Source organism: Embleya sp. NPDC005971, assembly GCF_040629175.1.
Classification (GTDB): domain Bacteria; phylum Actinomycetota; class Actinomycetes; order Streptomycetales; family Streptomycetaceae; genus Embleya.
In genome coordinates this window covers 1-115343 of the sequence record NZ_JBEXUX010000016.1, presented here as the reverse complement: position 1 = coordinate 115343, position 115343 = coordinate 1, and the positions used below count along the sequence as shown (strand labels likewise).

General features: G+C 72.4%; 85 protein-coding genes (1 of these 85 running past the window's edge). 40 read left to right on the top strand and 45 right to left on the bottom strand.

Going from position 1 to position 115343, the window contains the following annotated elements; all coding sequences use genetic code 11:
- Nucleotides 1–32, bottom strand: the 5' end (the start) of a protein-coding gene (locus ABZ374_RS16755; RefSeq protein ID WP_360311516.1) for an ATP-dependent Clp protease proteolytic subunit. The gene continues 595 nt to the left of window position 1, outside the view; the window shows 32 of its 627 coding nt (coding positions 1–32); the start codon lies at nucleotides 30–32; the stop codon falls past the left edge of the window.
- A 100-nt stretch (nucleotides 33–132) separates the two neighbouring features.
- Nucleotides 133–678, bottom strand: a complete 546-nt coding sequence (locus tag ABZ374_RS16750; RefSeq protein ID WP_360311514.1) for a hypothetical protein — start codon at nucleotides 676–678, stop codon at nucleotides 133–135.
- 209 nt (nucleotides 679–887) lie between these two features.
- Here ABZ374_RS16750 and ABZ374_RS16745 point away from each other — a divergent pair, with 209 nt between their 5' ends.
- Both ABZ374_RS16745 and ABZ374_RS16740 read left to right on the top strand, forming a co-directional pair.
- Nucleotides 888–2849, top strand: coding sequence for a hypothetical protein (locus ABZ374_RS16745; RefSeq protein WP_360311512.1), 1962 nt, complete (start codon nucleotides 888–890; stop codon nucleotides 2847–2849).
- Nucleotides 2850–3041: 192 nt separating this feature from the next.
- On the top strand, nucleotides 3042–4250 hold the full coding sequence (locus tag ABZ374_RS16740; RefSeq protein ID WP_360311510.1) for a serine hydrolase domain-containing protein: 1209 nt from the start codon (nucleotides 3042–3044) through the stop codon (nucleotides 4248–4250).
- Nucleotides 4251–4391: 141 nt separating this feature from the next.
- Here ABZ374_RS16740 and ABZ374_RS16735 read toward each other — a convergent pair whose 3' ends face one another.
- The 6 genes from ABZ374_RS16735 to ABZ374_RS16710 all read right to left on the bottom strand — a co-directional run bounded on the left by ABZ374_RS16735 (nucleotide 4392) and on the right by ABZ374_RS16710 (nucleotide 10556).
- Nucleotides 4392–5882: a cytosine permease gene (locus ABZ374_RS16735; RefSeq protein WP_360311508.1), complete on the bottom strand. Its 1491-nt coding sequence runs from the start codon at nucleotides 5880–5882 to the stop codon at nucleotides 4392–4394.
- Nucleotides 5883–5908: 26 nt separating this feature from the next.
- Nucleotides 5909–7162 carry a M20 family metallopeptidase gene (locus ABZ374_RS16730; RefSeq protein WP_360311506.1) on the bottom strand — a complete coding sequence of 418 codons (1254 nt, stop codon included), beginning with the start codon at nucleotides 7160–7162 and terminating at the stop codon, nucleotides 5909–5911.
- Nucleotides 7159–8079, bottom strand: coding sequence for a DUF1028 domain-containing protein (locus ABZ374_RS16725; RefSeq protein WP_360311504.1), 921 nt, complete (start codon nucleotides 8077–8079; stop codon nucleotides 7159–7161). The genes ABZ374_RS16730 and ABZ374_RS16725 overlap by 4 nt, the downstream gene beginning before the upstream one ends.
- A gap of 106 nt (nucleotides 8080–8185) precedes the next feature.
- Entirely contained in the window at nucleotides 8186–9184 is a 999-nt protein-coding gene (locus ABZ374_RS16720; protein ID WP_360311502.1) for an LLM class flavin-dependent oxidoreductase, read from the bottom strand.
- Between the two features lie 2 nt (nucleotides 9185–9186).
- Nucleotides 9187–9735: a nuclear transport factor 2 family protein gene (locus ABZ374_RS16715; protein ID WP_360311500.1), complete on the bottom strand. Its 549-nt coding sequence runs from the start codon at nucleotides 9733–9735 to the stop codon at nucleotides 9187–9189.
- A complete protein-coding gene (locus ABZ374_RS16710; protein ID WP_360311498.1) occupies nucleotides 9732–10556 on the bottom strand; it encodes an alpha/beta hydrolase in 825 nt (274 codons plus the stop codon). The genes ABZ374_RS16715 and ABZ374_RS16710 overlap by 4 nt, the downstream gene beginning before the upstream one ends.
- 103 nt (nucleotides 10557–10659) lie before the next feature.
- On the opposite strand from ABZ374_RS16710, the gene ABZ374_RS16705 reads away from it, so the two are divergent.
- Complete coding sequence (locus tag ABZ374_RS16705) at nucleotides 10660–11565, top strand: MerR family transcriptional regulator (protein WP_360311496.1); 906 nt, start codon at nucleotides 10660–10662, stop codon at nucleotides 11563–11565.
- A gap of 11 nt (nucleotides 11566–11576) precedes the next feature.
- On the opposite strand, the gene ABZ374_RS16700 is transcribed toward ABZ374_RS16705, so the two are convergent.
- Nucleotides 11577–13262: a PucR family transcriptional regulator gene (locus ABZ374_RS16700; protein WP_360311494.1), complete on the bottom strand. Its 1686-nt coding sequence runs from the start codon at nucleotides 13260–13262 to the stop codon at nucleotides 11577–11579.
- Nucleotides 13263–13523: 261 nt separating this feature from the next.
- Between ABZ374_RS16700 and ABZ374_RS16695 the strand changes: the two genes are divergently transcribed.
- The 12 genes from ABZ374_RS16695 (at nucleotide 13524) to ABZ374_RS16640 (ending at nucleotide 24798) form a co-directional block, all read left to right on the top strand.
- Entirely contained in the window at nucleotides 13524–15197 is a 1674-nt protein-coding gene (locus tag ABZ374_RS16695; protein WP_360311492.1) for a thiamine pyrophosphate-binding protein, read from the top strand.
- A 71-nt stretch (nucleotides 15198–15268) separates the two neighbouring features.
- Complete coding sequence (locus tag ABZ374_RS16690; protein ID WP_360311490.1) at nucleotides 15269–16696, top strand: APC family permease; 1428 nt, start codon at nucleotides 15269–15271, stop codon at nucleotides 16694–16696.
- The gene (locus tag ABZ374_RS16685) at nucleotides 16693–17595 is read left to right on the top strand and encodes an NAD(P)-dependent oxidoreductase (protein ID WP_360311488.1); all 903 of its coding nucleotides are present in this window, start codon (nucleotides 16693–16695) and stop codon (nucleotides 17593–17595) included. Before ABZ374_RS16690 ends, ABZ374_RS16685 begins: the two co-directional genes overlap by 4 nt.
- A complete protein-coding gene (locus ABZ374_RS16680) occupies nucleotides 17592–18368 on the top strand; it encodes a creatininase (RefSeq protein WP_360311486.1) in 777 nt (258 codons plus the stop codon). The genes ABZ374_RS16685 and ABZ374_RS16680 overlap by 4 nt, the downstream gene beginning before the upstream one ends.
- Complete coding sequence (locus tag ABZ374_RS16675) at nucleotides 18365–19087, top strand: SDR family oxidoreductase (RefSeq protein WP_360311484.1); 723 nt, start codon at nucleotides 18365–18367, stop codon at nucleotides 19085–19087. Before ABZ374_RS16680 ends, ABZ374_RS16675 begins: the two co-directional genes overlap by 4 nt.
- The gene (locus ABZ374_RS16670; RefSeq protein WP_360311482.1) at nucleotides 19087–19674 is read left to right on the top strand and encodes an SDR family oxidoreductase; all 588 of its coding nucleotides are present in this window, start codon (nucleotides 19087–19089) and stop codon (nucleotides 19672–19674) included. The genes ABZ374_RS16675 and ABZ374_RS16670 overlap by 1 nt, the downstream gene beginning before the upstream one ends.
- Nucleotides 19675–20024: 350 nt before the next feature.
- Nucleotides 20025–20153, top strand: a complete 129-nt coding sequence (locus ABZ374_RS16665) for a lasso RiPP family leader peptide-containing protein (RefSeq protein WP_360311480.1) — start codon at nucleotides 20025–20027, stop codon at nucleotides 20151–20153.
- A 119-nt stretch (nucleotides 20154–20272) separates the two neighbouring features.
- Nucleotides 20273–22105 carry an asparagine synthase-related protein gene (locus tag ABZ374_RS16660; RefSeq protein ID WP_360311478.1) on the top strand — a complete coding sequence of 611 codons (1833 nt, stop codon included), beginning with the start codon at nucleotides 20273–20275 and terminating at the stop codon, nucleotides 22103–22105.
- A gap of 11 nt (nucleotides 22106–22116) precedes the next feature.
- Nucleotides 22117–22377 carry a lasso peptide biosynthesis PqqD family chaperone gene (locus ABZ374_RS16655; RefSeq protein ID WP_360311476.1) on the top strand — a complete coding sequence of 87 codons (261 nt, stop codon included), beginning with the start codon at nucleotides 22117–22119 and terminating at the stop codon, nucleotides 22375–22377.
- Nucleotides 22374–22802 carry a lasso peptide biosynthesis B2 protein gene (locus ABZ374_RS16650; RefSeq protein WP_360311474.1) on the top strand — a complete coding sequence of 143 codons (429 nt, stop codon included), beginning with the start codon at nucleotides 22374–22376 and terminating at the stop codon, nucleotides 22800–22802. Before ABZ374_RS16655 ends, ABZ374_RS16650 begins: the two co-directional genes overlap by 4 nt.
- Nucleotides 22803–22873: 71 nt before the next feature.
- Nucleotides 22874–23839 (top strand): ATP-binding cassette domain-containing protein, encoded by a 966-nt coding sequence (locus ABZ374_RS16645; protein WP_360311604.1) that lies wholly within the window; start codon nucleotides 22874–22876, stop codon nucleotides 23837–23839.
- 5 nt (nucleotides 23840–23844) lie between these two features.
- Nucleotides 23845–24798 (top strand): ABC transporter permease, encoded by a 954-nt coding sequence (locus ABZ374_RS16640; protein WP_360311472.1) that lies wholly within the window; start codon nucleotides 23845–23847, stop codon nucleotides 24796–24798.
- An 84-nt stretch (nucleotides 24799–24882) separates the two neighbouring features.
- Here ABZ374_RS16640 and ABZ374_RS16635 read toward each other — a convergent pair whose 3' ends face one another.
- The gene (locus tag ABZ374_RS16635; RefSeq protein WP_360311470.1) at nucleotides 24883–25326 is read right to left on the bottom strand and encodes a DUF6314 family protein; all 444 of its coding nucleotides are present in this window, start codon (nucleotides 25324–25326) and stop codon (nucleotides 24883–24885) included.
- 208 nt (nucleotides 25327–25534) lie between these two features.
- Between ABZ374_RS16635 and ABZ374_RS16630 the strand changes: the two genes are divergently transcribed.
- The 9 genes from ABZ374_RS16630 (at nucleotide 25535) to ABZ374_RS16590 (ending at nucleotide 46061) form a co-directional block, all read left to right on the top strand.
- The gene (locus tag ABZ374_RS16630; RefSeq protein WP_360311468.1) at nucleotides 25535–29500 is read left to right on the top strand and encodes an amino acid adenylation domain-containing protein; all 3966 of its coding nucleotides are present in this window, start codon (nucleotides 25535–25537) and stop codon (nucleotides 29498–29500) included.
- Nucleotides 29497–36201, top strand: coding sequence for a beta-ketoacyl synthase N-terminal-like domain-containing protein (locus tag ABZ374_RS16625; protein ID WP_360311466.1), 6705 nt, complete (start codon nucleotides 29497–29499; stop codon nucleotides 36199–36201). Before ABZ374_RS16630 ends, ABZ374_RS16625 begins: the two co-directional genes overlap by 4 nt.
- A 125-nt stretch (nucleotides 36202–36326) precedes the next feature.
- Nucleotides 36327–37892, top strand: a complete 1566-nt coding sequence (locus tag ABZ374_RS16620; protein WP_360311464.1) for an ABC transporter substrate-binding protein — start codon at nucleotides 36327–36329, stop codon at nucleotides 37890–37892.
- 103 nt (nucleotides 37893–37995) lie between these two features.
- Nucleotides 37996–38913, top strand: a complete 918-nt coding sequence (locus tag ABZ374_RS16615; protein WP_360311462.1) for an ABC transporter permease — start codon at nucleotides 37996–37998, stop codon at nucleotides 38911–38913.
- A complete protein-coding gene (locus tag ABZ374_RS16610; protein ID WP_360311460.1) occupies nucleotides 38910–39746 on the top strand; it encodes an ABC transporter permease subunit in 837 nt (278 codons plus the stop codon). Before ABZ374_RS16615 ends, ABZ374_RS16610 begins: the two co-directional genes overlap by 4 nt.
- On the top strand, nucleotides 39743–41353 hold the full coding sequence (locus ABZ374_RS16605; RefSeq protein WP_360311458.1) for an ATP-binding cassette domain-containing protein: 1611 nt from the start codon (nucleotides 39743–39745) through the stop codon (nucleotides 41351–41353). Before ABZ374_RS16610 ends, ABZ374_RS16605 begins: the two co-directional genes overlap by 4 nt.
- Nucleotides 41350–42642, top strand: a complete 1293-nt coding sequence (locus ABZ374_RS16600) for a class I SAM-dependent methyltransferase (RefSeq protein ID WP_360311456.1) — start codon at nucleotides 41350–41352, stop codon at nucleotides 42640–42642. Before ABZ374_RS16605 ends, ABZ374_RS16600 begins: the two co-directional genes overlap by 4 nt.
- On the top strand, nucleotides 42632–44014 hold the full coding sequence (locus ABZ374_RS16595; RefSeq protein WP_360311454.1) for a class I SAM-dependent methyltransferase: 1383 nt from the start codon (nucleotides 42632–42634) through the stop codon (nucleotides 44012–44014). The genes ABZ374_RS16600 and ABZ374_RS16595 overlap by 11 nt, the downstream gene beginning before the upstream one ends.
- Nucleotides 44015–44033: 19 nt before the next feature.
- On the top strand, nucleotides 44034–46061 hold the full coding sequence (locus ABZ374_RS16590; protein WP_360311452.1) for a condensation domain-containing protein: 2028 nt from the start codon (nucleotides 44034–44036) through the stop codon (nucleotides 46059–46061).
- A gap of 70 nt (nucleotides 46062–46131) precedes the next feature.
- Here the strand turns inward: ABZ374_RS16590 and ABZ374_RS16585 are convergent, their stop codons facing one another.
- On the bottom strand, nucleotides 46132–47100 hold the full coding sequence (locus ABZ374_RS16585) for an NAD(P)/FAD-dependent oxidoreductase (RefSeq protein WP_360311450.1): 969 nt from the start codon (nucleotides 47098–47100) through the stop codon (nucleotides 46132–46134).
- Between the two features lie 136 nt (nucleotides 47101–47236).
- Between ABZ374_RS16585 and ABZ374_RS16580 the strand changes: the two genes are divergently transcribed.
- On the top strand, nucleotides 47237–47977 hold the full coding sequence (locus ABZ374_RS16580) for a class I SAM-dependent methyltransferase (protein ID WP_360311448.1): 741 nt from the start codon (nucleotides 47237–47239) through the stop codon (nucleotides 47975–47977).
- Nucleotides 47978–47987: 10 nt separating this feature from the next.
- Here ABZ374_RS16580 and ABZ374_RS16575 read toward each other — a convergent pair whose 3' ends face one another.
- Nucleotides 47988–50390, bottom strand: coding sequence for an excinuclease ABC subunit UvrA (locus tag ABZ374_RS16575; protein WP_360311446.1), 2403 nt, complete (start codon nucleotides 50388–50390; stop codon nucleotides 47988–47990).
- 368 nt (nucleotides 50391–50758) lie between these two features.
- On the opposite strand from ABZ374_RS16575, the gene ABZ374_RS16570 reads away from it, so the two are divergent.
- The 4 genes from ABZ374_RS16570 to ABZ374_RS16555 all read left to right on the top strand — a co-directional run bounded on the left by ABZ374_RS16570 (nucleotide 50759) and on the right by ABZ374_RS16555 (nucleotide 53030).
- A complete protein-coding gene (locus ABZ374_RS16570) occupies nucleotides 50759–50941 on the top strand; it encodes a hypothetical protein (protein ID WP_360311444.1) in 183 nt (60 codons plus the stop codon).
- Nucleotides 50938–51852 (top strand): sigma factor, encoded by a 915-nt coding sequence (locus tag ABZ374_RS16565; protein ID WP_360311442.1) that lies wholly within the window; start codon nucleotides 50938–50940, stop codon nucleotides 51850–51852. Before ABZ374_RS16570 ends, ABZ374_RS16565 begins: the two co-directional genes overlap by 4 nt.
- A complete protein-coding gene (locus ABZ374_RS16560) occupies nucleotides 51849–52502 on the top strand; it encodes a hypothetical protein (RefSeq protein WP_360311440.1) in 654 nt (217 codons plus the stop codon). Before ABZ374_RS16565 ends, ABZ374_RS16560 begins: the two co-directional genes overlap by 4 nt.
- Nucleotides 52503–52649: 147 nt before the next feature.
- The gene (locus ABZ374_RS16555) at nucleotides 52650–53030 is read left to right on the top strand and encodes an STAS domain-containing protein (RefSeq protein WP_360311438.1); all 381 of its coding nucleotides are present in this window, start codon (nucleotides 52650–52652) and stop codon (nucleotides 53028–53030) included.
- A 19-nt stretch (nucleotides 53031–53049) separates the two neighbouring features.
- On the opposite strand, the gene ABZ374_RS16550 is transcribed toward ABZ374_RS16555, so the two are convergent.
- From ABZ374_RS16550 to ABZ374_RS16540, 3 genes are all read right to left on the bottom strand, one after another.
- Nucleotides 53050–54309: a GTP-binding protein gene (locus tag ABZ374_RS16550; protein ID WP_360311436.1), complete on the bottom strand. Its 1260-nt coding sequence runs from the start codon at nucleotides 54307–54309 to the stop codon at nucleotides 53050–53052.
- 2 nt (nucleotides 54310–54311) lie between these two features.
- Entirely contained in the window at nucleotides 54312–55217 is a 906-nt protein-coding gene (cysD, locus tag ABZ374_RS16545; protein WP_360311434.1) for a sulfate adenylyltransferase subunit CysD, read from the bottom strand.
- A gap of 197 nt (nucleotides 55218–55414) precedes the next feature.
- Entirely contained in the window at nucleotides 55415–55825 is a 411-nt protein-coding gene (locus ABZ374_RS16540) for a Fur family transcriptional regulator (RefSeq protein ID WP_360311432.1), read from the bottom strand.
- A 469-nt stretch (nucleotides 55826–56294) separates the two neighbouring features.
- Here ABZ374_RS16540 and katG point away from each other — a divergent pair, with 469 nt between their 5' ends.
- Entirely contained in the window at nucleotides 56295–58523 is a 2229-nt protein-coding gene (gene katG / locus ABZ374_RS16535) for a catalase/peroxidase HPI (protein ID WP_360311430.1), read from the top strand.
- Nucleotides 58524–58649: 126 nt separating this feature from the next.
- Here the strand turns inward: katG and ABZ374_RS16530 are convergent, their stop codons facing one another.
- Nucleotides 58650–58913: a hypothetical protein gene (locus tag ABZ374_RS16530; RefSeq protein ID WP_360311428.1), complete on the bottom strand. Its 264-nt coding sequence runs from the start codon at nucleotides 58911–58913 to the stop codon at nucleotides 58650–58652.
- A 544-nt stretch (nucleotides 58914–59457) separates the two neighbouring features.
- On the opposite strand from ABZ374_RS16530, the gene ABZ374_RS16525 reads away from it, so the two are divergent.
- Nucleotides 59458–62172 carry an immune inhibitor A domain-containing protein gene (locus tag ABZ374_RS16525; RefSeq protein ID WP_360311426.1) on the top strand — a complete coding sequence of 905 codons (2715 nt, stop codon included), beginning with the start codon at nucleotides 59458–59460 and terminating at the stop codon, nucleotides 62170–62172.
- A 140-nt stretch (nucleotides 62173–62312) separates the two neighbouring features.
- On the opposite strand, the gene ABZ374_RS16520 is transcribed toward ABZ374_RS16525, so the two are convergent.
- Entirely contained in the window at nucleotides 62313–62963 is a 651-nt protein-coding gene (locus ABZ374_RS16520) for a TetR/AcrR family transcriptional regulator (protein ID WP_360311424.1), read from the bottom strand.
- Nucleotides 62964–63047: 84 nt separating this feature from the next.
- Between ABZ374_RS16520 and ABZ374_RS16515 the strand changes: the two genes are divergently transcribed.
- Nucleotides 63048–63710, top strand: a complete 663-nt coding sequence (locus ABZ374_RS16515; protein WP_360311422.1) for a class I SAM-dependent methyltransferase — start codon at nucleotides 63048–63050, stop codon at nucleotides 63708–63710.
- A 27-nt stretch (nucleotides 63711–63737) separates the two neighbouring features.
- Here the strand turns inward: ABZ374_RS16515 and ABZ374_RS16510 are convergent, their stop codons facing one another.
- From ABZ374_RS16510 to ABZ374_RS16495, 4 genes are all read right to left on the bottom strand, one after another.
- Entirely contained in the window at nucleotides 63738–64361 is a 624-nt protein-coding gene (locus tag ABZ374_RS16510; RefSeq protein WP_360311420.1) for an isochorismatase family protein, read from the bottom strand.
- A 90-nt stretch (nucleotides 64362–64451) separates the two neighbouring features.
- On the bottom strand, nucleotides 64452–65444 hold the full coding sequence (locus ABZ374_RS16505) for a GlxA family transcriptional regulator (protein WP_360311418.1): 993 nt from the start codon (nucleotides 65442–65444) through the stop codon (nucleotides 64452–64454).
- Nucleotides 65445–65550: 106 nt separating this feature from the next.
- Entirely contained in the window at nucleotides 65551–65907 is a 357-nt protein-coding gene (locus ABZ374_RS16500) for an immunity 51 family protein (protein WP_360311416.1), read from the bottom strand.
- A gap of 80 nt (nucleotides 65908–65987) precedes the next feature.
- Nucleotides 65988–66944, bottom strand: a complete 957-nt coding sequence (locus ABZ374_RS16495; protein WP_360311414.1) for a hypothetical protein — start codon at nucleotides 66942–66944, stop codon at nucleotides 65988–65990.
- A gap of 238 nt (nucleotides 66945–67182) precedes the next feature.
- Between ABZ374_RS16495 and ABZ374_RS16490 the strand changes: the two genes are divergently transcribed.
- Complete coding sequence (locus ABZ374_RS16490; protein ID WP_360311412.1) at nucleotides 67183–68871, top strand: helix-turn-helix domain-containing protein; 1689 nt, start codon at nucleotides 67183–67185, stop codon at nucleotides 68869–68871.
- A 23-nt stretch (nucleotides 68872–68894) separates the two neighbouring features.
- On the opposite strand, the gene ABZ374_RS16485 is transcribed toward ABZ374_RS16490, so the two are convergent.
- The 4 genes from ABZ374_RS16485 to ABZ374_RS16470 form a co-directional block, all read right to left on the bottom strand.
- The gene (locus tag ABZ374_RS16485) at nucleotides 68895–71213 is read right to left on the bottom strand and encodes an FdhF/YdeP family oxidoreductase (protein WP_360311410.1); all 2319 of its coding nucleotides are present in this window, start codon (nucleotides 71211–71213) and stop codon (nucleotides 68895–68897) included.
- Nucleotides 71214–71381: 168 nt separating this feature from the next.
- Nucleotides 71382–72794: a proline--tRNA ligase gene (gene proS / locus ABZ374_RS16480; protein ID WP_360311408.1), complete on the bottom strand. Its 1413-nt coding sequence runs from the start codon at nucleotides 72792–72794 to the stop codon at nucleotides 71382–71384.
- Between the two features lie 133 nt (nucleotides 72795–72927).
- Nucleotides 72928–74397, bottom strand: coding sequence for a M1 family metallopeptidase (locus tag ABZ374_RS16475; RefSeq protein ID WP_360311406.1), 1470 nt, complete (start codon nucleotides 74395–74397; stop codon nucleotides 72928–72930).
- 46 nt (nucleotides 74398–74443) lie between these two features.
- Nucleotides 74444–75331: a M20/M25/M40 family metallo-hydrolase gene (locus ABZ374_RS16470; protein WP_360311404.1), complete on the bottom strand. Its 888-nt coding sequence runs from the start codon at nucleotides 75329–75331 to the stop codon at nucleotides 74444–74446.
- A 278-nt stretch (nucleotides 75332–75609) separates the two neighbouring features.
- Between ABZ374_RS16470 and ABZ374_RS16465 the strand changes: the two genes are divergently transcribed.
- Nucleotides 75610–76614: a hypothetical protein gene (locus ABZ374_RS16465; protein ID WP_360311402.1), complete on the top strand. Its 1005-nt coding sequence runs from the start codon at nucleotides 75610–75612 to the stop codon at nucleotides 76612–76614.
- Here ABZ374_RS16465 and ABZ374_RS16460 read toward each other — a convergent pair.
- The 9 genes from ABZ374_RS16460 to ABZ374_RS16420 form a co-directional block, all read right to left on the bottom strand.
- A complete protein-coding gene (locus tag ABZ374_RS16460) occupies nucleotides 76602–77480 on the bottom strand; it encodes an STM4011 family radical SAM protein (RefSeq protein ID WP_360311602.1) in 879 nt (292 codons plus the stop codon). The two genes, ABZ374_RS16465 and ABZ374_RS16460, sit on opposite strands and share 13 nt — an antisense overlap.
- A gap of 29 nt (nucleotides 77481–77509) precedes the next feature.
- Complete coding sequence (locus ABZ374_RS16455) at nucleotides 77510–78889, bottom strand: STM4012 family radical SAM protein (protein WP_360311400.1); 1380 nt, start codon at nucleotides 78887–78889, stop codon at nucleotides 77510–77512.
- A 227-nt stretch (nucleotides 78890–79116) separates the two neighbouring features.
- Nucleotides 79117–79926, bottom strand: a complete 810-nt coding sequence (locus ABZ374_RS16450; RefSeq protein ID WP_360311600.1) for an STM4013/SEN3800 family hydrolase — start codon at nucleotides 79924–79926, stop codon at nucleotides 79117–79119.
- Nucleotides 79927–79973: 47 nt separating this feature from the next.
- The gene (locus ABZ374_RS16445) at nucleotides 79974–81140 is read right to left on the bottom strand and encodes an STM4014 family protein (RefSeq protein WP_360311398.1); all 1167 of its coding nucleotides are present in this window, start codon (nucleotides 81138–81140) and stop codon (nucleotides 79974–79976) included.
- A complete protein-coding gene (locus tag ABZ374_RS16440; RefSeq protein WP_360311396.1) occupies nucleotides 81137–82183 on the bottom strand; it encodes an STM4015 family protein in 1047 nt (348 codons plus the stop codon). The genes ABZ374_RS16445 and ABZ374_RS16440 overlap by 4 nt, the downstream gene beginning before the upstream one ends.
- Before the next feature lie 216 nt (nucleotides 82184–82399).
- Entirely contained in the window at nucleotides 82400–83233 is an 834-nt protein-coding gene (locus ABZ374_RS16435) for an alpha/beta hydrolase (protein WP_360311394.1), read from the bottom strand.
- Between the two features lie 179 nt (nucleotides 83234–83412).
- Nucleotides 83413–84483 carry a DUF916 domain-containing protein gene (locus ABZ374_RS16430; protein ID WP_360311392.1) on the bottom strand — a complete coding sequence of 357 codons (1071 nt, stop codon included), beginning with the start codon at nucleotides 84481–84483 and terminating at the stop codon, nucleotides 83413–83415.
- A gap of 108 nt (nucleotides 84484–84591) precedes the next feature.
- Nucleotides 84592–86628 (bottom strand): alkaline phosphatase family protein, encoded by a 2037-nt coding sequence (locus tag ABZ374_RS16425; protein ID WP_360311390.1) that lies wholly within the window; start codon nucleotides 86626–86628, stop codon nucleotides 84592–84594.
- 284 nt (nucleotides 86629–86912) lie between these two features.
- Nucleotides 86913–87821 carry a LysR substrate-binding domain-containing protein gene (locus ABZ374_RS16420; RefSeq protein WP_360311388.1) on the bottom strand — a complete coding sequence of 303 codons (909 nt, stop codon included), beginning with the start codon at nucleotides 87819–87821 and terminating at the stop codon, nucleotides 86913–86915.
- 87 nt (nucleotides 87822–87908) lie between these two features.
- Between ABZ374_RS16420 and ABZ374_RS16415 the strand changes: the two genes are divergently transcribed.
- Nucleotides 87909–89243 (top strand): aspartate aminotransferase family protein, encoded by a 1335-nt coding sequence (locus ABZ374_RS16415; RefSeq protein WP_360311386.1) that lies wholly within the window; start codon nucleotides 87909–87911, stop codon nucleotides 89241–89243.
- A 12-nt stretch (nucleotides 89244–89255) separates the two neighbouring features.
- On the opposite strand, the gene ABZ374_RS16410 is transcribed toward ABZ374_RS16415, so the two are convergent.
- From ABZ374_RS16410 to ABZ374_RS16375, 8 genes are all read right to left on the bottom strand, one after another.
- The gene (locus ABZ374_RS16410; protein ID WP_360311384.1) at nucleotides 89256–90329 is read right to left on the bottom strand and encodes a MaoC family dehydratase N-terminal domain-containing protein; all 1074 of its coding nucleotides are present in this window, start codon (nucleotides 90327–90329) and stop codon (nucleotides 89256–89258) included.
- 155 nt (nucleotides 90330–90484) lie between these two features.
- A complete protein-coding gene (locus ABZ374_RS16405) occupies nucleotides 90485–91750 on the bottom strand; it encodes an aspartate kinase (RefSeq protein WP_360311382.1) in 1266 nt (421 codons plus the stop codon).
- Nucleotides 91751–91851: 101 nt separating this feature from the next.
- Nucleotides 91852–93213, bottom strand: a complete 1362-nt coding sequence (locus tag ABZ374_RS16400) for a diaminobutyrate--2-oxoglutarate transaminase family protein (protein WP_360311380.1) — start codon at nucleotides 93211–93213, stop codon at nucleotides 91852–91854.
- Between the two features lie 80 nt (nucleotides 93214–93293).
- Entirely contained in the window at nucleotides 93294–97355 is a 4062-nt protein-coding gene (locus tag ABZ374_RS16395) for a Pls/PosA family non-ribosomal peptide synthetase (RefSeq protein WP_360311378.1), read from the bottom strand.
- A 1152-nt stretch (nucleotides 97356–98507) separates the two neighbouring features.
- The gene (locus ABZ374_RS16390; RefSeq protein ID WP_360311376.1) at nucleotides 98508–100100 is read right to left on the bottom strand and encodes an amidase; all 1593 of its coding nucleotides are present in this window, start codon (nucleotides 100098–100100) and stop codon (nucleotides 98508–98510) included.
- Between the two features lie 152 nt (nucleotides 100101–100252).
- Nucleotides 100253–101452 (bottom strand): hypothetical protein, encoded by a 1200-nt coding sequence (locus tag ABZ374_RS16385; RefSeq protein ID WP_360311374.1) that lies wholly within the window; start codon nucleotides 101450–101452, stop codon nucleotides 100253–100255.
- 91 nt (nucleotides 101453–101543) lie between these two features.
- A complete protein-coding gene (locus tag ABZ374_RS16380; RefSeq protein WP_360311372.1) occupies nucleotides 101544–102749 on the bottom strand; it encodes an SGNH/GDSL hydrolase family protein in 1206 nt (401 codons plus the stop codon).
- Nucleotides 102750–102807: 58 nt separating this feature from the next.
- Nucleotides 102808–103455: a TetR/AcrR family transcriptional regulator gene (locus ABZ374_RS16375; protein WP_360311370.1), complete on the bottom strand. Its 648-nt coding sequence runs from the start codon at nucleotides 103453–103455 to the stop codon at nucleotides 102808–102810.
- A gap of 205 nt (nucleotides 103456–103660) precedes the next feature.
- Here ABZ374_RS16375 and ABZ374_RS16370 point away from each other — a divergent pair, with 205 nt between their 5' ends.
- On the top strand, nucleotides 103661–104032 hold the full coding sequence (locus ABZ374_RS16370) for a hypothetical protein (RefSeq protein ID WP_360311368.1): 372 nt from the start codon (nucleotides 103661–103663) through the stop codon (nucleotides 104030–104032).
- Between the two features lie 176 nt (nucleotides 104033–104208).
- Nucleotides 104209–104577, top strand: coding sequence for a chaplin (locus ABZ374_RS16365; protein WP_360311366.1), 369 nt, complete (start codon nucleotides 104209–104211; stop codon nucleotides 104575–104577).
- A 102-nt stretch (nucleotides 104578–104679) separates the two neighbouring features.
- On the opposite strand, the gene ABZ374_RS16360 is transcribed toward ABZ374_RS16365, so the two are convergent.
- Genes ABZ374_RS16360 through ABZ374_RS16350 form a run of 3 tightly spaced genes read right to left on the bottom strand, consistent with a single transcriptional unit; the run spans nucleotide 104680 to nucleotide 107679 of the window.
- Complete coding sequence (locus tag ABZ374_RS16360; protein WP_360311364.1) at nucleotides 104680–106092, bottom strand: hypothetical protein; 1413 nt, start codon at nucleotides 106090–106092, stop codon at nucleotides 104680–104682.
- 20 nt (nucleotides 106093–106112) lie between these two features.
- Nucleotides 106113–107366, bottom strand: a complete 1254-nt coding sequence (locus tag ABZ374_RS16355; protein ID WP_360311362.1) for a beta-ketoacyl-[acyl-carrier-protein] synthase family protein — start codon at nucleotides 107364–107366, stop codon at nucleotides 106113–106115.
- Nucleotides 107359–107679 carry an acyl carrier protein gene (locus tag ABZ374_RS16350; protein WP_360311598.1) on the bottom strand — a complete coding sequence of 107 codons (321 nt, stop codon included), beginning with the start codon at nucleotides 107677–107679 and terminating at the stop codon, nucleotides 107359–107361. Before ABZ374_RS16350 ends, ABZ374_RS16355 begins: the two co-directional genes overlap by 8 nt.
- 475 nt (nucleotides 107680–108154) lie before the next feature.
- Here ABZ374_RS16350 and ABZ374_RS16345 point away from each other — a divergent pair, with 475 nt between their 5' ends.
- The 3 genes from ABZ374_RS16345 (at nucleotide 108155) to ABZ374_RS16335 (ending at nucleotide 115268) form a co-directional block, all read left to right on the top strand.
- Nucleotides 108155–108994 (top strand): SDR family NAD(P)-dependent oxidoreductase, encoded by an 840-nt coding sequence (locus ABZ374_RS16345; protein WP_360311360.1) that lies wholly within the window; start codon nucleotides 108155–108157, stop codon nucleotides 108992–108994.
- Nucleotides 108995–109212: 218 nt separating this feature from the next.
- Nucleotides 109213–114753, top strand: a complete 5541-nt coding sequence (locus ABZ374_RS16340) for a carboxyl transferase domain-containing protein (protein WP_360311358.1) — start codon at nucleotides 109213–109215, stop codon at nucleotides 114751–114753.
- A 239-nt stretch (nucleotides 114754–114992) separates the two neighbouring features.
- Nucleotides 114993–115268: a hypothetical protein gene (locus ABZ374_RS16335; protein WP_360311356.1), complete on the top strand. Its 276-nt coding sequence runs from the start codon at nucleotides 114993–114995 to the stop codon at nucleotides 115266–115268.
- Nucleotides 115269–115343 lie beyond the last annotated feature (75 nt).

The following is a 115343-nucleotide window of genomic DNA, read 5'->3' as shown; positions in this document are numbered from 1 at the left end:
TGGAACAGCGGGGGTTTCGTGTCATCGCTCATGGTGCAACCTTGCGCCGCCGGGCCCGACGACACCCAGCGGATCTGCCCAGAGCGGATCCGCTGTGGGCAGATCCGCTGTGGGCGGATTCGCGTGTGCGGATCAGCGTGCGTCGGACGGGGCGGACCGGCGGCGCCGCAGGTGGTGTCTGCGGCTCGGGACGACGTCCGGGTGCCGTTCGGGGACCGGAGGCCGGCCGCCGAGGGGTTCGCCGACCGGGCCACGACCCGGACCCGGACCCGCCACCGACGTCGGGACGTCGACCAGGGTTTGCGGGGCGAGCCACGGGAGCGCCGTCGGGGGCGGGACGCACGCGGCGAGCACCGCGACGATCGCGCGGCACGCGCGCGGGAACGCGCCACCGCGCCGGGCGAGTCGGTCGGTGAGGCGACGGGCGAGCGCGCCGGTCGACCCGGCGGCGGCCACGGACACCGCGTACAGGGGGAGAGCGGCGACGACCCCGTCGAGGTCGAACTCGGCCTGCGCCAACCGGGCCAGGCCGATGTAGCCGAACGCGTGGAGGGCGCCCGACCATTGCGATCCGCGGGCGGCCAACGGCGGCTGCTCGTCGACCGGTTGCGGCTGCCCGCCGGGGGCGTGCGCCACCTGGGGGACGCTCGGGTCGGCGGCGGGGGAAATCTCGGGCATGTCGCTCCAAGGGGGCGTCGGGTCGTGCCGAGGATTGGCTTGCGATCCCCATCGTGGGCGGCGTCGCGCTCGCCCGACAAGGTCGTCCCGCTGCCCGGGCGAAGTCGTTCATGCAGGTCAGGACGGGTCCGATGCGAACCGGTAACAGGCTGGGCACGCATACCGACAGGTGCGATGCGCAGCGCGAACAGCGCTGTTAGCGTTTCGGAATGAACCCCGGAGAGCGCACCGCCGTCGAGGGTGTCGACCGTGACGCCCTCAGGCCCGGCGACGAACGTATTCGGCACCGCGTCGACGACATCGACGACGTGGGGCAGTTGATGCGCTACGCGCTCGCCGCCCAGTTGGCCCGCCTGGAGCGGTACGGGATTTCACAGAACGCCGTGGCGCGTGGAACGGGCAGCGCGCCGGCGAAGATCACCGGCAGCCTGCGCGGCCCGACCACGAACGCGGTGTCCCCGAGCCGGGCGACGAGTCGCGAACCGGTGGCGCTGACCGGCGATTGGCTGCGCAACCTGGACCGGACCCTGGTCGCACTGGCCCCCGACACCGAATCTCTGGGCGGCCTGAACTCGCTCGGCATCCGGCTGCGCGGACTCGCCCGCAACGACAACCTGCCAGCACACCTGCCGGCCGGGTGGACGTGGGAGATCCTGCAGGACGACGCGGACACCGAATTCGCCGTGCTGGTCCAGGCGTCGGCCCTGCTGTCCCTGTTCATGCCGGTCGAGCACGCCAGACGTTCGTCCTCGGAGTTGCGGCAGAAGTACAAGAAGAAGATCCATGCGATCGCCGAACGACTCGCGTTGATCGGCGGCGCCCCGCCCACACCACGCAACATCGACGCACTGGTATTGCTGGGCAGCCTCACCAAGTACGCCTACGACGCCGATCTCGGCGACCTGATCGGCGACGCCCTGCGCACCTCGCCGCTGGGCTTTCGACACTGGCGGGTGCTCACCCAACTGGTCCACCTGTGCGAGGACAACCTCAGCTCCAGCTCGCATCTCAAGGGGTGGGTGATCCGGTTGCTGACCGACGCCGAGGAACTGCGGCGCCGGAGCGTGTGCCCGGGACGTTCGCTGGACCTGGAACTGGCCGTGGTGATTCCCCGATCGTGGTCACCGCCCGAGGACGACTGGGTGCGCGAGCTGCTGATCGCGCGCGCGACCGACCCGGGGTCGACGATCAGGGAACGCGGAACCGCCGCACTGGGACTGTGGCAACGCACGCTCGTGCAGAACCCGTTACACCGCAGCGACGACGCGCAGGCGCGTTGTGTGGGTGCGGTCGAGAGCGAACTGCGGGAGTTGGTGCGGTGGTTCCGGGCACAGGCGGCGGGTGCGCGAATGGCGGGGGGCCTGCGCTGGACGGCGGCCACCCTCGAAGCCGTCCTCGACGCCGGCACGCCGGTCTGCAACACGTGGCCGACCCCCGACCCCGAGGACGAATCCTGGTTCGCCGTCGTGCGGGCCGCCGCCGATTCGCTGGACTCGCAGGAGATCCCCGAGCGCATTCGGCAACCCACCAAGGCCCTGTTCCTGCACCTGCTCCTGCAAAACGCCGTGGTGCAACGGCGGCGGGCCGTCGACACGCTGCTGTCGGGCGGGTGGACCGGCGCGATCGTGCACGCGCTGGAACATGTGCTCGAACACGAGAAGGAACAGTCCTGGTTGCGGGTACGGGCGCTGTTCGCCATCGGCTTCCTCCAGCGCCGGGACAACACCGTGGCGCGGATCCTGGTCCAGGCGGGCAAGGAGGCGTACGCCGCACTGGCGGCCGGACCGACGGACGCCCGGATCACCGAGCTGCACGCCGTGCTGTTCGCCATCGGCGACTGTTTCGGCGCCGGCTTCGGTGCCCGGGATCGCGGCAACCTCAAAACCGTCCGCACCGGAACGGCCGTGATCCTGCGCGAACTTGCCATCGGCGACCTGACCAGGGGCGACGAGCGGTACTACCCGGTGTCGCGCGCACTGGCCTATCTGCTGACCTTCACCGCCCAGGATCGCCGGGCCGGGCGAACGGACGCGTCCGAGGAACTCCTGGAGGCCATGCGCGACCACCCGGACGAGGTGACCCGCGAGTTCTGCGAGTGGGCCCTGCAATACCGGTTCGGCCCGGACGGCCGGGTGCGCTCGCTGCTGCACGCGGCCGACACCGACACCTGACGCCGCGCCCGACGACGGCGCGCCGACTCGCAGACCCGTGGACTCGCCGACGTTCGGCCGCCGATCGTGGCCGGCGTCGGGGCCATACGGGTGGACCTGCCGGGCGGTGTTCGTGCGGTGTGCGGCCGGGACCGGGGCGACGGGTGATCTTGGTCGGACCGGATCCCCCACTCTCGGAAGAGACATCCCGCCATGCGTCGTGCCCCTGCGTGTCGCCTCGCCACCGTCCTGTTCGTCCTCTCCGCCCTGGTCCCGTTCACCCTGACCGTGCCCTCGGCCCAGGCCGGCCCGCCGACCACCGCCGTGATCACCGCCGATCCGCCCGACGACTGCCCACCCGACGGCCTGGACCCCGCGCTGGTGGCCCGCCTCGACGAGGCGATCGAGAAGACCCGCCAGGTGGCCGGCGTTCCCGGGGTGACCGTCGGCCTGTGGCTGCCCGGTCGGGGCAGTTACGTGCGATCGACCGGGGTGGCCGACAAGGCGACCGGCGCGCCGATGACGCCCGATCTCAACATGCGGATCGGCAGCGAGACCAAGACCTTCACCGTCACCGCCCTGCTGGAACTGGTCGACGACGGCCTGATCGGGCTGGACGACCCGATCTCCGCCTACCTCGACGGTGTTCCCGACGGCGAGCACATCACCATCCGGCAACTGGCGGAGATGCGCAGCGGTCTGTTCTCGTACACCGCCGACCCGGACTTCGTGAACGCGCTGCTGTCCGACCCGACCCGCCCGTTCACCCCCGAGGAACTGTTGGCCTACGGCTTTCGGCACCCGAACGTCTTCGCCCCGGGTACGCGGTTCCAGTACTCCAACACCAACACCGTGCTGCTCGGTCTGGTCGTGGAGAAGCTCGGCCGCATGCCGCTCGCCGACTTCGTCCACAAGCGCGTCACCGGGCCGGCCCGCCTGCACCACACGCTGTTCCCCAGGGGCGCCGAGTTCCCCGAGCCGCACGCGCACGGGTACACGGACCAGACGTTGAGCGGCGACGTCGCCGACGCGACCGACTGGAACCCGAGCTGGGGCTGGGCGGCCGGCGCGATGATCTCCGACCTGCACGACCTGCGCCGCTGGGCCAAGGTGGTCGCCACCGGCACCCTGCTCTCGCCGGCCACCCAGGCGGAACGGGAGAAGTTCGTGCCGGTCCCCGGCTTCGACGGCGCCGGGTACGGCCTGGGTCTGTTCCGCACCCACGGTTGGGTCGGGCACAACGGGTCGTTGCCGGGCTATGAGAGTGTGACGATGTACCTGCCCGAGCAGGACGCCACGATGGTGATCCTGCTCAACACCGACATCCTGCACGAGGGCAACGAGCCGAGCACGCTGTTCGCCGAGGCGATCACCTCGATCGTGACCCCGGACAACGTCTACCAGCTCCCGGCCGAGGGCTGACCGGACGCCCCCTGCGGCGTCGGGCGGCGGCGAGCCGTGAGCCGTCGACGGGCGGGACGGCGCCGCGGTGCGGGCGGGGGTGGTTGCGGGCGGATGCGCCGCTCACCACCGACCGCCCGCACCGCGGCGATCGGGGCGGGACTAGCCGCCGGCGCGGGGGCGGGCCACCGCGTCGGTGCCGTCCAGGAGCAACTTGCTGCGTTCGACGGCCTGTTGCTCGGCGGTGAGGTCGAGTCCCCGGGTGGTCAGCCAGTAGGCCGCGCCGGAGACCACGAGCCCGACGACGAAGGCGATGTCGGCGCCGTCGAGGGTGTCGACCATCGGCCCGGTGTAGAAGCCGGTGACCATGAACGGCACCAGGGCCGCGACGCCCAGCGCGTAGGAGAGCAGGCCGCGCCATCCCCAGCGCCCGTAGATGCTGTTCGGGCTGAAGATCTCGGTGATGGCGTAGTGGCCCCGGCGGACGAAGTAGTAGTCGATCAGATTGACCGCCGTCCACGGCGCCAGCACGTAGAGGATCAGCGTGATGAAGTCGTTGAAGCTGCCCAGGTATCTCGACGGCAGGCCCTCGGCCACGGCCAGGGCGACCGCCGCGCCGGCCACGATGCCGGTGACGCGGGTGCGTAGGGTCAGGGTGATCGGACGGAACGCCTGGACGATGCTCAGGCCGGAGAGCATCGCGCCGTAGAGGTTGACGCCCATCACCGCGATCGCGCTCGGGACCAGGACGGCGACCACGGCGGTCTTGCCGAAGCCGTCGAACAGGGTGTCGCCGATGTCCTGGAGGTTGACCAGCGCGTCGGGCACCGGTACCGAACCGGCGATGAAGTTGCCGAGCACCATCAGCCAGATCGCCGACAGCGCGGCCCCGGCATACGTCCAACCGATGACGCCGCGTTCGGAGGTGTCCGCGGGCAGATATCTGGAGTAGTCCGAGACGTACACCGCGTAGCCGAGCTGGTAGCCGGCCGCCGCGACGAACTGGGCCAGTGCCGCCGCAGGGGTGAAGGCGGCGGAGTGCTCGACCGGGTGCGGCTCCAGGTGGATCAGCGCCAGCACGGTGAGGATCGCGAACATCGGCACGACCAGGTACGGCAGCAGGCGCAGGACGGTGTGCAGCAGGTCGTAGCCGACGATCGCCACGCCGGTCGCGAGCAGCACGATCACGACGGCCCACACCGTCGAGGAGCCGGGCAGTACCGATTCGAGCACCTGGGAGGCCAGGAGCACGCCGAACGCGCTGAAGCCGATGTAGACGCAGATCACCGCGAGCATCGGGACGAGTGCGCCGCGGGTGCCGAACTGGGCGCGGGACTGGATCATCTGCGGCAGGCCCATGGTGGGCCCCTGATTCGCGTGGAAGGCCATGAAGCAGGTGCCGAACAGGATGCCCAGCACGGTGGCCACGATCGACCAGCCGATCGACAGGCCCAGCACCGGGCCCGCGAAGCCGACGACCATCGTGGTGGGGACGAACTGTCCGGTGAACCAGAACGGCGCCTGATGCCAGGCGCGGCCGTGCCGCTCGGACTGGGGGACGTAGTCGATGGAGCGGGTTTCCAGCACCGGACCGCGGGCGTTCTCGGCCCCTGTTGCCTGCCTGCCGGTCACCGCACCTGCGTGGTCAACCATGTGCCCTCCTTCATCTGGGGCAGAATCTACATTTTTTCGGTCGTTTGTCTGCTCTGGTGCCGGTCGGCGGCGGCCTGATCCGCCGCGAAGTCGGCGAATCCCGCCATGGCGCGGGCCAGGGTGCGTGCGGCCGTGGTGAGGTCGTCGAGGGCCACCCACTCGTCGGCGCCGTGCGCCTGACGGATCGAGCCCGGCCCGTAGACGACGGTGGGAATGCGCAGGTCGTTGCGCAGGAAGCGGGCGTCGGAGCCGAGATACAGGCCGACGAAGCCCTCGTTCGGCCCGGCGTCGGGCCGACAGGCGTCGACGAAGTCCGGGAAGGGGTGCGGGAGCGGCAGTTCGGAGCCCTCGCAGAAGAAGGTGGGGATCACCCGGTAGTCGACGTCCGGGCAGGCCGCGTCGATCATCCGCACGATCGAGGCGTGCACGTCCTCGGCGCTCTCCCCGGGCAGCGTGCGCCGGTCGATGGTCAACGCGCAGCCCGGCGCGATCACGTTGGCGGCGACCCCGCCGCGCACCATCGCGACGTTGCAGGTCGGGCTGCCCAGCAGCGGGTGCGGGCGGGGGTGGAAGGGGGCCAGATGCAGCGCGGTGGTGATCCGCGCCGCGTCCGCGACGGCGGAGCGTCCGCGAGCCGGGTCGCCGCCGTGCCCCGCCGTGCCGGACACCTCGATCCGGGCCTGCCAGGAGCCGCGCTCGGCCACCGCGATCCGCAGCTCGGTGGGCTCGGGGACGATGCACGCGTCGGCCCGGACCAGGCCGGCGGCCACCAGTTCGGCCGTACCGTGAGTGCCGCCGGTCTCCTCGTCGGCGACGAGGTGGAAGACGATGTCGGCGCCGAGCTCGACGCCGGAGTCGAGACAGGCGCGCAGTCCCTCGATCGCCGCGGCGATGCCGCCCTTCATGTCCGCCGCGCCGCGCCCGATCAGGCGTCCGTCGCGCACGACCCCGTCGAACGGGGGCACCGTCCAGTCCGCCTCGGCGACCGGTACGACGTCCACATGGCCGTTGATCAGCAGGGTCGGCCGGCCCGGCGCGCCGCCGCCGTGGGTGGCGAGCACCGAGGGCCGCCCGGACCGCGAGGTGAACACGTGTGTGTCGCAACCCAGCGCGTCGAGCAGGTCCGACAGCGCCGGTACGGCCGCCGACTCGCGGCCGGGCGGGTTCCGGGTGTCGATGCGCACCAGGGCGGCGGCGGTCTCGCGCACCCGGTCGGCTCGGACGAAGTCCTCGACCGGCGGGCGCGACCCGTTCGCGTTGCCGGCTCGGGCCGGCCTCACGGTCGCACCTCGACCTTCGGCAGGATCCCGACCCGGGCCAGGCCGCGGGCGAATTCGCCCAGTTGCGGCCGGTCGGCGACCAGCTCGGCCAGCAGCGCGCGGCCCGCGTCGGCCTCGCCGCAGCGCAGCAGGATCACCGCCCGCCACAGGTCCGCCTCGGCATTGCCGCCGAGGCCGGCCCCGGCCGCCGTGAGCGCCCGGACCGTCTCGTGGGCCTCGGCGGCGGTGATGCCCGCCGCGTCGCCGATCACCAGGGGCGGGGCGAACAACGCGGCCCCGATCGTGCGGAAGCCCTCGTGCACGGGCAACAGGCGGCGCAACTCGCGTACCGGATCGGCATGGTCGTCGACCCGGATGTCGGCGAGCACGTGTCGCCAGGGCCGCTCGCCGCGCACGCCGTCGACCACCTTGACCACCGCCGACTGCGATCCCCGGGCGTCGCCGCCGGCCCGCTCGCCGGCCTCCAGGGCGGCCACCAGTCGATCCGTGTGCGCCGACGCCGACGCCGACGCCGCGTCGCGGTGTGCGGCGACCATGGCCCGGCACACGTCGTCCGAGGCCAGCATGTTGCCCACCGCGGCCACGCCCTCGCCCCGGGCGACGCCGGTGTGCGGTGCGCAACGGCCGCCGGTGAAGCACGCGTACGCGCCGGTGGCGTCCATCACGATCGCCTGGCGGTAGTCGGCCAGCGGATCGCCCGCGACCAGCGTCCGCAACACGTCGTCGGGCGTGGCGCCGGCCCGGAGCAGGGCCAGCCCCTCGTGCGGCCAGTCGGTGTTGGCGAACGCCTGGCTGACGACCACACCGACGCCGGCCTCGGCATCGCCGACGACGGAGCCGACGGCGAAGAAGTGCGACTGGGAGGCGAACCCGAGGGAGCCGTCGTGCGGATGGAAACCCACTATCGAATAGGTCATCGCGATCTCCGATCTGTGATGTGTGCCGGGCCGGCAGGGCGTCGCGGGGCCGCCCCGGCGGCCGAACCGGGACCTCGGGCGGGTCCCGGTTCGGCCGCCGCGGGTGTCACCCGGCGGACCGGGCCCGGATCAGCGGGAGCAGGTCGCGGGAGAGGCGGTCGACCTGCGCCGTGCCGTCCTCGCCGGGGAGCAGGCACAGCGCGACGCAGTCCGCCCCGGCCTCGGCCAGTGCGCCGATCCGCTTCGCGCAGTCCGCGGGTGTGCCGACCACCGCCAACTCGTCGAGCCACGCGTTCGGAATGGCGCGTACGGCGTCGTCGAAGTCGAGCGCGGCCAGTGCCTCGGCCTCGTCCGCGATGCCGTGCGCCTCGGTCATCGGATTGCGCGGCCCGGCCAACAGGTAGAGCCCGAACAACTCGCGCAACCGTTCGCGGGCGATCGTGGCATCGTCGTCCATCGAGCAGAGTACGTACGCCACCAGGTCGTGCTCCGGACCGCCGCCGCCGGCGGCGACGGTGCGGGCCGCCCACTCGACGTAGCGCGTCCCGGCGAGGACGGAGAGCACCGTGCCGTCCGCGGCGGCGCCCGACATGGCCAGCGCCTTGGGACCGCCCACGCCCGCCAGGATCGGCGGCACGACGGTGGGCGGATGGGCCAGTTGCACCTCGCGGGCCCGATACGAGGACGCCTCGACGGTCAGGGTGTCGCCCGCGAGCAGCGTGCGCAGCGCGGCGATGACGTCCCGGACCGAGGACAGCGGGGTCTTCGAGCGAATCCCCATCTGGTCGAGCCAGTCGGGGACACCCGCGCCCACGCCCGCCCTGAGCCGACCCGGGTACAGGCCGGCCAGGGTCGCCAACTCCATGGCCAGGAGCGCGGGATGGCGCGAGGTGGTGGGCACGATGCCGATGCCGACCGGGAGTCGGGTGGCGGCCAGCACGGCGCCGGCCGCGGCGATGGCGCCGGTGTAGAAGTAGTCTTCGCCGACCCACAGTTCGTCGAAGCCGCCGCGCTCGGCGGCCTCGGCCGCCGCGACGATCTCGGCCGGGTGTTGGGAACTGCCCAGGACCAGGGAGATGCGTGGGGAACCCGGAGTGACGGTCATGGTCAGACGCCCTTCGGGAGCGGGTTCCACGGCACCTTGCCCAGGCCGCGGCTGTTGGTGGAGTCGGCGAATCCGGGCCGGGTCTCGTCCGGGTCGGGCAGCGCGGTGATGTGGGTGTGCCACATGCGCCACTCGGGCGCGCCCGTTCCGTTGTCGCGGTGGTAGATCTCGGTGGCCCGGCCGATGGTGGCGTCGACCGAGTCCGCGGTCCACTCGCCGCCGTCGAGCATCTCCGCGTCGATGGTGAACTCGCAGGCCAGCCAGGCGGTGTCGCCGCGGACCTCCAGGCGCATGATCTCGGTCCGCAGGCCGCCCGGCTGGGCGATGATCTCGCGGTACCACTTCCACAACGCGACCTTCTCGGTCATGTCGAAGTAGGGGTGGCCGTTGAAGTTGAACATCAGATATTCGTCGCCCGGGGACGGGAACACCTCGACCATGCGGTCGATGTCCCAGCCGATGTTCGACTCCCACCACTGCTTGTGCAGCCTGAGGATCTCGGCGATGTCCGCCTTCGGCGCGGTGCGCTCGGCGAACGGGGTTTCGGTCATGATCGGCTTCCTGTTCCGGTGATGGGGTCTCGATCGTGGGCGCGGTGTTCCCGGGTGCCGTCGATCAGCGAGGCGAGGTAGGCCGCGACCCGGTTGGGGGCGGTGTACATCGGCAGGTGTCCGTGCTCGACGATGACCGCGAGCCGGCCGCCGGTGAGTTCGGCGAAGGCCCGGGAGTCCTCGACGGGACAGCCGAGGTCGCGGTCCCCGACGATGGCCAGCGTCGGGCAGCGCAGTCCCGGCGCGGCGTCCAGTCCGGCGGCCGCCGCGGCCGCCGTCCAGACGCGCGCCGCCTCCGCGTCGGAGTCGACGCCGATGTCGGCGGCGACCTCGGCCACCAGGACCTCGTCCAGGCCGGGTTCGCTCGCCAGGATGTCCAACACGGCGTTGCGCGCACCCCTGGCGGCGACGGCCGCGAGGAATTCCCGCGAGGCGGCCGGCTCGGCCGGGCGGAAGGCCCCGCCGACCGTGGCGACGCTCGCCACCCGGTCCGGGTACGCGGCGGCCAGTTCCACCGCCACGGCCGCGCCGACCGAGGCGCCCACCACGTGCACGCCGCCGACCTCGCGGGCGTCCAGCAGTTCGACGCACTCGCGCACCCAGCCGGCCAGGTCGTACTCGGCGCGGCGGCCCGAACACCCGTGTCCGGACAGGTCGACGGCCAGACACGTCCACTCGGCCGGCACCGCAGCCAGGACCGCCCGCCAGCAGCGGGCCTGCAGATTGGCCGGGTGTACGAAGAGCACCGTCGGGGATCCGGGAGTGCTGCCGGGTCTGAGCAACGCCGACCCCGAGCCGGTACCGAAGGCGATCCGTTGCACGGACGACATTTTGGGCTTCCCCTCTCCGCTTGGGGCGCCATAGTTACAGTAACGATGTAAGTTTGTCGAGAGTCGGGACGACGTCCGGCCTAGACTCCCGAGCATGAATTGGCGAAGCATCGGCGATGTCGCCGCCGAGGTCGGGGTCAGCCCTCAGACGCTCCGGGCGTGGGAGAAACAAGAGCTGCTCGTGCCGGACCGCACGGCCGGCGGCCAGCGCCGTTACGGTCCCGAACACGTGAGCCGGGCCCGGCGGATCGCCGATCTGCGGCAGCGGCACGGCTGGAATCCGGCCGCCATCCGCACCTCGTTGAGCGGTCCCGACGACGTCCCGGCGCCGGAGGAGCCCGCCGACGGCGGTCGGCTGCGCCGCGCCAGATTGGCCAGTGGCCTGTCCCTCAAGGAACTCGCGGCGCTGACGGACACCTCGGTGTCGCACCTGTCCTCGATCGAACGCAGCGTCGAGCGCGCCTCGACCCAGTTGATCGCGCGCATCACCGACGCGCTCGGGGTTCCGATGAGCAGTCTGGCGTCGTTCACCCGGACCGACGCGAGCGTGGTGCGCGCCGACGAGCGTGCGACCGTGGTCCTCGAAGGCGGCGTGCGGTGGGAGGAACTCCTGCGCCCCGGCCACGACCTCGAACCGGCCCTGCTGTCCATCCCACCGCACGGCTCCAGCGGTGGTCCCTACTCGCGTCCGGGCGAGACCTTCGCCTTCCTGATGTCCGGCACGCTGCGCTTTCGGGTGGGCGGCGGGCTCGGCGACCACGCGCGGGTCGCCGAACCGATAGACGTCGCCGAGGGCGACTCGGTCTCCTTCCCGTCCCGGACGCTGATCTCCTGGGAGAACATCGGCCGCAAGACCGCCCGCGCGATCTGGATCGAGGTGTTGTCGCCCAACGCCTGGTCGGACCCGATGACCCGGCGCATCATCCGGGCGGCGTCGGGATTCACCGCGCCGGACCCCGACCCCGCCGCCGAGCCGGCCGGGGGAGCCGGCCCCGGCTGATCCGGGCCGACCTACCCCGGTTCGACGTCCGGTGGCGGCGGCGTCGCCGACGGGCCCGGCGACTCGCCGGCCGGTCGTTCGCCCGGCAACCAGCGCAACGCGAACCACAGTTCCATCCGCACGTCCGGGTCGTGCAGGTCCAGGTCGAGCAACTCGGCGATCCGGCCGATGCGCTGGCGGACGGTGTTGCGGTGCAGGTCGAGCGCGGTCGCGGTGCGATCCCAACTGCCGTGGTGGGCGAGCCAGCTGCGCAGGGTCTCCAACAGCACGTGGTATCCGGGCGAGGGCGCGCCGGCCAGGGCCGCGAACCGGGCGCGGGCCAGCGCGGTCGCGTCGGCGGCGGGCACCAGCGAGTGCACGCTCAGGTCCTGGTCCCGGTGCCGCCCGGCGGGCACCCCCGCCGCGAGGGCGTGCCGCAGCGCGCGTTCGGCCTGATTGGCCGCCACCGCCAGGTCGGCCGTCGCGGACGGGGCGCTGAAACCGAGCGTCCAGCCGAGCCGATGCGCCGCCGCCGGATCCGCCGCGGGCGCCCCGGGCGTGGTGGGCACCAGGGCGTACACGTCCCGGCCGCGCAGATCCAGATACGGCGTGCCCAACGCGGTTCCCAACGCGGCCAGTTGCACCGGATCCCGGCCCGCCCCCGCGCCCGCCGCCGGACCCGACCGAGGCCGGCCCAGCCGACCGCGCACCACCACCCAGCCGGCGCCCGGCGCGGCCGGCAGCAACAGCGCGGCCACTTCCTGCGGCGACTCGCCGAGCATCAGCCGCACCAGCGCGGCCGAACTGTCGCTGTCGCCGCCGAGCGCATGGCGAGGACTGGTCAGCAGCGACAACAACACCGCCGCCACCGCGGTCACCGAGTGCTGGACCGCGGTCGGCGCGGTGGCCGCGACGACCCCGATCGCGGGCGGCGCCGCGCCGCCCTCGGCACCGGGCAGCGCGTGCACGGTCAGATGCAGCCCGTCGTGGTGGTCCGCGGCCGTGGTCGGCGCGAGCCGCCCGCGCCCGGACCCGCCGGCGCGCGACTGCGCGATCGTGCGCACCATCAGCGCGCGCAGCCGCTCCGGCGCGGCCGGCCCCGGCCGCGCCCCCGCGGCCACCAGCTCGTTGCCGGCCGGATCCAGCAGCACGGTCCACGCGTCCAACTGCACCGCGAGCCGATTGAGCACCGACCGCAGCGCGTCGGCCCGCACCGCCGCGGTGACCAGCGCGCCCTGGGCCCGACTGATCCGGCGCAGGTCCCGATACCGCGACTCGGTCATCGCGGCGTGCGCGGCCCGACTGACCGCCACGAACGGCGTGCCGTCGGGCACCCGCAACAACGGCAGCCCGTGCCGATCGCAGGACTCGACCAACGCGGCGGGCACCTCGTCGTAGACCGGCACCAGACCGAAGCCCAGGGCACTGGCGCCCGCCCGGGCGATCCGCCCGGCGTACGCGTCGATGCCCTCGGCGGTCTTGGGCAGGGGCACCCCGGCGGTGAGCAGGAGTTCGCCGCCGATCAGATACGGCGTCGGATCCTCCAACTCGGTCACCCCGGTCGTGGACACCGGCCGATCCTCGCGCGGACCGGCGATCTGGCGCAGCCCGAGCGTCGGATCGGCGAGCAACACGCTCAGCGGGACGCTCGGCACATCGGGACCGGCCGCGAGGTCCGGGACGTCGGGGGCGGCGGAAGAGGAGTCGACCGACGGCATGGCAACACCTCCTGGCCGGACGATTCATCTATTTTGAATCATGATAATGGACAAAAGAGCCACTTCACCGGTGTCCGCACCCGGACGTAGGTTCATACCCATACGGCGAACGGCCGACGTGCCGACCCCGGCCCGACGACCATCGCCCACCGCGCCGCCTCGGCCCGCGGCCCCGGCCCCGAGCCGCACCCGCGCCGCACCCATCCTTCGCACCTTCCCGCTCCGCAGGCGATTCCTGCCGTCCTCGCGAGGTCCTCCGCCATGAGTTCCACCACCGCCCGCGGCCCCCTCGACCCCGCCCACGTCCCACGCAACGGCGGCGACCTGGTCGTCGAATCCCTGGTCAACCTGGGCGCGGACCGCGTCTTCGGGGTGCCCGGCCAGCACGCGCTCGGACTGTTCGACGCGCTGCGCCGCTCCGCGCTGGAATACGTCGGACTGCGCGTGGAGAACAACGCGGGCTTCGCCGCGGACGGCTATGCCCGCGCCGCCGGCACCGTGGCCCCGCTGCTGTTGTCCACCGGCCCCGGCGCGCTGACCGCGCTGCCCGCCCTGCAGGAATCGGCTGCCGCCTCGGTGCCGGTCCTGGCCGTCTCCAGCCAGATCCCCTCGGCCGGCCTGGGCCGAAGGCGGCGCGGCTACCTGCACGAACTCCTCGATCAGCAGGCGAGCTTTCGCGACGTGGTCAAGTCCGTGCACCTGGTGGGCGCGGCCTCGCAGATCCCCTCGGCACTGGCCGCGGCCTGGGAGTCCGCGCTGACCCCGCCGTACGGTCCGGTGTGGGTGGAGATCCCACAGGACGTGCTGCTCGCCCCGACCGAGGTGCCCCGGGTGACCGGGCTGCGGGTGCGCCCGAGGGTGCCGTGCGCCCGACCCGAACTGCTCGCCGAGGCGGCGGCGATGCTGGTCGCCGCCGAACGGCCGGTGATCCTGGCCGGCGGCGGCGTGCTCCGGGCCGGCGCGAGCGCGGAACTGTTGCGCCTGGCCCGGCTCCTGGACGCGCCGGTGGCCTGCACGTTCGGCGCCAAGGGCGCCTTCCCGTGGGAGCACCCGCTCTCCCTCCAGTCCTGGTTGGAGGACCGGCACACCACCGAACTCCTGGACGACGCCGACGTGTTGCTCGTGGTCGGCTCCGGACTGGGCGAACTGTCCAGCAACTACCACACGCTCGCCCCACGCGGCCGGATCATCCAGATCGAGGCCGACCCGGGCAAGTTGGAGGCGGCCCATCCCGCCTTCGGCATCCACGCCGACGCCCGGAGCGCGCTGGCGGTGCTCGGCGACTCGGTGTCGCCCCGCTCGCCCGGACCGGGCGCCAAGATCGCCCGCGCCCTGCGCGACCGGGTCGCCGCGCGGATCGCGGAACAGGGCCTGGACCTGGAACAGGGCGTACTCGCGGCGGCGCGGGCCGCGCTTCCCGACGACGCGCCGGCCTTCTTCGACATGACCATCCTGGGCTACTGGGCCTGGTCGGCCTGGGACGCCCGGCGCCCCGGCACGATGCACTCGGCCCAGGGCGCGGGCGGGCTCGGCTACGCCTATCCGGCCGCGCTGGGCGCCGCCGCGGCCGATCCCACCCGCCCGGTGCTGGCGGTCTCCGGCGACGGCGGCGCGATGTACTCGATCGCGGAACTGGCCACCGCCCGCCAGGAGAACCTGAACGTGACGTGGCTGATCGTCGACGACGGCGGCTACGGAATCCTGCGCGAGTACATGACGGACACCTTCGGCGCGGCGACCGGGACCGAACTGGCCCGTCCCGACTTCGTCCGGCTCGCCGAAGCCTTCGGTGTCCCGGCCACCCTCAGCAGCCCCGGCCGACTGGGCCGCGACCTGGCCCGGGCACTGGCCGCACCCGGCCCCCGGGTGGTCGTACTCCCGGCCCTGCTTCGGATGTTCGCCCCCACCCACACCCGAGGGAGCGAGGGCCGATGAGCACGCACCCCGGCATCGGCACCGACCCCACGCACCCGAGACCAGGCCCCGGCCAGGCGAGGAGCACCACCATGAGAACCGAAGAACAACTCCCGGCGGGGGAGCCGGCCGCCCCCGGCCTGAAGGCGAACGCCATCGGCCTGCCCGGCGCCATCATGCAGTCGGTGACCACGATGTCGCCGGCCATCACGGTGGCCTTCACCGTGCCCTTCCTGGCCGGCACCGCCGGCACCGCGAGCCCGCTGGTGGTGCTGCTCGCCGCCGTGGTGTCCTACCTGCTCGGCTACACGCTGGCCCAACTGGCCCGGCACATAACCTCCGCGGGGACGTACCACAGTTTCGTCAGTCGACTGCTGGGCCCGCGTTGGGGATTCCTCGCCGCGTGGGCGTACCTGCTGTTCTATCCGGTCGCCACCGCGATGTTGTGCGGGCTGTTCGGCTCCACCCTGCATCGGGTGCTGCTGAGCGAATACGGCTGGGACGTGCCGTGGTGGGCGCCGATGATGCTGCTCCTGGTGGCCATCGCGGCCCTGGCCTACAAGGGCGTCGAACTGGCCGTGGGCGTGACCGTGGCACTGGGCGTGTTCGAGATCGTGGTGATGGTCGCGCTCTCCGTGTGGGGTCTGTGCCAACCCGGCGACGGCGGTACCAGCCTGTCCTGGCTCACCGGCAGCGGGGCACCCACCGGCAACGGCTTCTTCCTCGGCTTCGTGTTCAGCATCTACACCTACACCGGCTGGGACGCGGCGGCCTCGCTGGGCGAGGAGACCTCCGACCCGCGCCGCAACATCCCCAGGGCGGTGCTGGGTTCGATCGTCATCCTGGGCGTGTTCGTGGTGCTGACCACCTGGGGGCAACTGGCCGGCTGGGGCACGCGCGACATCCAGGGGCTGGTGGACTCCGAGCAGATCCCGGTGTTCGTGCTCGCCCACAAGTACTGGGGCGCGCTGTGGTTCCTGGCCCTGCTGGCCCTGCTCAACTCGATCATCGGCGGCGCCATCGCCTGCATGAACGCCTCGGCCCGGTTCATGTACGGGATGGCCCGATCCGGCGCGCTGCCCGGGCCGCTCGCCCGGCTGAGTCGGCATCAGACGCCGGCCGCGGCGATCGGGGCGCAGACGGTGATCAACGTCGTGGTCGGACTGGCGATGATCGCCACGGTCGGTCTGTACAACGTCTACGCGTTCACCGGGCTGATGTTCACCTTCGCGCTCGCCGTGGTGTACGTGATGGGCAGCGTCGCGGTGTGGCGGATGTATCGCACGATGGCCCGGCACGAGTTCCACCCGGTCAAGCACGCCGTGGTGCCGTTCCTGGGCAGCGCCGCGCTGATCCTGGTGGCCTACGAGTCGCTCGACCCGCTGCCGGAGAGCCCGTTCGTGTGGGCGCTGCCGGTGGTGGTCGTGTGGATGGTCGCCGGCGTGTTCCTGCTGCTGGTGCGCCGGCGCGGGCTCGACGACGAGTCGCCGGCGTCCGTGAACGGGGTGGTGTCCCAATGAACGCCAAGGGCCTGCGGGTCGTGGTCACCGGCGGTTCCGGTCGGGTCGGCCGGTACGTCCTGGCCGAACTCGCCGACGCGCACGACGTGCTCAATGCCGACCTCACCCCGCTCGCGGGCGGCCCGGACGTCGGGTACCGCCGCGTCGACATCCTCGATCCGGCCACCCTGGCCCCGGCGTTCGCGGGCGCGGACGTGGTGGTCCACCTCGCCGGGATCGACTACGACCTGGTCGACGACGCCGGCACCTGTGTGCGGGTGAACACCGTGGGCTGCTGGAACGTGTTGCAGGCCGCCCGCGAACAGTGCGTCGCCCGGGTGGTGGTGTGCTCCAGCATCGCCGCCACCGGGCTGCACGAACTGCACGCCGACCGGCCGCCGACCCGGCTGCCGATCGACGACGACGAGCCGATCCGGCCGGTGGACGCGTACGGCATAAGCAAGGCGCTGGTCGAGGTGATCGCGCGCGGGTTCGCCGATGCGAGCGGGCCGGAGGTGGTGTGCCTGCGTCCGTGCGCGGTGGTCTTCCCGGAGAACCTGCACACCTTCGTGCACCCGTCGGCGGACGGCCCGCGCACGCTGCACGACTACATCACCGCCGAGGACCTCGCGCGTGCCTTCCGGGCCGCCGTCGAGACCCCGGCGCCCGGCTTCGGGCCGTATCTGCTCGCCGCCGACGACTGCGCGCACCCCGACCCCACGCTCGACTGGTACGCCCGCGACGTGGGCGAGTTGCCCGCCGACGTCGACGCGGAGCGCTTCGCCCGCGATCCGCACGCCGGCGCGGTGCGTACCGACGCCGCGCGTGCGGCGCTGGGCTGGGCGCCGCGCGGGCGCTTCGCCGACCTGATCGCCCGGAACGCCTACACCGTCACCCTCGACCAGCGGAGGACCCCATGACCGATCGGACCCGGCTGCGTGACCTGACCGGACCCGAGATCGCCGAACGGGCGGCGCACGAGGTGTTGTTCCTGCCGCTCGGCTCGATCGAACAACACGGCCCGCACCTGCCGGTGGACACCGACACGCACATCGCGGAGCGATTCGCCGCCGCCACGTGCGCGCGCACCGGCGGGCTGGTGGCACCCGGATTCACCTACGGGTCCCGATCCCGGCCGATCAGCGGCGGCGGTGAACGATTCCCCGGCACGGTCTCGCTCACCGCCGGCACGCACAGCGCGCTCGTCGCCGACCTGGTGGTCAACTACGCCCGGCACGGACACCGGCGGATCGTGCTGGTCAACGGCCACTTCGAGAACACCGCACCGGCCGTCGAGGGGGTCGACCTGGCGCTCGAACGCGGGGCCGAGGCAACCGTGTTGGTGGTGAACTGGTGGGAGGTCGTCGGCGCGGACGCGCTGGATTCGATCTTCGCGGGCGAATTCCCCGGCTGGGAGGCCGAGCACGCCGGTGTCGTCGAGACGTCGCTGATGATGCACCTGGACCCGGCTCGGGTGCGCGCCGACGCGATCAGTCCGCTGACCGTGTCGATCACCCCGCCCCCGTACACGGTGTTGCCGGAGCGGCCGGGCCTGGTCGACCCCTCCGGGGTGTTGCGCACCGCGCACGGCAGCTCGGCCGAGCTGGGCGAGGCGCTGTTCACGAGCACCACGGACGCGCTCGCGGCGGTGGTGGAGGCCGAGTTCGGCCCGCACGCGGGGCGGGGCCGATGAGCACGCCGGGTCGGGAGCGGCAGGGGCCGGCGCCGGTGGCCGTGGTCAGCGGCGCGGCGGCCGGCATCGGACTGGCCTGCGTGCGCGAACTGCGGCGGCAGGGCTGGCTGGTGGCGGGCTGCGACCTCCGGGTCGGCGACGCGGCGGACCTCGACGCGGTGGTCGATGTCGCGGACCCGCTCGCCGTCGCGCGGTTCGTCGACCGGGTCGGCCGCGAACTCGGGCCACCCGTAGGGGTGTTGAGCGCGGCCGGCTATGTCGAGGAGATCCCGCTCGACGCGATCTCGGGCGCGGCCTTCCGGCGCATGCTCGGGGTCCACCTCGGCGGACTGCACCATCTGACCCGGGCCACCCTCCCGGGAATGGTGCGCGGCGGTGGCGGGGCGATCGTCGCGGTGGCCTCCGAACTGGCCATCGCCGGGGGCGAGGACGCCGCGCACTACGTGACCGCCAAGGGCGCCCTGCTCGGGCTGACCCGGGCACTGGCGGCCGAGCTGGCGCCCGACGGCGTGCGGGTGAACGTGGTGGCCCCCGGTCCCACCGACACCGCGATGTTGGCCGCGGGCACGGTCTGGCGCGACCCGGCCTACCTGGCCACGCTCCCCACCGGGGCGCTGGTGCAACCGGAGGAGATCGCGCTCACCGCGGCCTTCCTGCTGTCCGGCCGCGGTGCGCTCACCGGGCAGGTCGTCTCACCCAACGCGGGAACGGTGATCTGATGCACTCCTCGAACCACGCCGTGCTCGTGGGCCTGCCGGCCGACCTCGACCGGGCCACCGCACAGGTGTTGCGCGCCCGCGGCGCCCGGGTGACCTCGTCGCGGGTCGAACCCGACGGTGTGCTGCGGCCGGCGCCCGACCTCTTCGTGATCGGCTCGACCGCGCCGCGGCCGGCCGCCGCCTTCTCGGACATCGACCCACAGACCTGGTGGGCCGAGGTCGAGGGCCGGTTGTCCGCGCTGTTCGCCCTGGTCCGGGCGGCGGGACGAGAGCTGACCGGCGCGGGCGGGGGACGGATCGTGCTCGTGCTCGACGCGCGCGGTCTGGCCGGTGCGGCCGGGGCCACCGTCGACGCGACGGTGGGCGCGGCGGCGATCGCGCTCACCAAGTCGCTGGCCCGCGAACTGGGGCCGGCCCACATCGCGGTCAACGCCGCCGCCGTCTCGGCTCCACCCGAACCCGGCTTCACCACCCCCACACCCCTCCACATCGCCGAGACCATCGGCTTTCTCGCCAACCCCCATCTGCCCTCCCTGACCGGCCAGATCATCCCCTGCACAGGCGGCACCATCCGCACCCGGCCCTGACCCCCCGTCCTCGAACGCGACACCACCCCGAACGCGCCGTGCCGGCGCGTTCGGGGTGGTGTCGCGTCTTTCGGCCTGTCCGGGCGTGGTGCCGGGCGGGCCGTCGCGTCGGCTTCGTCGCCGGTGCCGCCGCCGTGCCGCCGCGCCCCGCCCTCGTGCACGACGTCGGCACCGGTGCCCGTGCCGCGGGGTGGGTCGGGCGGTCGTGTGGGACCTGGATGGGACCGGTGGCCCGGGTGCTTGGGACATGGGGCGGCCTAGCGTGACCGATGTCCGGACGAGGAGGGATGTCGATTCCGTCGACAACGTCCCTCCGTGGCATCCGTAGTAGGCAAGGGATGGAGAAGATCATGACGTACGACGACAGTTACGAGCCCCCGGCGCTGGTCGAGATCGGCGACTTCACCGAACTCACCCTCGGCGTCTGGTGGGGTTGCCCCTCGGACATCTTCGGCGGTCTGACGCCGTTCGCCTGCTGACGTTCGTGGTCGGCGGGTCGCCGGGGGACCGGTGCGGAGGCGCCGCGTGCGCCTCCGCGCCACCCGGCGCCGCCCATCTCGCCGACACCGCACCGGATCACCACGCCTGGGAGTAGGCCATGGAATTCCTGATCCTGCCGGATACCTCGGTGCCGGCCCCGATCGCCGTCGCGAACGCCGGACCACCACCGTGGCGCTGCATCGCACACGCGTCGGGCCGACCGTGGCTGATCGGACACTGGTGCGACGACGACATCACCGTGGTCGTCGCCGGCACCCGTCGCCTCGTGCTCTTCGGGCGGACCCGCCTCGACATCGCCGCGGCCACCCGCACGCTGGCCCGGGCCGAGTCGCCCCACGACCTGGACGAGTTGGCCCGCACCCTCCCCGGCAGCATCCACCTGCTCGCCTCGATCGACGGCCGGATCCGCGCCCAGGGCGCCCTGGCCGGCACCCGACAGATCTTCCACACCCGCGTCGCGGGCGTGACGGTGGCCGCGGACCGACCCAGGCGGCCGGCCGACCTGGTCGGGGCACATCTGGACGAAGAGGCCCTGGCACTGCGCCTGTTGGCCCCCGGCGCGCCCTGGCCACTGACCACCCGCACGGTCTGGACCGGTGTCGGGCAACTCGACGCGGGTTGCTGGTTGCACATCGACACCGACGGCGCCGCCCGTACCGTGCGCTGGTGGCAGCCGCCGCCCGCCGAAGTCCCGTTGCGGCACGCGGCGGCCGGCGTGCGCGACGCGATTCGCGAGGCCGTCGCGGTACGAACCGCGCCCGGGCGCACGGTCAGTGCCGACCTGTCCGGCGGACTGGACTCCACCGCCCTGTGCTTCGTCGCCGCGGCCGGCGAGGGCACGCTGCTCACCCACCATTGGCAGCCCCTCGACCCCGCCAACGACGACACCCGGTGGGCCGAACGCGCCGCGGCCCTGCTGCCCACCGCCCACCACCGAACCGGCGGCCCGACCGACGGCCCCGGTTGGCTCGACGAGAGCGGGGACCCGCACACGGGGGCCGAGTACGCCCTCGACACGCAGGGTCCGCTCCCGTGGAGTCGCAACCTGGCCCGGATGGAGTACGTCGCCCGCGACTCCGCCGCCCGCGGTGCCACCGTGCACCTGATGGGCGTCGGCGGCGACGAACTGTTCTCCGTCACGCCCGCCCACCTGCGCACCCTGGTCCGCCGGCGCCCGCGCACCGGCGTGCCGGCGCTGCTGCGCTGTCGCGCGCTCAACCGTTGGGGCCTGCTGCCCACCCTGCGCGGCCTGATCGACAACGAATCCTTCGCCGGCGCCCTGCGCACCGGAGCGCGGCGGATCACCGCCCCCGCACCGCCGCCGGCGCGGGTCTTCATGGGCTGGGCCCCCGAACCGCGGCTGCCCGCCTGGGTGTCCCCGAGCGCCGCCGCGACCGTGCGCCGGCTGCTGCTCGAAGCCGCGGCGCAGGGCCCCCGGCCGCTGGACCCCGACCGCTCCCGGCATCAGCTCGTCGAGGGGGTCCTGCACGGGGGAGCCGCGATCCGCGAGATGGGGTGGATCCTGTCCCGTCACGGCATCGACCTGGCCGCACCCTACCTGGACGACCGGGTCGTCGAGGCGGTCCTGTCGGTCCGACCGGAGGACCGCATGGTGCGCGGCGGCTTCAAGCCGATCCTGACCACGGCGCTGCGCGGAGTGGTCCCGGACGAACTCCTGGCGCGGCGCAGCAAGGGCGACTTCAGCGCCGAGTTCCACGCGGCCGTGGAGCACAACCGGCACCGGGTCGCCGAATGGTGCGCGGACCTGCGGCTGGCCCGGCTGGGCCTGGTCGACGCCGATGCCCTGCGCGCCGCGCTGTTCGCCCCCAGTCCCGACACCGCGCCACTGGCCCGGTTCGAGAACACCCTGGCCTGCGAGAGCTGGCTGCGTTCCGTCGAAGCACGCGAACCACAACTCGCGTCGCGATAGGAGGACTTCCGATGACCATCACCCTGGCTCCGCACGTCACCAGCACCGAAGTGTCGGACGGGCTCGTGCTGCTCGACCAACGCAAGGGCCGGTACTGGCAGTTGAACCGGACCGGCGCCTACACGCTGTGCCTGCTCCTGGAGGGCCACTCCGCGGCCGGCGTGGCGGCCCGACTGGCGGAGAAGTCCCCGGCCGCCGCGGCCCAGGCGGACACGGACGTCCGCGACCTGCTGCGCGCCCTGTGCGAGGCTCGTCTGGTGGTGTCGTCATGACGATGCCGGTCATCGCGGAACAGCCGATCCCCCTGGTCTGGCACCGACACGTCACGGCGCGCCTGGCGGTCGCGGTGGCCCGCCCGTTGGCACTGCTCCCGCCGCGTCGACTGCGCCGGGTGTTGCGGGTGGTGAGCCTGGGCGCCCGACCCGCCGGCGTCGCCGAGGCGACCCAGGCGCGGCACGCCGTGGTGTCGGTCAGTGCGCGCTGCGCCGGACAGGGCTGCCTGCAACGGTCGGTGGCCACGGTGCTGTTGTGCCGGATTCGGGGGACGGCGCCGGACTGGTGTACGGGAGTGCGCACCCAGCCGTTCCGGGCGCACGCGTGGGTCGAGGCGGCGGGCACGCCGATCGGGGAGAGCGGCGACATGGCGTTGTTCCATACCGTGCTGAGCGTGCGCCGACCCGTCGGGAGGTCGTCGTGAGTGTCACCGCAGCGCGGCGAAATGCGCTCTCCGGGACGCCCGTTCACAAAGCCGCCGGCGACGGGACGGCGATCCGGACCGAGGGCCTGGGCAAGCTCTACGGCGATACCGAGGCCGTGGTCGGTCTGGACCTGGAGGTCCCGGCGGGCCGAATCTTCGGCTTCCTCGGTCCCAACGGCGCGGGCAAGAGCACCACGATCGGCATGTTGTGCACGCTGGTGCGGCCGACGCTGGGCCGGGCGCAGGTCGCGGGCTGCGACGTGGGCACGCAACCGGACGAGGTACGGCGGCGCATCGGGCTGATCTTCCAGGAGTCGACGCTCGACGTGGATCTGACCGCCGAGGAGAACATGCGGTTCCAGGCCGACCTGTTCGGCGTGCCGCGCCGGCGTTCGCGGACGACGATCCCGGCGCTGTTGCAGTTGGTGGATCTGGCGCAGCGCGCGAACTCGCCCGTGCGCACGCTTTCCGGCGGCATGCGCCGGCGATTGGAGATCGCCCGGGGGCTCCTGCACGCGCCGCGGGTGTTGTTCCTGGACGAGCCCACCACCGGACTGGATCCGCAGACCCGCGCGGCCGTGTGGGAGCACCTGCACCGACTGCGCCGCGAGCAGGGCATCACCGTCTTCCTGACAACGCATCATCTGGAGGAGGCGGAGCACTGCGACCAGATCGCGATCATCGATGCGGGCGAGTTGGTGGCGCAGGGAACACCCGCCGCGCTCAAGGCGATCGTGGGCGCCGACCTGGTCACGCTGCACACCGCCGACGACGAACGGGCCGCGCGGGCCGTGCGGGAGCGGTTCGGCCTGGTCACGCAGGCCCACGAAGGGGGTCTGCGGCTGCGGGTGGCGGACGGCGCGGCGTTCGTGCCGCGCCTGTGCGCCGGAATCGGCGTGCCGGTGCGGTCGGTGCACGTGAAACCGCCCTCTCTGGACGACGTCTTCCTGCACTACACGGGGCGCACCATCCGCGAGGCCGACGGCGGCGCGGGCGCGGCTGCGGGTGTGCCGCAGGGCTTCGGACCGAGGAGGTAGCACCCATGGCCCACATCGAGATCGAGACCGCCGGTACGACGGGACCCGAACGGTCGGAGCCGGTGGCGTTCGCGCCGGTACGACCGCAGTCCGTGGGACCCGGGCCCGAACCGCTCGAGCCCGAACAGCCGATGGTCGCCCGAGCCGCCGGATCGGCCCTCGCGCGGGACCTGCGCACCGTGCGGGTGTTGTGGCAGCGCGAGATGATCCGGTTCGCCCGCAACCGGGTCCGGCTCGCGATGGGGCTGGTCACGCCGCTGATGTTCCTGCTGATTCTGGGGACCGGGCTCAATTCCCTGGTCGGCGACTCGTCCGACGGCCTCGGCGACTACCGTGCGTACCTGTTCCCGGGTGTGCTGATCATGGCCGTACAGGCGCCCGCGATCGCCGTCGGGGTCACCATCGTGTGGGACCGACAGGCCGGATTCCTGCGGCAGATGCTCGTCGCGCCGGTGCGCCGCGGCGTGTTGCTGACCGGCATCTGTCTGGGCGGAGCCGCCACGGGCGCGGCCCACGGCGCCCTCGTCCTGGCCGTCGCGGGCGCGGCCGGGGTTCCCTATACCCCGCAACTGCTGCTGGTGCTTATGGAGTTGGCGCTGATCTCGTTCGCCTTCACGGCGTTGGGCGTGCTGGCCGCGGTGTGCATCCGGCGGATCGAGACCTTCCAGGTGGTGGTCGGCATGTTCATGATGCCGCTGCTGTTCCTGTCCGGCGCGATGTTCCCGGCGCGCGGGCTGCCCGGCTGGCTCGGTGGCGCGGTCCTGGTCAACCCCCTGACCTACGGTGTCGACGCGCTGCGCCGCACGCTGCCCGGGGATGTCGCGACGCCCGGCGGCGTGGCGACGGGGCCACAGTGGTGGGGGTGGACGCCGCCGGTCCTGCTGGAGGTCGCCTTCCTCGCGGTGGCGGCGCTGGTGGCGTTGACCCTGGCCACGCGCCGCTTCGCGCGCGCCGAGTAGCCGCGCGGTCCGTCGCGACCGGGGACGGGACGGACCACGACCGGGCGCGGGCCGTGCGGGCCCGCCGTCCGCGCGGTCGGCCGCTCAGGCCGTGCGGCGGCCGCGCCGGTAGACGGACGTCAACAACTGCGTCTTCGCCGGCCCCCACACCCGCCAGCACAGGTGCCACTCGTCCGGCGAGACGACGGTGAACTCCCCGTCGTAGCGATCGGCGGCGCAGGGGTGCCGGGTGCGCCAGTGGCCGGTGCGCAGGTCGAGGTGGTGGAAGGGCCTGCCGTCGGCGAAGAGCACGTCCACCGTGCCGTCGTCGTGCGGAACCAGTCGGTGGGTGCGGGTCGCCGGATTGCCGATCCCGCCCCAGACGAAGTCGCCCGACTCCACTTCGAGCAACTCGCCGCCCACCCGCCGAAAGAGCGCGGTACCCACGAAGGTGCCCCGCGCGCCGGAGCGCTCGTCGACCACGGTGCGTTCGATCGACCACTCCCCGAGCAGGTAGGCGGCGGTGTCGGCAACGGAAACGGAAGGCATCCGACCATGATCCCGCGCCCGGCCGGCCCGGGCGGGGGAGGGTGTGCGTGGATCGCTAATCGGTATTGGAAATCATTTTCAATAGTGATAGAAATGAGCGCACCCCGCGGGGGATTTCGGTTCCGCCCGTGCCGTCCGGGCGCGGTGACGCCTGCCCGCTCGCCGCCGTCCTGCCCCGCCGCCTCGTTTCGTCTGCTCAGGAGAGCCCATGCCTCGGTCCGGCACGCCCGTCCACCTCGATCCGATATCCGCCGTCGCGAGTTGTGTCGCCGAGGTGCTCGGGATCGACGCCGGCCCCGACGGCGGTCCGGACGCGGGCGCCGGGGTGGACCCCGACGTCCGGCTGACCGAACTGGGCCTGGAGTCCTTCACCGCCGTACGACTGCGGCGTCGGCTGCGCGAACGCACCGGGGCCGACCTGCCGATCGCCGACTTCCTGGGCGAGGCGTCGGCCCGCTCGCTGGCCGCACGCCTGCCACACCCGTTCGTCGTGGACCCGGCGACCCGATCGACGCCACCCGCGGAGACCGCCGAACCGGGCGGGCCGGCCCGAACCGGCCGCCCGGCCCCGCCTCCCGACGCCTTTCCGCTGACGCCGGTGCAGTCGGCCTACTGGGTCGGCCGCGATCCCTCGTTTCCGCTCGGCGGGGTGGCCACCTTCTACTTCCACGAATTCCACCGGGTCCTGTCCGACGGCGACCACGACGGCTACCTGACCCGGCTCGAAGGCGCCTGGAACACGCTCGTCCGCAGGCATCCCATGCTGCGCGCGATCGTCGACGACGACGGCATGCAACGGGTGCTCGCCGACCCCGGCCCCTACCGCATCGGGCGGACCGACCTGCGCGCCGCGGGCGCCGACGAACGGGCCGTCGCATTGGCCCGGCTGCGCGCCGAGCACTCGCATCGCACCCTTCCCACCGACACCTGGCCGCTGTACGACATCCACGCCGCGCTGCTCCCGGACGGCGGCATGCGGCTGTACGTGGGCATGGACGTCCTCGCGCTGGACATGACGAGTTGGCTGCTCGTGATGCGCCAGTGGGGGGCGCTCGTCGCCGACCCCGGCGCGCTGCCCGCACCCTGCGCCACCGACTTCGGCACCGTGCTGCGCGAACGAGCGGCCGATCCGGAGGAGTTGCGGCGGCGCGAGCGGGCCGGTGCGTACTGGGCGGGCCGCGCCGCCGAGTTGCCGCCGGGCCCCGCCCTGCCGTGGACCGAGGGGGCGATCGCATCGGGACCGCCACGCTTCTCCCGGCACGAGGACGGTCTGAGCGCCGCGGAATGGACCCGGCTGCGATCCCGCGCGGCCGAACACGGACTCAGCCCCACCGGTGTACTGCTGGCCGCGTTCGCGCTGACCCTGAACCGGCGCGGCGCGGACGCACCGTTCTGTCTCAACACCACCTTGTTCGACCGCCCGGACGATCCCGAACTCATGGGCCTGGTAGGGGACTTCACCACGACCGTATTGGTCGAGCCGCCGCTGCCCGAGTTGTCCCGACCGTGGACGTTCGCCGACTGGGCCGGCGAGGTGAACCGGGGCTTCTGGTCCGACCTCGAACACCGCGCCGTCTCCGGCGTGGAGGTGCTGCGCCGCGGGGGCCGGGTCGGCGGCACGCCCACCCACCCGGTCGTGTTCACCAGCGGCATCGGCCTCGCCGACGGTGATCACCCGGTGACCGCATGGCTGGGGGAGGAGGTGTACGCGATCTCGCAGACGCCGCAGGTCCTGCTCGACCACATCGTGCGCGACGACGGGGGAGCGCTGCGGATCGCGTGGGACACGGTGGACGGCGCGCTGCCCCCCGGATGGGTCCGCGAGTGTGTCGCAGCCGAGCTCAGACTGCTGCGTCGACTCACCGAACCGGCCGCCTGGACCGCGCCGACCCTCGCGGCGGACCCCGCGTTCCTCCCCGACGAACCGCCCGCCCCCAACCCGTTCCCGGCCGCCGGCCCACTCCTGGACGACCCGTGGATCGCCGCCGCCCGCCGTACCCCCGACGCCCCCGCACTGCTCGGCGCCGGCCGGCTCGACCACGGGGAACTCGCCTCGCGGGTACGGGCCTTCGCCGCCAGGTTGGCCGCGAGCGGGGTCGTGGCCGGCACGCCGGTGGCCGTCGCGTCGGACGAGGGCCACGACCGGATCACCGCCGTTCTGGCCGTGGGCGCGCTCGGCGCGTGGTACGTACCCGTGGAGCCGACCTGGCCCGCCGCACGCGTCGCCTCCGTCTGCGCCCGCACCGGCCTGACCCACGCCGTCGCCGAGCCCGAAGCGGCGCCCGCGTGGCCGGCGGACATCGTGATCGTCGCGCCGAACCAGGCGACCGGCCCCGATTCGGCGGAGGGCGGCGAACTCCCCGAGGCCGTGGGCAGTCGGCCGAATCCCGACGACCTCGCCTACGCCGTCTTCACCTCCGGCTCCACCGGCACGCCCAAGGGCGTCGCCATCGAGCACCGGGCCGCTCGCACCACCGTGGACGACATCGTCGAGCGCTTCGGCATCGGGCCCCGGGACCGGGTCCTGGGCCTGTCCGCGCTGAGCTTCGACCTGTCGGTGTTCGACGTGTTCGGCCTGCTCGGCGCCGGCGGCACCCTCGTACTGCCCGAACCCGACCGCGCACGCGATCCCGAACACTGGCTCGACCTCGCCGACGAGCACGCCGTCACCGTGTGGAACACCGCCCCCGCGCTGCTGGAGATGCTCGTCGAGTACGGCGAACTCGAACCCGATCGCACCCGCCGGCAACTGCGGTCCCTGCGGCTGGTGATGCTCTCCGGCGACTGGATCCCGATCACCCTGCCGGACCGCCTGCGCGCGCTCGCACCCCAGGCCCGATTCGTCGGTCTCGGCGGGGCCACCGAGGCATCGATCTGGTCGGTGAGCCACCCCGTCGAACACGTCGATCCGAGCTGGACCAGCATCCCCTACGGCCGCGCGCTGCGTGGACAGAGCTTTCGCATCCTGGCCGCGGACGGAACCCCGGTCCCGCTCGGACAGGACGGCGAACTGCACATCGGCGGCGCGGGATTGGCGCGCTGCTACGTCGCCGACCCGGAACAGACCGACGAACGCTTCGTGTTCCATCCGCACCTGGGCGAACGCCTGTACCGCACCGGCGACCTGGGCCGCTGGCGCCCGGACGGGACGATCGAATTCCTCGGTCGGGTGGACCGCCAGGTCAAGATCCGCGGCCACCGGATCGAGTTGGGCGAGATCGAGGCGGTCCTGAGCCGAGAGCCCGGCGTGCGGCAGTGTGTCGCGTCCGCCGTACGCACGGCGGACGGACGACCGCGCCTGATCGCCCACGTCGTGCCCGAACCCGGCCGACGCCCCGACGCCGACACCGAACGAGGCTGGACCGGGTCGCTGCGCGAGCGACTGCCCGCGTACATGATCCCGACCCGCTACGTCGTCCTGGACCGGCTGCCGGTCACCGCGAACGGCAAGATCGACCATGCGGCGCTGGCCGAAGCCGGCCCGCCCGCGGCCGCCCCTCCGGACGCGCCCGAGGCGACCGCCGACCCCGATCCCACCGCGTGGCTGCGCGACGCCGTGGCGCACGCCCACCGACTGGGCCTGGAACCGACCCTGACGGTGCGTCGAGCCCAGGGCGCGACACTCGACCCGCTGGACGCGCTGCACGCCGCGGCCGACTGGGCCCGGGCCCGCCGGCAACAGGCGGACGAACACGACCTGACCGTGACCCCCGAAATCCCCGACGCCGGAGCCCTGGTGGCCTTCCGGATCCCGGCGGATCCGACCGGGGCTCGCACCGAGGACACCGCGCCCGCCAGCGAGGTGCCGACGGCCGAGCCGGCCATCGCCACCCCGCCCGTCACCCGGCCGACCCGGATCGACCCCGCCATGCTGGACACGGTCGTCGACGTCTTCACCGAACTGCTGGATCGACCCGTCGAACCGCACACGTCCTTCTTCGTGCTGGGCGCGTCCTCGCTCGACCTGGTCCGCGCCCATCGCCGGCTCCGGGCCCTGGGCACCGGCGATCTCGCCGTGGTCGATCTGTTCGAACACCCCACCGCGCACGCCCTCGCGATCCGGATCGGCCGCGCCGCGCCGGCGCGATCCACCCCCACCACCGCGCACACCGTCGCGTCCGGCCGCCCGTCCCGCCTGACCGCCCGGGCCCGCGCCCAGGAGGTCTCCCGATGAGCCATTTTGCCCCCGCCTCCCCGCCGGCCGTCGCCGTCGTCGGCCTGGCCTGTCGATTCCCCGGCGCACCCGACGCGGACGCCTACTGGGACCTGCTGCTCGACGCCCGCGAAGGGCTGACCCGGTTCACCCCCGACGAACTCGCCGACCGCGGTGTCCCGGCCGACCTGCTGCGCCGCCCCGGATATGTCCCCGTCGGCGCGCTCATCGACGGCCAAGACCTGTTCGACCCCGACCTGTTCGGCATGACCGACGCCGAAGGCGCACTCGCCGACCCACAACAGCGCCTGTTCCTCGAATGTTGCCGCCGGGCACTGGACGACGCCGGTCACGGCGCCGGCACCGACGCCGGAGTCGTCGGCGTCTACGCCGGATCCGCGCACAGCGCCTACCTCGCGCACAACCTGCGCGACCGGCACGATCCCGGCGGCGTCGGGGCCGACCCGATCGGCAGCCTCCAGGCCGCGATGGCCGGCGTCGCCGACTACCTCCCGCTGCACGTCGCCCACCGGCTCGGCCTCACCGGCCCCGCGCTGGCCGTCAACACCACCTGCTCGACGTCTCTGGTCGCCGTGCACGTCGCCGCCCAGGCCCTGCTCGCCGGCGAATGCGACACCGCGCTCGCCGGCGGGGTGTCGCTGATCGTGCCGCAGGGCCGCGGGTATCTGCACGTGCCCGACGCGATGTTCTCCGCCGATGGGCAGGTACGCCCGTTCAGCGCCCGGGGCACCGGCATCGTGCACAGCCAGGGCGTGGGCGCGGTCGTGCTGCGCCGTCTGGCGGACGCCGTGGCCGCCGGTGACCGCGTCCTGGCCGTAGTGCTCGGATCCGCCGTCGACAACGACGGCGCCGACCGGGCCGGGTTCACCGCACCGTCCCCTCGCGGTCAGGCCCAGGTGGTGGCCGAAGCCCTCGCCGTCGCCGGCCTCGAACCCACCGACATCGGCTGCATCGAGGCCCACGGCACCGGCACGCCGCTCGGCGACGCGGTCGAAGTCGCGGCACTGCGACGGGTGTTCGGCGCCACCGGCCCCGCGTGGTGCGCGCTCGGCTCGGTCAAGGGCAACATCGGGCACGCCAATTCCGCCGCGGGGATCGCCGGTTTCGTCAAGGCCGTCCTGGCGGTGCGGCACGGCGTGATCCCGGCCTCCCTGCACGGCCACCCGGTCAATCCCGCCCTGGACCTCGCCGGCTCGCCGTTCACCCTCGCCACCACCACCCGACCGTGGCCGGGAGTTCGGCATGCGGGGGTGAGCGCCTTCGGGATCGGGGGCACCAACTGCCATATCGTGCTGGGCCAGGCACCGACCCCCACCGCGCCCACGCCCGACCCGCGACCCCAACTCGTGCTGCTGTCCACCCGCGGCGCCGCCGCCCTTCCGGAGGCGGTCGACGCCCTCGCCGAGGTGCTGGCCGACCCCGCCGGTCCGGATGCCCTGGCGGACATCGCCGCGACCCTGCACACCGGCCGTCCCGCCCTGCGCCACCGGGTCGCGGCGGTGGGCGCCGACCCCGCCGGCGCCGCCGCGGCGCTGCGCGCGGCCACCGCCCACGAGGTCGAACCCGCGCCCCCGCGACTGATCCTGGCCTTCCCCGGCGGGGGTGCCCAATACGCCGGAATGGGCGCCGAACTCTACCGGGACGAACCCGAGTTCGCCGCCGCCGTGGACGCCTGCACCGCCCACTTCGCCGACCCCGTGCGCGACCTCCTGCTCGGGGACGCACGCCGGTCGACCGCGCAGGCAGCCGCCCGGGATCCGCGGGTGGGGCTGCCCGCGCTGTTCACCGTCTCGGTGGCCACCGCGCGGTTGTTGCGCTCGTGGGGGATCGAACCCGACGTGGTGCTCGGGCACAGCCTGGGCGAGTACGCCGCCGCGGTCGCCGCCGGCATCCTGACCCTGCCGGACGCCGCCGAACTGGTCACCGTGCGCTGCGCGGGCATGGCCGCCGCGGCGGGTGCGGGCGCGATGCTCGCCGTGCAGTTGTCCGAGGCCGAGGCCCGACACCTGACCCGCCGGCACGCGCAACTGGACCTGGCCGTGGTCAATGCGCCCGACGCGTGCGTGCTCGCCGGACCGGCCGAGGCGATCCTGGCCCTGCACGAGGAACTGCGTGCCCGCGGGGTCGACGCGACGCGACTGCGGTTGGACGCCGCGGCCCACTCGCGCCTGGTCGATCCCGCACTCCCCGACCTGCGCGCCGCCGCGCGTCGGGTGCGCCCGGCACCGGGCAGCGTTCCGCTGATCACCACCGTCACCGGTGCGGAACTGCGCGACGACGAACGCGCCGACCCCGAACACTGGGTCCGCCACCTGCGCTCCACCGTATTGTTCTCGCGCGCGCTGCGCACCGCGGTCGGCGACCGGGCGGGCATCCTGCTCCAGGTCGGCCCCGGCGGCGAACTCGCCCTGGCCGCACGCCGACAACGACCGTCCACGCTGCTCGCCGCCCTGGCCGGATTCGGCAGCGCCGACGAAGGCGCGGAGCAGGCCGCGCTGTTGGCCGCCGCCGGGCGCCTGTGGACCCACGGCATCGACCTCGACGCCCGCGCCCTGCACCGTCCGGGACGTCGCCGGGTGACCCTGCCCGGACACCCCAGCCGCCCCCGCCGACTGTGGATCGATCCGGTTCCCACCGACCGCACACCGCCGCGGCGCGACCTACTCCTCCAGCTCCCCGTGTGGCACGAGAGCACTCCGACGGCCGCCTCCACGCTCCAGGGGGAACGCTGGATCGTGGCCGGTGCGACGGGCGCCGCCGCGGCCGAGGGTCGGGCCCGGCTCGACCGTGCCGCCGACGCGGCCCGTCGTGCCCTTGCGGCAGCCGGCGCCGAAACGACCACGATCGTCGACGAACGACCCTGCACGGGCGTGGTCTTCGTCCACGAGGTCGAATCGGTGGCGGACGACGGCGCAGCCGCCGTGACGGCCGCCGTCGGGGCCTTCGCCCGCTTCGCCGCCGCCCTGGCGGCTCGGGCGCAGGCTCCCACCCGCCTGATCGTGCTCACCCGACACGGCGAACGGGTCGAGACCACCGACCCGCTCGATCCCGCCGCCGCCGCGATCCGCGCGCTACCGCGTGTGCTGGCCCAGGAGACCCCGGGCCTGCGCTGGCGCACCCTGGACCTCGGCCCGCACGACCCGATGCACACGCTCGCCCACGAGGCCGCCGACCTGCGCACCGGCGACAACGCGCGCGAGATCGCCGTCCGCGGCCGGACCCGCCGGGTCCGCTCGTTCGCCCCCTGGCACCCCACCGACGGTACGACGGCGATCGCCCCCGGCGACACCGTCGTCATCCTCGGCGGCCTGGGTGACGTCGGCTTCACCCTCGCCGAACACCTCGCCCACACCCACGGGGCCCGCGTGGTCCTCACCTCCCGCACCGGGATACCCGACCCGGCGGACGCCGACTCGGGACCGGGCGCCGTGTTCGAGGGCAACGTGCGGGACCGTCGGGCCTGGGTCGAGCGGCTGCGGGGGCGTGGGCACGAGGTCGAGATCGTCGTCTGTGATGCCACGGACTCGGCTGCCGTTCACCGGCTCCTGCACGATGTCGGCCGACGACACGGTCGGCCCCGACTCGTCGTGCACGCCGCCGGTGTCGTCGCGTCCGCCGGAATCGCACCGCTGCGGGCGAGCGACCTTGCGACGATCACCGCCCACGTACGGGCCAAGGTCGGCGCCGCCGACGCCCTGCACACCGCCATCGGCGACCTCCCCGAGGCATTGCGCCCGCCGACCGTCGTGGTGATGTCCTCCGCCACCGCCGCGGTGGGCGGCCTGGGCCTGGGCCCGTACGCCGCCGCCAACCGCGCACTGGAGGCGACCGCCGCCCGACACACCGACGCGCACACCACCTGGCTCGGTGTCGCCTGGGACGGCTGGCGGGTCGGACCCGCGGGCCGCGAACGTGTCGTCGCCGCCACCCACTCCCTCGGCGCCGAGGAGGGCACCCGCGCCCTGGACCTGCTGCTTGCCGCAGCGGCCGACGACACGGCTCCGGCCGTGGTCGCCGTCTCCCCGGCCGACCTGGCCGCCCGGCTGCGACACGATGCCACGCCGCCGATCGTGCCGGCGTCCGCGCCCGCGGATTCGTCACCGGGTGTGCCCGAGTCCGGCCGCCGGGCGGATCCGCGAGCACACACCATCGCGGCGATCTGGACCGACCTGCTCGGCTTCACCGTCCCGGACCCGGACGCGGACTTCTTCGCGCTCGGCGGACACTCGCTGCTCGCCACCCGCATGCTCGCCCGGGTACACGACACGTTCGACGTACGCCTGCGCCTGGCCGATCTCCTCGATCACCCGACCGCCGCCGGCCTGGCCCGCCTCCTCGACCGCACCCCGATGCCATCGGGTGGCGCGACGCCCCCCGAGTCGCCCCCGTCGGACGCGTCTCCCGTGCCCGCCGATCTCCCGCCGCCTCGCCCCCGGGCGTCGGCCGCGGTGCGCGACTTTCCGCTCACCCGGGTTCAGCACGCCTACTGGGTCGGCGGCGGCGGGGGATATCGGCACGGCGGGACCGCGTGCCACTTCTTCCTCGAACACCACTGTCCCGACCTGGACGTGCGGCGCTACCAGGAAGCGCTGAACCGGGTGATCGCCCGGCACTCGATGTTGCGCGCCGTGATCACCCCCGAGGGCCGCAACCGCATCCTGGACCGGGTGCCCCGATACCGCATCCGCGTGCACGATCTCACCCACCTGGACGAGGCGGAACGAGACGGCAAACTGGCCGAGTTGCGTGCACGGCTCTCCCATCGCGCACCACGCCCCGACCGCTGGCCGCTGTTCGACGTGACCGCCGCCCGGCTGCCCGACGGCGTGATCCGACTGTTCACCGGATTCGACGTCCTGGTCTGCGACACCGCGAGCTACCTGCTGGTGGACCGCGAGATCAAACACTTCCACGACCATCCGGACGAGCAACTACCGCTACCGGCAATCGACTTCGCCACCTGTGCGGCTGCCCTGGAAAGCCGGCGCAGCGGTCCCTCGTTCGACGCCGCCGGCGAATTCTGGCGGGCTCGGCTCGCCGACCTCCCGGGACCGCCCGCGCTCGGGCACCGGACCGAGACGACGACCGGGCAACCGCCCCGGTTCATGCGCCGCGCCGCCCGGCTGGCCCCCGAGACCTGGCACCGACTGCGCGCCGCGGCGGCCCGCCGAGGACTCACACCCACCGCCGTACTCCTGGCCGCCTACACCGACACCCTCGCCCACTGGTCCGGAAGCGACCGGTTCTGCGTCAACCTCACCCTGTTCGACCGGCCCACGATCCACCGCGATGTGGACCGGGTGGTCGGCGACTTCACCACGCTCATGCTGCACGAGAGCCGACACCCCACGCCGCCGCCGCCGTTCGCCGATCGGGCCGAGGCGACACAGCGCCGGTTGTTCGCGGACCTGGACCACCGCGACTTCGGCGCCCTGGACGTGCTGGCCGAACAGTCCGCCCGCACCGGACGGTTGCACACCGCCCCCGTCGTGTTCACCAGCGCGTTGGGCCTGGCCGACGTGCTCGACGGCGGCCACGACCTGGACTGGATCGGCACCCCGGTACACGGGGTGAGCCAGACGCCGCAGGTGTGGCTGGATCATCAGGCGTTCGAGCAGGGCGGCGCCCTGCTGCTGCAATGGGACGCCGCCGAGGACCTCCTCGAACCGGCCGACGTGGACACGGCGTTCGCCCGCCACGTGGCGGCGGTGCGCCGACTCGCGGACGATCCGACGGCGTGGGGCGACGAACCGGTCGCCGCCGTCGCGGCGACGGCACCCGTTGCGGTCGAAGGCGACGACGACGTGGCGCTGGTGTTGCGCGCCGGCGCGCATCCGCGCCCGCTGTTCCTGATCCATCCCTCCGGCGGCGACGTGTTGTGCTACGGCGAGTTGGCCCGACGGCTGACCACCGACCGCCCGGTGATCGGCCTGACCGACCCACAACTCGTCGGCGCCAAGGCGCCCGTCGCTCCGGAGGCGCTGGTCGAGCGCCACCTCCGGGCGATCCGGTGCCGCCAACCACGCGGACCCTACGCCCTCGGCGGCTGGTCGATGGGTGGCATCCTCGCCCACGAGATCGCCGGCCGGCTGCACGACGCCGGCGAGCGCGTCGAACTGCTCGTCCTCCTCGACTCCAACCTGCCCGACCACATCCACACCTTCCCCGAGGAAGCCGAACAGACCCGGGACACCGAACCGGTCCTGCGCTATCTCTCCTCGCTCGAAGCGTTCCTCGACCTCGACCTCGGCCTCGACACCGCCCCGGACTTCGCCGCCCTACCGCCCGCCGAGCGCATTCCCGAGGCCACCCGCCGACTGCGCGCGGCCGGCCTGCTCGGGGTCCGGGACACCGCAGCCGAGCGCATCGAGGTCTTCACCCGCCACCTGCGCCTGCTGGGCAGCCACACCGCCCACCCGCTGAAGGACGCCGGTACCGACACGCTCATCGTGCGCGCCGCGCGACGATCCCCGCGCAACAGCGGAACGGGTATGGGCGTGGACGACGTTCCGGGCGGTGCCGACCTGGGCTGGACGCCCTTCCTGAGCACACCACCGAGTTGTGTCGACGTCGACGCCCACCACTACGCCCTGCTGCGCGAGCCCGCCCTCGGCCACATCGTCGCGCTCGTGGACCGGGCGCTGCGCGACCTGCCGACGGCGGTCGAACCCGGCGCCGCCGGGGAGCGCACGAAGGACTGAGGCTGCGCTCTTCCCGCGCCCGCCCGATCTCGTCCGGCTCCGTTCCGGTTCGCGCGTGCACCTTTGTACGCACCCGCGTTCGTACGCAGCCATGTTTCCGATCCCGTTCCGAACCAGAGGACCCCATGCGCACCGCCCGCTCCCGGCCGGCCGGCCCACGCCGCGCCGCTCGTACCCTCGTCCACCTCGCCGGCGCGGCCTGTCTCCTGGCCGCCTGCTCCACCCGGTCCGACCCGCCCGCCCCCGAAGCCGCAGATCCCGTCGGCGCACCGCGCGCCGGCGGCACACTGCGCTACGCCCTCGCCGGCAGCCCGGCCACGGCGAGCAACGACCCACACGGCGGGCTCGCCAACGAGTCCGACGTACAACGCTTCGCGTTGATGTACGACGTGCTGACCGTGCCCGGCCCGAACGGCCGCGCCGCGCCCCGGCTCGCCGCGTCCTGGGACGCCGACCCGTCGGCGACTCGGTGGACGTTGCACCTGCGCACCGACGCGCGGTTCACCGACGGGCGCCCGGTCCGGGCCGCGGACGTGCTGTTCTCGCTGCGCCGCATCCAGAGCAAGGCGGCCGAAAACTACGGCAGACTCGCCCAGTTCGACACGCAAGCCTCCACCGCCGCCGACGAACACACGGTGAACCTGGTCAGCCGCACACCGGACGCCCTGGTCCCCGAGGCGCTCGAATCCGTCACCTTCGTGGTGCCCGACGGCACCACCGACTTCGCCCGGCCGGCCCCAGGATCCGGCCCCTTCCGGCTGGATGCGGCCGACGCGCAGACCACGACGCTGAGCCGCAACACCCGGTGGTGGGGCCCGAGTCCGCACCCGGACCGGATACAGATCCGAGCCGTCGCCGACCCCCAGGCGCGCGCGGCGGCCGTCACCTCCGGACAGGTCGACGCGGCCGGCAGCGTCGGCCCCGCCGCCGCGAAGACCGCCGGGACCGGTGCCCGGGTGGTGCGCCGGACCGGCGTCACCGCCTACCCGTTCGTCATGCGCCTGGACCGGGCACCCTTCGACGACCCCCGGGTGCGCGAGGCGTTCAAGCTCGCCGCCGACCGCAAGGCCCTGGTGGACACCGTCTTCCTCGGCTTCGGCGGCATCGGCAACGACCTGCCGACCCCGTACGACCCCTCGTACCCCAAGGATCTGGCCCAGCGGCCCCGGGACTTGGCCCGAGCCAGGCAACTGCTCGCCGAGGCCGGACATCCGGACGGACTACGGGTGACCCTGCGTACCACCACCTCCTATCCGGGCATGGATACCGCCGCGACCCTGTACGCCCGCCAACTCGCCGAGATCGGCGTGCAGGTCACCGTCCGCAACGAGCCGCCCGACACCTACTTCACCGCCGTCTGGGGTACCGCCGACTTCTACACCGGCTACTTCGGCGGCATCCCGTTCACCGACGTCGCCCGCGTCACGCTGTTGTCGACCTCGCCCGGCAACGAGAGTGCCTGGCGCCGACCCGGCTGGGACGCCGGCTTCCGCGAGGCGATGGGCAACCGGGACGACGCGGTCCGGCAGACCCGGCTGGGCACGCTCCAGAAGGAACTGTGGGCGGAGGGCGGCTATCTCGTCTGGGGCCTGGGGGACGGGCTCGACCTCACCTCCGCAGCCGTGCACGGGATGCCCACCGCTCCCGGCTTCGGTCGGTTCCTCCTGGACACGGTCTGGCTGGACCGGTGAACCGGTGATCGTGACCCGCCCGTCGCGGCCGGCGGTCGCCGGTCCGCCCGAGCGGCGCCCCCGCCGGTGGGGGCCACGGTCGCCGCTCGCGCCGCTTGCCGCCGTGCTGCGCGTGGCCGTCCTGCTCTCGGCCGTCTCCGCAACGGTGTTCGCCGCCTGCGATGCCCTCCCGGGCGATGCCGCGGACACGCTGGGCGGCGGGCGGGTCGGCTCCGCCGGACTGGACGAACTACGCGCCCAACGCGGTCTGACCGACCCCCTGTGGCTGCGCTGGCTGCACTCGATCGCGGACCTGGCCGGCCGGGACGGCGGACACTCGCTGCTCACCGGCCGCCCGGTGTACGCCGTGATCGGCGAACGACTGCCCGCGACGCTGGTGTCGGCCGGACTCGCGCTCGCCGGCGCCGCGCTGATGTGCCTGATCGGCTGCCTGTTGGCCGGACGCCGGGCCGTGCGCCGCCCGCACACCGGCCCGTCCGGCGTCGCCACCGCGCTCGCGGCCGTCCCCCAACCCGTGGTGGCCGCCGGGCTGACCGCACTGTTCGCCGGCGGCCTCGCCCTGCTGCCACCCGTGTCGTTGCTGCCACCCGGCGGCAACCCCCTGACGGAGCCCCGCATTCTGATCCTGCCCGTACTCACCATCGCGCTGCCCACCGCCGCGTTCGGCACCGCGCTGCTCGCCGGCGCCGTCGCCGACGCCCTGTCGACTCCGCACGCCGTCGATGCGCGCCTGCGCGGTGTACCAGCCGGCCGCATCCTGCGCCGACACGTCGCGCCCGCGCTCGCCGTGCCCGCGCTGCGGGTGCTCGCCGTCGCGGTATCGGCCACGACCGCCGGAACCGCCCTGGCGGAGAGCACCTTCGGCTACGCCGGCGCGGGCGAACTCCTGGTCACCGCCGTCGCCACCCGGGACACCCCCGTCGTGCACGCGCTCGCCGTCGGCTCGGCGATCGTCGTCCTGGGCATCCTGCTGATCGCCGACCTGATCGCCGACCCGATCGCGCGGCGGGAGGCCCGGTGAGGGCCGTCGGCCGCCGAGCGTCCCGGCAAGTGCCGTGCTCGTGGGCGTTGTTGCCGATCGCCGCCGGGTGCCTGCTCGTCGCGTTCGTGGTCGTCGGGCCCGCGGCGACCCCCTACGACCCGGGCGCGCCCGTCGGCGTGCCGTGGACCCCGGCGGGCGGCGAACACCTGCTGGGTACCGACGTGCTGGGCCGCGATGTGCTCTCCCGGCTGATGGCCGGCGGGCGCCGACTGCTCATGGTCGCCGCCTTGGCGGCCGCGTGCACGTGCCTGGTCGGGACATCGGCCGGACTGATCGCCGCAGGGGCGCGGCCGGGCGTCGGGTACGCCGTCGACCTCGTCGCCGATCTGCTGATCGCGGTGCCGGCGCTGCTGCCCGCGCTGCTGTTGGCGGCCGTACTCCCCGGCACCGGAGCGGTGGTCGCCGCGACCGTCGTGTCCGGGGCACCGCTCACCGCCCGGATCGTGGCCGATGCCGCGACCCGCACGTCGGCCTGCGGATACGTGCGAGCGGCTCGGCTGCGGGGCGAGCGGCCGGCGGCGATCCTGGTCCGCGAGGTGCTGCCGTCGATGTCCGGGCTGCTCGCGGCCGACTTCGGGCTGCGCTTCGTCACCGCGCTGCAACTCTTGTGCGCGCTCGGCGTGTTGGGGTTGGCCGCCGACGTGCCGGCGACGGGGGACTGGGCGGTGATGTTGCGCGAGAACCTGCCCGGCGCGGCCCTGAACCCCGCCGCCTTGGCCGCCCCCGCCGTGCTGCTGACCGCCGTGGCGCTCGCCGTGGCCGGCGCCGCCCACACGGTCGCGCGGGCAGGCACCGGATCGGGCCCTCGATGAGCGCCCCGGGACCCACGACACGCCCGATCGCCATCGGCGAGGGGCTGCGGGCGGCCGGCCTCCGGGTCGTGGACGCCGCCGGTCGCCCGGTCCTGGACGGGTTCACCGCACACGCCCCGGCCGGCGGCGTACTCGCCCTGGTCGGCCCGTCCGGCTCCGGCAAGACCACGGCCCTGCGCGCCCTGCTCGGCCCGCTCCCGGCCGGGCTGCGCAGTACCGCCGGCACGGTGACCTGGCGCGGCGCGGCCCGCCCGACCGCGCATCGGGGCCGGGTCTGGCGGCTGCGCCACGTCGGCCTGCTCGGCCAGGATCCGCACGGCGCACTCGACCCCCGTCGAGCGATCCTCGACCAGGTCGCCGAGGCCGCCGTCGACCGGGGCGTCGCCCGCGGCGTCGCCCGCGCGCAGGCCGCCGAACTGTTGGATCGGCTCGGACTGGATGCCGAGTGCACCGAGCGCCGACCTCGCGCGCTGTCGGGTGGCCAGGCGCAACGGGCCGCACTGGCCGTGGCGTTGATCGCGGATCCGGACCTGGTGTTCCTGGACGAGCCCACCGCGAGCCTCGACCGGGCCACGGCCGATCGCGTCACGGACCTCATTCGGGCACGACACCGCGACCGCTCCCGGGTGACCGTGACGGCCACCCACGACCCGGAGCTGATCGCCGAACTCGCCGACACCGTCCTGCGGTTCGACCGTCCCGGCCCGACCACCCGGCGCACCGGGCCATCCCGCACCGGGCCACCCCGCGCCCAGGTGTCCACGGCGCCCGTGGTCCTGGCCGCGCGCGACCTCGAACTCACCCACTCGGACTCGGCTGCCGCCGTGCTCCTCAGCCGTGCCCGACTCCGGGTGCATGCCGGTGAGTTCATCGCCCTGCTCGGACCTTCCGGCAGCGGCAAGAGCACCCTGCTGCGCGCCCTGGCCGGGCTCCATCCCCCTCGCGCCGGCAGCCTCCACCTGGGTTCGGACCCGCGTCCGCTCGCCGGATCCGCCGCCGCCCGCTCGCGCGCCGAACTGCGGCGCATGCAATACGTCGGGCAGGATCCGCGCGACGAACTCAACCCCGCCCACCGGGCGGTCGGCGCCGTCGCCCGCCCTCTGCGCGGCCTCGTCGGGTTCGCCCGCACGCCGGCCCGGAACGAGGCACTGCGCCTGCTCGCCGCCGTCGGCCTCGATGCCGAAACGGCCCGCCGCCGACCCGGTCGGCTCTCCGGCGGCCAGCGCCAACGGGTGGCCCTGGCCCGGGCCCTGGCCGCCCGCCCGGACATCCTGCTCGCCGACGAGATCACCTCCGCACTGGACGCCGAAACCGCCGCCGCGCTGCTCGACCTGGTCGACGGCCTGCGTACGGACGGACTCGCGGTGTTGATGGCCACCCACGACCCCGACATCGCGGCCCGCGCCGACCGTGTCCTGCGCCTGACCGGGGGCGCGCTCGTCGAGGACACCCCGGATCGGCACGCCCCGATCGACGCACGCGATGCGCCGGACACACCCGACTCGCCGGACACACCGACGGCACCCGAGCCCGGTGCTCTTCCCGACCGACCCGGCCCCGACCGTCCCGGCCCCGACAGTCCCCACCGACCCGAAGGAGATACATGAGCCACGACCGAGACGACCTCCTGCCCGAACTGCTTGCACACCCCTGGGTCGCCGACGCCCGCCGCGCACCCGACGGCGGGCTGATCGTCGTACCGCACCCGGAGGCCCTGGCCGTGCGGCCCGCTCCCGGGGGCCTGCTTCGCGAGTTCCTGGAGCACTGGAGCGACGTCTACGACTGGGTGTACGACCGGACCGGCGGCCCCGAACACCCCGCCGACGCCGACCTGTCGGGATGGCTCGCGTCGGACACCGGACTGCCGCTGCCCGCCGCGCACATGGCGGACTGGCGCGACACCACCACCGCCCTCGCGCTGTCCTGCCGGCCCACCCGGGTCCTGGAACCCGGATGCGGGAGCGGGATGTTCGTGCACGCGCTCGGGGCCCGGGTCGCCGCGTACGTGGGTACCGACGTATCCGCCACGGCCGTGCAACGGCTGCGCGCCCAAAACCTCGCGCACGCCACGATCGTGCCGGCCGGCGCGCACGAGATGCGTTCCCCGACGGTGACCCGGGTGTTGACGGCGGCGTTCGGCCCGGACCCGCGGCCGGACCTGATACTGCTCAACTCGGTCACGCAGTGCTTCCCCGGCCTGGCCTACCTGCGGGCCGTGCTGCACGACGCGATCGCACTGTCGGCCCCGGGCGGAACGGTACTGGTCGGCGACATCCGGCACGCCGGTCTCCTCGATCACTACTCCCGCTGGGTCGAGCGGGCCGGGGACCCGGACGCCGCGCCCGACGAGATCCGCCGTCGGGCCGCCGAACGCGCCGCACACGAGGAGGAGATGTTGCTCGACCCGCGTGCGCTCGCCCGGGCCGCGACCGGGACCGGTCGTCGCGTCGAACTCTCGGTACGGGCCCGCACGATGGCCGCCGACACCGAACTCACCCGCTACCGCTACGACGTCCTGCTGCGCGTCGACGCGGCGCCGGGCCCGCCGCCGACCCGCCCGGAACCGTCCGTTCCCAACGCCCTGTTGATCGACCACCCCGACGCCCGCACCCCGCACGGCCTGCACGTCGAGGCCGCCATGCGCGACGCCGTCGTACTGGTCGACCCGGACGACCCCACCCGACTGGTCGTCGCCGGCCCGGACAGCGCCCGCTTTCGGCCCGTCGAGGAATTCGCCGAGGGCACCGGACTCGCCCATGAGCCCCTGGACGCCTTCATCGCCCGGCGCCTGCCGGAAATCCTGCGCGACCACCTGCGCACCCGGTCGCCCGGGAGCCCGCTGCCCCGCCTTTCCGTGGCACCACCCACCGCCCGCGAGGCCGCCCGTGTGCGCTGACACCGACCTGATCCGGGTACGCGAAGTACTCGAAGGGCTCCCGGACGTCGCCGCCGCCGAGGTGTTCCGGACGGCCTACGGCCCGACCGCCGTCGCCGCACTGGTCCGCGGCCACCACCCACCCGACCCGACCACCCCGGGAACACCGCCCCCGAGCCCGCGCTACACCGGCCCCGACGTGGCGCCCGCCATTGCCGCACTGGACCGGGCCGCGGTCCTGGCGATGGCCCACACGCTGCACGGGGCGGGCCTGTTCACGTCCGGCGCCACGCACACCGCGAGCGCGATCTGCGACCGACTGCGCGCCCCCGAACGCCACCGCTGGATCATCCGCCGCTGGCTGGCCGCGCTGACCGAACACGGTCTGCTCGCGAACACCCCGGAGCCGCTTCGATACGGTCCGCTGCGCGCCGTCCTGCGAGCCGAACTCGGCGCCGCCATGGCCGGGTTGGACAGCGCCCGACGCGCATTGGGCTACCCGCCGACGATGGGCCGCTTCCTGCAGACCACCCTGCGCGCCCTGCCCGCGCTGGTCAACGAGCAACGCACCGTACAGTCCGCCCTGTTCGAGGGTGGAGCCACCGACACCGCGACCGGCAACTACCGGGACAACGTGATCAGCCGACACCTCAACGCCGTCACCGCGGCCGCCGTCGCGCACGCCGCACGCAGCGGTGCGGGTCGACCACGCGTCCTGGAGATCGGCGCGGGCGTCGGCGCCACCACGGAGCGCGTCCTGCATGAACTCGGCCCGGTCGACTACCTCTTCACCGACGTATCGAGCTTCTTCCTGGAGGCGGCCCGACGACGCTTCGCCGCACGCCGGGGCCTGCGCTACGCGCTCGTCGACGTCAACGCACCGGTGCCGTCCCGGCTCGCGGCCGAACCACCCTTCAGGGTGATCCTCGCCGCCAATGTGCTGCACAACGCCCGACACGCCACCCGCACCCTCGCCCTGTTGCGCGAACTCCTGGCCCCCGACGGCACCTTGGTCTTCCTGGAGTCGTGCCGCGAGCATGCCGTGCTGTCCACCGGGATGCAGTTTCTGATGTCGGCGCGCGCCGACGATCCCGCTCCCGGCTTCGCCGACTTCCGGGCCGGCCGGGATCGGGTCTTCCCGACCGTCGCGGAATGGGTCGGCGTCCTGCACGCGGCGGGATTCGACCACGTCGCCGTGGCCCCGGGACCGACCGAGCCCCTGGCCGCCGCAGGGCAACACGTGTTCACCGCCCGTCGCCGCGAACCCGCGCGGCCGCGCCCCGATCCGGCCGCGATCCGGGCCGCCGCCGCCGACCTGCTGCCCGCCGCGCTCGCCCCGATCGAAGTACATGCCGTCGACGCCCTCGCCCCGACCATCGCGGCCACCCCATGACGCCGCCCCGGAGGAACCCGTGCCCACCACCCCCGACGCCACGCACCCGCCCGTGCCCACCACCCCCGACCGGGAAGCCCCGATCGACGCGCCGGCCCTGGTCCGCCGGATCTGGGCGGACATCCTGGACATACCCGAGGCCGACATCGGCCCCGACGACACGTTCCTGTCGCTGGGCGGCGACTCGATCCTCGCCGTGCGTACCGCGGCCCTGGTGCGTCGCCGGGCGGGAGCCGCACTGGCGCTGTCGGACGTGCGGGTGGATCACACGCTCGCGGAGTTCGCCGGCGCCGTCGCCGCGCGGGCACACCCCTCGGGTACCTCGATCCTCCCGGACCTGGAGGTGACACCGCGGCCGGACCCGCTCGCGGCCTTCCCGCTGCTGCCGTTGCAGCAGGGCTACTTCGTCGGCCAGCAGGACGCCTGGGAGTTGTCCTACGCGTCCGCCCACCACTACCTCGATTTCGCGCTGCACGACGTGGACGCGGACGAGGCGCCCGAGGCGCTGCGCGACGCCCTGCAACGGCTGACCGGCCATCAACCCATGTTGCGCGCCCGGATCACCGCCGACGGCCGACAACACATCCTCGACCCCGACGACCCGGATGCGATCGTGGCACCGACCGTGTACGACTGGCGCGACGCGAACCAGGCCGAAGCCCGCGCGCGGGTCGACGAGTTGCGCGAGCGCATGCGCCACCGCGGCCCCGATCCGCAGACCGGGCCCGGCATCGACGTGCGGTTGAGCCTGCTGCCGGGCGGGCGGGCCCGGATACACTCGGCGACCAGCCTGCTCCTGATCGACGGCTGGTCCTCGGGGCTGTTCTACCGGGACCTGCTGGCCTTCGCCGCCGACTGGAACGCCGTACCGGCGCCGCTGGACGTGGACTTCGGCGACTACGCGACCGCGCTGGCCGCCCTGCCGACGACCCCGAGGTGGATCGCCGACCGCGACTGGTGGTGGGCACGGTTGCCGCAGTTGCCGGCACCCCCCGCGCTGCCGCTGGTGGTGGAACCGGACGCGGTGGCCGAACCGGTGATGACCGGCCGCGAGTTGCGCCTGTCGCCGTCCCGTTGGCGATCCCTCCAGGAGTTGTGCCGCGCGCACGGGGTGACCCCGTCGTCCGCTACGCTGGCCGCCTACACCGTGGCCCTCGCCCGGATGGCCGGCCATCGGCGTTTCCTGGTGGGCAGCCTGCAACTGGGTCGGCTGCCGCTGCACCCCGACGTACACCGGATGATCGGGGCCTTCTCCACCACCGTTCCGCTCGCGATCGAACTCGACGAGCGCACCACGCTCGCCGAGGCCGCCCGGTCGACGGGCGAGCACCTGGGCCGGGCACTCGCCCACAATCTGGTGTCCGGGGTCGAGATCGGCCGCGAACTGGCCCGCAGGCGCGGCACCACCCGCCCGGTGGCACCGGTGGTGTTCCAGAGCACGCTCGGTGTCGACGCCGCGATGGGCAGCGCGGTCCCCGAGGACGCCGGTCCGCTGGGCACGGTGGACCTGGGGGACCACCATCAGGAACTGCGAACCCCGCAGGTCGCGCTGGAGGCCCGCCTGTACGAGGCCCGCGACGAACTGGTGATCGCGATGTCCGCCGTCGAGGAACTCTTCGACCCCGCCGAGCTGGACGCGCTCTTCGCCCATTTCACCGGCCTGGTCGCGGCCCTCGCCGAGCCCGAGGGCTGGCGGGTCGAACACACCCTGCCGCAACCGCTCGACCCCGTCGAGGACCCGGCCGCGCCACGCCTGCACGCGCACGCGCGGGTGGTGCCGCGGGCGGCCGGCGGCGCCCCACGCGACGACCTCGAACAGGCCGTCACGCACGCCTGGCGCACGGTGCTGGGGCTGCCCGAGCACGAGGCGATCGACCGGGCGGCGGACTTTTTCGCCATGGGCGGCGACTCGTTGCTGGCCGTACGCATGCTCGCCACGCTCGCCCGCACCGGCGTGGGCCGGGTGGCGCCCCGCGCCTTCCTGACCGCGCCGACCGTGGCAGCGCTCGCGGAGGCGATCCGCCGGGATGCGCCGGCCCGAGCCTGACGCCCACGCGCACCCGGGCCGGGCGGAAGCGTTCCGCCCGGCCCGGGTGCGGGTGACGCCGACCGACCGGCTACAGGCCGGCGTCCGCCCGGAACAGTTCCTGGTCGGCCCACACCGCGGCGCGCGCACCGTCCGCCGCGCCGGTCACCACGAACGTCAGCGGATCCGGCAGCGCCTCCAGCCGGGCCATGTCGCCCGCGGCGAAGACGCCTGCCACGGAGGTGCGTTGGAACTCGTCCACCCGCACACATCCGTCCGGGAGATGCACGCAGCCCAGGCGCGCGGCGAGCGCGGAGTGCTGGCGGATCCGGGTGCGATGGAAGATCGCCCCCCGAGTCAGCGCCGGGCCGGCCGCGAACTCCAGTGTCAGGGAGCCGGGTTCGCCGGATATCGAGGTCACCTCCTCGTCCCGCACGGCGACGTCGGCCTTGGCGAGCAGCGCCCGCTGTTCGTCGGTGGGCATCGACCCGTGCGTGGCCAGGACCACGTCGTGGCTGAAGCGGTCGGCCACGTACAGGGCCAACATCACCGAGGCCGGGTCCGAACCGACGACGGCGAGTGCCCGATCGCGGGTCTCGAAGCCGTGGCAGAACGGGCAATGGAAGACCCCGCGGCCGAACCGCTCGGCCAGACCGGGGATTTCGACCGGGACATCGACCTGTCCGGTGGCCAGGATCAGCTTGCGCGTGCGCTCGATCCGCCCGTCGGCAAGGACCAGTTCGAAGCCGGCGTCCAGCGCACGGGCGTCGCTCACTTCGCCCGCCCGCACCTCGACCGTGGCATACGCGGCCAGGTCGGCCCGGGCCGCCGCGCGCAGGGCGGTGGGGGAGACGCCGTCCCGACCGAGCAACATGTGGACCTCGGGGGAGGGGGCGTTGCGGGGTCGGCCGCTGTCGATCAGCAGCGCGCGTCGACGCTGCCGCCCCGAGACCAGCGCCGCGTTCAGCCCGGCCGGCCCGGCCCCGACCACGACGACGTCGAACGACCCGCCCCCGTCGGCCTCCTCGCGCGCTTCGGGTGCCGTGCTCGTCTCGCTCATGTGTGGATCCTTCGTCTCGTCGGGGGGCCGGGCGGAAGATCGCCCGGCCCCTGGACACCACACCCTATAGCTCATGATAATCATTTCCATTAATCGATCGTCTTCCGACCGATCGCCTTCCTCCGGAGAGACAGCCGTGACCGATCCCTACGCCGTGACCGCCGACTACTACCACCTGATGTCCGAGCCCTACTGGCGGCAGTTGCGCCCGGTCCTGACCGACGCCCTGCGCGAGGTGGACCCCGCGGCGGGCCCGGTCCTGGACATCGGCGCGGGCACGGGCCTGTCCACCGCGGTCGTGGCCGACGCACTGCCCGCCGCGCGCATCCTCGCGCTCGAACCCTCCGCCGCGATGTGCGCCGCGCTGCACACCCGCACACAGCGGGATCCGGCGCTGCGGGCACGCGTGACGATCCACGCCGCGACGCTCGCCGACGCCGAACCCCTGCTGCCGCCGGCCCTGTCCGCCGTCGTGGCCACCGCCGTCCTGCATCACTTCGACGCCGACGAACGTCGTCTGCTCACCCGCGTGTTGGCCGAGCGACTGGCCCCGGGGGCACCCGCGTTCGTCGAGGTGCAGGAGCCGCCCGAGCCCTGCCACGTCCCGCCGACCCGCTATCACACCGGCACCGTGGGCGACCTGGCGTACGAGGGGTGGATGCGCGCCGAGCCGGGCGGCGCGGGCACGATGGACTGGACGATGACCTACCGCACCACCCGGGCCGGACACGTGCTGGACGAGCGCTCGGCGTGCTTCAGGATGCACCCGATCCCGCTCGCGCGGATCGAATCCGAGGCCGCCGAAGCCGGCCTCGTCACCCGCCGCCTGGGCTGCGGTCTGCTGGAACTGCGCAGCGCCGGCGGCGGGCCGAGGTGAGCGGTCAGGGCTAGGCGCCCACGTACGCCGCGAGGTGCTCGCCGGTGAGGGTGGTGCGGTCGGCGACGAGGTCGGCCGGCGTGCCCTCGAAGACGATCCGGCCGCCGTCGTGACCGGCGCCCGGGCCGAGGTCGATGATCCAGTCGGCGTGCGCCATCACCGCCTGATGGTGCTCGATCACGACGACCGACTTGCCGGAGTCGACCAGCCGGTCCAACAGGCCGAGCAACTGCTCGACATCGGCGAGGTGCAGTCCGGTGGTCGGCTCGTCCAGGACGTAGACGCCGCCCTTCTCGGCCATGTGCGTGGCCAGCTTGAGCCGCTGCCGCTCGCCGCCGGACAGCGTGCTGAGCGGTTGCCCCAGGGACAGGTAGCCGAGCCCGACATCGGCGAGCCGTACCAGGATCGCGTGCGCGGCCGGCGTGCGCGCCTCCCCGGCGCCGAAGAACTGCTCGGCCTCGGTCACCGACATCGCGAGCACCTCGCTGATGTCGCGACCGCTGAAGTGATACTCCAGCACCGACGCCTCGAACCGCTTGCCCTCGCACTCCTCGCACACGCTCGCGACGCCGGCCATCATCGCCAGGTCGGTGAAGACGACGCCGACGCCGTTGCAGGTCGGGCAGGCGCCCTCGGAGTTGGCGCTGAACAGGGCCGGCTTCACGCCGTTGGCCTTGGCGAACGCCTTGCGGATCGGGTCGAGCAGACCGGTGTACGTCGCCGGGTTGCTGCGCCGCGACCCGCGGATCGCCCCCTGGTCGACGGACACCACTCCCACGCCGGCGGCCTGCGAGTCGGTGATCAGCGACCCGTTGATCAGCGAACTCTTGCCGGACCCGGCGACGCCGGTGACCACCACCAGCACCCCCAGCGGCACGTCCACGTCCACGTCGCGCAGGTTGTGCGTGCTCGCGCCGCGGAGCTCCAGCGCGCCGGTGGGCGTGCGGACCTTCTCCTTGAGCACGGCCCGGTCGTCGAAGTGCCGGCCGGTGACGGTGCCGCCGGTGCGCAGCGCCTCGACGGTGCCCTGGAAGCAGATGGTGCCGCCCCCCGTCCCGGCGCCGGGGCCGAGATCGATCACGTGGTCGGCGATCGCGATCGTCTCCGGCTTGTGCTCCACCACGAGCACCGTGTTGCCCTTGTCCCGCAGCCGCAGCAGCAGGCCGTTCATCCGCTGGATGTCGTGCGGGTGCAGCCCGATGGTGGGTTCGTCGAAGACGTAGGTGGTGTCGGTCAGCGACGAGCCGAGGTGGCGGATCATCTTGACCCGCTGCGCCTCGCCGCCGGACAACGTGCCCGCGGGCCGGTCCAGCGAGAGGTAGCCGAGCCCGATCTCCACGAACGAGTCCAGGGTCTGCCGCAGCGACTCCAGCAGCGGCGCCACCGACGGCGCGTCGAGTTCGCGGATCCAGGCGGCCAGGTCGCTGATCTGCATCAGGCACGCGTCGGCGATGCTGATCCCGGCGATCCTGGAGGACCTGGCCCCCTCGCTCAGCCGGGTGCCCTCGCACTCGGGGCAGACGGTGAACGTCATCGCCCGCTCCACGAACGCGCGGATGTGCGGCTGCAACGCGTCGACGTCCTTGGCCAGCATCGACTTGCGGATCTTGGGGATCAACCCCTCGTACGTCAGGTTGATCCCGTCGACCTTGATCTTGGTCGGCTCCTTGTGCAGGAGGTCGTGCAGTTCCTTCTTGGTGAACTTGCGGATCGGCTTGTCCGGATCGAAGAAGCCGCAGCCGCCGAAGATCCGGCCGTACCAGCCGTCCATGCTGTAGCCGGGGACGGTGAGCGCACCCTCGTTGAGCGACTTGGAGTCGTCGTAGAGCTGGGTCAGGTCGATGTCGGAGACGGTGCCTCGGCCCTCGCAGCGCGGACACATGCCGCCGGTGCGGTTGAAGGTCGCCTTCACCGCCTTCTTGTTGCCGCGCTCGACGGTGATGGCACCGCTCGCGCGGACCGAGGGCACGTTGAAGGCGTACGCGCTGGGCGGGCCGATGTGCGGTGCGCCGAGTCGGCTGAACAGGATGCGCAACATCGCGTTGGCGTCGGTGGCGGTGCCGACGGTGGAGCGCGGGTCGGCGCCCAGGCGCTGCTGGTCGACCAGGATCGCGGTGGTCAGCCCTTCGAGGACGTCCACCTCCGGCCGGGCCAGGGTCGGCATGAAGCCCTGGACGAAGGCGCTGTACGTCTCGTTGATCAGCCGCTGCGACTCCGCGGCGATGGTGCCGAACACCAGGGAGCTCTTGCCCGAGCCGGAGACGCCGGTGAACACCGTCAGCCGACGCTTGGGGATCTCGACGCTGACGTCCTTGAGGTTGTTCACCCGCGCGCCGTGCACCCGGATCAGGTCGTGGCTGTCGGCAACGTGCGACGCAGGCGACTGCGAGTCCGTCCTCTTGGCCTTGCTCATCGTGACTCCATCCGTTCGGGCGGATCCGCTCTCGCGGCCTCCGCCGGCGTCGCCCGGCTCCGTGCAATCGGTTTCGGACCGCACTCCCCGGTGGGGTGCGGTCCGTGCCCTCACGCTAGCGGCGGCCCGGTGGCCCGCGCTTCTCGATTCATGATCGATTTCCCCGCGGTTGCCCGGCGTCCTGCCTGGTGGGGCGAGAACGTGTAGTCGTTTGCGGCGATGTGCGAGATTTTGCGATCCCGACTTGGACACGAGGGGCCCGGCGGACGAGTTAACGGGTGAGAGGCCCTCGGGCCTCGTGGACCGCCGGGGACACCCATTCGGTGCCCGGAGGGGTCCGTGCCGGACTTCACGGAAGGAACCGTGCCTTGAACCAAATCTTCGGCCCCGAGGCCGGACAACTGTGGCTGGTCATAGGCGTGTTGATCGTCGTCGTGCGCGCGCCGCTCGGTGCCCTGATACGCGGCCCGGTGGTCCCCGAGCCGAACCACCGCTGCGGTCCCGGATATCACCGCACGTGCCTCGCGCGCGGCAAGGGCGGCGGACGATGACCGAACCCCGACACCCGGAGCAGGCCCGGGCCCAGGCCGTGGACGTGGATCTGGTGGACCTCCTGCCCAACGACTTCGTGGCCTTCTGCCACAGCCACCAGGCGACCCTGACCCGCTTCGCCTACGACCACCTCGGCTCCCGCCCCGAGGCCGAGGACCTGGTCGCCGACGTCCTGCTCACCCTGTACCAGTGCTGGGACGACGTCCTGCGCGAGCCCGCCCCGCCGGTCAAGCGGGCCTTCCGGATGCTCACCGACGCCCTGGAGGACCGCCGGCTGCGCCGCGACCTGGTGCGGGACGGCCTCGATCGGCTGCGCCCGGCCCCCGGCGGTCCGGTGCTGGACGCGCCGGCGGACTTCGTCCGGTTCTGTCGCGAGCACCAGCAGACGCTGACCGACCACGCCTGGAAGAACCTCGGCTGCCCGCACGACGCGGACGAGGCGGTCGCCGACGTCCTGCTCGCGCTGTCCAGGCGCTGGAGCGAGATCGTCCGGCACCCGGGTCCACCCCTCGCGCTCGCCTACGAGATCCTGCGCCGGCGGGTCGTGGACATCCGTCGCCGGCGCGGGCGCAGCCCCGAGGTGCCGATCGACTTCACCGCACCCGGCGCGCCCGACGTCGCCTCCACCACCGCAAGCGATCCGGCCGCCCTGGTCCCGCACCTGGACACCCTCGATCGCACCATCGCCGCGATGCCCGCCAAACGGGCCACCTGCGCCCGCCTGCACCTGGTGATGCAACTGCCGCTCCAGGACGTCGCCGACTACCTGGGCGTGACCATCTCCACCGTTCGCAGCCACGTGCACGCCGCCCGCAAACAACTGGCCAACGCCCTCGGCCGAGCCGAACACCACGCATCGGCCGAGGCCACCCCACCGACCCCAACGCACCCCCGGGAACCGAACGCATGAACCACCTCACCCCGCTCGACCACGCCCTCCAGGAACGCCGACGCGCGATGGACGCGGCCTTCGCCGACTACGACCCGGCCGGCGCCATCCGGCGGCTGGCCGACCGCATCGTCCAGGAGGAACTCCTGGCCACCCTGGTCCGTCCCACCACCATCGGCCCGCCGCGCGGGCCCGGGTTCGCCGACGCCCACGCCGCCCAGAACGCCGCCGCCGCCGAACTCGAGCACTGCTGCCAGGCCGTCGTCGCCCGCCCGACCACCGGCCCGCGACTGGGCGACTTCGTACAAAAGCGGCTGCCCGCAGGGGCGTTGGTGTTCGGTTGTCTGCTCTACCTCACCGGCCGGCCCGCGCCCGCCGCGTTCTGGTGGCGCTATGCGGCCGGCGCCGACAACGTCGAGGCCATGCGGTTGCTGACGCTGCATCACCGGGTCGAGGGCGAACCCGCGGACGCCCACCACTGGGCCGGCCGACTGCACGCGACCACCACGGCGCCGGCCCCGGCCGAGGTCGAGGGCTCCGGCGATCCGCAGGCGTACGTCGCCCGGGTGGAACCGGGCATCGAGGAGGTGGACGACCCCGACCTGGGCGAGATCTGCCGCCCGAACGCCTGCTTCCCCCGCCTGCTCGCCGCCGCCGGTCACACCGCCTGACCGCCTCTTCGCGCAGTACCGGACCACACCCCGTTTCCGCTCCGACAGCACCCCTCCCGCCGACGTGGCGGGTGGCTCCCGGTCCCGCCGGGCGCCGCCCGCCACGTCGATCCCGCGCCCGCCCATCGTCAGGAAGGTGGATCCGCCGTGACCCGCACCCACCCGGCTCCCGCTCGTCCGCAACTGTCGACGCGATCGCACGGACGCCATCTCGTGCTCACCCCGCGCGGCGAACTCGACGTCGCCACCGTCCCGTTGTTCACCCGCGCCCTGGACGCCCTGACCGGGATCGAGGGTGCGCACGTGATCGTCGATCTGGGCGAGGTCGGCTTCCTCGGCGCCCGGGCCATCTCCGCCCTCGCCCGCGGACGCGACCGGGCCGCCGCCCGGAACGGCGCGATGCACCTGTACCGGGTCGACGCGTTCGTCCGCCACATCCTGCAACTACCGGGAATGCGAGCCGACTTCACGATCCTCGAAGCCCTTCCCGACACCGACGAGGGCGGCCCCTGCCCGATCCGGGGGTGACCGCCGCGCGCCGGGGCGATCAGTCGTCCAGCAGGATGCCGGCACCGACGGTCTCATCGGTGGCCTCGTCGATCAGGATGAAGCTGCCGGTGGTGCGATTGCGCCGGTACGGGTCGTGCAGCAGCGGGGCGGTGGTGCGCAGCGTGACCCGACCGATCTCGTTGAGCGCGAGGGCCGTCGCGCCGAGGTCGCGGTGTCCGGTGTTGATGTCGAGGCGGTAGTGCAGTGCGGTGATCTCGGCTCGCGCGGTGCGGGTCGTGTGCTTGACCAGGTAACCGGCTCCCGGGCGCAGTTCGCCGTGTTCGGTGAGCAGGCACACCATCGCCTGGAGGTCCCGGCCGGCGCTCGGGCGGTTGTGCGGGCGGCAGATCATGTCGCCGCGCGAGACGTCGAGGTCGTCGGTCAGCCGGATGCTCACCGACATCGGCGGGAACGCCTCGGCCACCGGGCCGTCGGGCCCGTCGATCGCCGCGATGCGGGTGGTGAACCCGGAGGGCAGCACCGCCACTTCGTCTCCGGGGCGCAACACGCCGCCGGCCACGGTGCCCGCGTAGCCGCGGTAGTCGCGGTGCACGTCCTCGCGCGGTCGCAGTACGTACTGCACCGGGAAGCGCACGTCGACCAGGTTGCGGTCGGAGGCGACGTGCACCTCCTCCAGGTGGTGCAACAGCGCGGCGCCCTCGTACCAGGGCATCCGCGGGCTGCGGGTGACCACGTTGTCGCCGTGCAGCGCGGACATCGGGACGAACGTGAGGTCCGGGATCTCCAACCGGGTGGCGAACTCGGTGAACTCGGCGCGGATGGCCTCGAAGACGGCCCGGTCGTAGTCGACCAGGTCCATCTTGTTGACGCACAACACCAGGTGCGGGATGCGCAGCAGCGACGCGAGGAAGGCGTGCCGGCGGGACTGTTCGAGCAGTCCCTTGCGCGCGTCGACCAGCACCATCGCGAGGTCGGCGGTGGAGGCGCCGGTGACCATGTTGCGGGTGTACTGGATGTGGCCCGGGGTGTCGGCGACGATGAACTTGCGTCCGGGCGTGGCGAAGTAGCGGTAGGCGACGTCGATGGTGATGCCCTGTTCGCGTTCCGCGCGCAGGCCGTCGGTGAGCAGCGACAGATCCGGCGAGGAGTTGCCGCGGCGGCGGGAGGTGTCCTCGACGGAGGCCAGTTGGTCCTCGAAGACGGCCTTGGAGTCGTAGAGCAGGCGGCCGATCAGGGTGGACTTGCCGTCGTCGACGGAGCCCGCGGTGGCGATCCGCAGCAGTTCGGTGGTGCTCATCCCTAGAAGTACCCTTCGCGTTTGCGGTCTTCCATGCCGGCCTCGGAGATGCGGTCGTCGGCGCGGGTGGCGCCGCGCTCGGTGATCCGGGTGGCGGCGATCTCGGCGGCCACCTCGTGCGCGTTCGCCGCGGTGGAGCGGACCGCGCCGGTGCCGGTGGCGTCGCCGATGGTGCGAAAGCGCACGGTCTCCTCGAACGGCTTCTCGCCGGCGAGCGGCGGCGTGACGTCGGTGACGCCGAGCAACATGCCGTCGCGTTCGACGACCGTGCGGCGGTGGGCGTAGTACAGCGACGGCAGTTCGATGCCCTGCGCGGCGATGTACTGCCAGATGTCCAGCTCGGTCCAGTTCGACAGCGGGAACACGCGGATGTGTTCGCCGCGGCGGTGCCGGCCGTTGTACAGGCTCCACAACTCGGGCCGCTGGTTCTTCGGGTCCCACTGGCCGAACTCGTCGCGGAAGCTGAACACGCGCTCCTTGGCGCGGGCCTTCTCCTCGTCGCGCCGCGCGCCGCCGAAGACGGCGTCGAAGCGGTGTTCGTCGATGGCGTCGAGCAGCGTGGTGGTCTGGAGGCGGTTGCGGGACGCGCGCGGTCCGCTCTCCTCGACCACCCGGCCGGCGTCGATGGACGCCTGCACGGAGGCGACGACCAGCCGCACGCCGGCCTCGGCGGCACGATGGTCGCGGAAGGCGACGACCTCGGGGAAGTTGTGGCCGGTGTCGATGTGCATGATCGGCAGCGGCGGCGGACAGGGCGCGAAGGCCCTGATGGCCAGGTGCAGCATGACGATCGAGTCCTTGCCGCCGGAGAACAGCAGGACGGGGTTCTCGAACTCGGCGGCCACCTCTCGGATGATGTGGATGCCCTCGGACTCCAGGGCTTTCAGGTGGGTGAGCCGATGACTCACGGCGGACTCCGATCTCTCGCAAGCGAGACGCCACGCCCCTCGAAGAGCTGACGGGCTGTCAGCTCAGCGAAGTTAACCGCCAATCAACTGCCTTCACAAGAAGCTAACTTGATTGGCATGGCGTCATCACGCACTGCAACGGTCGAAGGTCGCGCGAATACCCCCCACCTCGATTCGGGCGAATTCCGGCGCGAGTCCTAGGCGCAGGACGGGCACAGGCCCCGGTAGGTGACCTCGGCCTCGGAAACGGTGAAGCCGAACCGCTGGTCCGACGGGAGGTTGCCGAGCGGATTGCCGGTCGGGTGCACGTCGCGCACCGTGCCGCAGGACGAGCACACCAGGTGCTGGTGCGGGTGGTGGGCGTTGGGGTCGTAGCGCTTGGCCCGACCGTCGGTGGAGACCTCCTTGACCTCGCCGAGCGAGACCAGCTCGCCCAGGGCGTTGTAGACGGTGGCTCGGGAGATCTCGGGCAGTCGCTGCGCCGCGCGGGCGTGTACCTCGTCGGCCGTCAGATGTACGTGGTCGCCGTCGAGGACCTCCGCAACGACACGCCGCTGCGAGGTCATCCGCCAACCGCGCTCGCGCAGCCGCTCCAGCAGGTCGCTCATGTCGGTTCACCTATTCAGGCTCAGTGGGATGCCAAAGTTTACCGGTGGACGTCCGGATTCCGGTTGAGTACGGGATTGGCGGGCATCTTGACTTGGACTCTGTCCATCGTAGGATCGGTTCCGGCGGTAGCCAAGGGGCAGAGAAGACCCCACTACGGCAGGAGATCCAGACGTGACGGCACCCCCGTCGAGAAGCCGCGCGGTACCGGCCTGCCCATGACGGCCACCCGCGTCGCGCTGCTCCGGAGCGTTCCGGAGGGTGACCACCTCGGCGTCGAGGCGATCGCCTCCCGGGCGTGCGACGGGTATGTGGCGACCGTGATCGCATTCGCCCTCGGGCCGCCGCGCCCGAGACCTGCACCGGGCGGACCGGATTTCGCCGCCCCCATCGCTCCACCGCCGGTAATTCCCCAGCACCGTGACCCGCAGTTCCAACGCACTGTGATCCGCCTGGTCCGGAAGGATTCCCATGTCTGAGAACCATGACGCAATCGTCGTAGACGCGAAGACCGAGAGCGCGGGCGGTTGCCCGGTCGCCCACGGACGCGCCCCGCACCCGACGCAGGGCGGCGGCAACCGGCAGTGGTGGCCGGAGCGGCTCAACCTGAAGATCCTTGCCAAGAACCCGGCCGTGGCCAACCCGCTGGGTGAGGACTTCGACTACGCCGAGGCGTTCGAGAGCCTCGACCTCGCCGCCGTGAAGCAGGACATCGCCGAGGTGCTGACCACCTCGCAGGACTGGTGGCCGGCCGACTTCGGCAACTACGGCCCGCTGATGATCCGGATGGCCTGGCACAGCGCCGGCACCTACCGGATCAGCGACGGCCGCGGCGGCGCCGGCGCCGGCCAGCAGCGCTTCGCCCCGCTCAACAGTTGGCCGGACAACGCGAGCCTGGACAAGGCCCGCCGGTTGTTGTGGCCGGTGAAGAAGAAGTACGGCCGCAACCTGTCCTGGGCCGACCTGCTGGTCCTCACCGGCAACGTCGCCCTGGAGACGATGGGCTTCGAGACCTTCGGCTTCGGCGGCGGTCGGGCGGATGTGTGGGAGCCCGACGAGGACGTGTACTGGGGCCCGGAGACCACCTGGCTCGGCGACGAGCGCTACAGCGGCGACCGGGATCTGGAGAACCCGCTCGGTGCGGTCCAGATGGGCCTGATCTACGTCAACCCCGAAGGCCCGAACGGCAATCCGGACCCGCTGGCCGCGGCCCGCGACATCCGCGAGACGTTCCGCCGGATGGCGATGAACGACGAGGAGACGGTCGCCCTGATCGCCGGCGGCCACACCTTCGGCAAGACCCACGGCGCGGGCCCGGCGGACAGCGTCGGCCCCGACCCCGAGGCTGCGCCGCTCGAACAGCAGGGCCTGGGCTGGAAGAGCTCCTTCGGCACCGGCAAGGGTGGCGACGCGATCACCAGCGGTCTCGAAGGCATCTGGACCACCACCCCGGTGACCTGGGACAACAGCTTCTTCGAGATCCTGTTCGGGTACGAGTGGGAACTGTTCCAGAGCCCGGCCGGCGCGCACCAGTGGCGGCCGAAGGACGGCGCCGGCGCGGGCACGGTGCCGGATGCCCACGACGCGTCGAAGACCCACGCGCCGACGATGTTGACCACCGACCTCTCGCTTCGGATCGACCCGGCCTACGAGCAGATCTCGCGGCGTTTCCTGAACAACCCCGCCGAGTTCGCGGACGCCTTCGCCCGCGCGTGGTTCAAGCTGACCCACCGCGACATGGGTCCGGTCGCGCGCTACCTCGGGCCGGAGGTCCCCACCGAGACGCTGCTGTGGCAGGACCCGCTGCCGGCGCGGACGCACGAACTCGTCGACGCCGCGGACATCGCCGCGCTCAAGAGCCGCATCCTCGACTCGGGCCTGTCGGTGTCCCGGCTCGTGTCCACCGCGTGGGCGTCCGCCTCGTCCTTCCGCGGCAGCGACAAGCGCGGCGGCGCCAACGGCGCGCGCATCCGCCTCCAGCCGCAGATCGGCTGGGCGGTCAACGAGACCGACGAACTCGCCGCGGCACTGGGTGTCCTGGAGGGGATCCGGGACACGTTCGAGGCCGACCGCACCGACGGCAAGCGCGTCTCGCTCGCCGACCTGATCGTGCTCGGTGGTGTCGCCGCCGTCGAGCGGGCCGCCAAGGACGCGGGCTTCGACGTCGAGGTCCCGTTCACGGCCGGCCGGGTGGACGCCGTGCAGGAGCAGACCGACGTGGAGTCGTTCAGCGCGCTCGAACCGGCCGCCGACGGGTTCCGCAACTACCTCGGGAAGGGCAACCGGCTGGCGGCCGAATACCTGCTGATCGACCGGGCGAACCTGCTGACGCTGAGCGCGCCGGAGACGACCGTCCTGGTCGGCGGCCTGCGGGTGCTGGGCGCCAACCACGGGCAGTCGTCGCTGGGCGCCTTCACGGCCACCCCCGGCGTGCTGACCAACGACTTCTTCGTCAACCTGCTCGACCTGGGCATCACGTGGCAGCCGACCTCCGAGGACGCGAGCACGTTCGAGGGTCGCGACGCCGCCGGCGAGGTGGCCTGGACCGGTAGCCGGGTCGACCTCGTCTTCGGGTCGAACTCCGAGCTGCGGGCGCTCGCCGAGGTCTACGCGAGCGACGACGCGAAGGAGAAGTTCGTGCACGACTTCGTCGCCGCGTGGGACAAGGTGATGAACCTGGACCGGTTCGACCGCTCCTGAGCTCCATGTCCGGGTCGGCCCCACCGCCGACCCGGACACCGCGGCCCCCCGTCACCCCGACGGCGGGGCCGCAGTGCTGCCCGACGGTGATTTCCGGGCTCGGTCGGCCGGCGGGGCGGTGCCGGTTCACGACGGGTCGTGGGCGGCGATCCGGGCGGTGCGGTCGTCGCTCGCCAGGACGGTGAACGGATTGGCGATCAGGCCGTCCTGGGCGGCCAGGAAGAGCAGGCCCTGCTCGCCGACGGCGAGGTCGGGGCCGGAGGTGACGACCGCGGTCCACCCGCGAGGGAGCACGTCGTCGGTGCGCGGCGGGTCGTAGAGGTCGAGCGTCACCTCGACCTCGCCCCGACCGGGGAGCGAGAGCGTGCCGTGCGTTTCGAGGATGTCCATCCCCCGAGTGTGGTCGGCGGGGCCGGCATCGGCGCGCCGAACCCGGGGCACGACACACCGTCCCGCCCACGACCGCACGCCGCCCGGACCGGCGCGCGAGCGGCACCAGAATGACGGCCGGCGGACCTGCGCGGTAGCTACGAAAGATGGCTGCGCAAATGACGAAAGTTGACTCCGTGGCTTGATCCGAACGGTGCCCGGACGAGGCCGAAGTCCCGCCGTTCGTAGGGCACTTGGACACAAGGTAAAGAGTTCGCAAAGAACCTTTGGTCTCCTCTGCCTCAGCCGTCACTCGCGCCTCTAGGGTCCGGTCACCCGGCCCGTTTCCCACCGGTCGCCGTGACCCGACGGTTGGTGGGAGCAGGCGTCGGGTTTCTGCCGAAACTGCTCGACGTCGTGGGCGCAAAACGGCACCACAGCACCCTGATCGGCGTCGCTTCGCGTCCGGAACCATCTTCCGGGCGGAGGGGAGACCATCTTGAGTCGAGCGATACCCGGGCGCGGCGGTACACCGCCGCGAGCCATCCGGCGATTGCGTGGCCCGATGACGCTACTGTCCGTTTCGCTCCTCGCGGTCACGGGACTGACCGCGGCACCGGGCATCACGTCGTCCGCAGCCGCCGCGCGTGTGGACACCACCAAAGCCGTATGGAATCCCGGCCCCGAGGATCAATACTTCAACCCCGTCGAGGCCGAGATCGGTCCCGACGGCCGCGTCGATGCGGCAGCGACCGCCGCCGACAAGGCCCGCAAGGCCAAGGCGGGCGGCGGCAGCAAGGAACGCGAGGGCAACCCTCGCGCCGCATCGCAACTGCGGCTTCTGGAGGCCGAAGCCCAGCGCACGGGCAAGAGCCCGGAGCAACTCAAGGCGGAAAAGGCCGGCTTGGCGCCAGGTGCCAAGCAGGATGCCAAACTGTTGACGGTTCTCGTCGAGTTCAACGAGAAAGCCAACGACGATTTCTCCGGCTTCAACCGCAGGGCGAGCGTCACCGACGCCTCCTGCGTGGTGGAACCGCCGGGCACGATCAAGAACGGCCCACTGCACAACGAGATTCCGGACCCGGCACTCACCGGGAACGACAACAACACGCCGTGGGTCAAGGACTTCAGCCCGGAACACTTCAACAAGATGCTCTACACCAAGCAGGGCATCACCGAACGCATGCGTCCGGACCTGACCGGTCCCGACGGCAAGCCGGGCATCGACGTCTCCGGCTACACGATGAAGAACATGTACGAGGAGATGTCGGGCGGCAAGTACACCGTGTCCGGCACCGCCACCCCGTGGATCAAGGTGCCGCACTCCGAGGCGTGGTACGGCGCCGGCCGCTGCGGCAAGCGTGAGCAGGACATGGGCGGCCACCCGAACAACCCGGGCGGCGCGGAGACGCTCGCCACCGACGCGGTGAACGAACTCGCGCGCAGTCAGCCCAACTTCCCGTGGGCCGACTACGACAAGGAGGACACCGGCGACGCGGACGGCGACGGCAACACGCAGGAGCCGGACGGCGTGGTGGACCACCTGGTCCTGGTGCACTCGGGCAAGGACAAGTCCACCGGCGGCGGCGCCGAGGGCTCGTACGCCATCTGGGCGCACTCCAGCGCCGTGGCGGGCGGCTACACGGTCCCCGGGACCCAACTGAAGGTTTCCAACTACATCGTGCAGCCGGAGGACTCCGGCGTGGGCGTGTTCGCCCACGAATACGGCCACGACCTCGGTCTGCCGGACCTGTACGACAACTTCAGCAGCACTCCCGGCGGTGCCTCGGACGTCAACTTCTGGGACCTGATGGCGAACGGATCGCACTCCGGTCCGCTGTTCCAGTCGATGCCCGCGCACATGAGCGCGTGGTCCAAGTACACGCTGGGCTGGTTGACGCCGGAGATCCTGAAGGTGGGCGACCGGCCCGCACTGGCCACGCTGGGACAGGCGGCCAAGACCCCCAGGGGCACCAAGCAGGCCGTCCGGGTGAACCTGCCGGACCAGGTGACCAGGTTCAGCACGCCGCACAGCGGCGCCAAGGCGTGGTACTCCAGCAACGACCAGGACTGGGCCGACGTCAAGTTGGCCCGCGACATCGCCGTTCCGGCGGGCTCCGACGTGAAGTTCCAGTGGTGGACCGACTACGCCCTGGAGGAGGACTGGGACTTCGGCTTCGTCGAGGTGTCCACCGACGGTGGCACCACCTGGACGCAACTGGAGGTTCGCAACGAGGCCGGCGCGCTCGTGTCGACCCCGCCGGACTACCCGGACCCGAACGGGAACCTGCGACGGTTCCGCAAGAGCACCGGGTTGACCGGCAGCAGCAACGGTTGGCGCCACGACCAGGTGAACCTGACGCCGTACGCCGGGCAGAACATCAAGTTGCGGCTCGGCGTCGACACGGACGCGGCGACGCAGGAGAAGGGCTGGGTCGCGGACGACTTCGCGCTCACCAACGGCGCGACCACGGTGTGGTCGGACGACGTCGAGGGGGCCGACGACAACGGCTGGACCGCGCAGGGCGGTTCGGTCGGCGCGGGCACCAAGGGCGCCGGCTGGGTCAAGTCCGACGGAACGTTCAGCCGCGAGCGGTACTACCTGCTCGAGTGGCGCAACATGTCCGGCTTCGACCAGGGCCTGAAGTACACCTACACGTTCGGCGAGAGCGGCAAGCGCGAGAAGCTCGCGTACAACGCGCCGGGTCTGCTGGTGTGGCTGCGGGACACCTCGTACCCGAACAACGGTGTGCTCGACAACATCGACAAGTCCCCGTCGTGGGGCGCCAAGGGCGAGTTGCTCCTGGTCGACGCGAACCCGAACCCCTACCGGTTCCCGGACGCGCCGTCCAACTCGGCCGCCAACCTCGAACCCCGAGTGCAGTCGGCGAACGCGGCGTTCAGCTTCAAGGACACCGCCGGGTTCCGGGCCTGCCGTCGGGCGGGCGACCACTGCGCGACCTTCGCCAAGCAGGAGCCGGTGCGGTTCTTCTCCGACTCGCTCGGCTACGCGCCGGGTGCGGAGGCCAACGCGACCGGCTTCGGTGCCAAGGACGTCACCGGCTCGACGGTGATCCCGGCGCGGGCCCCGTACTCGACCCGGGTGACCAAGACGGACGGTTCGCCGGACTACGCGAACTACGGCAAGCCGTTCTTCTCCTCGGTGCTCGGTTCCGGAAACCCCGGCTGGGACAAGGCGTACGGCGTGACGGTGTTCCCGGTCTACCCGCTGTCGGGTGACAAGGGCGCCGTCGTGTGGATCGTGCCCGCGCGCAAGTAACCGCGCAGGCACGGTAGTTCCGCCGGCACGGTCGCCGCGCCGGCACGGACGCGAGGACGGGTGCGACATCGGCCCCCACGACCCGGTCGTGGGGGCCGACGCATGCCTGGATCCACCGCGGGCGCACGTGCGGCAGTCGGTCAGGGAGCCTCGGGCGTGCTCGACGGGTGGCGGCGCAGGAACGTCTCGACGAGGCGGTCGGTGAAGGCGTGGTCGACCGGGTCGGCGGTCACCAGGACGCGGTAGTAGAGCGGGCCCACGAGCTGGTCGGTCTCGGTCGCGATGTCGAGGTCGGCGGGCAGCCGGCCGCTGTGCACCGCGCGTTCGAGCGACAGGTGGTCGCGGCGACGTTGTGGGTCGAGCCAGCGGGCGCGGAAGTCGACGGCCAAGGCCGGATCGTGCTGGGCCTGGGCGATCAGCGCCCGGAAGACGGCGCCGGAGTCGGACTCGGCGAGGAAGTGCGCCAGTCGCCGCAGGTAGTCCCGCAGATCGTGGGCGAGGTCCCCGGAGTCGGGCGGGGTCAGGTCCTCGGCGGCGTCCTGGAGGAAGGCGTCCAGCAGGACGTCGGTCTTGGTGCTCCACCAACGGTAGATGGTCTGCTTGGCCACGCCGGCCCGGCCGGCGATGCCCTCCATCGTGACGCCGGCGAAGCCCTTCTCGGCGAGCAGGTCGTCGGCCGCCTCCAACACCGCCAGCCGGGCCTGTTCGCTGCGGCCGTGCCGGTTGCCGTGGTGTTGTCGTGCGGATCCGCCGGCGCCGTCCACCTCGACGTCTCGTGTCCCGGATGCCATCTCGCCTGCCCCTGTCGTCTTGTCTGCCACGGGGGAGGGTATTGCATCTTGATTCAACGCAACGTTGCGTCTACTCTAGAATCCATGACATACACCAACACGCTTGCCGACCCCCGAGTACGGGCGACCCTCGACCGAATGTTCGAGCAGGCCGAACGGGACGACGAGGTCGCCGCGCGCCTGGCCGCGGAAGTGCCCGGCGGATTCGGGCGGTTGTCGCCCCGGGAGCACGCCGACGCCGCGGCGGAGATCTACATGCCGATCTCCGCCGACGGCGGGGCCCTGCTCTACAACCTGGTCCGCGCCGTCCGCCCGAACACGGTGGTCGAATTCGGCATGTCCTTCGGCATCTCCACGCTGTACCTGGCCGCGGCCGTCCGCGACAACGGCACCGGCCGGGTGGTGACCACCGAACTCAGCAAGGACAAGATCGCCGCGGCGCGCCGCACCTTCGTCGAGACCGGTCTGGACGATGTGATCACCGTGCTGGAGGGAGACGCCCTGGAGACCCTCGGCGAGCTGACCGTGCCCGCCGACTTCGTGCTGCTGGACGGCTGGAAGGACCTGTGCCTGCCGGTCCTGCGACTGCTCGAACCGCAGCTCTGCCGCGGCACCCTCGTCGTGGCCGACGACATCGTCCTGGAGGGTCTTCGGCCCTACCTGGACTACGTCCGCGATCCGGAGAACGGCTATCACAACGTGAGCTTCCCGATCGAGGACGGCATGGAGATCAGCGTGCGCCTGTGAGCGAGGCGATCGCCGGCCGGTATCGGATCAGGCGGGCAGGGCGTCGACGGTGGGGACGACGACGCCGAACAGGTCGGTGATGGTGGTCAGCGCGGCGGCCTGGAGGCCCGCGGCGGGCAACACCGTGCCGTCGGGGGCGGCGAGCGCGCGAGTGGCGGTGGCCTCGGCGACGACGGTGGGGCGGTAGCCGAGATTGAAGGCGCCCTGGGCCGTGTAGTTGACGCACATGTGGGTCATGAAGCCGGCGATGATCAGATCCTTGTTGCTGCCCGGTGCGGCGCCCAGGTCGGTCAGGACGCGCACCAACTCGGTACGGTGGAACGAGTCGGGGAACTCCTTGACCACGACCGATTCGCCCTCCACCGGGGCGACTTCGTCGCTGATGGCGCCGATGTGGGCGCGGATGTCGTATGGCGTGTTCGCGCCGCCGTCGTTGAGCACGTGCACCACCGGGGTGCCTGCGGCGCGGGCGCGGGCCAACAGCCGGGCGCCGGCGGCGAGGGCCTGCTCGGCGCCGTCCAGGGCCATCACGCCGGTGCGGTAGGTGTTCTGGAAGTCGACCATGATCAGCACCGAGTCGGCCTGCCCGGGCGGCTCGTTGTCCAGGCCGATGACATCGCGCAGGGTCGTGGAGGGCTGGTTCGTGCTCATGGGCGAGTGCCTTTCGTCGGGGTTGTGGGCAGGGCGGAGTCGTCCGTCCTGCCCGGAAAATGCGCAGCGGATCGCGGTGGGTCGGCCGGGTCAGTCGATCCGGGTTCGAAAGCGTCGGCGGTACGCGGCCGGGGTGATCGCCAATTGCCGCCGGAACGCCCGGTGCAGGGTCTCCGCCGAGCCGAGCCCGGCGGCGCCGGCGACCCGGTCGAGCGGGTCGTCGGTGGTCTCCAGGAGGCGTCGGGCCACCTCGACCCGGGCGGCTTCGACGTAGGCCGCCGGACCGACGCCGGTCTCCTGCTTGAAGACGCGGGCGAACTGCCGTTCGCTCAGGCACATCCGGGCGGCCAGCACCTCCGCGGACAGGTCCCGGTCCAGGTGGTCGGCGATCCACAGCCGCAACTCGTCGATGTCCCGGCGGCCGGTGGCGGGCCGACTCAGGGGTACGGAGAACTGGCTCTGCCCGCCCTGCCGCTTGAGGTACATCACCAACTGTCGGGCCACCGCGAGGGCCACCTCCTCGCCCCGGTCCTCCGCCACCAGCGCGAGCGAGAGATCCAGGCAGGCGCTGATCCCGGCGCCGGTCCACAACCGGCCGCAGTCGGTGCGCAGGAAGATCGGGTCCGGGTCGACCGTGACGGCCGGATGCTCGGCGGCGAGTTGGGCCGACGTCGACCAGTGCGTGGTCGCCGTCCGCCCGTCCAGCAGGCCCGCCGCCGCCAGCACGTGCGCGCCGACACAGACCGACGCCACCCGCCGGGCGTGTCCGGCGGTCTCCTTGACCCAGGCCACGACATCGGGATCGACCAGGGCCACCGGCCCGTCGTCGGTGTTCTCCACCGCGCCCGGCACCAGCAGCGTGTCCACGTCGTCGCCGACCTCGTCGAAGGCCAGGTCGGCCAGCAGCCGCACCCCCGCCGACGTGCGTACCGCGCCGGCGGCCGGCCCGGCGAGGCGGACCCGGTATTCGGCGCGGCCCTCGGTCTCCAGGTTGGCCAGCGCGAAGACCTCGGCCGGGCCGGTGACGTCGAGGAGATCGACATCGGGGAAGACCGCGATGACGACCCGGTGGGGAAGGGGCATGAGCCCATCCTCACCGCCGCCACCGATGACCGCAATGACGCCCTCCTGTCACATTCGGACATCGTGGCGGGCGGCCGAGCGAGCCGGTGACGGGGCACGCGGCCCCTCAGTCGAACTCGTTCGGGTCTCCCGTCCGGATCAGGTCCGCCAACAGGTCGTCGTCGTGGAAGGCGTCGCGCAGGATCGCGCCGAGCGCACGCAGGGCGTCGGGGTCGGTGCCGTAGGCGACGAACATGCTTCCCTCGGGGTCGTACCGGAACCGGTCGGCCAATTCGGGCGCACGATTGCGCACCACCGAGCGGGCCACCCCCTCCCAGCCGTAGCCGTGGGAACACTGCCCGTTGCGCTCGAAGACCGCCATCACGCGCGGGTCGGCGAGGTCGCTCAGCAGCAGACTGTAGGAACCCGGGGTGTGGTCGGACTCGAAAAACATCAGTGGAGCGTACGTCTCTCGATCGGTCATGCCCGGACCATAGAGGGTCACCACGACAGGGACCGGGCACGGGTCGGCCGCGGCAGTGGCAGGGCGGTGGCGGGGCGCGCTCAGTCCAGGGGGCCCGTCGGCGGGGGGTGGAGCGGCAGGCCGCCGGTGCCGATCAGGGCGCGGTCTGCCAAGGGCGCGTCGAGGGTGATCGCAACGGTGCGCGAGGCCGCCATCAGGGGGCATCCGACCCGCCGGCCGTCGCGGTCGACCGTCGGCCCGGGTTTGCGAATGGCGACCACCGCCACGGCGACGACCCGGTCGCGCTGGACCACCACCGCCCGGTAGTCGCTGCCGCACGGACCCGGCCCGTCCGGCGCACCGCCGAACCCGACGGTCACCGTGCGGCCGTCCGCGCCCACGGTCGCGGTGTCCGCACTGTCGAGCGGGTGGCCGGGGGTCGGCCACGGGTCGTCGGTGACCGCGGGGCCGATCACCCGGACCGAGGTGTCCGCGAACGCGAGCTCCCACGCCGGGACGGTCGCGGGGCCCTCGGTGGTCTGCACGGTTCGGGTCGTCGCGGACACGGAAGTGACGGTCAGCCGGGGCGCTTCCGCCGTTCCGCACCGGGACCTCAGCTCGGTCGGCACGGACCTGCCGTAGCCCTGGAGCGGAGCCGTGGCCGGGCGGCGCTGGACGACCCCGTCCACCCAGCGCACCTCGCCGTCCGGCGGAGTCGGCGGCAACACCCCGGACGCGGGCGGCGCGAAGCAGCCGTCGCCGAGCGAGACCTTGAAGGCGTGGTTGTTCGGCTCCCAGTCGCCGAGCTGGACGGGCAGGCCGCCGCGGACCAGCAACGGGCGCGGTTTGTCCGCCGCACGATCGGCCTCCCAGCGGTCGGCGGCCGCTTCCGCGTCCCGCTGCGCCCGCGCGCCGGCCTCGGCCGATTCGTCGCCGGTCTGCCCCGGAGGGCGCCCGGCGGAGACGTCGCCGTCCCGTTCCGCACCGCACCCGGCCACGGCGGTGGCGAACAGCGCGATCACGAGAGTGCGGACAAGTCGTGGTGCGGGAACGGACACGGGTCCACCTCCCCAACGCCGCGCTCCCTGCGCGGCGCCGGTGTGACGCAGCACCCGCCGGCCCGGTTCCGCCGCACGGGCCGGACGGTGGCGCCGCGGCGCCCACCCCGGGGTGAACCGCCGCACAGCGGACATCGCCATCGGAGACACCCCGAAGGGCCATCGGGCGTGTGCCTATTGTTGTCCCCGCGTACGAAAAAGGAACGCATCGGTTCCGTCCCACAGAGGTGACCCACACGTGACGACGCACTCCCGCAGGAGCCTGGGCCGCGTACTCGAGGACTTCGGCCCCACCCTCCTCGACCTGATCCACGGCGACCCGGACACCGTGGAGGAGATCGGCGGGGTGGTCATCCACGATCCGCACGACGAACCGCAATACCCGCCGCACGCCGTGGTCCTGGGCCCCGCCGTGCACGGCGCCGCCGAGATCACCGGCCTGCTGGACACGCTCGGCACACACCGGGTCGCCGCGCTCATCGTCCGGGGACCGGTCGAACCCGACCCCGAGGTCGCCACCGCCGCCGCACGTGCGGGGGTGGCGCTGCTGGCGCTGACCCGAGGTGCGTCCTGGGCCCAACTCGCGGCGTTGTTGCGCACGTTGCTCACCGAAGGCGACATCGGCGAGGCCGGCACCCAGACCCTGGGCGGCATCCCCTCGGGAGACCTGTTCGCGCTCGCCAACGCGGTGGCCACCCTCCTGGACGCACCGGTCACCATCGAGGACCGCCGCTCCCACGTCCTCGCCTTCTCCGGCCGACAGGACGAGGCCGACCCCTCCCGCGTGGCCACCATCCTCGCCCGTCGAGTGCCCGAGGAATACCTGCGCATCATGGCCGCCCGCGGCGTCTTCAAGGAGCTGTACCGCAGCCGGGAACCGGTGTTCTTCGCCCCGGCCACCCTCGACGAGGGCGAACTCGGCCTCTTCCGGGTGGCGATCGTCATCCGGGCGGGCGACGAGATCCTCGGTTCGATCTGGGCCGCCGTGCGCGAGCCGCTCAGCCCCGAACGCGCCGCGGCGTTCCGCGAGGCCGCCGAACTCGCGGCCCTGCACCTGCTGCGCCACCGCGCCGGCGCCGACTTCGAGCACCGACTGCGCGCCGACCTGGTCACCACCGTGCTGGGCGGCGGCCCCGGGGCGGTCGACGCCCTGGATCGCCTGGGCCTGGTCCACGAGCCCACGGTGGTCCTGGCCCTGGGCCTGGCCCCCGGGGCGGGCGTGGACCACGCGCAACTGACCGCCGAACGGCAGCGGCTGGCCGGCGCCCTGGCGATCCACCTCAACGCCGTGCAACCGCGCTCCGCCGTCGCCCTCCTGGGCGACGTCGCCTACGCCGTCCTGCCCGCACCGGGCGAGCCGGTCGACGGCCGCGAGCGCACCGTGCAGATCGCCACGAACTTCCTGGAGCGCACCGGCGATCGGGTGAAGGCGCTGATCGGCATCGGCTCGATCGCCAAGGAACCCGACGCGCTGCGCCGCTCCCGCACCAACGCGGACCGTGCCCTGCGGGTGCTCGCCGGCGGACACGTGCCCCGGCGGGTCGCCTCGATAGCCGACGTCTACATCGACGCCCTGCTCCTGGAGGTACGCGACCTCGCCGTGGCCAACGGCGACGAACTCGTCGGCCCGCTCGCCCGACTCGTCGCCTACGACGCCAAACACAACACCAGCCTGGTCGACACGCTGCGGTCGTGGCTGGACGCCTTCGGCGACGTGACCTCCGCGTCGGCGAGCATGTTCGTGCACCCCAACACCTTCCGCTACCGGATGCGTCGGATGACCGAGGTCGGCCGGATCGACCTGCAGGATCCGGCGGCGCGTTTCGCCGTCCAGCTGCAACTGCGCCTGATGAGCCCGCGGCCGGGCGGCGACCCGGCCCGCGAGACCGGCGATCCGGCGCCGGCCGCGGGCCGGGTCGAGGGGTAGGCGGCCGGGGTCCGGCGCGTCGTTCAGGCGGTGGATCGGGTGATGGTGACCTTGAGGTGTTTCATGATCGGCTGATCGCTCTGGGTGCTGTAGTCGCCGATCGCGCACAGCACGTTCATCTCGGGCATGTAGCCGGCCGCGCAGCCGCGCGGGATGTCGTAGGGAACGGCCAGATAGCCGGACAGGGTGCGGGTGCCGCCGTCCCGGGCGGTGCTGGTGATGTCGACCGGGTCGAACTCGCGGACGCCGCGCTCGTGCATGTCGTCCCGGTGCATGAAGACCAGGGTGCGCAGGTTCGTGATGCCGCGGTAGCGGTCGTTGTCGGAGTAGATCGTGGTGTTCCACTGGTCGTGCGAACGCATGGTGCCCAGGGCCAGGGTGCCGGGGGCGGGGACGACGTCCGGCAGTGCGGCGGTGGAGAACTCCGCACGGCCGGACGGGGTCAGGAAGACGAGTTCGCGGGCGGGCTGCTTGATCCGGAACCCGAGCGGCAGGCGCACCCGGCGGTTGAAGTCCTCGAAGCCGTCCAGGGCTCGGGCCATGGTGTCGCGGATGCGGTCGTAGTCCTCGACGTACCACTCCCAGCGGGTCTCGCTGCCGGGCAGCGCGGCGCGGGCGATGCCGGCGATGATGGCGGGCTCGGAGAGCAGTTGGGGTGAGGCGGGCTTCTTCATGCCGACGGACAGGTGGACCATGCTCATCGAGTCCTCGACCGAGGTGCTCTGCACGCCGCCGCGTTGCGCGTCCTTCTCGGTGCGGCCCAGGCACGGCAGGATCAGCGCCCGGCGGCCGTGCACGAGGTGGCTGCGGTTGAGTTTGGTGCTGACGTGCACGGTGAGTGCGCAGGCGCGCAGGCCGGCGTGGGTGTACGGGGTGTCGGGGGCGGCGAGGGCGAAGTTGCCGCCCATGCCGACGAACACCTCGATCCGGCCGAGCCGCATCGCCTCGATCGTGGCCACCGTGTCCAGGCCGGGCTCGCGGGGCGGCGTGATCCGACAGGCGTCGGCGAGGCGGTCCAGGAAGGCGTCGGTGGGGCGGTGGTCGATGCCGCACGTGCGATTGCCCTGGACGTTGCTGTGGCCGCGCACCGGGCAGGGCCCGGCGCCCTCGCGCCCCAGGTTTCCGCGCAACAGCAGCAGGTTGACGATCTCGCGGACCGTGTCGACGCCGTGCTCGTGCTGGGTGATGCCCAGGCACCAACTGAAGATGCTGCGATCGGCCTCGCGGTACACCCGGGCCGCCCGGCGGATCCGGGCCCGATCGAGTCCGCTCTGGCGCTCGATCTCGTCCCACGACGTGCGTTCGCACAACGCGCGGTACTCCTCGAACCCCGACGTGTGCCGGTCGAGGAATTCCCGATCCAGCGCCTTGGGGTCGGTGGGGGCCTGTTCGAGGATGGTCTTGGCCATGCCGCGCAGCAGGGCCATATCGCCGCCGATCCGCGGTTGCAGGTTCAGGCTGCTGGTCCTCGTCGACTTGAACAGGGCCATGTCGACGAACTCGTGGGGCACGATGGTGCGGGTGGCGGCGGCCTCGACGAGCGGGTTGACGTGTACGATCCGGGCGCCGCGGCGATGGGCCTCGGCGAGCGCGGTGAGCATCCGCGGTGCGTTGGAGGCGGCGTTGACGCCCAGGATGAACAGCGCGTCCGTGCTCTCCCAGTCCTTGAGGTCCACGGTGCCCTTGCCGGTGCCCAGCGCCGCCCTCAGGGCTCGGCCGCTGGCCTCGTGGCACATGTTGGAGCAGTCGGGCAGGTTGTTCGTACCGAGTTCGCGGGCCATCAACTGGTAGAGGAAGGTGGCCTCGTTGCCGAGCCGGCCGGAGGTGTAGAAGGCGGCCCGATTCGGGTCGTCCAGCTCGCGCAGGGCGCGGCCGACCAGCTCGAAGGCGTCCTTCCAGGCGATCGGGACGTAGTGGTCCGACTCGGGGTCGTACACCATCGGCTCGGTCAGCCGGCCCTGGTTCTCCAGCGCGAAGTCGCTCCAGCCCGCCAGTTCGGTCACCGTGTGCGCGGCGAAGAACTCGCGGCCGACCCGCTTGCGGGTCATCTCCCACGTGACGTGCTTGATGCCGTTCTCGCAGATGTCCAGGTGCAGGCCCTTGGTGTCGTCCGGCCAGGCGCACCCGGGGCAGTCGAAGCCGCCGTTCTCGTGGTTCATCCGCATGATCGCCCGCGATCCGTCGACCACGGCACGCTCACCCAGCAGGAGACGGGTCACACTCCTGGCGGCACCCCACCCCGCGGCGGGGTGTCGGTAGGGCCGAAACCGCGGGGGCTCCTTCGGCGTGGGACCCACGTCCGGTTCGGCCCGGTCCTGCTGCGGGTCCTCGGAGGCGTTCACGACCGTCACCTTCCGCCGTCGGGCGCGCCGACACGCGGCGACCATGTCGAGGCCGCGGGGCAACCGACCTCCACCGCCGAGTCTCGATCACGGGTGGAGGATCGGCTACCGCTGACGGCCGCCCGGGGCGATGGCCGGGCGAGCCCCGACGACGTGGGGCGATCCGGGTCAGTAGGCGCGGGCGACCACGGCGATGTTGCCCGGCTGGTCGTCGCGGTCGGGAACGGAGCCGTCCGCGGCGATCAGGCACCGGACGGACACGCCCTGCTCGGCGAGCCGCGCCTCGCCCTCCGGGCCGAGGTCGGCCCACGGGATGCGGGCCCAGCCGGTGCCCGCCGCCTCCGCAGCCTCCTCGATCGTGCGCACCTCGACCTCGCGGCCGATGCGGCGCTCGCGGGCCTGGGCCAGCAGCAGGGCCTGGTCCTCCACCAGCGCCGCGGGCACGAGTTCGGCCAGTCCCGCGATCGCCACCGGCTCCTTGCCGCCGGCGATCCGACGGATCAGCACGGCGGTACCGGCGGCCAGGTCGCGAGGCCCGACGTCGATCCGGATCGGCACGCCCTTGAGCTCCCAGTCGATCGCGCGCCGCCCGAACGGCGTGTCCGTACGGTCGTCGACGTGGACCCGGACACCGGCCGCCGTCAGCCGGTCGCCGATCGCGCGCACCTCCGCCACGACCGCGTCGTCGCCCTTCACCGCGACGACCACCACCTGGATGGGCGCCAGGCGCGGCGGCACCCGCAGGCCGTCGTCGTCCCCGTGCATCATCACCAGCGCGCCGATCATCCGGGTGGTGGAGCCCCACGAGGTCTGCCAGACGTACTCCTGGCGGCCGTCCTCGGCGAGATAGCGCGTCTCGAAGGCCCTGGCGAAGTTCTGGCCCAGCTCGTGACTGGTGCCCAACTGGAGGGCCTTGCCGTCGCCCATCATGCCTTCGAGGGTGAGCGTGTTGATCGCGCCGGCGAAGCGTTCCCGGACCGTCTTGCGCCCCGGGACCACGTCCATCGCCAGGACGTTCTCCATGAAGTCGGCGTAGACGTCGCGGTGGATGCGCGCGGCGTAGGCCCGGGCGTCCTCGCGGGTGGCGTGTGCGGTGTGGCCTTCCTGCCACAGGAACTCCGTGGTGCGCAGGAACACCCGCGGACGCAACTCCCAACGCACCACGTTGGCCCACTGGTTGATCAGCAGGGGCAGGTCGCGATAGCTCTGCACCCACTTGGCGAAGTATTCGTTGACGATCGTCTCGGAGGTGGGTCGGATGACGACCGGCTCGTCCAGTCCCTTGCCGCCGCCGTGCGTGACCACGGCGAGTTCGGGGGCGAAACCCTCGACGTGCTCGGCTTCCCTGGTCAGGTAGGACTGCGGGATCAGGAGCGGGAAGTACGCGTTCGCCGCGCCCGCCGCCTTGATCCGGGCGTCCATCTCCTGCTGCATGTGCTCCCACAGGCTGTACCCGTACGGTCGGATGACCATGGTGCCGCGCACCGGACCGTTGTCGGCCAGTTCGGCCTTGGCGACCACGTCTTGGTACCAGCGGGGGAAGTCGTCCGCCCGGGGGGTGAGCACAGGAGCCTTTGACATGCAGCGGATGCTAGGACGCGGGTCGGGCCGCGCGCCAATCGATATTGCCCGTCGCGGCCGGTCCGCGAGCGGGCTCGTCTTCGCGGCGTGCGGCCCGAAACCCGCAGGTCGCGGGCCGCACGTCGGTGTCGGTTCAGCGGGGGTTCCGCTCCGGGGTCGGGGCCAGCGGGCCGAGGCTTCCGGGGTAGAGGTACTCGTCCTGCGGGACGGTGGTGCCGTGTGCCCAGGCGTCGAAGAAGCCGGTGAGGTCCGGCCGGCCGGAGACCTTCTTCGCGAGTGCCTCGAACTGCGGCCAGGAGGCGTTGCCGTAGCGGTGCTCCTGTTGCCACTGCCGGAGCGTGCCGAAGAAGGCGTCGTCCCCGACGGTCCGCCGCAGCGCGTGCATCATCATCGACCCCTTGAAGTACAGGGCCGAGTGCAACTCCTTTCCCTGGCCCGGGTCGTAGAGCCGCACGCTCCAGAAGTCGGGGTCCTGCCGGCTCTGTTCGAGCATGGCCGGATAGAAGCCGGTGTCCAGGTCGGCACCGCCCTTCTCGTCCCACAGTTGGTTGGCGTACTGGGCGACGCACTCGGCCAGACAACCGTCCCGCCAGTCGGTGAACGAGACGTTGTTGCCGAACCACTGATGGGTGTACTCGTGCACCAGCCCGGAGTCGAACACCGCCCCGACGTAGGTCGGTCGGCTCTGCGTCTCGATCGCGGCGCCGCCGTCGGGCGCGGCGGGATCGCCGTTGACGGCGAGCAGGCCGGCCGAGGAGAACGGATACGGGCCGAACCTGCTCGCCAGGAAGTCGATGATCTCCGGCAACAGCGCCTCGGTGCCGGGATCGATCGCGATGCCGGGGCTGTACGCGTTGATCACCGGGGTGCCGTCGGCCAGTTGCGAGGTGCGCACGGTGAACCTGTCGATGGCGATGGTGCTCAGATACGTGGCGAGCGGCCGATCCTCGTACCAGCGGTAGGACTTCCAACCCTGGCCGGCGGAAGTGGTGGGTCCGGGGCGGCCGTTGCCGATCACCGTCCAGGTGTCGGGGACCGTCGCGGTGAGCCGGAAGGTCGCCTTGTCGGACGGGTGGTCGTTGGCCGGGTACCACGCGGTGGCGGAGTGCGGCTCGCCGGTCACGTTCGCCGCGCCGTCGGGGAGCCGATGCCAGCTCTTGCCGACGGGTGTGCCGGAGTAGCGGACCCGGACGGCGAACCTCGCGCCCTTGGCGATCCGGCGGGCCGGGGTGATCACCAACTCGTGGGCGCCGCTGCGGGAGAAGCTTTTCGCGGGGACGCCGTCGACGGTGACCGAGCCGACCTCGAAGCCCTCCAGGTCCAGATCGAACCGGTCCAGCCCGCCGGTGGCCCTGGCGGTCACCGTGGTGTCCCCGCTCAGGTGGTCGGGGCGAGCCGGGTCGTAGACCACCCGGACGTCGTAGTCGGCGACGTCGTAGCCGGAGTTCCCGTCCTCGGGAAAGTACGGGTCTCCCACCCCAGATCCGCCGGCTCCGGTGCCGGCGGCCGAGGAGGGCGCCGCGGTCAGCAGCATGGTGCCTGCCAGCAGGCCCACCAGCGCGGGATGGTGGCGCCCTCTCGTGGTGCTGTTCGTGCTGCGCATGTGTCGTGTTCCTGCCCGTCCTGGTAGCGGTGGCCGCGGTCGGTGCTCAGCGGGTGGCGAGTTGCCAGGTCACGCCCAGAACGGCGTTCGCGCTGATGGTCTCGGTCCCGGGATCCACGTTGTCGATGCGATCGCAGGCCTCGTGGTAGCAGTCGCCGATGCCGCTGGTGAAGCCGGACACCGGGATCCCGGCCGCGTTGAAGGACACGTGGTCCGAGCCGCCGATGCCGATGTCGAAGGTGGGCAGGGCCCTGGCCGCGAAGAAGGCTTCGAACGCCTCGGTGGCCCGGGGTTCGTCATGGATGACGAGCCACTGCCGGACGTCCTTGCCGCCGGTCATGTCGAAGTTGAGGTAGACGTCGATCTTCCTGCGTTCGGCGGCCGACAGTTCGCTCACGTAGTGCTTGGAGCCGATCAGACCCGGCTCCTCCGCGCCCCACCAGGCGAAGCGCACATGGCGCCGAGGCACGACGCCCGAGCGCGACAGCGCGACGGCGGAGGCGAGGGTGGCGGCCGAGCCGGAGCCGTTGTCGTTCATGCCGGGGCCGGTCGGGACGCTGTCGAGATGGGCGCCGACGAGCACGACGTGGTCGGGGTCGCCGCCGGGCCAATCCGCGACGAGGTTGTAGCCGAGCACGCCGTCGTACCTGAACGGCTGCACGTCGGTGCGGAACCCCGCCCGGTCCAGCACCCCCTTCACATAGGCCAGCGACTGCCGGAAGCCCTTGGTGCCGTGGGCCCGGTTGCCCCCGTTGCGGTCCGCGATCGCCTGCAGGGCCCGCAGGTGCGACATGACCTGCTCCGTGCTCACGACGGGCACCTGTGGTGGCCTCGGCGCCGCCGGCTCGGCCTGCGCCGCGGCGGGCAGGGCGACCAGGGTCACACACAGGCCGACCGCTGCGGCCGTGCGCCGAATCCGACCGGATATCTCCATGCGGGACTCTCTCCTTGAGGGAAGAGGTGGGATGGTCCGGCGAGCAGCCGGAACCCCACAATCCCGTGGAGATGTCAAGGAGTTGTCAGGAACCCGTGGTCGCCCGGTAGGGGACGACCCCGCGGTATCGCACGAGCGTTCCGCCTGCACCGACGCCCTCGATCGAGAACCGTCGGGCGTGCCCCGGGGGCACGTGTCCGCGCCCCGCGCCCGGTGGCCAACCTCTCCGCTGGGGGCGGACGAATTCGGGTGCGGGGGATGGCCTACGCTGCGCTTTCATGTCGATCTTCAAGCGGTTTCGTCGGCCCGGGCGAGACGAACCCTCCGCCGGTCCGGCCTTTGTCGAGGACACCGCGATGCTGGACCTGGAGGTGGCCGCCGCCCGCGACTTCGTCGTGCGGACCGGGCGGTTCGAGCCCGCGACACAACTGCTCGAACAGATCGGGTCGAACTGGGATCGACGCTCGCTCTGCGTGCAGACCCTCGCCGGGAGCGTGCTGACGAATCCCGCGTGGTTCGTGGCCTGGAAGCAGGCACAACCGGACTCGGCCGACCGGCTCGTGGTCGAGGCGCAGGTCGCGGTGGACGCGGCCTGGGAGGCGCGCGGCAGCGGGTGGGCGCGGGACACCAGTGCCGAGGCGTTCGCCGAGTTCGAGCGCATCCTCGAACACGCGGAGCGGGCCTGCCTGATCGCGTGCGAGGCCGCCCCGCAGGACCCGACACCGTGGATCACCCGGCTGTGGGTGACCATCGGTCGAGGCGCCCCGCAGGAGGTGTTCGAGGCCCGCTGGACCGAACTGCTGGCCCGGGATCCGCACAGCCGGTTCGGTCACAACTCCGCCCTCCAATACCTGGCGGCCAAGTGGTACGGCTCGCACGAACGCATGTACGCCTTCGCCCGGGAGACAGCGGCCGCGGCGCCGACCGGATCGCCGCTGGCACTGTTGGTGCTGCAGGCGCACGTCGAGTACCAACTGCGGGAGAACGACCGGGACTCCGACTTCGACATCGACGCGTTCTGGTTGCACCCCGAGCGGCAGGCCGACCTGGACGCGGCTCTCGCGGCCTACCCCGAGGACGGCGCCGGCCGCAATCCCACCTGGTTGCACGACCTCAGCATCCTGACCTACGCGTTGGCGATGTCGGACCGTTGGATCGACCTCGCGGTGCAATTCGCCGGCGCCAACAACAGCGTCTACCGATATCCCTGGAGCTACAGCCGGAGCTTCCTCGATACCGCGTTCCGCAACGCGCAGGAAGCCCTGGCGCCCTACCGCGACTGAGTCGGCGCCGGGACGCGTTCGAGGATGCCGCCGGCGAAGACGTCGTACAGCGGTAGCGACGTCAGGTGCACGTAGCCGATGTGGCAGTCGCAGATCGCCTTGGGGCACGGCGGTGTCGGGGCGAGCGCGGTACGGAACGAGCCGTCGTAGAGGTTGCCCAGCACCTCCGGTACGAAGTGGCATCGGCGTACCGTGCCTTCGCCGTCGACGGAGACCACCGTGTCGCCCGTGCGGCACGGCACGCCCCGGGACGGGTGCGGGTGCCGACTGAAGCCGAAGTGCGGGTCCAGCGCGGCCCATTGGGCCGCCGCCGAGTCGGTGTAGGTGTGCCCCTCGGCGGCGTTGACCCACAGGTATACGTCGGCGGGCAGTTCGTCGCGCAGGCGCCGTGCGGCGGGCAGGTGTTCGGGCAGTCCGACGACACCGACGCTGAGCCGCACGCCGCGTGCGCGCAGGTCGCGGCACCGGTCCAGGAACCGCGGGTAGGGGACCTGGTCGGGGTGGTAGGTGGCCCACAGGGCCAGGCGGGTCGGGTCCGCGGCCTCGGTCCACCGCGGGTGCGCGCTCAGGTTGGTCTGGATGGCCACGCGCTCGACGTGCGGGAGTCGGCTCAACTCGGCGAGCGTACGGCGATACCAACTGCGCACCAGACCTTCGCCCCACGGGGTGAACAGCAGCGACACGCGCTCCGGCGTGTGCGCCACCCAATCCGCGAAGCGGGCCAACGCCGCACGGTCGGCCCGCAGTTGCTCGGGTGTGTCGCGGCGCTTGGCGAACGGACAGTAGCCGCAGTCGTAGTCGCACGAGGCCAGCGGACCCCGATACAGGATCGTCAACGGGTCGGCGGACGCGCGGGGTTCGACCAGGTTCAGGGCCGTGCCGACGGGAGGCCGGGTCACCGCGGGTGGTATCCGTGCATCAGGGCGGCGGTCTCCGGCGAGAACAACGCGGGGCCGATCGCGTCGGACCAGGCCAGGCCCTCCTCGGTCAGGCGCACCCCGCTCGCGGAGACGGTCAACAGACCGGCCTCGGCCGCCGGCGTCAGCTCGGCCGCGAAGTCGGCGGCGGCGTCGGTCCCGAAGGCTGCCCGGTAGTCGGCCGCGGCCAGCCCGTCGACCTGGAGCAGCGAGGTGAGCAGGAACCGCCTGCGGCGCTCGCCGGCATCGAGGCGACAGCCGACCCGGGCGCGGGTGAAGGCGTCCCGATCGAGCGTCACATAGTCGTCGATGATCGCCCGCACCTCGCCGATGCCGACCGCGTAGTCGAACGAGTAGTGCAGGTCGCCGGTGTACGAACGGGCGCCGCAGCCGAGGCCGATCATGCCGTCCCGCTGGCAACTGTAGTCGGATTCGGAGCCGACGTCGGCGTCGCGCGGCGCGTCCGCGCGGCGGAACATGCGCATCGAGACCTGCTCGTAGCCGGCCTCGCGCAGATGGTCGCGGCCCGCGCGGTAGAGGGCGAGGCGGTCGATGTCCCAGTCCGCACGCGTGACGGCGCGGCGGCCGAGGCCGGTGAGCGGGCGCACGTACAACGGGTAGAGGTATACCTCCTCCGGCCGCCACGCGAGTGCCGCGTCGATCGAGGCCAGCCAACCCGCCCGGGTCTGGCCGTCGATGCCGTAGATGAGGTCGATGTTGAGGATCGGCACCGCGGTGTCGCGGATCGCCGCGAGCGCGGCCTCGACGTCGGCCCGACGCTGCGGGCGCCCCACCGCGCGGGCCTCGGCGTCGTCGAAGGACTGCACGCCGATGCTGACCCGGGTCGTCCCGCGCGCGGCCAGCACCTTCAGCCGCTCCGGGGTCGCCGTCGCCGGGGACGTCTCGACGGACAGCGGGATCGCGTCGAGGTCCGCCCCCATCACGTCCGCGGCGATGTCGAACAGCCGCTCCAGCTCGGGCGCGTCGAGATAGGTGGGGGTGCCGCCACCCACCGCCGCGACCGCGAAACGCGCGTCGGGTATCGCCTCGCGCACGGCGCGCGCCTGGCGTTCGAGCGCGTCCAGGTAGCGCCCGACCAGTTCCGCCGGCGCACCCGTGCGGGTGAACAGGTTGCAGAAACCGCAGCGCATCTCACAGAACGGTATGTGCAGGTAGAGGAACAGCGCGGACAGGTCCCGGCCCCGCCACACATCGGTGAGCGCGGGCTCCGGATCCAGCGGGCGGTACGCGGTCTTGTGCGGATACGAGTAGACGTATCCCGTGTACGGCGACCCGAGCAGCTCTGCCGCCGACGACGAACGCGCGGACGAGGGATCGGTGGTGCCGGGCGACCCCATGGGCGGATGACCTCCGACGACGTGACTGGGTGGTGCGCGAGGCACTCGGATGCCCCGACCCTATGCACGCCGACCGACAGGGCCGCCGGCCGGGTGCCCGGGGGCGAACGCGCGGCCCGCGCGCCGCCCTCGACGCCGCCGCCCGAGACGGAGGCGGTCCGGGCCCGGACGCGCGAGCCGCGTGCCCCCGAGGTCCGCGCGTGCCGCCGAGCGAGTCGCCCGCGCCGTCACCAGTCGCCCGGGTACAGCGTGAACTGCGCGTACGGCACGGTCCACACCACCTCGTGCCCGATGCGGTGCCCGATGTAGCCGTCCTCGCCGTACGCGGTGCCGTGGTCGGACGTCACGATCGCGAAGCACGGGCGACGGCTGCTCATCGCCCGGAAGAGCCGGCCCAGATGCCGGTCCACGTATTCCAGCGCCGCCGCGTGCGTCTCGCGCGAATCGCCGTCGGCGGCCGTCGCGCCGGGCCGGTGGAACCAGTTCGGCTGATGCAGCGCCGCCACGTTGACCAGGAGGAAGAGCCGCTGCTCCGGTTCCAGGGCGGCGACCACCCGCTCCGCGCAGGCGACCTGGGACTCGAACGATGTGGGCGAGGTGACGCCCAGTTCGGGGGCCCAGTGGCTTTCCGCGAACAGGCCGGGCAGTACCGAGCCGAGCGCGCCCTGCTTGTTGAAGAAGCCCACGCCGCCGATGCAGGCGGTGTGATAGCCCGCCCGCGCCAGCCCGGTGGGCAGGTCGGGCTCGTCGAACACCCACGTGCGCGGCGCGGTGGACTCGCTGCCGCCGAAGCGCGCCGCGAACAGCCGCGGATGCGGCCCGGGCGCCCGCGGAGTGGGCAGGAAACCGGCGAGGAACGCGGTGTGCGCGGCGTAGGTGAAGCTGCCCGGGGTGTGCCGGGCCTCCCAGCGCCCCTCGGGCAACACCCGCGCCAGGTGGGGCAGCCGACCGGCCGCCGCGAGTTCCGCGGCCACGTCGTAGCGCAACGTGTCGAGGGTGACCATGAGCAGGTCGTGCCGGCCGACGACCTCGTTCATGTCGGGGTCGCGCCCGTCGTCGCGGGAGTGTGCGGCAGTGGGTGTGGTCAGGTCGGACACGGCAGTTGTTCCCCGTCTGGTGTTTCCCGTCCGGCCGCAGCCGACGTCTCCGGTGGGCGCCATCCCGCCATCAGCGCCCGGACCTGTTCCCCCCACGTGTCCCGACCCCGGTGCAGTACGCCCGGCAGCAGATCGCCGAACGCGTTGACCTCGCCGACCGCGTGCCGGCGCCGGTCGACCGCGAACAGCAGATCGACGCCGACGTGCAGGGTACGGGGAAAACATCCGGCCGCGCGAACACACGTCGCCAGCGCCTCGTCCCACGCGACGGACCCCACCGCCCGGCGCACCGCGTCGACGTCGACCCGGGCGTTGCCGAGGTGCAGATTGGTCATCGGGGTACGGCTGCCGCGTGCGACGACGTGTGTCGCGCGGCCCGCGACCACCAGGACCCGCAGGTCGACGGCGAGCCCGTCCAGGGTGAGCTTCGGCAACCACGTCTCGACGTGCACGCCGTCCACACACAACGCGTCGACCAGGGTGGCGACGTCCGCCTCGGCGCGATACGCGCGCACCCGCAACGAGTTGAACAGCGCGAGGTCGGATCCGGTGCGGACCAGTTCGACGGAGGTGGTGGCCTGTACGCGTGCCCCCGAGGTCTCCAGGGCCAGCACACCGGACGCGGACGAGCCGTGGGCGGGCTTGACGAAGACGCGCGGGCGGCGGCTGCTCCGCATCAACTCGCGCAGTTCGGCGTAGGAACGCACCGCGACGCCGCGCCCGTCGGCGGCGAGCCCGGGGGGCACCGCGACGCCCGCGGCGCGCAGCCGTTCGTGCGCGCGCGGCTTGTCGAACATGACCGCGATGTCGTCGGGGTCGTTGACGAGCCACGCGCCGGGGGTCGCGGCGACGGCACTTCGCACCCGCCGCAGCCCACGACGAAACGCGGCGTGGCGTGCCGCGCCGCCCTCCACCCGATGCGGGTCCGCCGGCCCGCCGAGCAGTGCGTGCACGGTGGCATCCTCGCCGGGGGAGTCGATCCGCACCGGTCCGGCGGCGTAGCCGGGTTCGGCGCCGCGCAATACGTCCTGCCAAGCGACCACCCGCGGCGCGGGCAATCCGGCGGCGCGCGCCGCGGCGTCGAAGCCCACCAGGCGGCGGTGGCCGGGGTTGCCGACGACGGTGATCGGGCTCTCGGGTGCGCCCGCACTCACTCGGCGACCTCCACATAGCGGTAGCCGCGGATACCCCGGCCGGATTCGCGGCGGGAGATCTCCACCGCGACGCCGGACGCCCGCAGCGAGTCGCGCAGGCGTTCGGCGACCGGGTCGTCCAGGAAGTGGTGATCGATCGTCAGCTTGCGCAGATGGCCGAGCGGTTGGCCCTGCAGGAGCGCCTCGCCGCCCTCGTTGCCCAGGGTGCCCATCGACAGGTCCAGGGATTCCAGCCGGGCCGTCACGGCGGCGCTCGCGAGTGCGGCGGCGATTTCGTCCTGGATCTCGCTGTTCATCAGGCCCAGATGCCGCAGCCCGGGCACGCGGGTCCCGGAGAGCAACTCGGCCAGGTCGTCGACGGTGGTGTCGCCGTCGTAGTCGCGGACGCCGAGCCACAGTTCGAGCGATTCCAACGCCGGAAGGTCGCTCAGGCCGACGGCACGCACGATCCGGGCGGACAGGCCGCCGCTCTCGAACCGGAGGCGGCGCAGGTGTTCGTGTCGTACCGGGGGCGGCGCGGGGGCGGCGGCCGCGGTGGGGTCCTGGAGGGCGTTCTCGCTGCCGCGGATCACCAACTCCTCCAGCGACGGGAAGGCTTCGAGCACTTCGGTCCACGGGCCGATGCCGATCCAGGAGATCTCCGCTTCCTCCTGGACCGCGTCGCCGAGGAAGAGTCGGCGCAGCGCCGGGAAGCGGTCGGCGTCCCGGATCAGCCGTTCGATCAGCGGATTGGGTTGGGACAGGTCCACATCCCAGGCGCCGACGATCAGGGCGGTGACCCGGGTGGTGTCCACGTTGGCCACGAAGTGGTCGTAGAGGTCCGTGAGTTCGGGGTCGTCCTCCCAGTGGCGCCGACGCAGCCGCCAGGCGACGGCGTCGGCGGGGTGGTCGTCGGGGGCGCTCCCGTACGGCGGGGTGGGTGCGCCGCGCGTGCCCTGCTCGGGTTGTTTCCCGGGGACGGCCGAGACCTCCTCCGACTCCGGCGGTCGCAGGTCGGCGACCGGCAGACCGCCGAAGTTCTCCAGGTAGTGGTAGATGGCCATGCTGGTCGGTCACCTGCGTAGGTCGGGTCCCGCAGGCACGGTCAGGGGTGCTGCCGAGGGCGGGCGCGGGCGGATCGGTGGGCGTACCGGTCCTGACTACCAGAGCGCGCCGACGACCCGCGCGCAGGGGCGTACCCGCGTCGCTGCGCCCGCGACCATGACGTCACCGCCCCGCACACCGCGGGGCGCGGGGCGGGGGCGGTGGTGGGCGGCGGCTCAGCCCTCGCGCAGTACCGCGCGCAGGCGGGCGACGAACGCGGCCGGGTCGCCGACGAAGCCGGTGTGGTCGCCGGGGAACATCGTGGGCTCGATGCCGAGTCCGACGGCCAGGGCCCGGGACGTGTGGTCGCAACTCTGTCCGGTCGAGTCCTCGCCGATGCCGACCACGATGCGGGTGTTCGTCGCGCGCAGGGCCGCGAGGTCGGGGCACCAGCGTGTGGTCGGGATCAGTTCGTGCGCGAACCAGAAGCTCTCGTCGGCGACCACCTGCGGATCCCGATCGGCGCCGAACATGGTCTCGAATACCGGTTCGGGCAACGTGATGTGGGCCTGGTCCAGGAATTTGCGCCAGGCGCCGCGCACGTCGCCGGCCAGGTGGTCGGCGACGACGTCGGCGGTCTCGGCGTGCAACCGCTCGCGATCCTCCAGCAGTTCGACCACCGGGGGTTCGTGTGCGACCAGGGTGTGCACCTGTTCGGGATGCGCCTGGAGCAGGGCCAGCGCACTGACGGCGCCGCCGCTGGAGCCGACGACCACCGCCGGTCCGGCATCGAGGCGGGTGAGCAACCGGGAGAGGTCGTCGGCACGCAACTCCGGCGTCGAGTCCCGATCGGGGTCGTGCACCGAGCTGCGCAGCACGCCCCGCGGATCGGTGGTGAGCACGGTGTGCTCGGCGGCGAGCAGATCGGCCATCGGCGCGAACGATCGGGCGTCCATCGGGGCGCCGACCAGCAGCACGAGCGGGCCCCGGCCGCGGACTTCGTAGTGCAGGTGCGCGCCGGGCACGTCGAGGGTGTGCACGGTGACGGGAACCGTCGAAGTGGGGGTCATCGGATCCTCCGGGTTCGGGGCGGCGACACCCGGGTCGCGTGCCGCGCACGCGGTTCGGGTGACGGAGCCGGCCGGCGGGGACCGCTTCCCCGCCTTTGCCCATACGACGAACGGGAGCTGCCCGGATCGACAACGGGCCCGCGACGACTTTCCGTGCCGGTGCCGGATCGGATGGGTGACTACGCGCCCGAGGCCGGGGCACCCGCGAGTTCCTCGGCGCGCTCGTGCTCGGTCGGCGTGGGCTCGTCGGTGGGCCGGCGCCGGCGGCGGTACACGACGAGCGTTACGACCAGAGCGAGCAGGAGCGCGGACGCGCCCACCGCGACCCAGGGCACGGCCCGGACCGCGGTCCGGGCATGCGCGACCGGGCCGGTCTCCGCCGGGCCGCCGGGTACCGGCATCGGGTGCACCGCGAGGTCGACGTCCAGCCGGAATGCCTGGGTCACGCCGTCGACGCGCACGGTGCGGGTCAACGACGCGCCGGGCAACAACTCGGGCAACGGGTCGAGCCGACGGTGCTCGGTGGTCAGGCCCCAGGGACCGCGAACGGTCAGCTCGGGGCGGGCGCCGAGGCGGATGTTGCCGGTGTTGCGCACCGTGTAGGTGACGGTCAGGCCGCCGCCGAAGGGGTCCGGCGCGGTGTGTACTCGGGTGCTCAGGCCGCCGGTGCCCAGGGCGGGGCGCAACGGGCCGTCGACGCGCAGATACACCCGGGTGCCCACCCGTCGGTCGAGCAGCACCTGATTGCCGGCCGCGTCCCGGCCGGGGGCGGCCACCGAGGCGACCACGCCGCCGCTGTGGTCGCCGGGGGACGCGTTGTCCGGAACGGACAGTTCGAACGGTACGTCGCTGCGCGAGCGCGCCGGCACGGTCACCCGGGTCTGCTTGAGGCGGATCCACGAGCCGACGTCGGCGGGCGGCCGGCCGGCGGCGAGCAGGTCGAAGCCGCCGGCGGCGGTGGTGAAAGCGTCCTGGGCGTACAGATCCACGGTCAGGGGCGTGTCGCCGGAGTTGGTGACCGCGACGTAGTCGAGCCGGCGGGCCCCCGGGGCGAGGGCGTAGCGGAAGAACGGGCGTTCGTCCGGGCCGTGTTCGGTGGAGGGCTGGACGGACCACGTGCCGGCCGCGGGCGCGGCGGCGGGCGGGGAATCGGCGGCGCCGGCGGGCGTGGCGCAGGAGAGCACGAGGCCGGCGCCGGCCGCGGCGAGCGCGGTGAGCACCCGGCGGATGCGCCGACGGGAGTGGGGCATGACGGATTCCGTTCGCGGGCGGACGGGTGGGGCGGGTGACGTCGGGCCGGGGCGGCGCGGGGTACGGGGACGACCCGGACCCCGCGCCGCCGTTGTGGCCGGGGTGGGTCAGATCGCGGTGACCGTCAGGGTCGCGCTGTAGGTGCCGGGCGCCGTGGTGGTCGCCAGGTTCAGGGCGAGGTCGGCGCCGAGCACGGCGGTGCCGCGACCGTGGCCGGGCACCGCTCCGCCGAGGGTGCGGGCGGTCTTGACGCCGCCGTCGGCCGCGGGCGCGACCGGCCCGCCGGCGCTGACCTGCTGACCGTCGCCGGCCTTGACGACCTTCGGGGTCCAGCCGAGCGCCGAGCCGTCGAAGGACGCGCCGCCCTCGGCGGTGAAGTCGGTGACCTGGCCGCTGACGTTCCAGCCCGGGTCGGCGATGCGCAGGTCGGTGACCTGGACCGTGTTCAGCGCACCCGAGGTGGCCAACCGGTCGCCCGCGGCGGTCAGTTCGGGCGAGGGCAGGGTGACCGTCGGGCCGGCGACCGTCATGGTCAGCCCGCCGGTGTTCTTGACGGTGGTGGTGATCACCTGGCTGCCGGACAGCGGGTCGCCGCCCGGGTCGGTGCTGCCGCCCGCGGTGAACGAGACCTGGTCGACGGCCCAGAAGCGGCTGTTGGTGCCGGTGTAGCGGAACCGGATCTGCGCGGTCTTGGCGCCGGCCGGGACGTCGAGGGTCAGGCGCTCGACCTGGTTGACGTTCGTGCGGTACGACTTGATCGGCTTGGGTGTGCCGCCGTCCCAGGACACGTACACGTCGCCGGTCTGCGGGCCGTCGACCTGGTAGTCGCTGACGTAGCTCAGCTCCGCCTTGGTCCTGCCCTCGACCGGGTAGGCCGGGGAGACCAGGGTCGAGTCGAACTGCCCGGCGGCGTGCGCCTTGTCGTCCCACTCGTCGGAGTCGGCGACGGCGAACACGTTGCGGCTGCGCACGTTGCCCTCGCGGGCCTGGCCGCCGCCCTCGGTGCGGGTGAAGAACTCGTCGGTGGCGAACGACCAGCCGCGCCACTCGGTCACGCCGCCGGCGGGCATCGCCGAGTTGTCGATCGACCAGCCCTGCGGCGCGGTGTGGGTGAAGCCCTTGATGCCGGCGGGGATGCCGCTCTCGTCCACGCGCTCGGACAGGATCGGGCGCAGCGCGTCGAAGGCGTCGGGCTTGATCTCGTCGATCGGCTGCCCGTCCAGGCCCCACGCCGGGTCGATCCGGACACCCTCGTGCTTGAGCACGGTGGGCGCGATGTCGACGAGGCGCACGTCGTTGCGCACGGCGCCGGCCGGCATGCCGCCGCCGTTCGCGATGACGAAGGTCTGGCGCTCCTGCGGGGTGTCGCCGCCGTGGCCACCGGAGTCGGTGTGGCCGTGGTCGGTGGTGACCATGATCAGCCAGTCCTCCTGGGCGTAGGTCGGCCGGGCCCGCAGCGCGTCGAGGACCCTGCCCACCCGGGTGTCGGCCTCGTGCACCGCCTTCGCGTAGTCGGCGCTGGTGCCGCCGGTGTTGTGTCCGGCCCCGTCGACCTCGTCCAGGTGCATGAACGCGACGTCGGGGTTGCCGGTGGACAGGTACTGCGCGGTGTCGGCGGCGGCGAGGTCGTCGTTCTCGTCGGTGGCCACCCGCACGTCGACCCTGGGCGAGAAGATCGTGGACGAGATCGGCGCCCACGCGCCGACCACGAGGGTGGAGGCGGCCGGTTGGGCGGTCTCCAGCCGGGTCGCGAAGTCGGGGTACTTGTCGTACCGCGACCCGGCGAACGAGTTGTCGTGCACGCCGTGCTTGTCCGGCCAGACGCCGGTGGCGATGGTGGACCAGCCGGGGCCGGAGACGGTGGGTGCGAACGGTTGGGCGTACAGGTTGCTCGACGCGGTGGTGCCGCCGGCCATCAGGGCCTTGAGGTTGGGTGCGTCGCCGCTCTGCAGCTTGTCGAAGCGCAGCCCGTCGATGCCGATGACCAGGGTCTTGGCCTTCTTGGTGCCGCCGGGCAACGACGGCAGGGCGTCGGCCGCGGCGGGCGAGGCTGCGAGCGCGGCGCCGGCCAGGGCGAGCGGAACGCCGACCGCAGCGACCGCGACGGCGGCGAGACCGCGTTTGGCACGCGTGGATCCGTACACTTCGATAACTCCCTCGGTGGATGAACCGGAGTGGGGTCGGGCCGAGGCGGGGGCAACCGCCACAGGCCCGCCGGGCCGATCGCGTTCGCGCGGTCGGCCCGGCTGCCTTTCGCCGCGGGTACCGATGGCGCTGCCGGTACCTGCGAGAGCGTGCGCCACCAACCATGCAACGGGTCGGGGATCGGTCACCCACGAACGGCCGTCGGCCGGTTGAATAAAGAGCGAACTTCCGGTCCGAACCCGTTATCGTTTCGTGATCGAGTGAAGTCGGTCGGCACGGTGCCTCACTCGTGTTCCGGCAACGACGGGACCGGGTTGTGCCGTAGCGCGTCCAGCACCGCGCGGACCGCGGCGCGCGGTGGCGAGCCCCGGCGGATCGCGGCCGTGATCGTGCGGGTCACCGGGGTCGCGAGTTCGCGGGTGACGACGCGGTAGCGGTGGTCGACCGCCAAGCCGGGCAGCAGGGCGATCGACAGGCCGGCCTCGACGTGTTGCAGGGTCATCATGTAGTTGCTGAACCGGCACACCACCCTCGGCTCGAACCGTGCCCGGCGACACAGGCGCAGCGCGAGGTTGGCCATGTACGACTGCGGCATGTCGAACGCCCACGGCTCGCCCGCGCAGGCCGCCAGGTCCACCGCGCCGCGCCCGGCCGCGGGGTGCTCGGGCGGGAGCACCAGCACGATCGGGTCCGTGGTCAGCGGCACGAGGTCGAGGTCGGGCCCCAACGGCAACTCGTCGAAGTCGGTGGTCGTGATGATCACGTCCGCGTCGCCGACCCGCAGCGCGGGCATGCTCTCGTGCGGCTCCAGCTCCAGCAACTCGACGTCCAGGTGCGGATGTTCGCGCGCCAGTCGGGTCACCGCCGGCACCGCCATCGAGTGGATCGCGCTCTGGAACGCGCCCAACCGCACCAGCCCGGCGGGTTCCTCGCCGAACCCGCGCAGTTCCTCCTCGACACCGTCCATGTGGTCGAGGATCGCCCGCGCCCGCCGGGCCAGGATCAGCCCGGCCGAGGTCAGCCTCACCCGGCGTCCGGTGCGTTCCAGGAGCTGGGTATGGGTCTCGGCCTCCAGCACGGCGAGCTGTTGGGACACGCTGGAGGGGCTCAGGTTGGCGGCCTGGGCGACCGCCCGGATGGTGCCCAGGGTGTCCAACTGGCTCAGCAGCCGCAGCCGCCAGGGGTTCATCATCCCCCGATTGTTGTGCGGTTTTGCCGAACAGGACAGCCGGAATCGTGTGCTGGACGTGTTGCTCGACCGCGACCTACCGTCGGGAACATGACTGCTTCGAACACCGCCCCGGCGTCCGCGGAAACCTTCTGGACCGATGCCGAACGGCATCTCGTGCGCTACGGCGGCGAGTTCACCCGCGAGATCATCGACCATGCGGCCGGGAGCTTCGTCTTCACCGCCACCGGCCGCAAGATCCTCGACTTCACCTCCGGGCAGATGAGCGCGATCCTCGGCCACTCGCACCCGGACATCGTGGCGACCGTGCGACGGCAGGTGGCCACCCTCGACCACCTCTACAGCGGCATGCTCAGCCGCCCGGTGGTCGACCTGGCCCGGCGGCTGGCCGAGACGCTGCCCGCGCCGCTGGAGAAGGTGCTGCTGCTCACCACCGGCGCCGAGTCGAACGAGGCCGCGATCCGGATGGCCAAGCTGGTCACCGGCCGGCACGAGATCGTCTCGTTCGCGCGGTCCTGGCACGGCATGACGCAGGCCGCCGCGTCCGCCACCTACAGTGCCGGCCGCAAGGGCTACGGGCCCGGCGCGCCGGGCAACTTCGCCATCCCCGTGCCGAACGTGTACCGGCCCGACTTCACCGCGGCGGACGGCTCGCTGGACTGGCGGCGTCAACTCGACTTCGCCTTCGACCTGATCGACGCCCAGTCGACCGGCAGCCTGGCCGCGTGCCTGGTCGAACCGATCCTCAGCTCGGGCGGCGTCATCGAGCCGCCGGCCGGCTACTTCGCGGCCCTGCGTGACAAGTGCCGAGAACGCGGCATGCTGCTGATCCTGGACGAGGCGCAGACCGGCCTGTGCCGCACCGGGTCCTGGTACGCGTTCGAGCGCGACGGCGTCGTCCCCGACATCCTCACGCTGTCCAAGACACTCGGTGCGGGACTGCCCCTCGCCGCGGTGGTCACCAGCGCCGAGATCGAACAGGAGGCGCACGAGCGCGGATTCCTGTTCTTCACCACGCACGTCGCCGATCCGCTGCCGGCCGCGGTCGGCAACACCGTGCTGGACGTGCTGATCCGCGACGGGCTCGACGAGCGCGCCCGCTCGCTCGGCGGCTTCCTGCGCCGCGGCCTGACCGAACTCGCCGGGCGCCACCCGGTCGTCGGCGACATCCGCGGCCGGGGCCTGCTGGCCGGCCTCGAACTCACCGTCGACCACGAGTCGAAGCGAACCTCGGACGAACTGGGCGCACGCATCACCCGCCGCTGCCTCGAACTGGGCCTGCACATGAACATCGTGCAACTCCCCGGCATGGGCGGCGTCTTCCGCATCGCCCCACCCCTGACCGCCACCGAAGCCGAACTCACCCTCGGCCTCACGATCCTCGACGAGGCCATCACCGACGCGTGCGCCGACGGTGATCGGTGACCGGGGTGGAGGTCAGGCGGGGAGGTGGGCGCGGACGCCGGCTTGCACGTGGGGGCCCAGGGAGTTGGTGCCGGTGACCCGGAGTTCCAGGTCGTTGCCGCGCACGGCGGTCACCACGCCGTCGAGGGCGAGGGTGTCGCCGGTGTGGTTGGGGGCGAGCAGGCGCAGGTCGACTTCCAGGAGGCGGGTGGCGGGGCCGGCCCAGTCGGTGACCACGCCGCCGACGAGGCCCGTGGTGGCGAGGATGTTGGTGAAGATGCCGGGGCGGTGCAGCGAGGTGCGCGTCCAGTCGGCGTCGTGGTGGGCGGCGTAGAAGTCCTGGGTGGCGAAGGCGGTCGCGATCACGAAGGTGGGGGTGATCGGGATCGTGGTGACCGGGGTGCGGTCGCCCACCTGCGGGGCCGCGGTGAGCGGGCGGCAGGTGCGGCCGCTCGCGGTGGTGGGCCGCGGGGGTTCCGCGCGGGTGTCCGGCGCGGCGGCGACGGGGGGTTGCCGCTCGGGGGTGCGGAAGCACAGTACGGTCCAGTCGACGGTCGCGACCTTCGCCCCGTCCTGGTCGCGGAAGGTCATCCGCGTGGTGACGAAGTATCCCGGGCCCAGCGCCGTGCGCTTGCGCGCGGACACCGTGGTGAGCGCGCTCTCGCAGGTGAGGTGGTCGCCGATGCGCGCCTCGCGGTGGTACTCCTGCCGGCATCGCGTCGCCGCGCGGGCGGCGTAGCCGTGTGCGGTCAGCAGGCGATGCGCGGCGGCCGTCGGGTTGTCGGACGCCGTGCCGGTCGGTGTTTCCCCGTCCAGGTAGGGCGCGTACCCGGGGACCTGCGACAGCGTGGCCGCCAGTGCCGGCAGCGAGGGCATGGTCCACGCCTGGATCATGGTCGGCGGCGCGACGATCCCGGCCCGTCCGGTCGCGGCGGCGGCGCTCGCGTCGCGGTAGACCGGGTTGGGGTCGCCGAGGGCGTCGGCCCACAGGTCGAGCATCGGCAGGTTGACCGCGTGCCGGGCCCGCACGACGGACGCGGTGCCCCGGGCCACGCAGTCCCGGAGCAGCGCGTCCAGTTCCGCGGTGTCGGTGGTGTCGGTTGTCATGCCCGCCTCGCCTTCCAGACGATCGCCGGTTGCCCCGCACACCCTACCGAGATGCTTGACATTGACAAGCGGTACGGGCCGCCCGCCCGGGCGGCCCGTACCGTCCTCGATGTCCGGCGGCCGATGTTCGATGGCCGGGGTTCGGCGGCCGGTGTCTAGCGGCCGGTGCCCGCGTGCACCGGTGCCTCCTCGGTCGTGTCGAGGTCGAACGCGGTGTGCAGGGCGCGCACCGCGTCGGCGACCCGGGCCGTGCGACACAACACCGAGATCCGGATCTCCGAGGTCGAGATGATCTCGATGTTGACCCCCGCCGCCGCGAGCGTCTCGCAGAACGTCGCGGTCACGCCGGGGCAGGTCCGCATGCCGCTGCCGATCAGCGAGATCTTGCCGACGTCCTCGTCGTGGCTCACCTCCTCGACGCCGATCTCCTCGGCACACGCGCGCAGGGCGGCCAACGCGGCGAGCGCACCCTCCGCGGCCAGCACGAAGGTCAGGTCGGTGGGTCCGCCGGTCGGCGACGCCGCGTTGTGCACGAGCATGTCGATCTCACCCCCGGCATCGGCGACGGTCCGCACCAACCGGCCCACCGCCCCGGGGTGGTTCGGTACGCCGGTCACGGTGACCTTGGTCCCGGAGGTGTCGTGGGCCACGCCGGTGATCGTCGACCGGCCGGTGTCGCCGTCGTCGGGTGCGCCGGACACCGTGGTTCCGGGCCGGTCGCCGTACGCGGATCGCACGTGGACGGGCACGCCGCAGCGGCGGGCGTACTCGACCGAGCGCAGCGCCAGCACCTTGCTGCCGGCCGCCGCCATCTCCTGCATCGCCTCGTAGCCGATGTGGTCGAGCAGTGCGGCGTGCGGAACGATCCGGGGATCCGCGCTGTAGACCCCGTCGACGTCGGTGTGGATCTCGCAGACGTCGGCCTTGAGCGCGGCGGCCAGGGCGATGGCCGTGGTGTCCGAACCGCCGCGTCCCAGCGTGGTGACGTCGTCGGTATCCCGACTCAGTCCCTGGAATCCGGCGACCAGGACGATGGCGCCCCGGTCGAGTTCCCGCCGGATGCGCTGCGGCGCCACCTCGACGATGCGCGCGTTGCCGTACTCCGAGGTGGTGAACACCCCGGCCTGGGCACCGGTGAGCGAGCAGGCCCGCTCACCCAGGGCGCGGATCGCCAGCGCGGCAAGGGCGTTGGAGATGCGCTCGCCCGCCGTGACCAGCATGTCGAGTTCGCGTGGATGGGGGAGGGGGGCGACCTGCCGGGCCAGGTCGAGCAGTTCGTCGGTGGTGTCACCCATGGCGGACAACACCACGACGACATCGTGGCCTTCCCGGTGGGTGGCCACCACACGTTCGGCGACTCGTCGGATGCGCTCGATGCTGTGCACCGAGGAGCCGCCGTACTTCTGGACGATGAGAACCATGCGGGAGGTCTCCTCGATCGAGAGACTGCCGGTGATGGGCGGCCGATCGGCGGCGGGTGGCCCGGATCGGACCGCCCGCCGCCGATCGGTACGGCACGGGCCTACGGATGGCCGGTTTCGATGGCGTCGACGAGGATCGAGCACGCGGTGTCCACGACGTCGGCGGTGACGTTGAGCGGCGGCAGGATCCGGACCACGCCGTCCTCGCGACCACCACGTTCGACGATCAGTCCGCGGCGCAGCGCCCGGGACTGGACGGCCTCGGCGAAGTCGCCCGCCGGGCGACCGGTGTCCGGGTCCGCCAACTCGATGCCCCACATCAGCCCCCGGCCGCGCACCTCGCGCACCCACGGGTCGGCCATCAGCGGCGTCAGGCGCGCGGAGATCTGCGCGCCGCGTCGGCGCACGTTGCCCAGGACGTCGTCCCGCCGCACGATGCGCACGGCCTCGGCACCGGCGGCGAAGGCGAGTTGGTTGCCGCGGAAGGTGCCGATGTGCGCGCCGGACGCCCAGGTGTCGAGTTTTTCGTCGTAGAGGATCACCGCGATCGGTGTACCGATGCCGCTGAGCGCCTTGGAGGCGACGATGACGTCCGGTTCGATGCCGTACTGCTCGAAGGCGAACCAGGTCCCGGTGCGCCCGCATCCGGTCTGGACCTCGTCGACGATCAACAGGATGCCCAGTTCGCGGGTGATCGCCCGCAACCGGCGGACGAAGTCCGCCGTGGCCGGGACGACGCCGCCCTCGCCCTGCACCGGTTCGAGGATCACCGCGGCCGGCAGCGGGATGCCGCCGTTCCCATCGGTGAGCGAACGTTCCAGGTACGTCGCGCAGTTGGTGCTGCAGGTGGTCGGACTCAGGTCGAGTGGGCACCTGGTGCAGTAGGAGAACGGGAAGAAGTGGGTGCCGGGCACCCCGTTGGGCACCGCCGTCTTCGGTGCGACGAGTCCGGACAGGGCCATGGCGGCATGGGTGCTGCCGTGGAAGCCGCCCTGGAAGGTGACGATGTCACCTCGGCCGGTGGCGATCTTGCACAGCTTGACCGCCGCCTCGACCGCGTTGGCTCCGGTCGGGCCGCAGAAGTGCACCTTGGTGCGATCACGCATCTCCGCCGGCAACATGGACAGTTGGGCATCGATGAAGTCGTCCTTGACCGGGGTCGGGAAGTCCAGCCCGTGGGTGAGCAGGCCGAGCTGCGCGATCACCGATCGCACCAGTTCCGGATGGTTGTGGCCCAGGGACAACACCCCGGCACCGGCGAGGAAGTCGATGAAGACGTTGCCGTCGACGTCGCGGATGAAGCTGCCGAAGGCTTCGGCGGGCGCGATGGGCAGGTGTCGCGGGTAGGTGCGGGCGTTGGACTCGCGCCGCTCCTGACGCGCGAGCAGTTCGGCGGAGCGGGGGCCGGGAAGGTCGCAGTCGACTCGCGGTTCGGTCATGGTGTGTTGTACGAGCGATGTCATCAGGCTCTCCGATGGCGTGGCGGGACGGGCGGGACGGGAGGGACGGGAAGGCGGAAAAGGGACGAGGGTGGAGCCGGGGATCAACCGGGCCGGGCCGGGATGCCGCGCCAGCGGGTGCCGTCGGGGAGGTGTTCGCCCTTCATCACCAGCGACATGGCGTCCAGGCGGGCACCCGCGCCGACCTCCGCGTCGTAGAGCACCACCGACCGGGGACCGACCGAACTGCCCTGCCCGATCCGGACGTTGGACATCTTCATCACGCGGTCCTCGAACAGGTGGGTCTGCAACGAGGTCACCTCCGCCACCGCCGCGTCGTCGCCCACCTCGACCAGGTCGAACTCGGTGAGGTAGGTCGTCGCGAGCCAGACCCGCCGGCCGATCCGGGCGCCGAACAGGCGCAGCACCGGGCCCATCAGGGGCGTGCCGGTGAGGAGGTTGAGCAGACTCGGCACCACGAGGTTCTCGAACAGCCCGGTGATCACCTCGGTACGGCGCACCCAGATGCTCCACAGCGGCTCGACGCGGGGCCGATAGCGGCCGATGATCAGCCACTTGAGCAACACCACGGTCAGGGTCGAACCGACGCCGACGGCCAGGAAGAAGGCCGGGCCGAGCAGGAACAGCACCCATGGCGGGAAGTTCTCGGCGACCCGGACGGAACCGTAGAGCGCCCCCAGCGCGGCCAGCGCGGCGATCGTCGCGGGCAGCGTGACCCGGAAGTACTCGATGGCCAGGCGCGCCGCGATCAGCCCCCGGGTGGGGCGGTAGGTCAGCTTCGCGGGGAAGTCCCGGCTCGCCTCGCGGCGCGGCAGGAAGATGGCGGGTGAGCCGAGCCAGGTCGTCTCGGGGTCGATCGGCCGAGTCGGGGCCAGCGAGTGCACGCCCAGCAGGCTGTTCTCGCCGAGTCGGCACGAGCCGGGCACCAGCGCCCCGTTGCCGACGAAGCTGCGTGCGCCGATCTCGGCCGGGGCGAGCGAGACGCGTCCGTGATGGAAGACCGCCGGTCCCACGACGCTGACATCGGCCACGAAGCTGCGTTCGCCGATGATCAGCATGTCCGGGTCGACGAAGCTGACGGTGGCGACCTCGGACCAGCGTCCGGTGCGGGCACCGAGCAAGCGCAGGAACGGCACCAGGTACAACGTCGAGTAGAGCGAGTGGGTCAGCGTCAGGCTGGTGGTCATCATGCCGTCGCCGATCCACTTGCGCACCCCGAAGCCGCTGCGTTCGGGATGGATGCCGGCCCGCACCCGGGGCAACACGGCCCGCTTGACGAGCAGTACCAGCGTGCAGGTGGACAGCACGACCAGGGGACCGGCCGCGGCGGTGGCGACGATCGCCCAGCCGAAGCCGAACTTCCAGGCCACGCACCCCACGAGGGCGCCGGCGCCGGCGACGACCAGCAGCGGGACCAGCGCGAGCAGCACCGCCCCGGCTCCGAAGCCGAGCAACACCCGCTTCGGCCAGGGACGTTGGTCGTCCTCGGCGGCAAGGGCGCCGAGCAGGGCGGGCGTGCCGTCCTGCCGGGTGGCCGGCGAACCGGCCCAGTGTTCGTCCGCCGGCACCACCCGGCCGGCCGGAACCAGCGACTGTTCGCCGATCGAGGCCCGGTCGCCGATCACCGCGCCGGCCAGGACTACGCTGTTGGTGCCCACGAAACTGCCGGCGCCGATCCGGATGGGCGCCAGGTACAGCAGGCCGTTCTCCACCACGTACGGTTGCAGCCGCGCCCCGTAGCCGATGCTGGTGCCCTCGCCGATCTCCACGAACGCGGGCAGACCGATCACGGCCGACAGATGGCAACCTCGGCCGATCCGCGCGCCGAGCAGCCGCAACCACGGGGCCAGCAGCGGCGAACCGGTCAGGAAGCCGAGCGGGCCGAACACCAGGATCTTGCCGTACAGCCAGAACCGCAGGTAGGTCACGCCCCACAGCGGATACCGACCGGGCCGGACGCCGAGCATCAACAATCGGCCGCCGAGCAGCGGGATCAGCAGACCCACCAGGATCCAGCCGACCTCCAGGAGGATGAATCCGGGCAGGTTCATCCGGGTCAGGCGGTCCAGGAGACCGCCGTCGGCGGGCCGGTGCACCGGCAGGTCCCAGACCAGGAACCACCGGTAGAGCAGCACCACGCCGGGCAGGCCGAACACGAGCAACCAGCCGTACAGGCAGGCGATCTGGGCGAGTCCGCAGGCGAACACCCGGGCGCCGGAGTGGCGCAGCGGTGCGGGCGGCTCGGCGAGTGGCGACGCCGCTCCCGAACCGCCGGGTTCCGGCTCGGTCTCGACTCGGGTCGTCGGCAGGAGGGCCAGCCGGCGGATGGTGGGATGGGCGTACAGGTCCCCCATCGCCAGGCCGTGCAGCCCGGGTTCGCGGCGCAGTCGGGAGACGAGGCGGGCCGCGGACATCGAGTGGCCGCCCAGGTCGCAGAAGAAGTCGTCCTCGACGGAGACCGCCTCACCGCCCAGGACCTCCCGCCAGACCGCGGCCAGTTGCTCCTCCACCGCGGTCGCGGGGGCCACGTGGGTGGTGGAACGCCGGTTCAGCGGTGCGGAGGTGGGGGAGGGCAGGGCGGACCGGTCCACCTTGTCGGCGGCCAGGAGCGGGAATTCGGGCAGTACCTCGACGAAGGACGGGATCATGTAGTCCGGGAGTCGGCTCTGCAACGACACCCGCAGCCGCTCGCGCAGCACGTCGTGGGAGACGCCGGCGGCGCGGTCGGTGAGCGTGACGTAGCCGACCAGGTCCTGGACGACGCCGTCCTGCTCCCGGGGGGTCACGATCGCGTTCTCGACGGCCGCGTCGGCCCGCAACAACTCCTCGATCTCGGCCGCTTCGATGCGGTAGCCGCGGATCTTGAGTTGGGTGTCCAGACGGCCCAGGTATTCGATCTCCCCGGTGGGGGTGAACCTGCCGAGATCGCCGGTGCGGTAGATACGGGGGATCTCGGCCCGTTCGTGCGCGACCGGGTTGACCACGAAACGCTCGGCGGTCAGTTCCGGGCGGTTGACGTAGCCGACGGCCACGCCCGGGCCGCCGACGCAGATCTCGCCGCCGACGCCGTCCTCGACCGGCCGCAGTTGCTCGTCCAGGATGTAGACGCGATACGTGGGCAGCGGGACGCCGATGGTGACCGGCCGGTCGGGGGCCAGTTCGCCGCAGGTGGCGGTGACGGTGGTCTCGGTCGGTCCGTACGCGTTGAGGATGCGCCGGTCGGGTCGTGCCCAGCGGCGCACCAGGTCCGGCGGGCATGCCTCGCCGCTGACCAACAGGCTGCGCAGCCCGGGTAGTTCGGCCTCGATCGTGGTCAGCAGGGTCGGCACGCAGCACAACACGGTGATCGCGTGGTCGACGAGGAAGTCGCTCAGGCCGCGGCCGACCCGCCGATCGTCGCCGGGGCCCGCGACCAGGGTCGCGCCGGCGATCCAGGCCGGCCAGATCTCCTCCACCGAGAAGTCGAAGGCGATCGAGAGGCCCTGGTAGACGCGATCCTCGGCCCGGACCCGGTAGATCGGGGTGACCACGCGCAGGAAGTTGGCGATGCTCGCGTGCGAGACGGCCACGCCCTTGGGCCGGCCGGTGGTGCCGGACGTGTAGATCACGTACGACCACGAATCCGGCTCGATGTCGACGTCGGGCCGGTCGTCGCGCTGCTCGGCCAACTCGCGGCTCGCCCGGTCGAGTTCCAGGAACGGACAGGGCACTTCCGCGGTGCGGTGGCGCATGCCGGAGGTGGTCACCAGATCGCACAGGTCGGCGTCCCGGGCGATGAAGGCGATGCGATCGGCCGGGAAGGCGGGATCCAGCGGGACGTAGGCGGCGCCCGTCTTGATCACGCCCAGGAGTGCGACATAGCAGTCGATCGATCGTTCCAGCAGGATCCCGACGGTATGGCCCGGAGCGACCCCGCGAAGTCTGAGCAGATTCGCCAGGCGATTGGCCCGCGAATCTACTTCCGCGTAACTTAGCTCGCTGTTGTCGCAGACGACGGCTATGGCCTCGGGATTGCGGTCGCAGGAGCGTTCGAAGAAATGGGGGAGGGCGCTGATCGGCGAGTCTTCGAGAGCGGTCGTCGGCCGTGATATATCGGGGTCGAGCGCCGCCTTCGCGCGCCCCGGAGCGGGTCTCACTTCAGTCATGAAGGCTCCTCGGATGGATTTATGTGAACCGGGTTGAATTAATCGATTCGCGCTTTATTTGATTGTTGATCCACATGCAGAACCGGTGCTCGCAGACGTTCCGCGTGTCGCCGTGCGATCGAGGAAACCTGCGGGCGTGCCCTGTCGGCGCAGGTGAAGCACCATGTGGTGGCCGGCGCGGGCGCGGCGTTCGGCCGTACGTAGGTCGGCGCTCGTCGCATCGTGTGGCAGGTTCCGGCGAACCGCCGAGGCGCGGGAAGCGCGCTCACGAAATGACGTGGCCCACGGGGCGAAACCGCGACGAACGATCGGATACGGATCGCCCGCGCCACTCTTCCACCGCAGGTCGACGCCACGCGTCGACAGCGGCCCGGCTCCGGTGGAATTCGAAACCGTGATCATTCGTCCCCGGAAGGATCACGGTCCCGTCCACTTTTGTGACCGCGATTGAGGATTGCACTTTCTTCGCGGTCACGGTTGAAGCCGAAATGAAAAATAGATTCGGGCGCGCAGGCACCAACAGGCGAATACGAGCCAACGTGAATTGGCCCGTTGGTGCGGGCGATGGATACCCGGGGTGACGGCATGGTGACTGTTCGCCCGCTGCCCGGTGACGCCGGACGCGAGGTCGCCGGTGCCGGGCGCACGTCGCAGCCGGAACGGAATCCGGGACGAGTCGGGCGCGACCCGGGGGTCCTCGGGGGTACCCCCCGAAAAGGTCGGCGCGGACCGGAATCGAGCCGGTCACCTGCGGGGTCGTCGGGGCGGCGCGCGGGCCGCGTCCCGCGCCGGCGGAGTGGCGACTTCCGCCGGGGTCGGAATACACGATGTCCTGCCGCGCGGACGAAGCGAGCCGATCCGGATCGACGCGGCGGAATCGTTCGACTACCCGGAGTGGTCGAATCGTGGTCGGGGCGGCGAAATCCGGCCTTCGGAGAGGGCAGAAATGTGTGCCCTGTGCCTTCTATCGGCCACCGGGGTGGGCAAAGACTCCCTCACGGTTGCCTCTCGGTTCTTTCCGGACCGGTCCGGTGCCGTTGTTTTGTCCCATCCGCCGCCCGCGCGGTCCACGGGTGCGCGGGAATCCGGACCGAGACCGCAACGGCGACGGGCCCGGCCGGCGTGTCGCCGACCGGGCCCGTCGCCGGCGATTCACCCCGAGGTGCGGGATCCCACCGTCGGCAGGTAGCGCGGCGCCTTCCAGGCGTCCAGTCGACGCTCGACCGCCGCCCCCAGCGACAGCAGTTCGGCGTCCCGGTGGTCACCGGCCATCAGCAGCACGCCGACCGGCAGTTCGCCCACGAAGCCGGCGGGCACCGACAACGACGGGTAGCCGGACACGGCCGCAGGGGTAGAGGACGGGATCACGTCGTTGTCGCCGCGGACACAATCGGTGGTCCAGGCGGGCGGGTTCGTCGGCGAGGCGATCGCGTCCAGGCGATGCGCGGCCATGGTCTCGTCGATCGACCGCCGGGAGAGATCCTTCAACTCGGCGCGCGCCGCCCGGTATTGCGGGTCGGTGGTCGGCGGCGCGGCCAACGCCTGCTCGAACAACTCCTGACCGGCGAAGCAGGTCTGTTCCGCCGGGTGACTGCGGTTGAACTCGATCAGCTCGGCGAGGTTCCGCGGCCCCTGCCGGGTGGCCAGGTAGGCGTCGATGTCCCGGTGGAACTCGCTGAGCAGCGCCGGGAACTCCAACTCGGCGAGTCGTTCCTGGTAGGGGAGGTTCACCTCGACCACTTCGGCGCCCGCCCGGCGCAGGCGGTCCGCCGTACGGGTCATCAACGCGTCCACGTCCGGCCCGAGCGTGGGCAGTCGCCACAGACCGATGCGCTTGCCGTGCAGACCGCCCGGACGGGTGGAGTCGCCGGTGACGTCGAAGGTTTCGGCGAGGCGCGGCAGTCGGCCACCGCTGAGGACCGCGAGCGTGAGCGCGGCATCGGTCACGTTGCGTGCCATCGGCCCGGCGGTGTCCTGCTCGGCGGAGATCGGCACCACACCGGCCTGATCGACCAGACCCAGGCTGGGTTTGTGGCCGACGACACCGTTCGCCCCGGCCGGGCACACGATCGAACCGTCCGTTTCGGTGCCGATCGCCACCTGGGCCAACGACGCGGCGAGTGCGGCGCCCGAACCGGCCGACGAGCCGCAGGGGTTGCGGTCCAGCACGTACGGATTCCGGGTCTGCCCGCCCACCGCGGACCATCCCGAGGTGGGCCTGGCCGCACGGAAGTTCGCCCATTCGGAGAGATTCGTCTTGCCGAGGATCACCGCCCCCGCGTCGCGCAGCCGGGTCACCAGCGCGGCGTCGGCGTCCGGCGCGTGGCCGGCCAGCGCCAGCGACCCGGCCGTCGTCGGCAGACCGCGGGTGTCCACGTTGTCCTTGAGCAGGATCGGAATGCCGTCGAGCGGGCCACGACTCTCGCCGCGCCGACGCCGGTCATCGCTGGCGGCCGCCTGGCGCAGCGCCGTCGGGTCGGTGCGCAACACCGCGTGGATCCGCGGGTCGACGGTCTTGATCCGCCACAGGTAGGCGCCGGTCAGCGCCGACGAGGTCAACGAGCCACGCGCCATCCGCGCCTGTAACTCCGCAATGGTGACCGTGTCGAGATCGACGCCCAATCGGGCCGGCGAATCGCCGGCGGCGGCGGTCTCGGCGGCCTCGGTGGCCGAACTCGGCGAACCCGTCACCAGGCACCCGGCGACCAGGGCGGTGATCAACAGGGCAACGCTCTTTTTTGTCATGCGGGTCATCGCACTACATCCGGGTGCCCCGGCACAAGGACGAGGTGCCACCTGCCGGGAACGAGAGCCTCGCGTTCACGGTTGGGTTCCGGACCGTCCACCCGCCCGGAGCGCACCTCGCGGGCGCTCCGGGCGGGGAGGAGTGTGGCCGGTCAGGTGGTGGCGTTCCCGACGACGTCGTACATCGCCTGGGTCAGGTCCCCGAAGCCGTTGGACATCAGATAGGGGCCGTACGCCCAGTTCGGGGTGCTGCCGTGCACGATCGCCCAAACCGCGTCCCACCAGGGCGAGTTGCCTGCGGAGTTGGTGAAGCGCGAGGTGACCGCGATCTGGGTGCCGGTGCCGGTGGCCGGGTCGAAGTTCTGCAACCAGGGTCCGCCACTGGAGCCGGGCGACATCGCCGAGGCCATGTCGTGGGCCAGGTTGACGGTCGAATCGTTGATCGTGTTGCCGTGCGCGTACATCAGGGACCGGCCGTCGAAACCGCGTCGCAGTGAGGGGGCGACGCCGAAGTCGGCCGCGGTGGTGCCGTCGCTGTTCTTCGTCCAGTACCAGTTGCGGGTGTTGTCGGTGGGATAGCCGAACTGGTGCAGCGAGAGCGGGTTGGCCGCCACGCCGAAGGCGATGTTCTGGCCGCCGGTGAGTTGTTGGATCGGGGTGGGGTCACCGGGGCGTTCCACGGTGGCCATCGCGACGTCGCCGCCGGAACGGAAGGTGCTGTCCGCGTCCCAGGTCGGGGTGATCCAGGCGCGGGTGACGCCCCAGACGCCGTAGGGCGCGATGTCGGTGCCGGGCAACGGCGCGTTGTTGCTGTCGCCACCGGTGTAGCGGGGCACGTTCGCGCCGTTGAAACCGGGGATGAACACCGCGTTGGTGACCACGTCGTCGCCGAGTCCGCCGCGGATGTTGGCGGTCACCTTGAAGCAGTGGCCCGCGGTGACGATGGTGCTCCGGTTGGCGCCGGCGATCACGTTCGCCGAACACGAGGAGGGCACGAGCGAACCGTCGAACGAATTGCGGTACACCATCAGGAGCTTGCCCGCGGTCCGCGAGATCGCGCCCTGGCCGGTCCACGGCTTGCTCAGGTCGTCCCAGCCGCCGGGCGGCGGGACCGCGTCGGCGCCGTCCGAGTTGAGACCGTACGCGCCGATCCGCGCCACGTTCCAGAAGCCGACCTCGGCCTGCAACATCCCCGCGTGGTTGACCGGGTCGCCGGCGACCGGTCGGGGGAGTTCGACCGGGGCGGTGTTGTCGGCGTGCGCCGCCGGAGCCGCGGTCAGCGCCGCGGCGGTGAGGGCGAGCACCCCCACCACGGTCGCGATCTTCTGTCTTAACCTGCTTCGTATGGGCATGCAGGCAAGGTGGGTAGGAGGGGTGCAACTGTCAATGCCACCAAGTGGTTTGACCGTCCGGCCGAGGTGATCCCGGACACGGTCGGCGGGATCAGCGGCGGGGTGATCCCGGTGGGTCGATCGGGTCGGCGAACGCGCCGCCGGGGCCGAACACCAGGTGGGCGAAGCGTTCGCCGATCCGGCGGTGGGTGGCGGGGTCCGGGTGCAGCGCGTCGGGCAGCGGCAGTTCGGCGTGGTCCGCCGCACCGTAGAGGTCGAGGCCGTCGAGGTGGTGCAGGTGGGGATCGTCGACGGCACGCTGCCGGACGATGCCGGCCAACTCGTCCCGGATCACGCCGAGTGTGAGCTTGCCGGCGGCGACCTGCGCGGGATCGCCGCCGGCCGTGAACCGCACGCGTCCCTCCCGCATCGCGTCGAGGTCCAGGGCGCTGGGCCCCGGGGTGTGCTCGTGGATGGGGCAGTGGATGGGCGAGACGACCAACAGCGGCGTGTCGGGGTGCCCGTCGCGGATGGTGTCGAGGAAGCCGTGCACGGCCGGGCCGAAGGCACGCAGTCGCATCAGGTCGGTGTTGACGAGGTTGATGCCGATCTTGACGCTGATCAGGTCGGCGGGCGTGTCGCGCATCGTGCGGGCGGTGAACGGGTCGAGCAGGGCACTGCCGCCGAACCCCAGATTGATCAGTTCCGCGCCTCCCAGGCGTGCGGCCACTGCGGGCCAGATCCCGGTCGGGGTGGCCGCGTTGGAGCCGTGGCTGATCGAACTGCCGTGGTGCAGCCAGACCTTGCGGCCGTCGGGCGGTGGCGCGGACACGGGGGCGTCGGTGCGCAGGGCGACCAGCAGGGTGGTCTCGTCGTGCGGCAGCCAGATCTCGACGTCCTTGTCGTCGACGGGCAGGCCGGTGAACCGCACGGTCGCCACCGGCCCGAGTCGGGTCTGTGCGGTGCCGGCGGCCAGATCGATGGTGAGCGTGTCGCCGTCGGTGACCTCGGCCCGGTCCACGACCCGTCCGTCGACCACGAGTTCGTACACCCCGTCGGGGCGCGGCGGGGCGCCCGGGTAGACCCGTTTGGTGGCCACGACGTCCAGTTCGACGGCGCCGGCCCGGGTGCGCAGGGCCAACCGCACGCCGGAGGGCTGCGATTCGGCCATCGCGAGCTGACCGTCGGGGATCTGCCGCCGGGCGCGGGCGGGCAGTCGGTGGGGCAGTACGCCGCGGTCGGTGTGCTCCAGATCGAGGGCGCCGCGCACCAGGTCGGCGGTGATGGGGGTGGTGACCCGTTCGGGTTCGGAGTTCATTGCCTCGGTCTCTTCGATCGGGAGGGACGGACGGGAACGGGCCACCGGGAGGATACCCCTAGTCGGCGAGCAGGTCTTCCAGTTCGGCGGCGAACAGGAGGGCGGGGTCGAAGGCCATCCCGGCGAAGTGGCCCGCGAGTTCGAGGGACAACACGCCGTGGAGCCGGGTCCACAGGCTCAGGGCGCGGTGCAGCACGGCGGGTGGGGCGGGGTGGTGGGCGGCCCAGTCCCGGTGGTTTTCGAGGTGGGCGTCGAGCGGGGTCGTGGGGCGGTCGGGCGGTGTCACGGAGCAGGCGTCGAGCAACATCGTCATCAGCTCGTTGGCGATCAGGGTGACGTGATCGGGGGCGTGGTAGCCGGGCACGGGGGTGCCGTAGATGAGGAGGTAGCGCTGTGGGTCGTCCAGGGCCCACCTGCGCATGGCGTGCGCCAGGGCGGCCGGGTCGGGCCCGGGGGCGGACGCCGCCTGGAGGGCGTCGGCGAGGCTGCGGTAGGCGTCGATGACGAGCTCGGTGATCAGGTCGTCGCGGCCGGCGTAGTAGCGGTAGAGGGCGGGTCCGCTCAGGCCCATGCGTTTGGCGATCGCGTTGAGCGAGAGCGCCGAGGCGCCGGCGGTGGCGATCTGTTCCCGGGCGTGTTCCTTGATCTCCGCACGCACCTGGCTGCGATAGCGCTCCCGGGGGGTCGCCGCATCGGTCTCGGTCATGGTCTGCCTCTTTCCGGACCTCGGTGGACCTCGGGGACCTCGATGGCTACATGCTCAAGGTCTGGTTAGAAGGTATCACGAACGTTCTTGACGATGACAGCTTGCAGGCGTTACAACTTATAACGAACGGCAAGACTGCTAAGGCTTTCCGGCGGCGCGGTACCTCCGTTCCATGCGCCCGACCAGCACAGACAGGGAGCACCTCATGACAGCCGTGGCAACCGCCCCACCCGCGGGCACGGACCGACGCATGCCCCGGGCGGTGACCATCAGCGCGTGGGCCGTGCCCGTGATGGTCCTCGCCCAGTTCGCCCTGCTCGCGGTCGTGCCGGTGACCATCGCCCTGGTCGTCGCCCTCCGGCGGGTGCGCGACCGGGCGGTCCGCCGGGCGGCCGCGCTCGTGGCCGTCGCCTTCGCGATCCCGCTCACCGTGTGGTTGGTCCGGCCGGACGGCGCGCAAAGCCTGTCCAAGGACATCCATCCGGCGTTCGTCGGCCTGATCGTGGCCGCATCCGCCGTACTCGTCCTCACCGTCCACCGCACCTCCCGCCGGCTCCGGAGCCTGCCGGCGCGGTGAGCCCGCCCCGACCCGAGCCGCACCCGGCCGGCGGCCGACCGGGGCACGGTGCGGGGCGTGGGCATGCCATTCGGGTGAACCGGGGTGACGGTGGTTGCCGGAGCCGTGACCGCCTCGTTGAGAGGAGTGCGCGCCGCAATCGAGCGGCGCGGACGCTGCGCTATACGGGAGATTTCGTGAACTCGTTGAAGAAGGCCGGTGTCCTGGCCGCCGGTACCGCCGCCCTCGTGATGGGAGGCACGGGCGCCGCGAGCGCGAGCTCCGAGGCCAACGCCGCCGCCGTGAAGTCCTCGGGTGTCTTTTCCGGGAACATCGGCCAGTCCCCGTTCCACACGCCGGCCGAGGGATGCGGCAACACCGCCAACGCGGGCGCCGCGCTCAACCCGGCGTTCGGCAACGCCTGCATCATCGCCGAGACCGAGTACGACATCGAGGACGAGGACGAGGGCTACGAGCACGAGGGCCACCGCCCGCAGGGCCACCCGCACGGTGGTTACCAGCACGACAGCGGCCACCGCTCGCTGCTCGACCGCGTGGGGGTCTGACCCTCCTCGCTCGCCACCGAAGCCGCGAGCACCGCGACGTCGGCCCCGACCATCGAAACGGTCGGGGCCGACGTCGTGCCGGTCAGGCGTGCGGTGCGGGGTTCAGCAGGGCTGGTCGATGTGGTCCGGGTGGAAGTGCACGGCTCCCAACACCTGCGGATCGAAGAGATCCAGGAGCCCGCTCAGCGGCTCGTCGGGCTGGTCGGGTCCCCACAGTTCCAGGGCCATCTCGCCGTGATAGAGCATCGGCCAGCGCACGTAGTGCCGGCCGTCCGCGGGGTCGTGCAGCGCGCGGGAGGCGCTCAGGGTGGAGCGGGCGACGTCGATCATCAGGTCCGTGCCACAGCCGAAACCGTACGGATAACGATCCCGGTCCGGCGGGATGCTCTCGATCAGCGTCGGGTCGGCGTGCGAGACACCGACATGCGCGTGCAGGCCGGCCCGGATGGCCGGCACCTCGTGCGTACCGTTCGGGTCCCACTGCCAATGCCCGGCCGCGTTCCGGCCGATCCGCACGGTGGGCGCCGCCTCGAAGAGCGCGCAGACCTCCCACGCCTCCACCGACGGTGCCATCGGCTGCGTGCCCACGGGCGCCAGGACGCGCAACCGGCCCTGGTTCAGCCGATGATCGACGGCCACCAGGTCGCCGGCGGAGAGGTCGCGCTTGTCGACGCCCCAGCGTCCGGACGCGGTGACCACGAGCGCGTCGAGGTCGGGGTCGAAGGCGAAGAGCATGCCCTCGCTGAAGCCCTGGAGGTTGAGGTACATCGCGTACGTGCGACTGAGCCGGGGCGATACGAAGTCGGCCATCGCGTGCGGGGCCGGCAACAACCCGAGATCCCCCATCCGCGTCCCGGCCACCGCCAGGCTGCGCGGCGCGCGGGCGGCGGCCCACGCTTCGGCGGTGATCGCGTCGCGCACCACGTCGTGGCGACCGGCCACCTCGTGCGCACAGGCCGCGGCGACCAGCCGATCGCAGATGCCCTGGGCGACGTGCTCGGTCTCGGTGGGGTGCCCGCCCTCCATCGTGCACAGGGTCGCCTCGGCGACCTCCCCGGGCAGCGCGCCGGGGGTGATGAACACGACCGTGAACACACCCACCCTGGCCATCAGGATGCGCGCGGCGCGCACCACCTCGGGATGCGCCAACTCGCTCATCCGCTCGGACACTTCCGCGACCGCGACCAGTCGGCCTACCGCGCCCTGGCGCCCCTGCTCCTTGCGGAGCCTGAGCATCAGCGGAGTCTGTTCCTCCATGATGCGGTCGGCCAGCGGAGCGGGGCCGGCCGGCACCGAGACGCCCACCAGGACCACGTCGAGCCTGGTCCCGTTGTCTCCCGGCGCGATCACCCGGTGCCCGCCGCGCACGAACGCCGCCGCCAGGTCGTCCAGGAACGACCGCACCGTGCCCGACAGTTCCGGGGCCGGGTCGATCACCCGGACGGTGCACGAACGCCACCAGTCCAACTCTTCCAGTCGCCGGCCGGGGGCCGGGACGGTGGATTGCGCCGTCATTGAATCCGCTCGGGTCACGGTCATGCGGGGGCTCCTGAGGTTGCTGCGCGGAAGGCGAGGACGGCGTTTTGACCACCGAACGCGACCGAGGTGGAGATCGCGGTGTGCAGGCGGGCGGGGCGGCGCGGGGCCTTGGCAACGACGTCCAGATCCATGTCGGGGTCGGTGCACCGGTGATTGGCGGTGGGCGGGATGCTCCCGTGTTCGAGGGTCAGGACGGTCACGGCCGCCTCGATCGCGCCGCCCGCGCCACCGGAGTGGCCCAGGACGCTCTTGACGGCGGTGACCGGCGGGCGGTGTGCGAAGGTGGCCGCGAGAAAGCGGGCCTCGGCGGCGTCGTTGAGGACCGTGCCGGTGCCGTGCGCGTTGACGTGGTCGACGTCGCCCGGGCTCCAACCGGCGTCGGCCAGGGCCGCGCGGGTGGCGATTCGGGCACCGCGACCGTCGGGGTGCGGCGCGGTGAGGTGATAGGCGTCGTTCGCGGAGCCGTAGCCGGACAGCAGGGCCCGCACCCGAGCCCCACGAGCACGCGCGTGCTCCAGCCGCTCCAGGACCAGGACCCCGATGCCCTCGCCCAGGACGAATCCGTCCCGGTCGGCGTCGAACGGCCGACAGGCCCGGTCCGGGTCGCCGGAACGGGTGGACAGGGCGCCCAGTTGGGCGAAGGCCGCGGCGGTGATGCGGTTGCACATCGTGTCCGCGCCACCGGCGAAGACGATGTCCAGGGTGCCCGCGCGCACCAGGTCCCGGGCGACGCCCAGCGCGGTGGCCCCGGACGCGCAGCCGGCGGCGGGGGCGAAGTTGGTGCCCTGGGCGCCCAGATCCAGGGCGACCTCGCTGCCGGCCGTGTTCGGCAGGGAACGGGGCAGCGCGGCCGGGGAGATCGCGGTGACCCGATCCGCGCTCAGCCGCGCCATCGCCTCGGTCAGGGATTCCATGCTCGGACCGCCCGCGCCGATGATCACGCCGACCCGGGTGGGGTCCCAGGCGTGCGGATCCAGGGCGGCGTCCGCCATGGCCTCGCGGGCGGCGACGACGCTCATCTGCGCGGGACGATCCATCCGGCGGGACAACCGTCGGCCCAGCAGGGCGTCCCCGTCGAAGCCCGGGACCGCGCAGCAGACGTCCACGGGCAGGCCGGCCAGGACCGGGTCGCGGCGAGCCGTGGAAACGCCCGCGCACACGGTTCGCCAGGTGGCCTCGACGCCGATCCCGCCGGCGGTGACCAGGCCCAGACCGGTGACCGCGACCTCGGCGGCAACCAACTCAGCCATCCGAGGACGAGGCATGGACCGGAGCCGCGGCCGGGGCGGCGGCGGGCGCGTCGGCGGGCGTCGCCGGGCCGGGGATCGCCCGGCCGAACGGCTCGGCCCGCGGCGCCGCCTCGAACGCCGCGGCGGCCTCGACCAACGTGGTGTCCTTGTCCAGGTTGCCGAGCCCGCCGAAGTCCTTGTCCGTCTGGTCCGCGACGATGACCGCCAGTTCCGCCAGCGACAGCGAGTCCAACTCCAGCGAGTCGAACGTCGCTTCGGGAACGATATCCGCGGCGTCGATGCCGAACTCCTGGACCAGCAACTCACACAGCATCGCGTACACGGGGAATGCCTTCCTGCTCGGTCGGACCGCGCACACCCGGCGGCGCGTCGCCGTACCAACAACCCCGATCGGGTATGCGATCGAGCATCTTGTGTATCGGTGGCGAGGTCGGGCGCAAAACTCCCGCGCGGCCGCCCCGACGCCCCCGAACCCGCCTTTCACCTGGGGTGATGGGTCGGGAACGGCATCGGGAGCAGGCCGCGATGTTCACCCGCAAGTACGCAACCATCGGGGCCATGGACGCACGACGGCGGCCGCAGGCGTGACCTTTCCCAGGCCGCGCGGTTAACCAGCCGTCCGGGTGCGCGAGATGGGCCGCGGGCGGTCGCCGACCCGAGCCCCACCGGCGCCGGGACTCCGTCGGCCCGAGCCGTCGACGTCCCTCGGGCGCCGCGCGGTGCGCTCGCGCTCGCTCCGACGCCCGTACGGGGTTCGTTCCGACACCCGTTCCGAGATGGAGGCAATAATGTCCACGGCCCTGGTCACCGGCGCCAGTTGTGGTCTCGGCGCCGACCTCGCCCGCGCCCTCGCCGGCCGCGGCCACGATCTGATCCTGGTCGCCCGCGGTGTCGAGCCGCTGGACCGACTCGCGGTCGAACTCGCGACCGAACACGACATCAAGGCAAGCACGTTGCCCGCCGACCTGACCGTCGAGGCCGATCTCGAACGGGTGGCCGAAGCGGCGTGCGACGTCGACATCCTGATCAACAACGCCGGCGCGGCCCTGGGCACGTCCTTCGACCGCACGGCCTGGGCGGACGAGCAACGCATGCTCGCCCTCAACGTGATCGCCCCCTCCCGGCTCGTCCACGCGGCCCTGCCCGACATGCTCCGCCGGGGCGGCGGGCGGATCCTGACCGTGTCCTCGGTGGCAGCCGTCGGACCCGCCTGGCAGGGCACGGCGTACGGCGCGACCAAGGCGTACGAGTTGGCGATGACCCAGTCGTTCGCCTACTCCCGACGCATCCGCACGTCGCCCGTCGCGCTGACCGCGCTGGTGCTCGGCTACACCGGATCGCAGTTCCACCTGCGAGCCGGCATCGGCGCGCCGCCCCCCGCGCTCACGCTCGCCTCGTCCTACGTCGCGAAGCAGGCGGTACGGGCCATCCACCGGCGCCGTCCACCGGTCGTGTGCGTGCCGAGCCTGCGCTACAAGGTGCTGGCGGCCCTGCTGCGGCACGCCCCGTACCGGACCCTGGGCATGCCCGGCCTGGCCAAGGACTTCAGCACCGGCCCGGACCGGCCCCACGGCCGCGACACCCGACCGGCGCACGAGGCGACCAGCGGCGCTGCGCCGAACGGGTGACGACCGATCAGGCGATCATCGGGACCCGGGCCTCGGCTCTCTCCGGTTCGCCCCGATCGGTCTTGGGCATGCGGCGATTCGTGGTCGTTTCCGACGGTCTGCTCCCTGTAGCCTGCCCGGTCTGCGACACCGCCACGGCCGGTCGACGAAACGTCGTCACCGGTGGAACTGCCGTGTCGCAGAGCGCACATCGTTGGTTCACAGGAGGGGTCCGTCGAGTGTTCAGTCGTGTCGCCATCGTCAATCGTGGTGAGGCCGCGATGCGGCTCATCCACGCCGTGCGGGAGTTGGCCCAGGAAACAGGGACCCGGATCGAGACGGTCGCCCTGCACACCGACGTCGACCGCGCGGCCGGCTTCGTGCGCGAGGCCGACCTGTCCTACGATCTCGGCCCCGCGTCCGCGCGCCCCTACCTCGATCACGCGGCCTTGGAGCGCGCGTTGCGGGCCACCGGCGCGGACGCCGCGTGGGTCGGCTGGGGCTTCGTCGCCGAGGATCCCGCGTTCGCGGAACTGTGCGAGAGGGTCGGCGTCACCTTCGTCGGACCGAGCGCGGAGGCGATGCGCCGCCTCGGGGACAAGATCTACGCGAAGCTCATCGCCGAAGAGGTCGGCGTGCCCGTCGCGCCGTGGAGCCGGGGCGCGGTCGAGACCCTGGACGCCGCGTTGGCGGCGGCGGCCCGGATCGGCTACCCGCTGATGCTGAAGGCCACCGCGGGCGGGGGCGGGCGCGGCATCCGGGTGGTCACCGGCGAGGCCGAACTGACCGACGCCTACGAGCGCACCAGCCAGGAGGCCGAGCGGGCGTTCGGCAGCGGCGTCGTGTTCCTGGAGCGCCTGGTCACCGGCGCCCGGCACGTCGAGGTACAGGTGATCGCCGACGGCGCGGGCACCGCGTGGGCACTGGGCGTCCGCGACTGCTCGATCCAACGGCGCAACCAGAAGATCATCGAGGAGTCGGCGTCGCCGGTCCTGGACGCCGAACAGGCCGCCGAACTCAAGGCGGCGGCCGAACGACTGGCCGTCGCCGTCGACTACCGCGGCGCGGCGACCGTGGAGTTCCTCTACCACCCCGGCGACCGGCAGTTCGCCTTCCTGGAGGTCAACACCCGCCTCCAGGTCGAACATCCCATCACCGAGTGCACCACCGGATTCGACCTGGTCAAGGCACAACTGCGGGTGGCGTCGGGCGGCCGGCTGCACGGCGCGCCGCCGGCGGAGCGCGGGCACGCCATCGAGGCCCGGCTGAACGCGGAGGACCCCGACCGCGACTTCGCGCCCTCACCGGGCCGCATCGTGCGCTTCGACCCGCCCACCGGCCCCGGCATCCGGGTGGACACCGGCGTCGGCGAAGGCGACACCATCCCCGCCGACTTCGACTCGATGATCGCGAAGATCATCGCCTACGGCCACGATCGCGAGGAGGCGCTCGGCCGGCTGCGCCGGGCGATGTCGCAGACCAGGGTGATCATCGAGGGCGGCGCGACGAACAAGAGCTTCGTGCTCGACCTGCTCGACCAGCCCGAGGTGATCGACGGCAGCGCGGACACCGGCTGGATCGACCGGGTGCGCGCCGAGGGCCGGCTCGTCACGCATCGGCACTCCGCCGTGGCGCTGGCCGCCGCCGCCATCGAGGCGTACGAGGAGGAGGAACGCGTCGAGCGGCAGCGGTTGTTGTCCACCGCCTCGGGCGGACGCCCCCAGGTGCGGCACGAGAGCGGCCGACCGCTGGATCTGAAGCTGCGCGGCGTGGGTTACCGGGTGCGGGTCGCGCGAGTGGGCCCGCATCGGTTCCGGGTCGGCATCCAGGCGGGTGACGTGGTGCGCACCGCCGACGTCGAACTCGACCGCTTCGATTGCCACACCGGGCAGATCCTGGTCAACGGCACCGCGTACCACCTGCTCACCGCCACCCACGGGCCGATCCACCTGGTGGAGGTCGACGGCGTCACGCACCGGGTCGGCCGCGACGAGGGCGGCGTGGTGCGCTCGCCCGCTCCCGCGCTGGTGGTCGCGACGCCGCTGGAGGTCGGCGCCGAGGTCGAGGCGGGCGCCCCGGTGCTCGTGCTGGAGAGCATGAAGATGGAGACGGTGCTGCGCGCGCCGTTCCGGGCGCGACTCAAGGAATGCGCCGTATCCGTGGGCAGTCAGGTGGACACCGGGGCACCGCTGATGCGCCTGGAGCCGCTCGGCGACGACGACGCCGAGGTCGAGGACACCGCGTCCGTGGACCTGGATCTGCCGGTCGCTTCCGAGGCGGTCCCGACGGCGGAGCGCGCCGCGCGCGGCCGGGAGGACCTGCGCGGGCTGCTGCTGGGCTTCGACGTCGATCCGCACGACGAACGCCGGGTCCTGGACGACTACCTCGCCGCGCGCCGGGCGGCCATCGCGGACGGCCACGAACGACCACTGGCCCAGGAACTCGAACTCCTCGACCTGTTCGCCGACCTCGCCGAGTTGAGCCGCAACCGCCCGGCGGGCGAGGACGGCGGCGGCGAGGGCCATGTGCACAGCGCCCGCGAACACTTCCACACCTACCTGCAAAGCCTCGACGTCGAACGGGCCGGACTGCCCGAGGCGTTCCGGGCCAAACTCGCCAAGGCCCTGGGGCACTACGGCGTCACCGAGTCGGAGCCCTCGGCCGAGTTGGAAGCCGCGGTGTTCCGGATCTTCCTCGGTCGCCAACGCGCGGCCGCCGACGTCACCGTCGTCACCACGCTGTTGCGGGTGTGGCTGCGGGAGGCGCCGCCGGACGCGACGCTGAGCGAGGCCGTCGGGCACGCCCTGGAGCGGCTGGTGGCCGCGACCCAGGTCCGTTTCCCCGCGGTCGCCGACCTCGCCCGGGGCCTGGTGTTCGCCTGGTTGGCGCAGCCGCTGCTGCGACGCAACCGCGCCCGCGTCTACACCGCGGTCCGCAGGCACCTGCGGCATTTGGACGCGCACCCGGACACCCCGGACCGCGCCGAGCGGATCGCCGCGATGGTGCGCAGCACCGAACCGCTGGTGCGGCTGCTGGGCCGCCGACTCGTCCGCGACGACCTGGACAACACCGTCATGCTGGAGGTGCTGACCCGGCGCTACTACGGCAACAAGGGCCTCACCGGCGTGCGTTCGAGCCGGGCTGCGGGGTGCACGTTCGTGGTCGCCGAGCGCGCGGGCTCGCGCCTGGTCTCCGCCGCGGTGCGGTTCGACGAACTGGGCGACGTGCTGCGCGGGCTCGCCGAAACGGCGGCCGGCGAGGAGGCGGTCGAGGCCGACGTCTATCTCGCCTGGGAGAAGCAGCCGGCGGACCCCGACGCGATGGCGGCGGCGCTTCGCGAGGTGCTGGACGCGAACCCGCTGTCGAACCCGGTCCGCAGGATCACCGCCACCGTCGCGGGCCGCGGCGGCGCGGTGATGCACCACCACTTCACGTTCCGCCCGACCGGCACCGGGATGGCCGAGGAGCGGCTGATCCGGGGTCTGCACCCGTATATCGCGCGGCGCATGCAGTTGGAGCGGCTGAGCGAGTTCGACCTCACCCGATTGCCGTCCTCGGACGAGGAGGTCTACCTGTTCCGGTGCGTCGCGCGGGCGAACCCCAGCGACGACCGCCTGGTCGCCTTCGCCCAGGTCCGGGACCTGACCGAGCTGCGCGATCACGACGGCAGGCTGGTCGCGCTGCCGACGGCCGAGAACGTCGTCGCCACCTGCCTCGACTCGATCCGCCGCGCCCAGTCGCGCCGACCCGCGGGGAAGTACGCCGACACCAACCGGATCGTGATCTACGTCTGGCCGCCGAGCGAGATCACCCGCGCGGAACTGGAGACGATCGCCGAGCGCGTGGTGCCCACGATCGAGGGCGCCGGGTTGGAGGAGATCGTGTTCATCGCCCGCCGGCGCGACCGGAGCAGCGGCGAACTGGGCAAGATCGCGGTGCGGATCGCCTTCGACGCCTCCGGCGGCACCGAACTCACCGTCGGCGAGCGCTCGGTCGAGCCGGTCGAGCCGGTCGACGACTACCGCAGCAAGGTGCTGCGCGCGGCCGCTCGCAAGACCGTGTATCCGTATGAACTCACACGCTTGTTGGGCGAGTTCGTCGAGTACGACCTGGACGACGCGAACCTGCTGGTGCCGGTCGACCGGCCGCGGGGCAACAACACCGCGGCGATCGTCGTCGGTGTGGTCGACACGCCGACCGCGCTGCATCCCCAGGGCGTCACCAGGGTCGTTTTGCTCGGCGACCCGACCAAGTCGCTCGGCGCGTTGTCCGAGCCGGAGTGCCGCCGGGTGATCGCCGCACTCGACCTGGCCGAGCGCCTGCGAGTGCCGGTGGAGTGGTTCGCGTTGTCGGCGGGTGCGCGGATCTCGATGACCTCGGGTACCGAGAACATGGACTGGGTGGCGGCGGCGCTCAAGCGCATCGTCACGTTCACCCAGGACGGCGGCGAGATCAACATCGTGGTCGCCGGGATCACCGTGGGCGCCCAGCCGTACTGGAACGCCGAGGCGACCATGCTGATGCACACCAAGGGCATCCTGGTGATGACGCCGGACTCGGCGATGGTGCTCACCGGCAAGCAGTCGTTGGACTTCTCCGGGGGTGTCTCGGCCGAGGACAACTTCGGCATCGGCGGCTACGACCGGGTGATGGGGCCCAACGGCCAGGCGCAGTACTGGGCGCCGAACCTGAGCGCCGCGCGCGACGTGCTGATGGAGCACTACGACCACACCTACGTCGCGCCCGGCGAGCGGATGCCGCGGCGGGCGGGCACGATCGATCCGATCGACCGGGACATCCGCGACTTCCCGCACGTGCTGGCGGGCAGCGACTTCGCCGCCGTCGGCGAGATCTTCTCGGCGGAGCACAACCCGGATCGCAAGAAGCCGTTCGACATCCGTACCGTGATGCGCGCGCTGTCCGACCAGGACCACCCGGTATCGGAGCGCTGGGCGGGGATGGCCGACGCGGACACCGCGGCGGTGCAGGACGTGCGTCTGGGCGGCGTGCCGGTGTGCCTGATCGGGATCGAGTCGCGGTCGGTGCCGCGCCTCGGCTTCCCGCCCACCGACGGCCCGGACACCTACACCGCCGGCACCCTGTTCCCGCAGTCGTCGAAGAAGGTCGCACGGGCGATCAACGCGGCCTCGGGCAACCGGCCGCTGGTGGTGCTGGCGAACCTGTCCGGGTTCGACGGCTCGCCCGAGTCGATGCGCAAGCTGCAACTGGAGTACGGCGCGGAGATCGGCCGGGCGATCGTGAACTTCGACGGCCCGATCGTCTTCTGCGTCATCTCCCGCTACCACGGCGGGGCGTTCGTGGTCTTCTCCAAGGCGCTGAACCCGAACATGACCGTACTCGCGTTGGAGGGCTCGTACGCCTCGGTCCTGGGCGGCGCCCCTGCCGCCGCGGTGGTGTTCGCCGGCGACGTGCACGCCCGGACCGCCGCCGACCCCAGGGTGCGGGAGCAGGAGGCCCGCGTCGCGACCACATTCGGCGCGGCGCGGTCCACCGCGAAGGCCGAGCTCGACGAACTGCGCGCGTCGGTCCGGGCGGAGAAACTCGGCGAGGTGGCCGCGGAGTTCGACCGCGTGCACGACATCCGGCGGGCGGTCGAGGTCGGCTCCGTCGATGTGGTGATCCGGGCCGAGGAACTGCGCCCGCGGATCATCGAGGCCATCGAGTCCCGCCTGTACCCGGCTTCCGGCCCCCGGGTCGAGGCAACGCGGGCCGAGTCGCTCGCACTTCGCACGCCGGTACCCGAGCACACACCCGGTTGAGTCCGCCGCGGCGCCCGGCCCACCCGCGGCCGGTCGCCCGAATGCAGCAATGCGGCGTGCGTCCGTAGGGGTGGTTCGGAAATTCGTCGACCGGGGCGATGAGCAGCGACGATGCCCGAAATCCCGATAGTGGTGGGCCGTTTGCCGGCCTGCTCCCGGAAAATCCGCCGCCGATCTGTGTTCAGGATGAACCCGACCACCTCGCCCGGGGTGGTCGGGTTCGAAGGTAAGGGGATTTCATGCGCAGGATCACGCGCGCCTCGGTCACCGTTGTCGCGGCGCTGTTGATGGCGGGCGCCGCCTCGGCCGCGCCGGCGTTCTCGCTGGGGGCCGACGGCGACCCGTCCACGGAGTCGTCGGCTCCGAAGTCGGGTGGCTGGGGCGGTGGCGGTGGTGGTGGCGCCGGCGGTTGGGGCTACGGCGGCGGTGACGCCCACGGCGGCGGCGGGGGCGGCGGCTGGGGCCCGTGGGGCGGTGGCGGTGGTGGCGGCGAAGGCGGTCCGCGTTGCCGATGACGATCCGGCCGGTGAGGGGGCCGGTCACCGCGATGAGGGCCATGTCGGTGCATCCCATCTCGATGATGTGCAGAA

What these genes read in the sequence shown, in the direction of transcription:
- ABZ374_RS16405 (WP_360311382.1), bottom strand. Translation starts at nt 91,750, where the DNA reads ATGGTTCTCATCGTCCAGAAGTACGGCGGCTCCTCGGTGCACAGCATC.
- proS (WP_360311408.1), bottom strand. Translation starts at nt 72,794, where the DNA reads ATGTCAAAGGCTCCTGTGCTCACCCCCCGGGCGGACGACTTCCCCCGC.
- ABZ374_RS16355 (WP_360311362.1), bottom strand. Translation starts at nt 107,366, where the DNA reads ATGGCTGAGTTGGTTGCCGCCGAGGTCGCGGTCACCGGTCTGGGCCTG.
- ABZ374_RS16685 (WP_360311488.1), top strand. Translation starts at nt 16,693, where the DNA reads ATGAACGCCAAGGGCCTGCGGGTCGTGGTCACCGGCGGTTCCGGTCGG.
- ABZ374_RS16520 (WP_360311424.1), bottom strand. Translation starts at nt 62,963, where the DNA reads ATGGCATCCGGGACACGAGACGTCGAGGTGGACGGCGCCGGCGGATCC.
- ABZ374_RS16450 (WP_360311600.1), bottom strand. Translation starts at nt 79,926, where the DNA reads ATGAACGAGGTCGTCGGCCGGCACGACCTGCTCATGGTCACCCTCGAC.
- ABZ374_RS16695 (WP_360311492.1), top strand. Translation starts at nt 13,524, where the DNA reads ATGAGTTCCACCACCGCCCGCGGCCCCCTCGACCCCGCCCACGTCCCA.
- ABZ374_RS16380 (WP_360311372.1), bottom strand. Translation starts at nt 102,749, where the DNA reads ATGAACTCCGAACCCGAACGGGTCACCACCCCCATCACCGCCGACCTG.
- ABZ374_RS16655 (WP_360311476.1), top strand. Translation starts at nt 22,117, where the DNA reads ATGACCATCACCCTGGCTCCGCACGTCACCAGCACCGAAGTGTCGGAC.
- ABZ374_RS16430 (WP_360311392.1), bottom strand. Translation starts at nt 84,483, where the DNA reads ATGCCCCACTCCCGTCGGCGCATCCGCCGGGTGCTCACCGCGCTCGCC.
- ABZ374_RS16720 (WP_360311502.1), bottom strand. Translation starts at nt 9,184, where the DNA reads ATGACCGTCACTCCGGGTTCCCCACGCATCTCCCTGGTCCTGGGCAGT.
- ABZ374_RS16660 (WP_360311478.1), top strand. Translation starts at nt 20,273, where the DNA reads ATGGAATTCCTGATCCTGCCGGATACCTCGGTGCCGGCCCCGATCGCC.
- ABZ374_RS16560 (WP_360311440.1), top strand. Translation starts at nt 51,849, where the DNA reads ATGAACCACCTCACCCCGCTCGACCACGCCCTCCAGGAACGCCGACGC.
- ABZ374_RS16440 (WP_360311396.1), bottom strand. Translation starts at nt 82,183, where the DNA reads ATGGCCATCTACCACTACCTGGAGAACTTCGGCGGTCTGCCGGTCGCC.
- ABZ374_RS16395 (WP_360311378.1), bottom strand. Translation starts at nt 97,355, where the DNA reads ATGACTGAAGTGAGACCCGCTCCGGGGCGCGCGAAGGCGGCGCTCGAC.
- ABZ374_RS16575 (WP_360311446.1), bottom strand. Translation starts at nt 50,390, where the DNA reads ATGAGCAAGGCCAAGAGGACGGACTCGCAGTCGCCTGCGTCGCACGTT.
- ABZ374_RS16475 (WP_360311406.1), bottom strand. Translation starts at nt 74,397, where the DNA reads ATGCGCAGCACGAACAGCACCACGAGAGGGCGCCACCATCCCGCGCTG.
- ABZ374_RS16700 (WP_360311494.1), bottom strand. Translation starts at nt 13,262, where the DNA reads ATGCCGTCGGTCGACTCCTCTTCCGCCGCCCCCGACGTCCCGGACCTC.
- ABZ374_RS16370 (WP_360311368.1), top strand. Translation starts at nt 103,661, where the DNA reads ATGACAGCCGTGGCAACCGCCCCACCCGCGGGCACGGACCGACGCATG.
- ABZ374_RS16400 (WP_360311380.1), bottom strand. Translation starts at nt 93,213, where the DNA reads ATGACATCGCTCGTACAACACACCATGACCGAACCGCGAGTCGACTGC.
- ABZ374_RS16640 (WP_360311472.1), top strand. Translation starts at nt 23,845, where the DNA reads ATGGCCCACATCGAGATCGAGACCGCCGGTACGACGGGACCCGAACGG.
- ABZ374_RS16505 (WP_360311418.1), bottom strand. Translation starts at nt 65,444, where the DNA reads ATGCCCCTTCCCCACCGGGTCGTCATCGCGGTCTTCCCCGATGTCGAT.
- ABZ374_RS16725 (WP_360311504.1), bottom strand. Translation starts at nt 8,079, where the DNA reads ATGACCTATTCGATAGTGGGTTTCCATCCGCACGACGGCTCCCTCGGG.
- ABZ374_RS16625 (WP_360311466.1), top strand. Translation starts at nt 29,497, where the DNA reads ATGAGCCATTTTGCCCCCGCCTCCCCGCCGGCCGTCGCCGTCGTCGGC.
- ABZ374_RS16735 (WP_360311508.1), bottom strand. Translation starts at nt 5,882, where the DNA reads ATGGTTGACCACGCAGGTGCGGTGACCGGCAGGCAGGCAACAGGGGCC.
- ABZ374_RS16530 (WP_360311428.1), bottom strand. Translation starts at nt 58,913, where the DNA reads ATGGACATCCTCGAAACGCACGGCACGCTCTCGCTCCCCGGTCGGGGC.
- ABZ374_RS16350 (WP_360311598.1), bottom strand. Translation starts at nt 107,679, where the DNA reads ATGCTGTGTGAGTTGCTGGTCCAGGAGTTCGGCATCGACGCCGCGGAT.
- ABZ374_RS16375 (WP_360311370.1), bottom strand. Translation starts at nt 103,455, where the DNA reads ATGACCGAGACCGATGCGGCGACCCCCCGGGAGCGCTATCGCAGCCAG.
- ABZ374_RS16335 (WP_360311356.1), top strand. Translation starts at nt 114,993, where the DNA reads ATGCGCAGGATCACGCGCGCCTCGGTCACCGTTGTCGCGGCGCTGTTG.
- ABZ374_RS16600 (WP_360311456.1), top strand. Translation starts at nt 41,350, where the DNA reads ATGAGCCACGACCGAGACGACCTCCTGCCCGAACTGCTTGCACACCCC.
- ABZ374_RS16435 (WP_360311394.1), bottom strand. Translation starts at nt 83,233, where the DNA reads ATGACCCCCACTTCGACGGTTCCCGTCACCGTGCACACCCTCGACGTG.
- ABZ374_RS16740 (WP_360311510.1), top strand. Translation starts at nt 3,042, where the DNA reads ATGCGTCGTGCCCCTGCGTGTCGCCTCGCCACCGTCCTGTTCGTCCTC.
- katG (WP_360311430.1), top strand. Translation starts at nt 56,295, where the DNA reads ATGTCTGAGAACCATGACGCAATCGTCGTAGACGCGAAGACCGAGAGC.
- ABZ374_RS16750 (WP_360311514.1), bottom strand. Translation starts at nt 678, where the DNA reads ATGCCCGAGATTTCCCCCGCCGCCGACCCGAGCGTCCCCCAGGTGGCG.
- ABZ374_RS16665 (WP_360311480.1), top strand. Translation starts at nt 20,025, where the DNA reads ATGACGTACGACGACAGTTACGAGCCCCCGGCGCTGGTCGAGATCGGC.
- ABZ374_RS16715 (WP_360311500.1), bottom strand. Translation starts at nt 9,735, where the DNA reads ATGACCGAAACCCCGTTCGCCGAGCGCACCGCGCCGAAGGCGGACATC.
- ABZ374_RS16670 (WP_360311482.1), top strand. Translation starts at nt 19,087, where the DNA reads ATGCACTCCTCGAACCACGCCGTGCTCGTGGGCCTGCCGGCCGACCTC.
- ABZ374_RS16635 (WP_360311470.1), bottom strand. Translation starts at nt 25,326, where the DNA reads ATGCCTTCCGTTTCCGTTGCCGACACCGCCGCCTACCTGCTCGGGGAG.
- ABZ374_RS16585 (WP_360311450.1), bottom strand. Translation starts at nt 47,100, where the DNA reads ATGAGCGAGACGAGCACGGCACCCGAAGCGCGCGAGGAGGCCGACGGG.
- ABZ374_RS16650 (WP_360311474.1), top strand. Translation starts at nt 22,374, where the DNA reads ATGACGATGCCGGTCATCGCGGAACAGCCGATCCCCCTGGTCTGGCAC.
- ABZ374_RS16500 (WP_360311416.1), bottom strand. Translation starts at nt 65,907, where the DNA reads ATGACCGATCGAGAGACGTACGCTCCACTGATGTTTTTCGAGTCCGAC.
- ABZ374_RS16465 (WP_360311402.1), top strand. Translation starts at nt 75,610, where the DNA reads ATGTCGATCTTCAAGCGGTTTCGTCGGCCCGGGCGAGACGAACCCTCC.
- ABZ374_RS16630 (WP_360311468.1), top strand. Translation starts at nt 25,535, where the DNA reads ATGCCTCGGTCCGGCACGCCCGTCCACCTCGATCCGATATCCGCCGTC.
- ABZ374_RS16420 (WP_360311388.1), bottom strand. Translation starts at nt 87,821, where the DNA reads ATGATGAACCCCTGGCGGCTGCGGCTGCTGAGCCAGTTGGACACCCTG.
- ABZ374_RS16690 (WP_360311490.1), top strand. Translation starts at nt 15,269, where the DNA reads ATGAGAACCGAAGAACAACTCCCGGCGGGGGAGCCGGCCGCCCCCGGC.
- ABZ374_RS16515 (WP_360311422.1), top strand. Translation starts at nt 63,048, where the DNA reads ATGACATACACCAACACGCTTGCCGACCCCCGAGTACGGGCGACCCTC.
- ABZ374_RS16470 (WP_360311404.1), bottom strand. Translation starts at nt 75,331, where the DNA reads ATGGAGATATCCGGTCGGATTCGGCGCACGGCCGCAGCGGTCGGCCTG.
- ABZ374_RS16345 (WP_360311360.1), top strand. Translation starts at nt 108,155, where the DNA reads ATGTCCACGGCCCTGGTCACCGGCGCCAGTTGTGGTCTCGGCGCCGAC.
- ABZ374_RS16680 (WP_360311486.1), top strand. Translation starts at nt 17,592, where the DNA reads ATGACCGATCGGACCCGGCTGCGTGACCTGACCGGACCCGAGATCGCC.
- ABZ374_RS16360 (WP_360311364.1), bottom strand. Translation starts at nt 106,092, where the DNA reads ATGACGGCGCAATCCACCGTCCCGGCCCCCGGCCGGCGACTGGAAGAG.
- ABZ374_RS16390 (WP_360311376.1), bottom strand. Translation starts at nt 100,100, where the DNA reads ATGACAAAAAAGAGCGTTGCCCTGTTGATCACCGCCCTGGTCGCCGGG.
- ABZ374_RS16605 (WP_360311458.1), top strand. Translation starts at nt 39,743, where the DNA reads ATGAGCGCCCCGGGACCCACGACACGCCCGATCGCCATCGGCGAGGGG.
- ABZ374_RS16410 (WP_360311384.1), bottom strand. Translation starts at nt 90,329, where the DNA reads ATGACAACCGACACCACCGACACCGCGGAACTGGACGCGCTGCTCCGG.
- ABZ374_RS16620 (WP_360311464.1), top strand. Translation starts at nt 36,327, where the DNA reads ATGCGCACCGCCCGCTCCCGGCCGGCCGGCCCACGCCGCGCCGCTCGT.
- ABZ374_RS16415 (WP_360311386.1), top strand. Translation starts at nt 87,909, where the DNA reads ATGACTGCTTCGAACACCGCCCCGGCGTCCGCGGAAACCTTCTGGACC.
- ABZ374_RS16455 (WP_360311400.1), bottom strand. Translation starts at nt 78,889, where the DNA reads ATGGGGTCGCCCGGCACCACCGATCCCTCGTCCGCGCGTTCGTCGTCG.
- ABZ374_RS16565 (WP_360311442.1), top strand. Translation starts at nt 50,938, where the DNA reads ATGACCGAACCCCGACACCCGGAGCAGGCCCGGGCCCAGGCCGTGGAC.
- ABZ374_RS16385 (WP_360311374.1), bottom strand. Translation starts at nt 101,452, where the DNA reads ATGCCCATACGAAGCAGGTTAAGACAGAAGATCGCGACCGTGGTGGGG.
- ABZ374_RS16705 (WP_360311496.1), top strand. Translation starts at nt 10,660, where the DNA reads ATGAATTGGCGAAGCATCGGCGATGTCGCCGCCGAGGTCGGGGTCAGC.
- ABZ374_RS16510 (WP_360311420.1), bottom strand. Translation starts at nt 64,361, where the DNA reads ATGAGCACGAACCAGCCCTCCACGACCCTGCGCGATGTCATCGGCCTG.
- ABZ374_RS16525 (WP_360311426.1), top strand. Translation starts at nt 59,458, where the DNA reads ATGACGCTACTGTCCGTTTCGCTCCTCGCGGTCACGGGACTGACCGCG.
- ABZ374_RS16550 (WP_360311436.1), bottom strand. Translation starts at nt 54,309, where the DNA reads ATGAGCACCACCGAACTGCTGCGGATCGCCACCGCGGGCTCCGTCGAC.
- ABZ374_RS16745 (WP_360311512.1), top strand. Translation starts at nt 888, where the DNA reads ATGAACCCCGGAGAGCGCACCGCCGTCGAGGGTGTCGACCGTGACGCC.
- ABZ374_RS16675 (WP_360311484.1), top strand. Translation starts at nt 18,365, where the DNA reads ATGAGCACGCCGGGTCGGGAGCGGCAGGGGCCGGCGCCGGTGGCCGTG.
- ABZ374_RS16540 (WP_360311432.1), bottom strand. Translation starts at nt 55,825, where the DNA reads ATGAGCGACCTGCTGGAGCGGCTGCGCGAGCGCGGTTGGCGGATGACC.